Raw genomic sequence first — 89,501 nt, forward strand, 5'->3', positions numbered from 1 at the left:
CGCCGCCGCCGCGGTGCCGACCAGGTCGTTGATCGTGAGGTTCGGCAGCATCTGATGAATGGCACCGATGTAGGCCGCTGGAATCCCGTACTGGAACGCGCCCGCCAGTTGGTACTCGGCCGCCACCAGACCGGTGCCGGGGCGCCAGGCCATGCACGAGTTCGCGAACACGACGTCGGCCTGGACGCGGGCCGCCTTGATGACGTCCCGCGCCCGGACGCCGTCCCGGAAGCAGCGGTCCGAGAAGGCACAGCTCGGTGCGGCCGCGCCATGGGCGGACAGCCCCCGATGTCCGGCATGGTCGCCGCAGATCACGGTGTCGTTGAGGATCAGTGCGTGTTCTCGGCCGGCCGACGCAAAGGACACGAGTCCGGTGTACCGCTCGGACAGCATCGGCTTGAGCACCGCGCGGCTCGCCCGGTCGCCGATGACCCATTCCGGCGCGGCGTCCGCACCAACTGGGTCCGGGATTCGGCTCGCCGCCGCATGCTGACGCAGCCAAGGGACCACGGTCAGCTGGCTGCGCTCCGGAGGCTTCCGGAAGTGACAGCTGAGTCCCTTGGCGAGCAGCCAGCTCAGCTCGGGAAGGTCCGGCCCGATCACGAATCCGATCGTGGCGTGCCGACCATCATGCCGGTACGCGTTGACGGCCTCCAGCGACTCGGTGACCACGTCGAGATCGATTTCGTCGTGCAGAGCGACGAAGACCACCTGCGTGGCTTCGAGGCGTGCGTCGAGTATCCGGCCCAGTCCGCCGGTGGACAGCGTCACGAACGAGCCATCGACGCGATCTGCCAGCGCCCGTCCCACGGCCGTGGCCGTCGAGCCGGCCGGCGCCACCACCAGCGTGCCCGAGACGTCCGGGGCCTTGCGCCCGGCAGGTGCTCCCATCAGGCTCGCTAGGGCGGCAACCCGGCTGTCGTCGACGCCCAGCATCGGCACGAGCGCCGGATCGCGCAGGTCACGCGTGTACAAATCGGCTGCCACGTGGACAACGAACGGGCCCGTCTGCTCCATTGCTACTTCCTGCCGCCTCGGTTCGGATCGATGGTGAAGCCACCCGGACGCCCCGCTTCGGCCGCGATTCTGCGGACTTCTCGATGATCGGCGGCGACCTGTGCGGGGTCGCTGTGCGCCAGGACCGCCATGCCCAGCCGTTGCGCGTCGAAGAGGTCGGCCGTCTCCGGGACGTAGTCTCCGTCTTGAACGTTGACCTGCAGGTTGTAGCAGCTGGGCAGGTCCATGATGGCGTCCAGGCGGGAGAGGCCGCTGACGACTCCGGCGGATCGCACGGCGAAGAAGATCGCGAGGGTGGTCAGTTGGAGCGGGTAGCCGTCCGGGATGTTCCGGTCCCCGGTCAAGTACCGCACCATGCGATCGACGCTGTTGTCGCCGGTCGCCAGCTCGCAGGTCCACGGGTGCCCGCCGCCCGAGAGCCGGGCGTTGACCTCGATGAGCAGCGGCCCGGCCTCGGTGACCATCACCTCGGTGTGCGCCGCGCCGAACGTGATCCCGAGCGCGTCGAGGGCTCCTTTGACATAGTCGATGATCGCGTCGTTGCCCGGTGCGTCCATCGGCAGGATCTCCATGCTCGAGTACAGGGCGATGTGTCGCCGACTGGAGACCTTGTGGTACCGCACGATGTCGTTCACCGTGTGCCTGCCCTCGTAGCTGAAGGTGTCCACGGCGTATTCGACGCCCTTGACATGCTCCTGTACGAGCACCTCGGAAATGCGCGAACCATATCGGTTCGCCGAGCCGAGCAACTCTGTGACGACGGCACGCAGGTCATGTCCACCGGGAACGAACCGGACGCTGTCCGTGCCGGCCGAGTCGACAGGTTTGACCACCAGATCACGGCCGGACAATCGCTCACGGGTGATCCAGGTGAGCGCGTCGCCGACGTCGGACGTACACAGAGACCTGATCGTCGGCAGGCCGGCCGCCGCGACGGCGGCGATCATGTCGCCCTTGTGGTGCCGCGCCGATCCGAGGTCTGGCGCGTTCGCTAGTTTAGGTGTCAGCACCGAGGCGAGCTCGTCGGCCAGCTTGACGCCGGTATGGGTCCCCGGCACGATCGCGACCGGATCGAGATCCTGCAACCGGCCTACGAGCGGCCCGAGTTCACCGCCGTCGTACGCGATGTGTTCGTCGAAGTCGGACAGGCGAAGCGTCGCGGAGTTCGGTGCCGAGGGCCCGGACAACGTTACGGCGCACGGCGACAAGCCGCCCTGCCGGAAAGCTGGCGCGAGCATGTTTCCCGACGAGTACGGCTCGACGATGGCCACGGTTCCTCGACGCATGTCCTGTTCTCTCCTCGGAGGCACGGCCCGGTTACCTCTCCTCGTCGATCCGGGCCGACAGGCGCGCGATCGTGCGACATTCCGTGATGTCCTTGAACATGACCCGCTTGCCGAGCGCCGCACGAACCTGGGAGATCACGCGAGTGGCGAGCAGCGAATGCCCACCGAGTTCGAAGAAGTCGTCCTCGAGACCGACCTGCTGGTCCCGGAACAGCTGCTGCCAGATCCCCAGTAGTACTGCTGTGGTGTCGACGGTCGACGTCGACTCGTTGTCGCTCATCCGGCCACTCCTCTCTCCTGCGTCGCACGTGCCCGATTCCGGCCATGGGCCGCAGTGAGCTCCGCGTTGACGACGGACATGATCGTTTCCAACGGCTCCGGGCCGAAGACCTCGTAGTGATTGCCGCTCACGGACCAGGTCTTCAGGCGGCCGTCGATGAACTTCTGCCACGAGCTCGCGTCCATTCCCTGTTCGACGCTGTCCGCCGCCGTGAACATGAGAACGTCCCCGCCGAAGCGGCCGGATCGGTGCTGCAGCAGGGCGCTACGGTTGCTCGCGAAGACCCGAGCAAGCGCCGGAAGGTATTCGTCGGGGATGGCCGCCGCCGTGCCGGGCGACGCCTGGAGCACTCGGCGCAGCTCCTCCGTTGTCAGCTGCACGTCGGCCTCAGCGGGCTCGGCGTTCAGCGTCGGGTCGGTCTGCTCGCCATCCCAGGGGTAGCTGTCAAGGAGCGCCAGCATGGACACCTCTTCTCCATCGGCTTCAAGCATCACGGCCATGGCGTGTGCGACGTTGCCGCCGGATGACCAGCCGAGGAGCTGGTACGGGCCGTTCGGCTGGATGCGACGCAGCTCGCCGACGAAGTCCGTCGCGATGTCCGTCAGCGTCTGGCCGACAGGTCCATCCCCGCGAATTCCACGTGATTGCAAGCCGTATATCGGAAATCCGTCCGCCAGCCAGCGGCTCATCGGCGTGTAACACCAACTCAGCCCGAGGGCGGGGGATATGACGAACACCGGCGTCCGGCCGCCGTCAGGACGGATGCGCAGCACCACGTCCAGGCCGTCAGCGGCCGAACCCGCCTTGCCGGCTCCCGCCTCGGCCTGGTCCAGCCACCGATCGATCCCCGCCGGTGTCGGCTGTTCGAACACCACGCGTACCGGCAGTTCCGTGCCGAGCGTCGAGCGAATGCGGCTCACCAGGCGCACCGCCATCAGGGAGTGTCCGCCGAGCCCGAAGAAGTTGTCGTCAACCCCGACCTTCTCTGCTCCGAGGATCTGGGCGAACGCGCCGCAAAGGGCGTCCACCCGCGGTGTGCGGGGACGTGGGGCAGTGTCCGCGGTCACCGGGACCGTCGTGTCGACAGCGGTCCTTCTCGCCGGCCGGGCGTCGACCGGCAACGGTACGGCGAGCTCACTGAGCGGCGTAGCCGGATTCGCGGTCACTGTGTCGATGATGTGTACGGCGTATTCGGCGATGCGCTCGACCGTCGAGCGGTCGAAGAGGTCGGGACTGTACCCGAGCCAGCCCGCGATACCGGCACCAGCGTCTTCGTGCGCCTCTGGCAGGGAGAAGTTGAAGGACAGGTCGAACATCGGGAGGCCGAGGAGGTCCACCTCCTGTCGCTCGGCGACGCAACCGAAAAGGTCGCGACCGGCGCCGATCCCTTCGTCGAGGACGACCATGACTTGGAACAGCGGGTTCCTGGACGCGAGCCGGACCGGGTTCAGCAGGTCGACGATCCGGTCGAACGGCATGTCCTGGTTGGCATACGCCCCGATTTCGGCCTCGCGGACACGGGGGATCACCGTCTCGAAGGTCGGGTCTCCGTCCCAGGTGCACCGCAGCACCTGGGTGTTGACGAAGAAGCCGATGGCGTCCTCGAGCCCCGGACCGGTCCGACCCGACACGAGGCCGCCGATCGGGATGTCGCTGCCGCCGCCGAGTTTGGCGAGCAGGACTGCGACGGCCGCGCGCAGGGTCGTCAGCAGGGTGGCCCGTGCGTCCGTCGACTGTGCGAGAAGTCGGCGATGCGCATCCGGCGAGATGGTGAACGGCACGCCGTCCGCGTGTGCGGTCAACCGCGCCGGACGCGGCCGGTCCACCGGGAGCGGCAGCTCTTCCGGGAGACCGGCGAGGATCTGCGTCCAGTACCGCGCCTGGCGGGCGATGATGCTCTGGCTGTCGGACTCGCGGCCCATCAGGTCTTGCTTCCAGATGCTGTAGTCCGCGTACTGCACGGTAAGCGGCTGCGGCTGCCATGGCAGTCCGTCGCGCCTCGCGAGGTACGCGGCGGACAGGTCACGCCAGAGCGGGGCCGTCGACCAGCCGTCGCCGGCGATGTGGTGCAGACAGATCAGCAGGACGTGTTCGTCCGGGCTGATCGCCAGAAGCCAGGCACGCAGCGGAGGCTCGGTGGTCAGGTCGAGCGGCAGCGCGGCGCGCCGCGACAGCTCCGCGGAGATCTGGCCGTCGGCGACGTCCACGACGCGAAGTCCCGGCCGGGCGGCGGCCGGGTCGAGCACGACCTGCTGAGGATCGCCTTGATCGCGGGGAAAGACCGTACGCAGGATCTCGTGCCTGTCGACCAGCCGATCGAACGCCCAGGCGAGCGCGTCCCGATCCAGTGGCCCGGTCAGCTTCAGCGACAGCACAATGTTGTGATCCGCGCTGGGTCCACGCAGCTGTTGGTAGAACCAGAACGTCGACTGGCCAGGGGACAGCGGGATCGTCGCGGGGCGGCCGGCCGGCCGTGGGTGCGGGTTCGCCGCGACCGCCTGGTCGAGCACCTTTGCCAGACCCCTGGGGGTGGGATTCTCGAAGAGGTCGCCGAATGTGATATCCCCCGGGAAGATCGTTTGGATCTGGCCGACCAGTCGGGTGGCCAGCACCGAAGTGCCGCCCATGTCGAAGAAGTCCGCATCGGCGTCGACGCTGTCCAGCTCGAACAGGCTCGCGAACATCTCACACAGCACCGGTTCGCTGGAGGATCGCAGCGACTGGACCGGAGCATCCGGTACGGACATCGACCACTCTCCGGGCATCATGAGTCCCATCATCAGTCCCCTTACAGCTACGACGGCCACACAGGCGCGAACACCCACACCGGTCGGCGATAGACAGTGCGCTCCGGCTTGCCGGGCGACTCACCAGCCACCGTGACCGTCACCGGCAGGTGCGTGATGCCGATTCCGCGTGGGTGAGCGCGTGGTCACCGGACACCAGCGCCGCCCGGTCCGCATACCGCTGGGCGGTGTCACGGAACACATCGGACAGTGGCAGCGGGCAGAGACCACAACGACCTCCAAGAACGCCCCACGTCGACCGTAGTGAGGTCCGGTTACGCGACGGTTCAGCGCCGAGGAGCTACTAAGCTTCCAGCCCTCACCTGACTGCCGACCACCACCCCGACGCCTCCGCAGCGTCACGCGACAGCCAGTCCCGACACGGCACGGGACGTATCGAGCAGCCAACCGCTCACGACGTCGCCGTCAGCCCTCAAAAGAATCGAGGCCGGTGCAACAGAAAAATCACCGGTGACCGAGTTATTCCGTCATGGCCATCGAAATTCTTCGAAGTTCTGGGCGCCGAGGAGGTCGATGTTGTCGATTTCCCTGCCGCGGCGTTCCTCCAGTTGGGCCGTCAGCTGTACGGCGACAAGGGAGTTTCCGCCAAGATCGAAGAAGTTGTCAGCTGCACTGATTTTTGTGCCGAAGATCTCGCTCGCTGTGACGAGCACCACTTCCAGGCATTCTTCGGTCCCCATATTCCCTCCTTCGGTGGTGTGACGCGGGTACTCAGCCGGTGGTGGGTGTATGGCCGGACAGCGGCATGGCGTCGGCGAAGTCGGGGCTTGCCATGAGTTCCGCGATCGACGGGTATGCGAACAACGACGCGATGGTGATGTCAATCTGCAGGTCGGCCTCGAGCCGGTTGATCAGCTTGATGACCAGCATGCTGTTGAGGCCCAGCCGGAACAGGTCGTCTTCCAGGCCGACCCTCTCCGGTTCCACGCCGATGATCTCCGCGACGAGTGCCTGCAGCTGCGTCTCCAGTTCAGTCTGAGGGGCTGTGCCGGCGCCCTGTGCCGCAGGCTGGAGGTCACGCAGCGCTTGGGTGTCCAGTTTGCCGTTGGCCGTCATCGGCAGCTCGGTGATGTGCACAAGTGCGCTGGGGACCATGTATGCGGGCAGTTTGAGTTCCAGATGCCGCAGTAGTCCCTCGGGATCCAGCTGGGTGTCGGTGAGGTAGAAGCCGATGAGGGAGTCGACCCCGGCCGCTTCCGCCTGGCGCTCCGCAGGTTCGCCGGGCAGGACCACGCTCTGCGTCACACCAGGGCACTCGCCGATGACCGCCTCGACCTCGGCGACTTCGACCCGGAAGCCGCGGACCTTGATCTGGGAATCGTTGCGGCCGACATAGTCCAGCACGCCGTCCAAGCGCCAGCGGGCGAGGTCCCCCGTTTGGTACAGGCGGGCATTGCGCCCCTGGGGGCCGTGCGACAGGTCGGCCTTCTCCGCGTCGGTCCGGAAAGGGTTCGGGATGAACTTCTCCGCCGTCAGCTCTGGCTGGTTCAGATAGCCGCGTGCCAGCCCCGGGCCGGCGAGGAAGACCTCCCCTACGGCGCCGGTCGGCACCGGTCGCAGCGCTTTGTCCAGTACTAGCACATGTGCGTTGTCGTGGGGCCGACCGATCGCCAAGTCGAACTCCCGCACGGCGTGCGAGACCGTTGAGATGGTGGCCTCCGTGGGCCCGTACTCGTTGAACACGGGCACCTTGTTGGCCCGCGTCATCTCATGGAAGCAGGCGGAGTCGAGGGCCTCGGCTCCGACCACCAGCCGCTTCAGGCTGGGGACTTCGCCGAACCCGATGTGCTGGAAGAAGGTCGGTGTGCCGTTGATGTGCGTGACCCCGTGCGCGTTGAGGTACTCGGTGAACTCCCCGCTCCTCCCCCACAGCTGATCTGGCGTCAGCAGGAGAGTGTTTCCGGTCAGCAGGGCGAGGATCATCGGGTAGACTCCGCCGTCGAACGCGTAGTTGAGGAGTTGCAGCACGACTTCCTCACCCGGGCTGGCCATCCCGTACCGGGTGCTGCTGACGCAGACGTGGTTCACCACGGAACGGTTCTCGATCGACACCCCCTTGGGCGCGCCAGTGGTCCCGGAGGTGAAGATGACATAGGCCAGATCACTGGCACTGGCACCAGTGACACTCGGCACCGGACGGTCGCTGCCTTGTCGGGAACGCTCCCAGAGACCGTCGAAGACCCTGACGGCCATACCGTCCGAGGGCGCGGTCAACCGCTCCATGCGGCCGCGGTGCTCCTCACCGCAGAGCACCACTGGGGCAGCGGCGTCCTCCAGCATGTACCGCGCGCGGCCGTCCGGAGTTTCCGGATCGAGGGGGACATAGGCGCCGCCGGCCTTCCACACGGACATGATGGCCACGGTCATCTCGATGCTCCGGCTGAAGCACAGCATCACGAGCCGGTCGGGCCCGATGCGGTACTCCTCGATGAGATCGCAGGCCACCCGGTCGGACCATTCGTCCAGTTCCCGGTAGGTCAGCCGCACGTCACCTAACGCTACCGCGGTCGAGTCAGGAGACACGCTCGCCTGCTCGCGGAAGACGTCAGCGATGGTCTTCTCGGCCGGAAAGCGCCAGTCGGCGCCCCTGCCGAGTGCGATGAGCTTGTCCCGTTCATCGCCCGGCAGGAGGTTCAGATCACCAATCTTCATGTCGCCCTCGCAAAGTGCTGAAAACAGACAAACCTCTACTTGAGCTGTGCGTGCCACGCGCGCGAGCTGGCAGACGGAACCGGTGACTCCCCGCGGGCTGCCGCGGTGGCCTACGAGCGGGGGGTACCGAGTCTGGATGCGTGGTGCGATGCCGCAGAGGGTCTGAAACGCGGTCATTATTACAGTCAGACGGGAGAACCTGCTAAAAACCTTCACGGAACCCTGAAGGAAGCGTCTGGATTGCGCCAGGAGGGTTGAATGACTACATTCAGTGGCTTGATTTTTGGCCGAAACACCGCTCTCTGCATAATGGCCGCAACTGCCGGATGGCGAGGCCATCCGGCTCGAAACGGACATTAGCGCACGAGCGGTCAATTCGATTTCCTGAGAACGCTACCTGTCGCAACCAGGAAACGTCAACCATCAACAGGATCCCCGATGCCGCCTTCCGCACAAGGATATTTCATATTGACCGGGGGACCTTGCTGTGGAAGCATCAACGGTACCGTTGGCTGCATGCTTGGTGGCTGGCGCAGAGTAGTTCGGGGTGGCTGTAGGCAAGGGAAGAGGTCCACGATCAGTGTGGATTCTCGTCATGCAAGCTCGCCTTTCGACTCTCTCGTTTCGGCGCCGCTCCCATTTCCCAGCTCGGCGTTTCATCGCGTAAGGCTGCGGTCAGGGCACTTCCTGACGCTTTCCTGAGTATCGCGTCACCCAGTTTTCCGGAGTGGGTGACGTATTCATTTCTGATGTCAGACGGGCAGGACGGCTGTGTGGCGTGCGTCGAGTTGACCGAGTCCGCCCGCCTTGTGATGTGCCTGCCGGACTCCATGCCGCTATGCGGCCAGAAAGGTGCGGCTAACCAATGCTTATATGCGGGATTAAGGCATCGCACGATGGTGCGGTTGCCGTCATCGAAGACGGTCGCCTTCTCTTCAGCGTCGAGATCGAGAAGCTGAAGAACGGGGAACGCTACAGCTCCCTCGGGGACCTGCGACGGGTGACGGAAATCCTCGCAGCAGAGGGTCTGTCACCGAGCGATATCGATCAGTTCGTGGTCGACGGCTGGTACACAAAGGACGCCTCGGGCGAGCCGACCATTGACGTGGACGCCGACGGCCGGCCGGTGCAGCTCCGCGTCGCACCGTACCTCGAGAGCCCAGGGGACGACGGGCCGCTGCAACGTCACACCTTCAGCGGCCACGGCATCGAGGGTGCCGACGGCTATGCCAGCTTCACCCACGTAGCGAACCATCTCCTCGGCGCGTACTGCGCAAGCCCGTTCGCCGCCCGGGGAGAAGACGCATTCGTTCTGGTCTGGGACGGCGGCATCGTGCCGCGCCTCTACTGGGTCCAGGCCGCGACCCATGAGGTAACTCTGATCTCGGCCCTGATGCCCGTCACTGGAAGCAGCTTCGGGGACTTCTGCGCGCAGTTCAAACCGTACCGGCGCAACACCGACGGTCTCTCGACGGACCAGCAGATACGCCTTCATCTCTCCATCGCGGGGAAGGCGATGGCATACGCGGCCATGGGCCGGGTTGAGACCGGTGCCTTTGCCGTCCTCGATGACCTCATCGCCGAGTTTCCCGACATCACCGCCGAAAAGGACGGCGTCCTGGGAGCCAAAGTCGTCTCGAACCGGGACGAGCTGATGCCCGGTCTGTCCGACGCGGACATCATCGCCACCTATCAGGCATACCTCGGCCGCAACCTCCTTGAACGGCTCACCTCGGTGGTGGAACGCCGCTTCCCGAAGGAAAGCCGCAACCTGGTACTCAGCGGCGGCTGCGCGCTCAACATCAAGTGGAACACCGCGATTCGGGCCAGTAAGGTCTTCCAGGAGGTCTTCATCCCGCCCTTCCCCAATGACTCGGGGGCGGCGATCGGCACGGCCGTCTGCGAGATGTTCCGGCGCGGTCGGACCGTGCTGGAGTGGGATGTCCACAGCGGACCGCGGATCACCACCGGCACACTCTCCGCTGGGTGGCGGGCTCGGCCCTGCGACGAGCGGCAGCTGGCCGCCATCCTACACACCGAGGGTGAACCCGTGGTGGTCCTGTCCGGCCGGGCCGAGTTGGGCCCGCGCGCTCTGGGCAACCGGAGCATCCTGGCGCCGGCAACCGACCCCCGCATGAAAGACCGGCTCAACGCCATCAAGAACCGAGCCGCATACCGGCCCGTTGCGCCCATCTGCCTGGAGGACCGCGCGCCGGAGATCTTCACCCCCGGCACGCCCGACCCCTACATGCTCTTCGAGCACCGCATGCGGCCCGGCTGGGCCGAACGCGTGCCGGCGGTCGTTCACCTGGACGGCACCGCCCGGCTCCAGACCATCGCGCCGACGCAGGACACCGACACCGCTCGTATCCTCGCCGCCTACGCGGAGATCAGCGGAGTGCCGGTGCTGTGCAACACCAGCGCGAACCTGGAGGGACGGGGCTTCTTTCCCGACGTCGAGTCGGCGGCCCGTTGGGGCGGAACTCGTTACATCTGGTCGGAGGGGACGCTGTACACCAGCCCCGATGCAGGGTGAGGGCTGACACTCCCCGCTGTTCTGTCACATGGGCACTGGGACGCTCACAGCCGTGGGTGTCCCGGTGCCCATGTTTGCGCCGAGGGGCTTTTCGCTCCCGCAGTTGACGCCGGGCAGTTGCCCGGCGTCCTTGTTTTTGTGGAGCGTTCGGTCACTGACCGCCCGCGTAATCCGTCCTCTCGAATACCACGAAACTCATGGGAGTTCTGGTCGAAAGCACATCGATGACGGTCAGGCCGTAGTGCTCCGCGCACGTGGCGTTGGTTATCGCCACCGCGTGGCCCGAGTCGACCATTGCCCGCTGACAGGCGAGGCTGTTCGATGTGACCTGCTCGGTTTCCACGACGCTGACGCGGTCGAGCGATTGGAGAAGCTTGTTGGTGGCCGGGTGGTAGTAGATCTTCGAGAATTCGGTAGCTCGCTTTGCGTTCTGATCGGGAGCTGCCAGCACCATGTCGGGAAGCGGGGCTATGAATGCCTCCACAGCCCGCAGTGCGGGGTCGAAGAAGAATGACCGGATCTCCGGGTAGGCGCCGGCCACCAGGAGGGCGTCATGCTTCCCGGCTTTCACGTTCTCGGCGGCCGCTTCGAAAGTCGGGTACCCGAGAAGTGCACCCGACCGTCCTTGGGCCGCCCATTCCCGTCCCACGATGACGCTGCAGGTGAGTCCGGCAGGGTCATCAGCGAGCGTGGCAGCGGACCTGTAGCGGGGGACGCAGTGGGGGACGCGATCGACCTCCGTGTAGAAGGCCGGTTCAACGTTGGTTGGCATGTCCAGTTGTGTACTCAAAGACTTTACCGCTCCCGGTATGTCAGAGCTGATGTGGGGAATGAGCTTCCGGCGAAATTCCACAAAGGGAGAAGTCCGCCGGGCTTGCCATGCGTCACGGCGGCGTCGGAGCATCGCATCCGGGCTTGGAAGGCAGCACAAGCGCATCGAATAGTTGCGGTCCGTTTCCTGCGCTATGGAGGGCAGACAGCGGGGTCAGGGCGCCGCTGGGGACTCGGGCAGGCAGTCGATGAGTGCGCGTTCCAGATCGCGCAGAAAGCCTGCGATGTCGGTTGAGGCGAGCGCCGCGGTGTCGGCCCGCAGGGTGATGAAGAAGTCCGTTGAGTCACCTTGCGCGGAGAGGTAGAAGCGCTCGTTCTCCACAGGGGTTCCCTCGACATACTCGTACCGGGATTCGGCCAGCAGGCGCTCGGCGTGCGCCCTCGTGACTCCGGTGCCGACCGTTGACCGTCCCGCTGCGCCCGCGGGGCCGGGCAGTTGAAGGTTCACGACGCACGCCAGTAGCGACCGGGTCTCCTCCGGGCTGTAGGACTTGCGCAGCCTGTCGGCCAGGTCGTCGGGATCGCAGTAGCCGGCGAGGGCCGCGAGCATCCCCGCGCGATGGGTCTGGGAAATGACCTTCTGCGGTGTGCTGTCGGCTACGTCTACGACTACCGGAACTCCCTGGACAAGGGTGCCAGGGTAGCTCACCGAATCGGCGTCGAATCTGTTGCTCGCCGCCATGACGAAGCCGCAGTTCCGGCTTCCCGTCCGCTTGGCGATCAGCATTGCCGCCATGCCGTGGATGACCGATGCCGTCGTGACGCCCAACTCCGCGGCGATCTCGAGTGCTGCGACACGCACGGCGGCGGAGCGCATCGCGAACGCCTTGTACCGCGGGTTCTCTGGCCTCTGTCCGGCGTAAGGAAGGGGATCGTCCGGAAACTTGGCGAGTTCCTGCTCCCAGAACTGGATGCCGCGTGCCGAGTCCCGGGCACTCTTGGCTTCGCTTTCCTTATGTGCACGGTCCGCCGGGTGCGTGAGGTTCTCTGGAACCGATCCCTCCGTATTGGCCGGCTGCCCTCTGAGGAAAGACCGGAAATCGTCCAGGACGGACACCATGCCGTGGCAGTCCATGGCCATATGGAAGGCGCAGAGGACGACGAACTTCGGGACGCCGTCCGAGGATACAACAGCGGCCCGGAGGGAGAGTTCAGGAAGTGTGAACGGCAAGCTGTTGAACTCGGCCTCGATGGTGCGGGCCGCCGACCGGGCGTCGTCCGCTGCGACGTCTCGCACCTCGGTCCGCAGATGACCTCCGGCCAGAATCAGCTGGTGCGGTTTTCCGTCTGCGGAGACTGGGAATCGGGTGCGAAAGGTTTCGTAGCGGGTGAGGAGTGCTGTGAGGGCGCTGGACACTTGATTCATATCGATCGTGTCCGGAACTGCTACGGTGTAGGTGTCACCGAGGTCGGCGTAGTGCGGAGCGCGTGACGCCACCAAATTCCATACCCAGCGCTGACCCCATGTGAGTGGAAAGCTTCCTGACCGCTGCGCGCGAAACGGGATGCTCAGGAAGCGTGGTTCCCTGGTTAATCGCACATCTCTCCCCCGTCTGTCAGTGAGTCCAATGGGTGACTGAGGCCACATGCCGCCTCTCATTGGCAGAGAGTTTCAAGCCATAAGATGGCTTCAGGCCACCGTTAGGTGCCGAGAGGAAGCGCCTTTGTTTGAACGTAGCACGAGGATTGATCACATGTCACCGTCAAATGACTGTTGACATTGATCAACGGTGCGTTCTAGCGTTTCGATCAAGCACGGATGCCACGCGGAGTGCACGGTCACGGTTAAGGGCAGGCGAAACGGATTTTCCGGGATCACCCGTATGCAGCCGTGCGTACGGGTGTCGGCACGTGCCGCAACACTGGTGACCAGTCTAGGAGTCCAAGGTGAAGCACTCGGGCGATGGCGAGGGAATCAAGTTTGCGTCGCAGGACAGCCGTGGTCCTGTGCTGCTGAGACCGCAGGAGGGTGCGGACCCCTACTTATGGCTTGCGGAGATCCGGCCTCGCATCGACGAACTCCTCACCACCTACGGCGGTGTCGTCCTGCGCAACCTCGGACTCAATTCGGTGTCCGAGTTCAATCGGGTGGTGCAGATCTTCAGTTCTGACCTAATTGAGTACGTCCACCGCTCCACGCCCCGTACCAAGGTCGGCAGGAAGCTGTATACCGCGACGGAGTATCCCGCGGACCGGACGATACCGCTGCACAACGAGAACTCATACACCGACTCATGGCCCAGTCGAATATACTTCTACTGCGCGGTGGCCGCCGAACAGGGCGGTGAAACCCCGACAGCCGACTCGCGGCGCGTGTACCAGCGGATCGACCCGGCGGTGCGGGAAAAGTTCGAGCGCACGGGCGTGCTCTATGTCCGGAACTTCACCGACGGTATCGACCTGAGCTGGCAGGAGGTCTTCCAGACCACCGAACGTGCAGTGGTCGAAACGTACTGCGCGACGCACGGAATTGAGGTCGAATGGGGGTCGGGGAGTCCCGCTCTGCGCACTCGGCAGCATTGCCGGGCGACCCAGGCGCACCCGCACACCGGAGAACTGGTCTGGTTCAACCAGGCGCATCTCTTCCACGCCTCCGCGCTCGCGCCCGAGGAGCAGGGCTTGCTCGTCAATGAACTGGGCATCGACAACCTTCCCCGCAATGCGTTCTACGGCAACGGCGATTCGATCGAGCCGACGGTTCTGGAGCATATCCGCGAGGTGTACGAGCAGGAAAAGGTTGTCATCCCGTGGCAGCGCGGGGACATCATGGTGCTGGACAACCTTCTCTTCGCGCATGGCCGCAACCCGTACCAGGGGGCCCGCAAGACAGTCGTCGCCATGAGCTGATCCACGGCGCTGTCAGGTCTGCTGCTCACGACAAGTTCTCAAGCGCGCGACATCCTAACTCACCATCGAAGGAATTCACATGATTGCAGATTTATTCGGCAATCCCGCACAGCAGGTCGTCAATTCTCACAATGGCTGGGACCCGCTCGAAGAGGTCATCGTCGGAAGCGTGGCGAATTCGGCGAGCCCCGGCTTCGAACCAGCTCTGCGGCCCTATTTCCCAGCCCCGCAGCAGCGGGAGTTCAAGGCGGAGCGGCGCAGTGACGCGGAGATCGAGGCGGCGACCGCCCAACTGGACAATCTCGCGAGGGTACTTGAGGGCGAGAACGTCATCGTGCGCCGGCCCACGCAGACAGACTTCTTCACCGAGGTGAAGACGCCCACGTTCCAGGTGCGCAGCCAGAACACCAGCGCGTGCCCACGGGACGTCCTGCTCGTCGTCGGCGACGAGATCATCGAGGCGCCCATGGCCATGCGGAGCCGCTTCTTCGAGTACTTGCCCTACCGGGAGCTGGTGCGGGAGTACTTCCGCCAGGGCGCCAAGTGGACGGCCGCCCCCAAACCAAGCATGGCCGACGAGATGTACGTCCAGGACTTCTCCGTCGACGACGGCCCCTTCGACGCGGACGACCATCCGGCGCTGACCGGCCTGGAGCCCTCCTTCGACGCGGCGAGTTTCAGCCGCATGGGCAGGGACATCTTCTACCAGCCGGACATCGTGACAAACGACTTCGGCGCCGCCTGGCTGGCCCGGCACCTCGGCCCGGAGTACCGCCTCCACAGGGTCCGTTTCCGCGATCCTCACCCACAGCACATCGACGCGACGATGGTTCCGCTGCGTCCGGGGCTCGTCATGATCAACCCCGAACGCCCCCCGGTCGACGACACGATCGCGTTCTTCGAGGAGAACAACTGGCGGGTCATCGCCGCAGAGCCCTCGGTGCGCGGCAGCTTCTACAACACTCCGGAGATCAGCAACTGGATCTCCATGAACGTCTTCAATGTCAATGAGGAGACGATCATCTGCGAGGAGCGGGAGAAGCCGATGATCGAGCTGTTCAAGTCGCTCGGGTTCCGGGTCATCGCCATCCCCTTCGCAAACGTCTACCACTTCGGCGGCAGCTTCCACTGCTGCACCGTGGACATCCGGCGGGCGGGCAGCCGGAAGTCGTACTTCCCCACACTGAATTCCTGACTCGTCCAAGAACCCGTCCACCCCATCTCTGAGGAAGATGTGCACATGCGTCGTTCGTACGATGACTCCGCCTGGACCGCAGAGACCATGGTGCACCATCTGTTCGAGGAGCAGGTCCGTGAACAGCCCGACGCCATCGCCGTCGCCTGTGGCGACACCAGCCTGACGTACCGGGAACTCGACGACCGGGCCAATGCCCTGGCCCAGATCCTCCGGCACTCGCACGCGGTGGGACCGGAGTCCCTGGTGGTGCTGGTCCTGGAACGCAGCCCGTACGTGCTTGTCAGCATGCTCGCGGTCCTGAAGGCCGGCGGAGCGTATGTGCCCGTCTCCCCGGACAGCCCGGACGACAGGATCAGGCTCCTTCTCGAAGAAACGGCTTCCCGAGTGATCCTGACCGACGAGGTCCATCACACGCGCCTGGCGGACATCGTCGGCGGTCCGGGCGCCGTCGACGTCGTCACGGTCGATGAGGAAACCCTCGCCCAGAGGCCTCCGGCGACGGAGGAGGCGGCCCAGGACGAGCCCGTCACACCGGACCGCCTTGCGTATGTCATCTTCACCTCGGGCACGAGCGGCCGCCCCAAAGGGGTGATGGTCGAGCACCGGTCCGTCGTCAATTACCTCCGCAACGCCAGCGCTCACCTGGGCCTGTCTGCCGACGACACATGCGGCTACTCGACGCCCGTCAGCTTCGACCTAACGGTGACGACGACCCTGGCCCCACTGGCACTGGGCGGACGGGTCGCCGTCTACGACGGTTCGGTCCAGGACGTTGACGTCTACCAGGAGTTCCTGGCCAGGCACAACGTCACTTTCATCAAGCTCACGCCCGGCTACTTCGCTCTGATCGCGAACGGGCTGCACGAGACCGGCGTCCGCACTGTCGTCCTGGGCGGGGAGAAGCTCCACCAGTCGGTGCTGGAGAGGATCCGCGCACGTCCGGGGCAGGACCTAAGGGTGTACGACGAATACGGTCCCACCGAGGCGACGGTGGGGACATGCGTCGGCCTGGTCCACCCCCTGTCGGCCGACGCGGCCCCGAACATCGGCCGCCTCTACGACAACTACCAGGGCCATGTGCTCGACACCGAGGGCCGGCCAGCCCCGGCCGGCGAGGTCGGGGAGCTGTTCATCGGAGGCACCGGTGTGGCCCGGGGCTATCTCAACCAGCCAGAACTCACCGCCGAACAGTTCCCGGGGCACCTCCTCCGAGCAGCGGCGAAACACGATGCCCCCGGCCCCACCGCCGCGGACGCCGCCCACGTCCGGCTGTACCGGACGGGCGACCTGGTGCGCCAACTCCCCGGCGGGGACTTCGAGTACATCGGCCGCAACGACGACCAGGTCAAGATCCGTGGGTACCGCATCGAGCTGGGCGAGGTCGAGCATGCGATACAGACGCACGGGGACGTGTCACAGGCAGTCGTCGTCGCCCGCGTGGTCGGCGAGGAGCAGACGCCGCGCGTGCTGGTCGCCTACGTGGTGGCGGGCGAGTTCGGCTGCTCGGAGCAGGAACTGGCGCAGTACCTCGGAGGAACGCTGCCGCCCTATATGCTGCCCGCCGCATACGTCTTCCTCGACGGCCTCCCGCTGACTCCGCACGGCAAAGTGGATCGCAGCGCCCTGCCGGAACCCGAGCAGTTCCGGCAGGAGAAGCGGGTGGCCCCGCGTACCGACCTCGAACGTGCGGTGTGCGAGATCTGGTCCGAGGTACTCGGCCGCGGCGGGGAGCCGCTCGGGATCACCGACGACTTCTTCAAGCTGGGCGGTGACAGCATCATCGCCATCCAGATGCTCAGCAGGCTGCGCCAGCAGTTCGGCGTCCACCTCCTGGTCAACGAGGTACTCGACCAGGCCAACGTGGAAGCCCTTTGCGTGCTGCTGAAAATCAGGCTGAGCGAAGGTGCCGGGGCGGAGGACGGCGGCGCGGTGAGCGGGCCGGCGGCACCGGTGGGCGAGGCACCGCTCCTGCCCATCCAGAAGTGGTTCTTCGACCAGGAGTTCGCCCGGCCGGACCACTGGAACCAGGCGTTCCTTGTTGCGACCCCGCAGCTGGATCCGGAACGGCTGCGACAGGCCGTGCGTGAACTCGGGAACCGGCACAGCGAGTTCCGGCTCAGGTACCGCTATGGTGCCGACGGCGAACTCAACCAGTACTACACCGACGACTTCTGCCCCACCGACCTGGCAGTGGCCTCGGCCGACGAGACCGGGGACCTTCAGGGACTCCTCACCGCCTGGCAGAGCGACTTCGATCTGCGCAGCGGTCCCGTCTACCGCGTGGGTTATATCGACGGGCTTCCCGACGGCGACGCACGCGTGTTCATCGCCTGCCACCATCTGATCGTCGACGCCGTGGGCTGGCGGATCCTCACCGAAGAGCTGGAGGCGCTGTACCACGGGCGCGCCCTGCTTCCACCCGGCAGCAGCTACGGGCAGTGGTGCACGGCCGTCCAGCAGTATGCGGACGGACATCCGGACGAGCGGGAGTACTGGCTGCGGACCGTCGACGGCTTCGCGCAGACCGGCGACGAGGCGCTGCGCGGGCTTGTACTCAGCGAAGACACACGAACGGTGTCCGAGCTGACCCTGGACCGGGACACCAGCCGCCGTCTCCTGCGGGAGAGCCACCACACGTACCGCACGCAGATCAATGACCTTCTCCTCGCCGCGTTTGCGCACGCCCTCCGCGACATCACCGGCGAGACGGACCAATACATCCTTCTGGAGGGGCACGGCCGCGAGGAGATCGGCCCGCGGCTGGATGTGTCCCGTACCCTCGGCTGGTTCACCACGATGTTCCCCGTGCGACTGAGCGCGGGGCCGGACTGCCTCACCACTCTGCGGGACACTAAGGAGGCGCTGCGCGCGATCCCGGAGAAGGGCATCGGATACGGCGCCCTCTACGGGTATGACACCGACCAGCTGCCGCGTATCAACTTCAATTATCTCGGTCGGCTCGACAACGACAAGGTGACGGGCCTGGAGGCCCGCTGGCGGATCACCCGGGAGGACGTGGGCGTCGCCGTCCACTCGGCCAACCGAGACGGCAACATCATGACGATCAACGGCTGGGTCGTCGACGGCCGGCTCACCTTCACCATCGCGAACAAGCTCGGGCAGGAGACGGGCGACCGTTTGGCCCGCCGATTCGAGCAGTGGCTGGCCGGTTTCGTCGAAGAGCTGTCGGGTGTGGAGCGGACGTACCTCACGCCATCGGACGTGGATCACGTGGTCCGTCCGGACTCTCTCGACGAGCTGCAGTCCGACCGTGAAATCGATGGCGTCTACCTGGCCAACAGCCTGCAGCAGGGCTTCATTTACCACGCCCTGACGCAGAACAGGACCGATGACGCCTACATCGTCCAGATGATGTGGAGCTATGCCACCGAGATCGATTCGCGGCTTCTGCACGAGGCGTGGTCCGCCGCACAGCGCACGTACCCGAGCCTGCGGCTGCGCTTCGGATGGCAGGACGATCTGGTGCAGGTCATCGACGCGAAAGGCACGGTGGACTGGCGCTACCACGACCTGAGCCACGAATCCGCCGACCGCCGGGCCGAATCACTGAATGGGATACGGGAAGGGGACCGGGCAGAGCCCTACGACCTCGGCGACGGCTCGCTGTTCCGTATCCATCTGGTGCGGCTGGGGGACGGCCACTATACCTGTCTGTTCAGCCACCATCACTCGATACTAGACGGCTGGAGCATCACCGTCCTGCTGGGTTTTGTGCATGACACCTATCAGGCCCTGCTCTCCGGCCTGCCCGTGCACAGCACCCCGGACCGCAGCTATGGGGCAGCACAGCGATACCTGCAAGAGCACCATCTGGACGAGGCCGCGTTCTGGCGTGAATACCTCGCCGGCTACGAGGACCGGTTGGACCTGCGGGGGCTGTTGAGCCCCGCAGCGCGGGCAGGCGGAGTACGGATCGACGAGGTCCGGCGGGTCGAGGACATGCGGGAAATCGCCGTCACCGTGTCCGGGGACCAGCTCGAAGAGGTGCGGCGGCTGGCACAAGAGTCGGGTGTCACCGCGAACGCGCTCTTCCTCAGCCTCTGGCACAAGGCACTGGCCTGCTACAGCGGATCGCGGCAGACCATCACCGGTGTCGTCGTCTCCGGCCGCAATATTCCGACGAACGACGTCGACCGCACCGTCGGCCTGCTGATCAACACCCTGCCGCTGGTGCTGACGAGCGGCGCTCCGGATGAGCCGGTCGTGGACACCCTCCGCGATGTACAGCGCCAGATCAATGAGCTGAACGCTCGGAGCACCGTCAACCTGGCCACGCTGCACGAGGGATCGAACCGGCTGTTCGACTCGCTCTTCATCTACGAGAACTGGCCCAAGATCAGCCCCGACGGCTGGCAGAAGGCGCTCTCGGTACGGAATGCGCAGGAGTTCGAGAAACTCGACTACCCGCTGTCCATGATCGTCTCCGAGACGCCCGATAACATCAGGCTCCGTCTGGCGTACGCCGCCGAACTCTTCGACGCAGACCTGGCCGAAGAGATGCTGCGGATACAGCGTCATCTGCTGGACGAACTACTCGCGGGCGCCCGACGTCCCTGGAGCGAGATCCAGCTGCTGACCGAGGAAGCACGCACGGAGGTCACCGGCATCCTCAATCCGCCGGCGGCGGAATCTGCCACAGCCGGGACCTTCCTCGACCGCTTCGAGGCCCAGGCGGAACGGTGGCCGGATCGCACCGCCGTGAGCTGCGAGGGCGCGAGCCTCACCTACCGCTCCCTGAACGAGCGCGCCAATCGGCTCGCGTATTTGCTGTCCGGGCCGGACGGCCTCGACCCCGAGGAACCGGTCATTGTCTGCATGGACAAGGGCATCGGCCTCATGGTGTCGCTCCTGGCCGTGGCCAAGGCCCGTGGCGCGTACGTACTGCTGGACCCGAGCTACCTGGACGAGCGGATCACCTACATCCTGACCGATACGAGGGCCAAGACGGTCCTCACCACCCGCCGCGACGCGGCGCGTCTGGCCGGCCTCGGCGATCCGGGCCAGACCCCGGCGGTCCTTGCCCTGGACACCCAGGAGACGGACGCCATGCTCGCCGCGGCGTCGCCCGCCAACCCCGCTTCGCGGCCCGCCGCCGACGACCTGATGTACGTCCTCTACACCTCTGGCACCACGGGCATTCCCAAGGGGGTCATGGTCGAGCACGGGTCGTTCAACCTGCTCGTCTCCCAAGCACGCGAGCAGTACTTCGCGGACCGGGAGACTGTCAGCACATGCAGCCTCACCAATCACGTATTTGACATCTTCGGCCTGGAATACGGCCTGCCGCTGAGCACCGGCGGCACGGTCGACCTCGCCGTCGGGATCCCGGAAACCCTGGACTGCGGGCCGTACGACTTCGTACAGGCGACGCCCACCGTGTGCGATGTTCTGCTGGACCGGCTGACAAATACCGACGGCACACTGCTGTTCGTCGGCGGAGAGAAGCTGGATCAGGAACTTCTCGACCGGGTGATGGCAGCCTCGTTGGACCTCGTCCATGTCTACGGGCCGACCGAGACGACGATTTGGTCCACCTCCTGGCTCTACCGGTACACCGAGCCGCGCGACGGGCTGCCGGTCAATCTGGGAAGGCCGTTCGGCAATGAGACCGTCCACGTTCTGGACGCATTCCACCGGACGCTTCCCGTGGGCGCGGTCGGTGAACTCCACATCGGCGGCGGGGGACTGGCCCGCGGCTATCTCAACAGGGACGACCTCACCGCCAAGCGGTTCGTCACCCCCTCGCCGACCACCACGGGCGGCGCCGCTCCGGGCCGGCTCTACCGCACCGGAGACTTCGTACGGCTCCTTCCCGGCGGGGTGCTGGAGTTCGTCGGGCGCAATGACGCCCAGGTCAAGATCCACGGGCATCGGATCGAACTCGGGGAGATCGAGGCGGCTCTTCTGCGCCATCCCGCAGTCCGGCAGGCCGTTGTTGTGGTCAAGGACATCGGCCGTCCAGTACTCATGGGCTACTACGTCTCCGAGAGCGCCCCGGACGCCGACGAACTGACCGACTTTCTCCGGCGGAACCTGGCGGCGCACATGGTGCCGGCCGCCTGCGTCCGGCTCACCGCCCTGCCGCGCACCATCAGCGGCAAGGTGGACCGCGCGGCACTGCCCGAGCCGGAGTTCGCCAGTACGCCGAGGGTCACACCGCCCCGCTCGCGCCTGGAAGCCGACCTGTGCACGGCCATCGCCGGCCTGCTCGGGCTGCGGACGGAGGAGGTCGGCATCGACGACGACTTCTTCCAGCTCGGCGGCAACAGCATCCTCTCCATCAAGCTCGTCTCGGTGCTCCGGCGCGAACTCGGCCTGGAGGTGACCGTCGCACACCTCCTGGAGAGCAGGACGGTCAGGGCGTTCGTCGAAGGTCTCGAAATCCGGCGCTCCCACCTCGCCGACGTCACCTCCACGGACTTCGACCGGCCGGAGGACCAACTGCTGTCCTTCGCCCAGGAGCGCCTCTGGTTCATTGAGAAGTTCGAACGCGGAACCCATGCTTACAACGTGCCACTCGTCCTCAAGGTCGCCGAACACGTCGACACCGACATCCTGCTGGCCGGCGTGCGCGCGGTGGTCGAGCGCCACGAGATCCTGCGGACTCTCATCAAGGAGACCCGGGACGGCGTCGGGTACCAGGTCGTGCGGGACATTGACGAGGTGCCGCAGCCTCCCGTCATCCGGGTGTCCGGCACCGAAGCCCTGCACGAGAACCTGCGGGGAGATGTGGAGCGGGTCTTCGACCTCGCGAACGAGGGCCCGCTGCATATGCGGCTCTACGAGGTGGCACAGCCCCCGGCCCGATACCTGGCGTTCGTGGTCCACCACATCGCCTTCGACGGCTGGTCGACCGATGTGCTGCTGGAAGACCTGACGGCCGCGTACGCCCTGCTGGAGCAGGCATCGCCGGGGACCGGCCTCGCGCGGCGCCTGCCCGCCCCGGAGCTGCATTACAAGGACTTCGCCGCCTGGCAGCGGCGGTATCTCACCGGTGAACGAGCCGCCGCGCTCGTACGGTTCTGGGAGGAGAAGCTCCAGGGGTGTGCCAGCCTGGACCTCGTTCCGGACCGGCCACGGCCGGACAGCATCGACTACCGGGGCTCGGACCTCTTCCTCACCGTCGACGCAGAGGTGTCGCGCGGGCTCCGGCAGCTGGCGCAGGAGGTGCGGGTCAGCCTCTTCAGCCTGCTGCTGAGCGTCCACCACCTCGCCCTGCGCTGTTTCAGCCACCAGGACGACATCGTCGTCGGCGTGCCGGTCGCGAACCGGGACCATCCCGGGCTGGAACGCCTCGTCGGATTCTTCATCAACACCTTGCCGCTGCGGGTGCGTATCGACCCCGCCGGGACCGTCGTCGACCATGTCGAGGCGACTTCTCGCGAGGTCATGGATCTGCTCCTGCACCAGGAACTGCCTTTCGAGCAGCTGCTGACGGCACTGGACGTTCCCCGTGACATGAGCCGACACCCGGTCTTCCAAGTCGCCTTCAGCGTGCAGAGCTTCGGCTCTCCGCCGCCCAGCCAGGGTGACCAGCCACGCGAGACCGTGCGGACGACGTCTTTGACCCGTGAGCTGTACAAGGTCGCGAGGTTTGACCTCAGCACATCCGTCGACGACTCGCGTGACGAGCTTGAGGTCAATGTCAACTACGCCACCGGTCTGTTCGACCACGCGACCATCGAGAGCTTCGGGGAAACCTATGTCCATCTCCTCCGGCAGATCGCAGACCTCGCCGGGAACGAGCGGGCGCGGCGACAGCTGTCGATCCCGGACCTGACGTACCAGCGGTACGACGACACCGCCCGCCCCAGCGATGGCCGGATGCGGCCCGTCTATGTGCTGGACAGTCAACTCCGGCCGCTGCCCGTCGGCGCCGTGGGGGAGCTGTACATCGGTGGCGCGGGACCGGCGCACGCGGACGGTTCAGGGAACGAGCGTCTCTACAAGAGCGGTGACCTGGTGCGTTGGGCCCCGGACGGCAGTCTCCGGCCCGCCGGCCGGAGCGACGCCCGGGCCGAGGCGCCGCCCGCCCCGACGGCGGGCCCCCAGCTCACCGGAGACGGCGAGTTCACCGCTCCCCGGAACGGCATGGAAGAGAAGGCACGGGACATCATGGCCGATGTCCTGGCAATCGATCCCGAGAGGATCAGCGTCCATGACGACTTCTTCAAGCTGGGCGGCAACAGCCTCCTGTCGATCAAGCTGGTCAGCCGGCTGACCTTCGAGTTGGACATCGATATCAGCATCGCCGCGATCTTCCGGTACCGGACGGTGGCCGGCCTGGTGGAGAGCCTCAAGACCGTGGCCGCTAAGCCCGTGCCGATCGAGTCGGCCCGGACGTCGGACACGTCGGAGCAGCCTCTGTCGTTCGCGCAGGAACGGCTGTGGTTCATCGACCAGTACGAGCAGGGCACCGATGTGTACAACATCCACCTCTGCTACGAGATTCTGCCGGGTGTCGAAGTGCCAGTGCTGGAGCGCTGCTTCCGCGCCGTCCACGAGCGCCATGAGGTACTCAGGACAGTGATCCGGCGCTCCGCCGGCGGGGATCCCCACCAGGTGGTGCTGGACCACCGCCAAGTGCCCCTCGTCGTCCGGCACATCAGCAGCGCCAACGAAGAGGAGCTGGCCGCCGAGGCCAGGGCGGAAGCCACCCACCGCTTCGACCTGGGCCGGGAGGCGCCCGTCCGAATCACCTTCTACCAGCAGGGCGAAGGCAGTAAACGGCGTGCGTTCGTGGGCATCCTGGTGCACCACATAGCCTTCGACGGCTGGTCAGCCGATCTCCTGCTGCACGAACTGACGGCATTCCACCAGTACTTCACGCAGTCTGCGGCCGATGGGCGAGCGAGCCTCGGCCTGCCCGCGCTCACCGTTCAATACCGTGACTTCGCGGCCTGGGAGCGCAGCAGGCTGAGCGGCGACCGACTCGGCAAACTGCAGGCGTACTGGCGGAACCGGCTGGAAGGCCGGCAGCCGTTGGAGCTGCCGACCGACCGGCCGCGGCCGAGGAAGGTGGACTACCGGGGCGGGCAGCTCGCTGTCGAACTGGAGGAGGAGACCACGACGGCGCTGCGGCGGCTGGCACAGGAGACGGATACCAGTCTCTTCAGCGTGCTGCTCGCCGCCTACTACCTGCTGCTCCAGACGTATACGAACCGCAGCGACCTGGTCGTCGGCATTCCGGCGTTCAACCGGACGCACCGGCATACCCACGACCTGATCGGCTACTTCGTCAACTCGCTCGCCCTCGACTTCGACATCGACGGCGAGGACGACGTCCAGGCGCTGATCAACAAGGTCGCCGCGCGTGTGATCGAGGCCCAGGAACACCAGGAGCTGCCGTTCGAGCGGCTGGTGGGTCATCTGAATCTGCCGGCCGACCCCAGCCGCCACCCGCTGTTCCAGGTCTGGTTCGACGTGAACTCCTTCGCGGAGGCGGATGCGAACCGGGCCCACGATGCCGGACGGCCCGAACAGGGGCTGCTGCGCACACACGATCTCAGCGGCTGCGCAGCCGACGGGCAGTCGCTCACGGTCGCCAAGTTCGACCTCGGGCTGGTGGTCAACGACGGTGGCGAGGCTCTCATCTGTACCTTCAGCTACGCCACGAGCCTTTTTGAGGAGAGCACCGTGGACAGGTTCGCGGCCACCTATCGGTCGATCCTCGAGCTGTTCGCGGGAGGGAACCGGTGAGCGCCGACTTCCCCCTGTCCCGGACGGCACATCCCGCACCGGAGGCCGAACGCACCCAGATACTCAGCGCGCCCGTGTTCGGCCGGTACTTCACCGATCACATGGCCTTCGCCTCATGGACACCGGAGAGCGGATGGCACGACCGGGGAATCGGCCCGCTCAAACCCTTCACGTTTCACCCGGGCACCGCCGTCCTGCACTACGCGCAGGAAATCTTCGAAGGACTCAAGGCATACCGGCACGCCGACGACAGCGTCTGGCTGTTCCGTCCGGAGGCCAACGCCCGCCGCTTCGCCCGTTCCGCACGGCGCCTGGCGCTGCCGGAGCTGCCGGCCGAGGACTTCCTGGCCAGTGTGGAAGGGCTGATCCGCGCGGATGAGCCCTGGGTCCCTGGGCCTCACGGTGAGCAGAGCCTGTACCTGCGGCCCTTTATGTTCGCCTCCGACCCGTTCCTCGGCCTGCGGCCCGCCAGACAGGTCGAATACTCGGTGATCGCAACCCCGACCGGCTCCTACTACTCCTCCGGCATCACGCTATGGGTGAGCGACCAGTACACCCGCGCGGCCAGGGGTGGCACCGGTGCGGCCAAGTGCGGCGCCAACTACGCCGCGGGCCTGGCCGCGCAGGCCGAAGCCCAAGAGCGCGGCTGCGACCAGGTCCTGTACCTGGACAGCGCGGGGGAGGGAAAGCTGGAGGAGTCCGGCACGATGAACCTGTGCCTGGTCACCTCTGACGGCCGGCTGGTCACGCCCGCCCTGGGCACGATCCTCGAAGGGGTGACCCGCGACAGCGTTCTCACGCTGGCCACCGACTTCGGCCTGGTTCCGGAGGAGCGGGCGGTCACGCTGGACGAACTGCGTTCCAGGGCCGAGGAGGGCACCGTCACCGAGGTGTTCGCCGTCGGCACGGCCGTAGTGGTCACCCCGGTCGTGGCGTTCAAGGGAGATGGCTACGAGTTCGTCATCGGCAACGGCACGCCCGGAAAGCAGACGATGGCGCTGCGGGAGCATGTGCTGGACATCCAGCACGGCCGGGCGCAGGACACACATGGCTGGATGCGGCGAGTGATCTGAAAACTCGACTGACCGGCGCATCAACCGACGGGAGCAGCGTGAGCAGGACCATAACGACGGCGTCGATCACTGACGCACCGGCCCGGAGCGGGGCTGCCGCGATCCCCGGCTCCGCACTGAAGTTGTTGTTCCGGGGAATCCGTCGCAACAGAGCCGGTGTGACGCGCTCCTTCGGCCTGCTGGCGGCGTGGCAGCTGTCCGAGGCGATGGTGCCCGTGGTGGTCGGTCTGGTCATCGACCATGCGGTGGCGGGGGGAAGCGCCACCACCCTCGCCCTGTGGGGCATCGCGCTGGTCGGGGTGTTCGCCTCGCTGATGTTCACCTACCGCTGGGGTGCCGCCGAGGCGTACCGGATCGATCAGCGGGAGAACCACCGGCTCCGGGGCGAGATCGCCCACCACGTACTGCGGCCGCTCGGTGCGCGCACCGGCACCCTCTCCGGCGGCACCCTCTCCCTGGCCACCGTCGACACGGCGAGTGTGGGCGGCCTGGCCCGGTCCATGGGCAATACGTTCGCCTCGGCGGTCGCGGTGCTGGTGAGCGCCGCCGTCCTGTTGCGCATCGACATCGCGATCGGGCTCGCCGTGCTGCTCGGCGTACCGCTCGTGCTGGGGATCATCCAGTTCGTCACGCCCGTGCTGTCCCGCCGCGACCGCGACCAGCGGACCGAGATCGCCAGAAGCAGTGGCACCGCGGCGGACCTGGTGCGCGGCCTGCGCGTCCTCAAGGGCATCGGCGCGGAGGACGAAGCCGCCGCACGCTACCGGGCACAGAGCCAGGTCGCCAGAGCGGCCAGCGTCCGGCTCGCCGGCTCCCACGGCGTGATGGAGAGCGTCACCACCGGGCTCAGCGGACTCTTCCTGGCCGGTGTCACCCTGCTCGCGGGCAAGCGGGCGCTGGAAGGCACCATCACCGTCGGACAGCTGGTCGCCATCGTCGGCCTCACTCAGTTCCTCGCGGTGCCCGTCCAGGCCCTCGGCCGGATCGGCGCGAAGATTGCGGCCGCATACGCCTCAGCGTCCCGGATCGTCGACTTCCTGCACACGCCGCCACTGCTGGCCGACGGTTTCGCGGAGCCACCGCTCGGCCCGGCCCCGGCAGTCTCCCTCAACGACGTGACCACCGGCGCCCTGAACGGGTTCACCCTTGCCTCCCGGCCGGGTGAACTGCTCTGCCTCGTCGTGGACGACCCGGCCGTCACCCGGACCCTCGTGGGCCTGCTCACCGGTGAGATACAGGGCGCGGACATCACCGGCGAGGTCCTGCTCGACGGCGTCGCGATCAGCAATCTGAGCCTGCGAGCACGCGCCCAACGCCGTCTGGTGAACCCCCATCACACCGAACTTCTGGAAGGCACGTTGCGCAGCAACCTCGATCCGGACAGCCGACACAGCCACACCGATCTCGTGGACATCCTCGGCGCGACATCGGCGCAGGACATCATCAACCTCGACGAAAAGGGCCTGGATCAGCGGGTTACGCCCTCGGGGACAACCTACTCCGGCGGCCAACGACAGAGGATCACGCTGGCCAGAGCGCTGGCGGCCGATCCTCCGGTCTTGCTGCTCGACAACCCGACCACCGCGGTGGACGCGGTCACCGAACAGCACATCGCCCGCGGAATCAGCGCCCTGCGCCATGACCCGGTGAGCACGCGCATCACGTGGATCATCACCACGAGCCCCGCGCTGCTCACCCAGGCGGAGCGTGTGGTGTTCGTGGCCGGCGGCCGCGTCGTCGAGGAGGGCACCCACCAGGAGCTGCTCGGCCGACCCGCCTACCAGGAGCTGGTGCTGCGGTGAGCCGGGACCTGCTGCCGATCGGAACCTACCGGGAGACCTTTGCCTTTCTCGGCCGTATGGTGTGGGGCAACGGCAACCGGCGGGCGACCGTGACCACGGCCCTCGCGATTGTGCTGGGGAGCGCCTCCGGCCTTGTGGCGCCCTGGGTTCTCGGAACGATCGTCGATGACATCCGCGCCGGGCGGGACACCATCCTTTCCTCAGCACTGATCATCGCCGCCGCGACGGTGGTGTCCGCGCTGCTCGGAGGCATGGCGGTGGCCGCGCTGGCGCGGGCGGGCGAGCCGACTCTGGCCGAGTTGCGGGAGCGTGTGCTCGTCCGGGCGCTGCACCTGCCCGCAGACCGGATAGAGCGGGCCAGCACAGGGGACCTGCTCTCCCGGCTCTCCGACGACGTGCGGACCGTGTCGGAAGGGCTGAACAACGTCGTACCGATCGTCCTGAACTCGGCCGTCACCGTTGCGTTCACCTCCGTGGGTGTGCTGGCCCTGGACTGGCGTCTGGGGCTGGCCATGCTCATGGCGGTGCCGCTGTATGTGTTCGGGCTGAGGTGGTTCCTGCCGCGCTCCGAGCGGTTGTACCGCGAGCAGAAGGTCGCGCAGGGAGAGCGCGCCGAGGCGCTCCTCACGGGCCTCAACGCCGCTCCGACGGCCCGAGCCTTCGGGATCGGGAGCGGACTGCTCCGGCGGATCGAGGACACCTCCGACGGGGCCGTCGGTGTCTCCGTCTCCGTGTACCGGCTCACGCTCCGCTTCCTGAACCGGAACAACCTGGCGGAACTCTTCGGACTGGCTATGGTCCTCGGTCTCGGGTTCCTCCTCGTGCGCAACGACCTCACCACCGTCGGCGTCGTCACCGCGGCGGCGCTGTACTTCCTCCGCCTCTTCACTCCCATCGGAGGACTGCTCTTCACCTTCGACCAGTTCCAGGCGATCGGCTCCGCGCTGGCACGGCTCGTCGGCATCGCGACGATGCCGACCGCCCCAGATGCCCGTCCGGCCACCGGGCCCGGGGACGTCGTACTCTCGGGGATCGGCCATCAGTATGTGCCGGGCAAACCGGTCCTACGCGATGTCGACCTGCGGATCGCCGCTGGTGAGCGGGTCGCTCTCGTCGGTGTCACCGGAGCCGGCAAGACGACGCTGGGCGCGATCGCCGCCGGGGTACTCCGGCCGACGCAGGGAACGGTGACGGCTGCCGGTGTTCCCTACGATCCCGAGCGGACCAGGGCGGGCTCAGGCGTCTTCCTGGTCACCCAGGACGTTCATGTCTTCGCCGGGACCGTAAGGGAATCGCTCACACTGGTGAGGCCCGAGGCTTCGGATGAGGAAGTCCGGCATGCCCTGGTCGTGACGCTGGCTGACCAGTGGGTCACGGCGCTCCCCGAGGGCCTGGACACCGTCATCGGCGATCAGGGGCATCACCTGACACCAGACCAGATACAGCAACTCGCCGTGGCCCGCATCGTGTTGAGTGACCCATGGTTCGTCGTGCTGGACGAGGCCACCGCGGAGGCCGGTTCGACGGGCGCCCTCCTGCTGGAGAAGGCCGCCGAAGCGGCGATGCGCGGCCGTACCGCTCTTGTGGTGGCACACCGGCTGGCCCAGGCCCGGTCGGCCGACCGCATCCTTGTGATGCACGACGGAGCCATCACCGAACAGGGAACCCACGACGAACTGCTCGCAGTCAACGGCCGTTACGCCGAACTCTGGCGAGCCTGGTCGGACCGCCACACGGTGGTCGGCCGGCAGCCCTAGCAGTGCACATCGGCAGAGCAGGACAGGAGACTCATGGAGTGCGGTCATGGATCTTGAATTGAAGGCCAGAACAATCGTCGTCACCGGGGGATCGCGCGGACTGGGGCTGGCCGCGGCCAGGGAATTAGTGGCCGAAGGCGCACAGGTCGTCATCGCGGGGCGCGACGGGAGCTACGCGGCGGAGGCGGCTGCGTCCCTCGGCGGCAGCGCGGCAGGAATGGCCGCGGACACCGCCGACCCCGCCACTCCCGACCGGCTCATCGCCGCGGCACGCGACACGTTCGGTAGTTTTGACGGCATCTTGATCAGCACCGGAGGGCCCGCACCAGGAACCGCGGCCTCCAGCACGGAAGCCCAATGGCGGGCGGCGCTCGACTCGGTCTTCCTCGGTACGGTACGGCTGGCCCAAAAGGCGGCCGAACAGCTCCCCGAGGGAGGGGTGGTCGCCCTCGTTCTCTCCAGTTCCGTGTACGAGCCGATTCCCGGCCTCACCATCTCCAACGGCCTTCGCCCTGGCCTGGCCGGGTTCGCTAAGTCTTTGGCGGATGAAGTCGGTCCACGCGGCATCAGGGTCGTGGGCCTCCTTCCGTACCGCATCTACACCGACAGGGCTCGCGAGATCGATGCCCGCAGCGGTGACGCTGAGGCAGCCCGCGCGCGCAACTCTGCGGATATCCCCTTGCGCCGGTATGGCACTCCGGAGGAATTCGGAAAGGTCGCGGCCTTCCTGTTGTCTCCTGCCGCGTCCTACCTCACGGGCGTCATGGTCCCGGTGGACGGGGGCGGTCTGCGCAGCTTCTGACGTCAACCCTGGATTCTACCCGAGTGACACGAACCTCAGATGGAGGATCAATGATCTGTCATGTCGTCCTGTTCAAGTTCCATGACGGCGTGGGCTGGGATGACCCACGTTTCCTCGAAGCGGAGAGGGATGTTCGTGTTCTCCCGAAAGCAATCCCTGAGATCCTTGAGTGGAAATGCGGCCGGAACGTCACCAACCGAGACATAGCGTATGACTACGCCGTCATCGGCAGCTTCAAGGACAGGAGCGCCGTGGAAACGTATCTGTACCACCCGGTTCATATGCACGGCGTGGACCAGTGGCGGCAGTTTTCCACCTGGGTGGTCACGGACTTTGAGCTGTAGCCGTGAGATCTGACCCTGGATCCACCGTGTGAATTGTGATCATGGGTGTCGGGCGGTTCCGGGATGTTTTTCGGGTGCGGACAGGGCTTGTTCACCCATCCACGGCCCTAACCTCGATCCCTCGAATCAATGTCAGTTCACCACGTCTCCCCGCTCCTCTCCGCCCCAGAAACGGCCAAACCCGAAAGGCACCATCAACAGGAATTCCAAGCCAAAACAGCAAATTGCAACACGAACCGTTCATTCCCGAATGCATCCGTACCACCTGGAGCGGTACCGCGAGCGTCCAGGACGCCGCCCAGGCGTTTGGCGTGTCGAGATCAAAGGGCCACGACCTTGTGCGTCGCAGGGAATTCCCCTGCAGCGTGCTGCCGATCAGCCGCACAGCCCGTGTCGTCACCGCCTCACCCCTCCGCATCCCCGAGGGCGGGGAGCCGGGGCACAACAGAGCCCTCACACAGGTTCCAACCCATCCTCACCAGCAGCGCGACGAAGCCCCGCCGGATCAGGCCGACGGGGCTTCGTCGCGCTGTCAGCTCTCACGCGCGAATCACAGACCCCGTGGACACCCGCCTGGCACAGGATCCCGAAACGGGGACATACGTGTCCGCATAGGACTGGATGGACGGCCCTGGACGGCTTCTACGACATGTGCCGGGTAGGACCATGACTGTCCGAGGCGGATGTGTCACGAACGTACGCCGCCGTGCGGCCATAACGCGCTGACTGTCGCCGTACGACTCGGTTTCCGCCGATTCCTGACCACATTGGCCGATGGCCACAGCGCATCAGAGCGCGGGCGGATACAGCAGGCCAACTCGCATCCTGCATCCGATCGCTGCGTGCCGCAGGCGGCCCCCAGTTCGAGGACCGCATTCTCCAAGATCCGGACCATACCAGCGATCCCACCAAAGCCGAGAGCGGCGCCGTTTGCGCAGGTCAGCGCCGTGTTACCGCTGTACCACCAGCGGACCAAGAACCTTCTGGTGTCGTACTCCCCGAAGAAGCTCGGCTTCTTCTAGCCACTTAGGCACTCACGAAGGGCGCCTGACCTGGGCTTCGGCCCGTCAGGCGCCCTTCGTGTCACTCGCTGGGCATTGGGGAGGCAGGTTGCGGCCAGGTGCGAGGATGCTGTCATGTTGGATGCGATCGACGGGGTGGACTGGGAAGCCATACCGGGCCGTCCCGGCTGGTACGAACCGGCTCGTGCCGCCTGCGGCCTGCGCGCCCTGGCAGATGCGGCGAACCGGATACAGGCGGCCGAGGCCGGCTCGCTGCTCGACGGCGGCGGGATCGTCCACGGCCACAGTGCCGCTGTGTTCCCAGCGGCTGCGGTCGCGGCGCCTCTGCTGCTGGACATCGCCCAGCAGGGTCACCCGGCGGCGAGGGACACCGCGTTGGGGCTGGTCGATGAGGCCCTGTCCGCTTATCCTCACGCCGGGTACACACGGGTGACGACGCCCTACGGCATGGCGGTCCCGATTTGCTGCGCCATCGCCCATCACCTGCGATCCCGCAACGATTTCCTGGCCGGATTGGGCAAGAGGGGCAGGGCGCTGCTCGCCGATGCGGCCGAGCACTGGCATTTCGAGATCCGGGAGTGCGTCGCCGACGGCAACGACACGGCCGCCTTCGGCGCCTTGGCAGGCCATTTCCCAGACGGCGTGCACGCGGCGGAACTCCACCTCGCCGGTAGGTTGACCGTGCTGGACGAGGTTGCCCTCCAATACCCTCCTGTGGGCGGCTCCCCTGAGGCATGCCTACAGGTGATCGGACGGCATCCGGGCGACCTGCCGGTCGGCGCCGCCCTGTTCCCGGCGGAGTGCGGGGAACGCGTGCACTGACGGGCTTCGCCCCTGCCAGGGCAATCCGGCGCAGGGACCGGCTGCTGTCACGGCGCGATGAAACGTCTCGGATCCGCTGGGAGGTCCGCGACGACATCCACGGAGCCTTCCTCACGCTTGGATGCGCACTCATCTGCTGACAGGCGGCGAACCAGTACAGACGGGCAACCGTGGGTCCCCTTTCAAGGCCCGGACGTGGGAGCCGTCGACCGCTTCCCGGGAGAAGTCCAGGGAATTCGCGCCGCCCAGCTTGGCCAGCGGGATTTCGTGCAGTCGGGACCGGACGCCGGCCTCGGTCCACTCCGCCAAGCGGCGCCGGACCGCCCCTGGGGACGGCCCGGCGCCGCGTGTGTCCGCGAGTGCGGTGCCTACCGGACGTCGATGTAGTCGCCGGTCGCGCTGACCGCGCCGGCGGTCGCCGAGCCCGCGTAGGTGAAGCGGTAGTAGCCGTCGGCAGAGGCGGTGACGGTGGTCTTCAGGGAGCCCGTGCTGCTGGACTTGATGCCCTTGACGTTCACGTAGTTGGTGGTCCCGGCCTTGCGGAACTGCAGGGCGACGGACTGGCTGCCGTAGCCGATGTCCTTGTGGCTCTCCCAGTTCGCCCGGGTCAGGGTGCCGGTGACCGTGATGGTCTTGCCCTTCTTCACCGGCTCCGGGCTCGCGTTGGCGGTCAACTTGGTGGCGCGCAGCACCTTGAAGGTCTTCGCGGGGTCCCTGAACCTGTAATCGCCGTCGGCGCCGATGGCGTAGGCCCACATCTTCCAGGTGCCCGCCTGCGAGTTCTTGGACACGCCGAAGTGCCGGTTCGAGGTGCTCTTGAGGGCGAAGGAGCAGGTGTAGGTGGTGACGAGGTGCTCGCCGCAACTGGGGAGCGTCACACCCCAGTCGTTGTGGTTGACGTCCGTGCCGTGGTAGAGGATCCCGCCGGCGTCGCTGATGCCGTTCGGGTCGGAGGCCGTCAGCTTGACGGTCACGGACGCCTTGCCCGAAGAGCCGACCACGATGGACTTGCCGTCGTTGACGATCACGTTGGATATCTGGGTGTCGCCTTGTACATCGTCGGCCGGAGCGGCCGGAGCGGCCTGAACGGCCGGCAGCGCGAGAGCGGACAGGGCCGAGGCGCCGACAACGACGGCCGCGGCAGAGCGGATACGCATGCGCATGATTACCCCCACATCAAGAGCGATCCCGCCGAATTTCCCCCCGGCGGGTGACGGTGGCGTCGTGACTACGGTGCACCGGCTTTCGCATCCCGACGAGAGTTTCCCCGCGACCGCCGACGGCTCGTCGCCCGGCCATTACCGGACACGGACATCATCACCGTCCGACCCGGTCGGCAGCCCCGCCCGTTCACACACCCGGTGCTGTGGGCCCATGTCGTCCCGCCGTAGCCGACGTGCTGGCAAGTCAGTGGGTCGCGGCGCAGGGTACGCAGGTGGTCGCCGCCGGGCGCACCTCCAGGCGTTCCGCCGGGATCGGCTCGCCGCACACCTCGCACCGCCCGTAGTCGCCTCGTTCCAGCCGCTCCAGCGCCCGGTCCAGATCGGTCAGACGGTCCTTTGCCTGCGCCAGCAGGGCGGCGACATGGGCCCGTTCGAAGGCGGTGCTCGATCCCTCCGGATCGTGCTCGTCGTCGACCGCGACGAGCGCGTTCGCCTCGACAATCTCGGTGAAATCGCGGCTCAGAAACGCGATCTGCGCGATCGTGCCGACGCGTTCGGCCGCCAGCCGCCCGTAGGCGGCCTTGCGCTCGACCGGAGGGAAAGCGGCATCACCGAAGAAATCGCCCATCGCAGTCGCAACGCCATCAGCCGGCTTCGCATTCCGCGGGCGGCCGGCGGTCGTGAGGGACGGACCCGGGCCCGGTGGTCGCAAGCGGCTTCGCGTAGCAGCGGCTGAGCTCGTCGAAGCGGTAGTGGCCGAACTTGGCGCAGAGCTCGTAGCCGCTCGATGTGTAGAGGGAGATGGCCTCCGGCTGCTTGGTGCCGGTCTCCAGGACCATCCGGGTGCGGCCCGCGGCGCGGGCGTCGTCCTCCAGGGCGGCCAGCACCCGCCGGGACAGGCCGCGTCCGCGCGCCTCGGGAATCACATACATGCGCTTGATCTCCGCGTCGCCGTCGGCGTACCCGTTGTCGTTCTTGTCCTGGCTGCGCCAGCCGCCGGTGGCGACCGGAGTGCCCTGGTCGTCGTAGACGATCAGATAGAGGCCCCGTGGCGGCTCGAACATGGCGGGATCGAGAGGCGTGATGTCGCCCTCGTCGCCGTATCGCTCGGCGTACTCGAGCTGCACGCGATCGTTGAGCTTGACGGCGTCGGGGTGACCGAAGGAGGCGGTACGGATATTCATGCCGGACATCGTACTTCTATGCAGTCGGACGAGCGCCACCGGCCGCCGCGTGAAGCGTCCCCTCTCCGGCGATCCCGATGCCGGGGAAGGGACGTCGTCGTACCTCACGAGAAACCGCGCGAAGAGCCGCGCGCCCAGTTCGGTGTGTCAGCGTCCGGCCGTGACACCCGCGCGCGACGCGGAAGGCTCGTCGACGTTCGAGCGGGCGGTCGTCTCGCCGTTCTTCGTCACACGGGTCGCCACGAGCGCCCCGCAGTTCGAACCGTACGTCCATGTCTCCTGGTTGGAGATACCACCGGCCCAGTCCACGCACAGTCCACGCCCGTAGGCGTACACCGGTCCCGCGTACGAGTAGTAGTAGTCCCCGTCGACGTGTGCCTCACCGGTCGCGGGTACCCCGACGTAGGAGAACATGTACACCGGTGATCCGCTGGTCTTGCGGATGGTCACCACACAGTTCTTGCCGCTGCCGGAGTTGTACGTGAGGTACACCGTGCCCTGCTTGCCGATGTCCGCCCAGTTCACCACCGAGTAGCCGCTTCCACAGACGCCGTTGTAGGCGACCTGGGCCGACGCGGCGGCCGGCGCGGCGGCGGCCGGCTGGGCCATGGCGGTGGCGGTGCTTCCCGCGGCGAGCGCGGCCAAGGCCACCACCACTGCCGCACGACGTGATTTCCGCATGTCTTTCCCCCTGTGACTTCGTGGATGCTTCTGCATCTCACCCGGTACGACCCGTGGATCACGGACACCGTTGTACGGAAGCGCGGCCTCTACTTATGGCGTGCGGAGCATGGCTTGCGGGGCACTTCGTCTCTGGCAGGTAGGGCGCTGTGACAGGTAGTGACCGTTCCATAAAAACCGATGGCGGACGAACTGTTCCCGCCGCGCGTCGGCGGTGGTCGGGTCCAGTTGTACGGAGGGCCGCGAATCCCATCTGTCACACGCTTATCGGCCTCGGCGTTTCGGCCATCGCCGTGTCCGGGGCCTTCCCGCATGTCCCAAGGGTGGATGCACTCCACACCTTGCGTGCCTCGCGCTCCCATGCGGGATCCGCTCCGTCTCAAATACGTGTGTTCGATATCGCCGCTCGCGTCGTTGATCCCGGTGACACCGAACAGATGACAACAACCGTGCAGGAGAGACGCAGTTGACCTCAGCCGATACCCAGGACACGCAAGCCGCACCACCGCCGTCGTCACCGCTACCGCCGCCACCGCCGCCCGCCGAGATCACCTACACGGGCGAGTACTCCGTGAACCCGCTCGGCGAGGTCTCCTTCCGTAGGCTCTGTACGCAGCTTCCCTCGGTGCTGCGCCGTATCGCCAGGATGTCCTGGGACATCGACCGCCGGGCCGTTCTGCTGCTCCTGGTCTGTCAGTTGGTCACCGGTGTGGCCGCCGCGGTGCTGCTGACCGCCACGGCCAGGGCCATGCGTCCGGTCCTCGGAGGCGGTGCCGTCGCCGACCGGTTGCACGAGGCACTGCCCGCGCTGCTGGTCGTGGCCGGGGCCTCCGCTCTCAGCCGTGGTGCGGGCGCAGTGGCCGTGTATGCCGAGCGGCGGATCACGCCCAGGCTCACGACCGTGACGGACACCGCCCTGGTCGAGGCGGTCTGCCGCGTCGAGGCGGCGGCCTATGCGGTGGACGGGTTCGCCGACCGGCAGGAGGCCGCGGAGATGGGGGTGATCCGTACGCATGTGATGGTCACCGACGCCCAGCGCTTTATGTCGGCCCTGGTCAAGATGGTCACGGCCGGCGGCGTCCTGTCCGTCCTGAACGTGCTGATGCTGCCGCTCCTGCTCCTCGCCGTACTCCCGGCCGGCGTCGGAGCGGTGCTCACCGCCCGGGTCGACTACGAGATCCACTACGCGAACATCGCCGACCGCAATGTGCGGGGCATGATGCGGTGGTGGTCGACCACTCCCAAGTACGGCGACGAGGTCCGCGCCAACGGAATGACGGACTACCTGCTGTACTGGTACCGGTCCCTGTCGGAGCGGGTCGACCGGCGCACGCTCGCCGCCGCGCCTCGGACACTGCGTATCGCCCTGGTGTCGTCGCTCGTCGGCGGGGCTTTTCTCGTCGCCACATGGGTGGCACTCGCCTGGCTGACCGTGACGGGCCGGGTCGCGCTCGCCATCGCGGCCACGGCGGTCGTCGCCGTCCAGACCACGCTGGCCGCACTGTCGCAGGTCATCATGAACGGCGCCGCGGTGTTCCACACGAGTCTCTATCTGAGCGATATGCAGGCGTTCCTCGATGACGCCGGCAAGCGGGCGCCCAAGCGCGGGAAGCTGACCGTGAGCGCGCCGGTGGAGGAGATCCGGCTGGAGGAAGCCACCTACCGGTACCCGGGGAAGGACAAACCGGCCGTCGATGGCGTCTCCCTGACACTGCGGCGTGGGCAGATCCTCGCGATCGTCGGAGTCAACGGCTCAGGCAAATCGACGCTCACCCGGCTGATCACCGGCATCTATCTGGCCGACAAGGGCCGCGTGACATGGAACGGCGCGGATCTCGCCACCGTCGAGCCCGCCACCGTATGGGCCTGCACCGGTCTGGTGCCGCAGATCTTCGCGCAATGGCCGCTGCGGGTACGCGAGAACGTGACGCTGGGCCAGCCCAGAACCTCCGACGACGGGCCGGTGTGGGAAGCCGTCGACGCGGTCGGCATGCGGGAAGCCGTGGAGGACCTGTCGAGCGGCCTCGACACCCTCCTCGCGAGGGAGGTGTTCGGCGGAGCGGAGCTGTCCGGAGGACAGTGGCAGCGCCTGGCCTGCTCCAGGGCCCTGTACCGGCGCCCGCCACTGCTGATCCTGGACGAGCCCACCTCGCAGATGGACCCACGGGGCGAGCACCAGATCTTCGAGGAGATCAAGGCCATCGCCGGAGACCGCATCACCATCGTCGTGACACACCGGCTGGAGAACACACGGGTCGCCGACCACATCGTGGTCATGGAGCAGGGCCGTATCACCGAACAGGGCCGGTACGACGACCTCGTACACGCGGGCGGCACATTCGCCGAACTCCTGGCACTCTCACAGGACCGATAACCTCTCCGCCTGCCGGATGATCAATTGCCAGGGCGGTCATCGACTGTCAGGGCGGTCATCGACGGCAACAGGTACGGCACGGGATCCGGTGACCGGCCGAGGCGCCCGCCGCTTCCGTGGCGGCGCGCGGCGGCGCGGTAAGTGTGCGGGAAGTGCGCGATGCGGGCGTGCGGTACAGGCGCGCGCCTGCTGAGTGCTGCTGTCTGCCGGAACACCACACTTTCGGTCCCTCCCTCATCCCCGGTCGCCACCGAGATGCTGAGGACTCGCCTCTTACGCCATGTTCATGTCGGGTTGGCCCTGCCGTCCGGTGCGTGTGTGGTGGCGCGAGGCACCCGCGCTGTCGGCTCGTCGGAGCTGACGGTCCGTCATCTCACCAGGCCACGGCCCCGGTCGTGGGTACCGGAAGGATTCCACATGATCAGGACGAAGAAGAAGCTGTTCGGCGCGCTCGGCGCGGCCATCGCTGTTCTGGCGGTTCTGGGCGCCGGCCCGGCGCAGGGCGCACCGGGCGGGGAGAAGGACAAGGAGCCCGTCCGCACGACCGCGCCGAAGGACGACAGTCTGGCCCCGGACCACACGGCCGACACCGACACCGTGGCGCCGTCGCCCGCCGTGACATCGGCGCTGGCGATGATCCAGAAGCGGATCGCCGACCACGTCGCCGCGCACGGCACCACGTACACATTCGCCAGCTACGTGGATCCCGCCACCGGACGGATCGTCCTCGAAACCGACGCGCCGACCGGTCTCGTCTCCGAGCTGACCGATCTGTCCGGCGCCGGCGCCGCGCAGAGCCAGGCAGCCGACCGGCTCCAGCTCCGCCCGGCGACCACGACCGACACCTTCGACCGACGGAACGACACACCGCCGTTCTACGGTGGCGGCGGCATCGCGGCCGAGGGCTTCCTGTGCTCCTCCGGCTACGCCGTGCAGAGATCCGGAGTCAGATTCATCACCACTGCCGGCCACTGCTTCAACAACGGCACCACCGTCGTGACCGAGTCCGGCGCGAACACCTACGGCACCGTCTCCGACCGGCGCCTGCCTCCGGTCACCGGCGACGCCGCGGACATGGAACTCATCGGCGGGCAGTCCTACGCGGGCCGCGTCTTCACCGGCGGTGTCACCAGCAGCACCAGCATCCCGGTGGTCTCGGCCGGCGGAGCCGTCGTCGGTTTCAACAACTACTGCCACAGTGGACGCACCACCGGCGAGCAGTGCGGTCACACGGCGACCAGTACCACCGCGCAGGTGTGTACCGCGACGGGCTGCAAGTCGCCTGTCATCGCCTACACCGGTGGCACACTCCAGCAGGGCGGTGACTCGGGCGGCGCCTTCTACGCCAAGGACAACTCCGGTGCGTATATCCGCGGCCATGTCATCGCGGGCAACAACACCACGGGCTACATCCAGCCGTGGACCGTGGTGACCGCCATGCTCGGCGTCGCCATCGTGACCGGCTGATCCACGGGCCTGGCTGATCCACCGTCCCGGTCGGCTCACCGGCCCGGCCGACCCAGCCCCGAGTCCCGAGGCACCCCGGCACGGTCGCGTCGCGGCCGTGCCGGGGATGTCATGTCACGCCCGGAGCCTGAGGCAGACGGACCGTGACGGTCGTGCCGATCCCGGCCTCCGACTCCACCGCCACCTGCCCGTGATGGGCGTGGACGATAGCCCCGACAATGGCCAGACCGAGCCCGGAGCCACCGTACGCGCGGCTGCGGCTGGCTTCGGCGCGCCAGAAGCGTTCGAAGACACGGGGCAGGTCCTCGGCTGAGATACCGGGCCCGTTGTCGATCACACTCAGTCGGATGTCGTGACCGGTGTGGGCGATGTCGACCAGCACCGCCGTATGGACGGGCGTGTGCTGGACGGCGTTGCCGACGAGATTGCGCAGGACTTGTTGCAGTCGTGCCGCGTCCCCGACGACGAGGGCGGCGGGCGCGACCGCCAGGGTGATGCTGCGGTCGGGACAGATGATCTGGGCGTCCTCGACGACATCGGCGGCCAGCGCCATGAGATCGATACGGTTCTGCTCGACAGGGCGTCCCGCGTCCAGGCGGGCCAGCAGCGCGAGATCCTCCACCAGCAGCCGCATCCGGCCCACTTCGTTCTCGATATGTCCCAGCGCGGTCTCCAGACCGGGCCCCGACACACCGCCCTGCCGGTACAGATCGAGCCAGCCCGAGATGGTCGACAGCGGAGTGCGCAGTTCGTGCGAGGTGTCGGCGGCCACGGAACGCACCGCCGCCTCCGCGCGGGCCTGGGCGTCGAATGCCCTGTTGACCGCTTCCGCAAGCAGATCCGTCTCACTGCCGTTGCCATGCTGCGGCAGCCGTTCGGTCAGGGATCCCGCGGCGATCGCGTCGGCGGTATGCGCCATCCGCGCCAGCGGGCGTATACCGAGGCGCAGAACGACAACGGCCAGGCCCAGCAGGAGCAGCAACGCCCCACCGACCAGCGCCAGTTGCCGCTCGATCAGAGATCTGGTGGTCGCGTCGTCGACCGAGGTGTCGATGGCGAGAACGATGGCCGCAGGCCGGACGGTACCCTCGCCCGGCCCGCGGTCGACGGTCAGACCGGGACTGGGCACCCGGATGGCCCGCAGATCGTTCACGCCCTCCACATCGTCATCGGTGACGATCTCGCCGGTCGGTACGGTGATGCTGAGTTGGGCGAGGGCGTCGGCCGAGGCGGCGGCGGCACCGGTGGTGAGGAGCACACGGTTGTCCGCGTCCACGGCGACGATGCCCAGCGGCGGCCCGAGGAGGGCGGCGAGCTGGTCGGCGTCGGCGGTCTGCGGGCCCCGTTCGATGACATCGCCGATCCGTGCGGCGCTGACCTTCAGAGTGTTCTCGTAACGTTTGTGCAGAAAGTCCTCCAGCAGCAGTGTCCCGCTGACGGCACTGGCCGTCAGCCCGGCCACGAGCAGAACGGCGAGTCCCGTCAGCAGCCGGAGCCGGACGCTGGAGAAGGACCAGGGAAGCCGGCCACCGCGCTTCACTGCCGGGCCTGTTCGCGAAGGGTGTAGCCGACGCCACGGACGGTATGGAGCAAGGGAGTCCGGCCGTGGTCGATCTTGCGTCGGAGATTGGAGACGAAGCGCTCGACCACGACGGAGTCGCCGCCGAAGTCGTACTGCCAGACCGCCTCCAGGATCTGGGCACGGGAGAGGACATGGCCCTGATGTGTGAGCAGATAGTGCAGGAGCCGGTATTCGGTGGCCGAGAGTTCGATGAGCACGCCCGCGCGGCGCACTTCATGGCGCGGGTCGTCGATTTCGAGGTCACCGCAGCGCAGCGAGGGCTCCGCGGCGGCGGTTCCGCCGCGTGCGCGACGCAGCAGTGCCTGGAGGCGCGCGCCCACTTCGACAACGCTGAACGGCTTGGTGACATAGTCGTCCCCGCCCAGCCGCAGACCGCGCACACGGTCCTCGACGGCGTCGCGCGCGGTGAGGAAGAGCACGGGTACGTCGACGGCACGGGCCCGGAGCAGTTGGAGGATCTCGAAGCCGTCGGCGCCCGGGAGCATCACATCAAGCACGATGACATCGGGGAGCCGGCGGGCGACCTGCTCAAGGGCTTCGGCCGGGTCGCCCGCCACATCCACCGCGAATCCGGCGAACCCGAGCGCCGAGATCAGCAGACGCCGGATACCGGGATCGTCGTCGACGACGAGAACACGGTCGAGACCGTGCTGCCCGGCGCTCGTCGCTTCTCCCTGTACGGCTGGTGCGGCGTATGTCCCGGTATCGGCTTGATCGTTCATGGTCTCACGAGCTCACTCGGTGGAGTTCCTTGACGGATACGGCGCTGTGCGCGTCAGGAGCGTCGACATCCCCGCCCTCGACGTCGAGATGGGGCAGCAAGCGGTCCAGTGTACGAGGCAGCCACCAGGCCCGGTCGCCGAGAAGTGCCAGCGCGGCGGGCACCAGGGTCATACGGACCAGGAAGGCGTCCACCAGCACGCCGAAGGCGAGTGCGAAGGCGATCGGCATGATGTCGGCGTCGTGCGAGAACAGGAAGCTGATGAAGACCGAGATCATGATCAGGGCGGCGGAGGCGACCACACGGGAGGCGTTGCGGGCTCCGACGAGGATGGCGGAGCGCGCGTCGCGGTGGTGCACGTACTCCTCGCGCATCGCCGAGACGAGGAAGACCTCGTAGTCCATGGCGAGGCCGAACAGGACGGCCATCACGATGATCGGCACGAAGCTCGCCACCGGACCCTGACCGGGCACGCCCAGCAGGCCGGACAGCCAGCCCCATTGGAAGACCGCGACGGTGGCGCCGAAGGCGGCGCCGACGGAGAGCAGAAAGCCGAGCGTGGCTTTGACGGGGATGGCGACGGACCTGAAGGCGATCATCAGAAGCAGCAAGGACAGGCCCACCACGACGATCGTGAACGGCACGAGCGCACCGCTGAGCTTGGCGGCGACATCGATACTGACGGCGGTCCGGCCGGTGACGGCGACATCGCTGCCGCTCGCGTGGGCGAGAGGCCGCATCTCGGCACGTAGCCGGGACACGAGGTCACTGGTCTGCCGGTCGCGTGGTCCGGTGGTCGGGACGACCTGGATACGGGCTGCCGCATGGTCCCTGGCGACGTCGATTCCGCTGATGTCCGCGATGCCCTTGACGTCCTGAAGCTTGTTCTCGACCGCGGTGGCGGTGGAGTCGAGGGTGGCGGGATCGTCGTCCTCGACGAGGATGACGAGAGGACCGTTCGCGCCGGGACCGAAGGCGTCGCCGATCATGTCGTAGGCCTGGCGGCCGGCCGAGGCCGTCGGGGCGGATCCGTCATCGGTGAGCGCGAGCCTGAGCTGTGTGGCGGGCACGGCGAGAGCGATCAGGGCGACGGTGCCGAGGATCAGATTGCGGACGGGATGGCGCAGTACGCCCTGGGTCCACCGGATGCCCAGGGCCGGCTTGTCGGCGTGGCCGGTCCGAGGGACGGCCTTGCGGGCAGTCCGACGAGCGGTCTGACGAGCGGTCCGTGAGCGCGGCTTGGGGATCAGCCTGTGGCCGGCCGACGCCATCAGCGCGGGCAGCAGGGTCAGCGCCATGAGCACGGCGACGCCGACGGCTCCTGCGGACGCGAGGCCCATGGAGGTCAGCGTCGGGACACCCGCCACCGACAGTCCTGCCAGTGCGATGAGCACGGTGGCCCCGGCGAAGACAACCGCGCTGCCCGCGGTCGCCGTGGCCTTGGCGATGGATTCCCGCACCGGGATTCCATTGGCGAGCTGGGCCCGGTGCCGGGAGACGATGAACAGGGCGTAGTCGATACCGACGGCGAGGCCGAGCATGATGGCGAGGGTGGGCGCGTTGTCGGAGATGCCGAGTACGTCGGCCAGGCCCAGCAGGGCGGCCATCGTGCCCACGACTCCGAGAACCGCGGTGACCAGCGGCAGTCCGGCGGCGAGCAGCGAGCCGAACGTGATGACCAGGATGGCCAGCGCCACACCGAGACCGAGGAGCTCCGTGGGACCGACCGGCGAGGTCGACGGAGCGTACGCGTCACCGCCGTAGACGGCCTTCAGTCCCGCCCGCTCGGCCTGCCCGCCGGTGTGCCTGACCGCGTCGAGCGTCCCGGCGGGCACATCGGCGTCCTTCTTGGTGGTGAAGGTGACCTGCGCGACGGCGGTGCGCCCGTCCTTGGAGACGGTGCCGTTCTCGGCCGGATCGCCGACCGAGGCCACTCCCTGGACGCGGCTCATCGCGTCCAGGGTGGCGGCCAGCGGCTTCCGCAGGCCCGGTTCGGTCACCTTCCGGCCCTGCGGCGCCTGGAACACGATCTGCGCGGACCGCGTCTGCGGATCCGGGAAGTGGCGGTCCATCGCGGTCAGTGCCGTCTGCGCCGGTGAGCCGGGAATGGAGCCGCTGTCCTGGAAGGACCCGGCGAACGAGATGCCCAGGCCGGCCAGGGCTCCGAGAGCGAGCAGCCATCCGATCAACATCGTCCGCCACCGCCGGGCGCCGAACGCGCCCAGCCGGTACAAGAACGTAGCCATGCCTGAATCCCTCGCTGGTAGTGGACTGACACGGCTGATCCTGGTCAGCCGACTTGACGCCGGGCCCACGGTGAACCTGAGGATTTCCTGACGACTCGCGCCGGTCCAAGGCCGGTGAGAAGGCGGCCGGGCACCGGAAGTGAGGCGAGTGGCACATGATGCTGGCCCGCGTGAATGTCGCGGTCGAGAAGGCTCGCCTGGCTGACCGGGCGTGGGAAGGAGATCTTCACGGCGTTCAGCGCGGGGATACGGAAGATCCGGATGCCCTGGATGTCGACCTGGTAGAGATCGGCAACGACCTTCTCGTTGAGGAAGTCCTCGTCGGCCGCTATGGCATAACCGGCCGCGTCCTTCATAAAGGTCTCCATGGTGACCCAGAAGGGCCCGGCGTTCTTGGACCGGATTTCGAGCGCGTAGTCCCCGAGTACGGGAGCCGACCACGCGTCCTGCATGTCCTGCGCGTCCTCAGGCACGGGAGGCCTCTCGATCGGCGTGGGTACGGAACATGCTGGTGGCGGAGTCGACTTCCACGACATGGTTGAGGACGAACTCGTATGCGGGCCCGCGCTCGGTCTCGGCCGGTGAGGTGGCGAAGGCGAAGCTCGGCAGGTACTGCATCTCCGGCAGCGGAAGGTGCAGCATCAGCGGATTGGCGACCTTGGCGACCGCGGTGGCGGTGACCTGCGAGGGCGCGTTGACGATGAGCATGACGCCCACCTCACGAGGTGGGCCGGAGTCGGGATCGATGGCTCCGAGGACGGCGTTGTGTCCGTAGAGACGGACATCGAAGGCGTAGTCGCTCTCGGTCAGTCCCAGAGTCTGCGCGACGCGCTCGGTGAGGACGGTGCGCAGCAGCTCGGCCCATCGGTCGACATGGGCGGCGATGTAGGGATCACGGATCGCCGCGAAGGAGACGGTCTCGTAGCCGGTGATCCTGGCGCCTTCCAGCTTGATGGTGTGCTGGTCGGCGAGTTCGAAACGGGAGCCTTCGACCCGTACGCGGCGGCCGTCGAGCGCGGTGTACACCGCGTCGGAGACATCGAGTGTGCCGGCGGGCTCGCGCATCCGGTACGGGTCGACCGTCTCGTAGAGCATGTGTGCCGCCACCGAGATGGGAGTGCAGGCCGAGGCCGGATCGAGCGGCTCGATGACAAAGCCGGCCTTGTCGATGGTGGCGAAGACTCCGCCGGCGCGCGGATTGGTGGTGCACTGTCCGCCGCATTCGACGATCTTGGCCGCGTGCCAGGTGGGTCCTGCGGGCATACCGAGCATCAGTGGCACGGCCGCGGCGACGGCGGTGTCGGTGGCGCGGCCCGCCAGTACGACCTGGGCGCCCGCCTCGATGGCGTCTACGAAGGGTTCGTGGCCCATCATGCCGACGATATGGGTGCACTCCTCCAGGACCGCCGCGTCGAGGTCTCCGAGCGGTGCCAAGGGTTGGATGCGTCCGGCGTCGAGCCGCTCCTTGAGGAAGGACGGCTCCTGTTCGCTGTAGATACGGGCGGTCTTGAGGTCGAGGCCTTCCTCGGCCATCACCGTCGCGGCGATACCGGCGACCCAGCCGACACCGGAGTCGGTGCCGCCGGTACCGCAGGATCCGATGACCAGCGGAATGCCGGCGGAGGCGGCGGCCTTGAGCAGGACGCGCAGATCGCGGCCGACCGCCGCGGCGCTGGTCTTCGCGGTGCCGGTGCCCAGATAGTAGGGGCCCGAGTCGGTGGAACCGCCGTCGACGGCGATGACATCCGGCCCGAGGGTCAGACCGCGCTCGACGGTGGCCGTGTCGAAGCCGGCACCGAGCATGCCGGACGGCACCAGGATGCCGACCCGCTCGACGGTGTCAGTGGACGGAGGCAAGGTGGTTCTCCTCGTTCGTGGAGGGTTCGTCGTGGAAGACGCGGATGGCTTCCGGGGGAAGGGTGACGGTGAGTGTGCTCGTGTCCGTGCGGCGCGTGGTGGTCACCACCACCGGGGTGTCGCCGATGCGGATGCCGTAGCGGAAGTGGTCGCCGAGGTAGGCGTGATTCTCGATCTTCACGGTGACGGTGTTCATGGCCGGGACCGGCGTCGTGCCGTCACGGACGATGTCGATGTCCTCGGGCCGGATGGTGATCCGAACCGGCCCGGTGCGCCGGTCGCGATGGGCGACGGTCAGCGGCGCGTCCATGCCGTCCAGACGTACGAGAGCTCGGCTGCCGTCCGCCTCGACCACGGTGGCGGCAAGGATATTGGCGGTACCGACGAAGTCGGCGACGAAGAGGTCGGCGGGATGCTCGTAGATGTCCGCCGGGGTGCCGACCTGGCGTACCTTGCCCTGGTCCAGCACGGCGATACGGTCGCTGACCGAGAGGGCCTCGTCCTGGTCGTGGGTGACGAAGATAGTGGTGACGCCGACCTGCTCCTGGAGCGTCTTGAGCCACTGCCGTGACCGGTCGCGGAGCTTGGCGTCCAGATTGGAGAACGGCTCGTCCAGCAGCAGCATGTCGGGCGGATGGGCCAGAGCGCGGGCGAGGGCGACGCGCTGCTGCTGACCGCCGGACAGTTCGTGCGGATAGCGTCCCGCGTGCTTGCCCAGTTCGACGAGTTCGAGGACTTCATGGATACGGCGGTCGCGTCGCGCCTTGTCGACCTTGCGGAGTTTGAGCGGGTAGCCGACATTGTCGTAGACCGACATATGAGGCCAGATCGCGTACGACTGGAAGACGACGCCGCAATTGCGGTGCTCCGGCTCGACGTTGATACGCCCGTGGTCGTAGACGATCCGGTCGCCGAAGGCGATGGTGCCGGAGTCGGGCCGGTGCAGCCCGGCGATCGACCACAGAATGGTGGATTTTCCGCAGCCACTGGGGCCGAGCAGGGTGAAGATCTCACCGTCGTGCACGGTCAGTGAGAGATCGTGCAGGGCGGTGTGGCCGGTGAACCGCTTGGTGATGCCGTTCAGATGAAGGCTAGGCACGGGGACGTACCCCCAGCAGGGCGCGGCCCGCGCCCAGAACGACCAGCGTGATGATCATTTGGATGACTCCCAACGCGGCGACGGTCCCGCCGGTGCTTGTCGCTGCGAGCTGCAGCATGGTCAGGCCGAGAACCGGAGTCCTGTCGGTGACGAGGAAGACGGCCGGTTCGGCGTCATTGAGCATGGCCACGAACAACAGGACGAAGGAGGCGGCCATGGCGGGCGCCACCAGGCGGAGGACGATGGTGCGCATCGCTGTCCACCAGGTGGCGCCGGACGTGCGGGCGGCGTTGTCGAGGTCGGCGCCGATACCGGCGAGCGCCGGATAGAAGGCGCTGTAGCCGAGGGCGAGGCTGCGCACGGCGAAGGCGATACCGATGCCCCACAGACTGGCCCGCAGGGCCCCGGAGGGATCGAGGACGGCGAAGCTCCAGAAGAACGCCATGCCGGTGATCAGCGCGGGCATCATCCGCGGCCAGAGCATGCCCTGTTGGAGGGATCCCCGGAAACGGAAGGCGGAGCGGTGCGCCACCACCGACAGCACCGCGATGACCACCGTGGTCAGAGCCCCGCCGACGCCCGCGATGAGCAGGCTGTTGGTCAGGGAGCTGGTGTAGAGCGGATTGCCGAAGACGGCGGAGAAGTTGTCGAGAGTCAGCACGCTCCAGGGCGAGATGAACGGCGACAGGATGGAGGTGAAGGCCGCCAGCACCACTCCCGCCAGCGGGACGACGACCGAGACGGTCAGGATGAGCCCGATCAGCGCGGTCAGCGGCCAGCGCGACCGGCCGAGCCGGATCACACGCACCGCAGTCGGTTTGCCTGTGATGGTGGTGAACCGCGCGGTGTCGCCCACCAGCCGGTTGCGCAGTACGAGCAGTCCGGAGACGGCGGCCAGCAGGAACACGGCGCCGGCGGAGACGAGCCCTTGCTGGGAACTGTTGACCCAGTGGTCGTACAGATAGGTGGAGATCAGGCTGATCCTGCTGGAGAAACCGAGGATCAGCGGCAGGCCCAGGACCTCCATGGAGAGCGCGAACACCAGGAGCGCCGCGTTGATGACGGCGGGACGGAGCAGCGGCACGGTCACGGAGAGGAGGCCGCGCAGAGGGCCGGCGCCGGAGGTCCGCGCGGCGTCCTCCAGGGCCGGGTCGATGGAGAGCAGTGTGCCGCGGCACAGCAGGAAGACCACCGGCGAGGCCACACTGATGCCGACGAGGGCCATGCCGGGAATGCTGTAGAGGTTGACCGGCATGCTCAGAAAGGTATGTGTCTCCAGCCAGGAGGACGCGAATCCGGCGGGCGTCCACATCTGCGCCCAGCCGAGGATGAGCACAAGGCCCGGCAGGGCCAGCGGTACGAGCAGCAGCGTCGACAGAACGCGCCGGCCGGGCAGATTCGTACGGGTGAGCAGCACGGCACACAGCACACCGAAGAACACGGACCCGGCGGTGTTGAGCGCGGCGAACAGCGCGGAGTTGCCGACGGCGGTCCACCAGGTCCGATCGGTGAGCAGTGCTTGGTAGTTGAACCAGGTCGGATGCCCGCCGGAGTCGTACAGCGGGGTGGACCACAGGGAGGCGACGGCGACCGGCACGACGGGGCCGACGATGACCAGGAGGGCGGCTCCCCACAGCAGATAGTGGCCGGCGGCGGTGGACAGCCTGTATCCACGCCGCAGGGCGGATGGCGGTGCCTCGTAGGGCGGTGGCGCGTCATGCGCCGGTGAGGGCCGCAGCCGAGTGGCGGTCATCGTCCGAAGGCCTTCTTCCAGCGGGCATCCAAGGCCGGCTTGTCCTTGACGATGCCTTCGGGATAACCGCCGAGGATCATGTTGTCGGCGCCGACGGCCTGTTCGATGGCGGGCACTCCATAGGCGCACTCGACACCGTCGCGGTAGGGCGTGAAGCCGCCTTCGCAGGCCGCCTCCTGGCCTTCCACGGAGAGAAGGAAGTTCACGAAGACCTTCGCGGCCTCGGGCGACCTGGCCTTCTTCGTGATGCCTATGCCACGGGGAATGAGCGGCGTGCCGTCGGTGAGATAGGCGTAGTTGAGCACCTTGGCGGCGTCGCCCTTGATCAGGGCGCGGACGGTGCCGGAGACGAAGTAGGACGCGCTGTACTGGCCCTGGGCGAGCTTCTGCATGAGATTGCCGGTGCCGGACTCCACACCGGAGTTGGGGCCGAGCCGTTCGATGTTCTTCCAGCCGGCCTCGCCATGCCGGCCGATGTAACCGGCGAGTGCGCCGAACTGGGTGGGATTGCCGATGTCGGTGGTGCCGATCCTGCCCTTGAGCGAGTCGGACATGCCGGCCAGGGACGCGATGTCCTTGGGCTGTCCGTCCTTCGGGATCAGGGCGGTGTTGTAGACGGCGACGACCGGATCCTCCGACATGGCCACCAGGCCCGGAGCGAGTTGTGCGTACTCCGGCAGGTTCTTGACATTGGGATCGGTGTAGTCGGCGATATTGCCCTTGCCGACGAAATCGAGCATGCCGACCGCGTCCGATCCCATGACGACATCGGCGGTCCGCACTCCGGTGGCCGTCTCGGTGGCGTAGCGCTGGAAGGTCTGCGCGTCGTTCATATTGAGGACGCGCAGGTCGATGGCCGGGTACTTGGCCTCGAAGGCGTCGATGACCGGTTTCATCTGCTGCTCGTCGGCGTTGGAGTAGAGGAGAACCGAGCCCTGCTCCTTCGCCTTGGCGAGCGTCGCGCCGTCGACGGGCGTGACGGCGGAGGCCTTTCCCACGTCGACGCCGGAGCTCGGCGTGGCGGACGGGCCGTCCGACCGGCCACCGGACGACGTTCCGGACGAGGTGCCGCACGCGGCCAGGCCGAGGGCGCAGGTGACCGTCAGAGCGATGGCCTTGGGGGTTGAGATCCTCATCGATCCTCCACTATTTGCTATAGCATGATGGCTGAGAGCGACCGGCCCTCCCCCGGCGCTCGCTTCAGTCCGAGAAGCGCGTCGCGACCCGGGATGTGTTGGCCGTACGGCTGTGGTTACGCATCAGATCCTCCGCGCGGTCGGCGTCACCGGCGGCGATGGCGTCGTATATGGCGCGGTGCTGCCGGTAGCGCTCTTCCACGGCGTCGCGCCGTTCGCCGCCGACCTCGGACAGGACACCGGCACGTCGTTCTTCCGCGCCGAAGGCGTCGACCATGCGCAGCATCTGGATCAGGGTGGAGTTCCCGCTGGCCCGGTCGACCAGTTCATGGAAGCGGCGCATGCACTCCAGGATCGCCACGACCAGCTCCCGCTCCTCAGGACTGCCCGCGCCGGCGCCCTCCACCTGGCCGCGCAGAGCGTCGGCCTTGTCGAGAAGCTCCCTCATCTCCCGGCGCGCCGCCGCCGTCGACTTCTCCGCGGCCAGCCGGGCCGACAGCGCGCGCAGCGAGTCCTCGATCATCGTGAACTCGCGCAGCTCCTCCTCCTCGAACTTCGCGATACGGACCGAGCGCGGACCGGCCCTTTCGACCAGCCGGTCCTGCTCCAGACGGCGCAGCGCCTCACGCACCGGTGTCGCGCTGATGTCCAGGGACTCTGCCAGCCCGCGCTCCGTCACCTTCTCGCCACGCTTGAGCACACCCGAGATGATCGCGTCCCGGATCGCGGTATACGCCTGATCGCCGAGGGTCGCGGGTGACGAGAGGTGCGGAAGCTGTCCCATACGCAGTACCGTATTTGCTACAGCGTAATTGTCAACCTGTTACGCAGGCCGAGCGCCCGTGATCGCGCTCCGGCCAGTGATTCGGCTCTGAAATGGCTCTCATTGATCTTGCTAGGCTGGGTGACCACGCAGGCCGAACGGCTCCTTCGGTGCAGCTGCCCGCGGGCCGGGAGTTGTCGGCGGGAATTCGACCGGTCCCGGCGAGAGACGCGATCGGAGGCAGGTGATGGTCGACTCCACAGCCGGGATATCAGAGCCCACTCCGGTGGGCACGGCGGTGGCGGTGATCGACACCCAGGGAACCATCACGGGCTGGACGGCGGCGGCCGAGGAGCTGCTGGGACACAGCGCCGCAGAGGTGATCGGGCGCTCCGCCGCGCTGCTGCTGATGCCGGGCCTCACGGCCCGGGACCTGTCGGAGTGGGCCGGGCGGGCACGGCTGCGGGAGCCATGGTCGGGGACGACGGAGCTCCGAGGGAAGGACGGGAAGAGCGTCCGGGCGACCATCGAGGCATTCCCTCTGTCCGGCCGAGGCAGAACCGACTGGTTCGTGACGGCCACGGACATCGGCACGTCCGACGGCCGTAAGCATCTCCTTGTGCTCAGTGAGGCCAGCAAGAGCATCGGCACCGCCCTCGATGTCATGAAGACCGCCCAGGAACTGGCCGATTTCGCGGTGCCTCGGCTGGCCGACTACATCACGGTCGATCTGGCGGAATCGGTTCCGCTCGGCGGCGAGCCCATCCAGCGGCTCACCTCGCCCGATCAGCGCGTTCCGGTGTTCCGCCGCGCGGGAGCGGCCTCGATCCATCCGGACATGCGGGAGTCCCTGTGGGATGTCGGAGACGTGGTCCTCGTTCCTCCGTCGTCCCCGTTCACCCACGCCCTGTCCTCGCGGGAGTCCTACTACGAGCCGGTCCTCGACATCTCTCCGGGCACCTGGGTCGACCAGGATCCGGACCGGCTGCGGACCATTCGCGCGACCGGGATGCACTCCCTGGTCATCGTCCCCCTCCAGGCGCGCGGGACACTCCTCGGTGAGGCCGTGTTCGTCCGTAACGACAACCGGATGGCGTTCTCCCTGGACGATCTGCTCCTGTTCGAGGAACTGGCCGGGCGGGCGGCGCTGAGTCTGGACAACGCCCGCCGCTTCACCCGTGAGCGGGCCGCTTCCCTCGCGCTCCAGCGCAATCTCCTTCCCCGGCATCTCGCGGGAGGCGAAGCGATCGAGGTGGCGTCGCGCTATCTGCCGGCGGACACGCACGAGGGCGTCGGAGGCGACTGGTTCGACGCCATCCATCTGCCCAGCGGCCGGATCGGGCTGGTGGTGGGCGATGTCGTCGGGCACGGCATCAACGCCGCGGCGCGGATGGGACAGTTCCGTACGGTCGTACGCACCCTCGCCGAGCTGGATCTGCCGCCCCATGAACTGCTCTCCAGACTCGACAGACTCGTCGTCCGCCTGACCGAGCAGGACAGCGGACAGGACAGCGCGGAGGACAGCGGGGAGGGCGACGGCCTCGGTCTCTGGTCCCAGACCATGGGCGGCACCTGTGTGTACGCCGTCTACGATCCCGCCACCCGGATCTGCACCATGGCACGGGCCGGGCATCCGCCGCCCGCGGTGGTCCACCCGGACGGCGGCGTCACCTTCCCGGATCTGCCCGCCGGGACACCGATCGGCATGGGACTCACCTCGTACGGGTCCTTCTCGATGGAACTGTCCGAGGGAACCACCATCGCCCTTTACACCGACGGGCTCATCGAGTCCCGTGACGCGGACCTGGACGAGGGCCTGAGCCGGCTCGGTGCCGCCCTCGCACATCCCGAGGTCCCGCTGGAGGAGCTCTGCTCGGAGGTGATCGCCGCGATGACGCGGACTCCTCGCCGCGAATCCGGCGTCGCTCTCCCCGATTCGGTGATGCCGCAGCCGTCGCATGACGACATCGCCCTCCTGCTGGCCCGCACCCACGGACACGGATACGGACCGGAGAGCGGCTCTCCGCTTCGTACGGCGTATCGCGCCTGAGGGCCGTGGCGAAGATCTTGCGAGGGCCGGGAACAAAACGCCGCCGGCCGGAATCCAATTGCCGTGCTCATCAACGACGTGGATGCGCGGCAGCCGGAGCGGTCGGAGAATGTGCTGGCCGTGGACTTCGGTACGTCGACAAGCCGTGCCGTACTGGTCGGCGCCGACGGGCGGGACCGGCTGGTCAAGGATCCGGTGAGCGGATCGTGGCGCTGGGTGTCGGCGGTCTACGCCGATGACGAGGGCCTGCTGTTCGGTGCGGCGGCGTACGGCAGGCGCCAGCGGGACCCGGCGCGTTATCTGAAGGAGTTCAAGCGGCTGCTGGGCCTTGACGAGCCGGTACGGCTGGGCGGCCGGGCCTTCTCCTGTACGGAACTGGTCGCCGGGCTGCTCGGCGCCGTGCGGGACGAGGCCCTGGCGATGCTGCCGTCGGGCTCCGAGGTGGAGCGCGTCGTGGTCACCGTTCCCGCGGGCTACCGGCCGGACGGCGCGCGGTGGACGGCGATGCTGGACGCCTGCGGCCGGGCGGGCTTCCAGGACGCGGAGCTGCTGTCCGAGCCGGTGGCGGTGGCGCTGGGCCCGGCGCCGCAGCCGATACGGTCCGGAGGCCCGGCCACGGTACTGGTCTACGACTTCGGCGGCGGGACCTTCGACACGGCACTGGTGCGCCACGACACCGACGGGAGCGCCGAGGAGCACGGCGGGGAGAGCGGCGGGCAACGCGGTGAGGAGCGCGGCGACAGGCGCGGTGTGCCCCGGGTACTGGGCCACGCGAGTCTGGACTCCTGCGGCGGGCGGGACATCGACGGTGCGCTGGTCCGATGGCTGCGGCGGACGGAGCGGGAGTGGCTGGAGCCGCTGCTGGCCGTCAGGGACGGCGCCGAGCTGGGCCGGGCCATGGCGCTGGAGGATCTGGCCCGCAGGATCAAGCACCAGCTCAGCGGAGTGAACAGCACGGAGGACCGGCTGTTCCCGGAGTCTCCCGTCCTCCAGGTCACCCGGGAGTTACTGGCCGAACTCGCCGACAGCACGGTCGCGAGCACCGTCGACTGCTGCCGCGCGCTCATGCGGCAGTGCGGCGTCGGCTCCGCCGAGGTGGCGTACGTCCTGCTGTCCGGCGGCAGTTCGCGGATGCCTGCCGTCCGGGCGGCGGTGGAGGCGTCGCTGCGTCTGCCGGTGGTGCGGTCGGACGACCCGGATCTCGCCGTCGTGTTCGGGGCTGGCGCCTGGGCGGGCGGCGCCGCTGCCAGACGGCTGGCAGCGGGACGACCGGCCCGTGGGATCGAGCCGTTGGCATGGGAGATCCCGGGCGGCTCCGCCCGGCTGACCCGCTGGCTGCGCGCTCCGGGAGACGCCTACGCGCAGGGCACCGCGCTGGCCCGGATACGGCTGGTGGACGGCTCGCTCCATGATCTGACGGCCGCCGGACCGGGACGTGTGCTGCGCCGCCACGCCGGGCCCGGCGAGCGGATCGCGGCCGGTGACTGGCTGGTGACCAGTCTCCGCCCGCCTGCCGAGGGCGAGTTGCTCACCACTCCCGGTGTTGTCCGCACTCCCGGTGTCGTCCACGAGGGAAGCGCCGTCGGCGACGAGGGCGCGGCGGCTCCGGTGCGTTCGGTGGTCTGGAGCCCGGACGGGCGGCTGCTGTACGCGGCGGGCGACGGCTGGGTGAGGGTGGTGGACGGAGCGTCGGGACGGCCGGTCGGTTCGCTCTCGGGCGCGGGCGCGGACGCGGACGCGGGCCCGGGCCCGGGCCCGGGCCCGGGACATCAACTGACGGTCTGTGCGGACGGCCGGCTTCTCGTCCATGGCACGAAGGACCCGGAGAGCCCGGTCGGTATCGTGGACGCCCGGTCTCTCGCCTCGCTGGGCGCGCCGGCCCAGGACCACGCCGGGCACGGTCCCGTCGCCTTCGCTCCGTACGGACAGCTGCTGGCCGCCGGCCATCACGACGGAACGGTCCGGCTGGCCGCCGTCCAGGCCGACAGCGGTGCCGGTGCACGGTGGCTGTCCATGAGCGGGACGGCGCCGCGTGAGCTCGGCCGGATCAGGGACATCGCCTTCGATCCTTCAGGGCGCGAACTGACGGCGGTGAGCCGGGTCCGCCAGGAGCGCGGCCGTATCACCACCTGGCGCGTCCGCGACGGCGCGGTGCTCGCCGACCTCGATCTGGACACTCCGCTCGAACGGGTGGCCTGCGGCGCGGGAGGCAGGATCACGGCCTCCGGGCCCGGCGGTGATGCCCGCTCCCGCAGCGGACGCGAGGCGGCGGTATGGCTCTGGGACCGGGACCGACGGCCGGGCGCGGAGGACACCGGAGCAGTGGACGCCGGTGCGCGGGCCACCGGGGCGGCGGCCACCGGCGCGGGCGCCGCCGTACTCGTACGCCGCGGACGCGGCTCGGCACCGGCACTGGCGTTCTCTCCCGACGGGCGTCTGCTGGCCGAGGGCGGCCAGGACGAGCGCGTACGGCTGTGGGACACCCGTCGGCGCCGTGAGATACGCGCGTACGGGACGGGCGCGGCGATCCGCGCCCTGGCCTTCGCCCCGGACGGACACTCCCTGGCCGTGGGCACGGACCAAGGGCTGACGCTGTGGACGCTCACCGCGCCGTCGGCGTACCGGACACAGGCACAAACACAGGCACAGGCACAGGCACAGGCAGCGACAGCGACAGCGACAGCGACAGCGACAGGGCACGACAACGGATAGCGAGGCCACTGTGACCCATATACCTCTCCTCGACATATACGGCCCGGCCCTGGAGCGGCTGCGGAAATCCCTGGGCGACAGCGCCCAGCCGAGCGAGGTCGCCAAAGCGCTGGCCGAGGCGCTGACCACCGTGCCGCCCGGCGGATCGCCGTCGGGTGGATCGCCGCAGCCCGGAGCGCCGACCGCGGCGCCCTTCGCGCAGGCCGTGCAGTCCGCGGTCTGTCTCGCGCTCTACGCCGTCCTCGATCCCGAGCCCGTACCGGCCCGGACGCCGATGGGAGCCGCTGCCGCCACGGACTCCGGGAGCGTGGTGGCCGAGCGGTTCCAGGACCTCAAGGCGCGGGCCAGGATGCTCAACCGCCTCGCGCCGCAGGCGTCCCCGAAGGAGGCCGCCGCGCCGCCCGCGCCCGCTCCCGCCCAGGTGGCGGTGGCCAAGGTGCTGGACGGTGTACGCGGCGCCCTGGAGGCCGCCGACCAGGTGGTCGTCGCGATGATTCCGCGGCAGCCCGAGCCCGAGACACTGCCGTGGACCGAGGACGACGAGCTGATCGACATGCTGCACGACGTGCTGGCGGCCGGTTCGCGCGGGCGCGAGGGCTTCGCGCTGGCACGTATCGCCGATCTGGAGGAGACGCTGCACTCCCGGGGCATCCAGGCGGTGCGGTACGACGCGGCCGGCACCGGCTCCGAGGGCGACCCGGTCCTGTTCGACTTCGTGGAGGGCGCCCGGCCGGGAGCGCCCGGGATGACGCTCGTACCCGCCCTCGTCGATCTCACCGAGGACGGCCGGACCCTGCGCCGTGGACGAGTACGGCCGCCGGCCCCGGCCCGTACCGACAAGGACAGCGCGCACAGCGCACACAGCACGCACACCGACTGATCAGGCGCCGACGCACTTTTCTGCCGACACACACTTCTTGGGGGACGGCATGGCAGACGACACGAACATCACGATCATCGGGTTCGACCTGGGCCATGGTGACACCGCCGTGACCAAGGTCCACGCGGGCACGCGCCAGGACAGCACGTCGCTCGGCGACCGTAACGCACCGCCGGAGATCGTCGAGCTGGGCGGGGACCGCAAGCAGCTCGTGACGTCGGTGACGGTCACGCCCGAGGGCGAAGTCCTGGTGGGCGAGGCCGCGTTCGAGGGAGCAAAGGAGTCCGAGACCTTCGTCGCGTTCAAGAGCCCGTATCTGGACCGGGAAGAGGTGCGGCGGCCCTTGGAGCTGTTCGCCCGGCGGGTGGTCGAGGAGATCAGGGAGTCGCGGCTGACGGACTCGGGCCGGGTCCGCTGGATCTTCGGCCATCCCTCCGGGTGGGACGCCGAACAGGTCGCCGGATACCGGGAGTTGCTGGCCGGTGTCTGCGCTCCCGACGAGGTCTCTCTCGTACCCGAGTCCCGGGCCGCGCTGCTGTACGCGCGTGACGCGGGCGATGTCCCGGAGTCGGAGGCACTCACCAGTACCTCGCTCACCGCGTCGACACTCATTGTGGACATCGGCTCGTCCACCACGGACTACACCTCCATCGTGCACGGCACGAGCCGCCCGGTCGACCATGGCAATGTCGTCCTCGGCGCGCATCTCATCGACAAAGCCGTACTGGAGCTGGCGATCGACCGCTCGCCCGACGCGGAGCGGATACGGGCCGCGCTCGCCGCGGAGACCTCGCGCAGCGCCCGGCAGGTGCTGGAGATCACCTGCCGCAAGCTCAAGGAGAAGTTCTTCAGCATCAATCCCCAGCGCTTCGCGAACAATCCGAACACCGGTGTGCGCACCACGGAAGAGGTCTTCACCCGGGACGGAGACGTCCTCGAACTGCGCATCAAGATCGACCGGAACGACATGGCGCGGCTCCTCGACACACCGCAGCCCGCGCTCGACGGCCTGTCCTGGCACAACGCGTACCGTCGTGATCTGGGCGCGGCCCTGTCCCACACGGGCAGCGAGGTGGACATGATCCTGCTGACCGGTGGCCCGTCCCGGATGCGCTTCGTACAGGAGACCGCCAGGGAACTCGCGCCGGACGCACAGGTGATGCTGGGTACGGAGCCCGAGTTCGCCATCGCGCGCGGCCTGGCGCTCGCCGGGCGGATGGACGAGCGTACGCGCGGGTTCCGGGAGGACGTGGAACGGTTCCTGGCCACGGAGACCGTCAGCGATCTGGTGAACGAGCGTCTTCCGCAGCTCACCGAGGCCATGGGAGCGGCCGTCGCCTCCGGGCTCACCGAGAACCATGTCATCCCGGCGTTCACGGCATGGCGCCGGCGCGACATCGTGACCATCGACGGGATGCGGAACCGCATCATCTCCGGCGTCAACGCCGAACTGGACAGCACCGACAACGCCGTGCTGAACAAGATCGTCACGGACTGGATGGCCGAGCTGCGTCCCGAACTGGCCCAGCACACCGCCGTCATCTGCCGGCGGTGGAACCTCGAACCCACCGCGCTGTCACTTCCCGAAGTCACCGTGAGCGGAGAGAAGATGACCGCCCAGGTCAGCACATCCGTGGCCACCGATGTGCTCGACAACATCAGCACGCTGGTCAATGTGGCCATTTCGGGTGTGGTCGCCACCGCGCTCTTCGGCGCGGGCTCCGCCATCATCATGGCGACCGGTCCCTTCGCCGTCCTGTTCGCCGCGGCGGCGATCTTCATAGGGCTGAGCACGGCGAAGGAGAAGATCATGGAGGAGATCGGGGACAAGGATCTGCCCATGGCGGCACGGAAGATCCGCAGTGAGGCATCCATGATCCGCAAGCTGCGTGAGCAGGCCACGGAGCAGGAGGCGGCGCTGGCGAGCGAGCTGGCCTCGCAGTTCCGGTCCGACGGCAGCGGACGGCTCGCCCGGGAGATCACCGCGTCGATCGAGAAACAGCTGACGAGTGTCGCGGCCGAGGTGGAACTTCTCATCGCCTGATGGCCGGCGCCGGCTCAGGGGGGATCATGACCAGACATCCCGTTCCGGGACCGTCGGCGGAGCGCGCCGACACCCAGCAGGGCGCGCCCACGCCGTACGCCGGGCCCGTCACCGCCCAGTTGTCCGAGGCCCGCTTACCCGAAGCCCGGCTGTCCGAAGCCCGGCTGTCCGAAGGCCGGTTGTTCGAGGAGCCGTTGCCCGAGGAGCCGACGGACGCCGAGCTGGCGCGACGCGGTGCGAGCGGTGACCAGGAGGCGTTCACACTCCTGATGAGCCGGTACCGCACGATGATTCATGCCACATGTCTGCGGATCGTCGGTGATCCCGACGACGCGGGAGACGCGGTGCAGGAGACGCTGATCGGTGTCTGGCGCGGTCTGCCGGGCTTCCGCAGCGATGCCAGATTCTCCACCTGGCTCTACCGGATCGCGGTCAACGCCGCGCTGAAGGAGACCGGGCGCCAGAACTCCCGGCCGCTGCCCGTGGATGAACTCCCCGAGCGGAAGGAGCCGGTCAGTTCGGTGGCGGACCGGGTGACGGACGGGCTCTCGGTCCGGCGGGCCCTCGCCCTGCTGCCGCTGGACTTCCGGGTGGCCGTGGTCCTGCGGGACTGTTGCGGATGCGAGTACAGCGAGATCGCCGGAATCCTCGGCATACCGATCAACACCGTCAAGAGCCGGATCTCGCGCGCACGGCAGGCGCTGGCCGACCTGCTCCGCCCCAACGACGATCCAGGAGAGATGTGATGGACGGTGGACGCTGGCTCGACATGTCGGCTCTCCCCGACGTGGACCCGGACGAGGCCGTCTCGGAAGAGGCCCTGCACCGCTTGCGTGAGCTGCTGCGCGAGACGGCCGCGTCACCGATCGAGGACGAGAACTGGGCACGGATGCTCTCGGTCGCCCTGGACGGGACCGACCGGGAGGAGACTACCCAGGAGGAGACCGCAACGGACGGGACCGCCCAGGACGAAGCCCACGGGGCTACGGGAAGCGGCAAGGCCGCCGGAAACAACACCGCTACGGGAAGTCACCCGGCCTCGGGACACCACACCGCCACAGGACACCAGGCCGCCTCGGGACATCACGCCGCCGTCTTCGACCGGCTGCGCGGTGAAGTGCTCGCCCTGTTCCCTCCGCTCACCGAGGCCACCGCCCGGCTGGGCGGCGAAGAGGCGCTCGCCCGCCTCGACACCGCCCGTGAGCGGCTGGCCGAGGGACGGCTGACCGTCGTGGTGTGCGGTGAGTTCAACCGGGGCAAGTCCAGCCTGCTCAACGCCCTGTTGGAGGAAGAACCGCCGCTCTTTCCCGTGGAGACCTCCTACACCACCAATGTCGTCACCACCGTCTCGTACGGACCGGCCGAGCGGATCATGGTGACACTTGAGGACGACAGCGGCGAGGTCGTCGAGCGGGAGATCGACCGGAGTGAGATCGCCGCGTACGTGACGGAGAGCGGCAACAGCGCCAATGTCCGGCGGGCCCTGACCGTACAGATCCGTACGCCCAACACACGGCTCGCCAGTGGGCTGACCTTGGTGGACACGCCCGGTATCGGCGGTGTGCACCAGGATCACACCGCCGCCACCGCCGCGTTCCTGCCCAGCGCCGACGCCCTGGTCTTCGTCACCGATGTGGTCAAACCGCTGACCGACAGCGAACTGGCCTTTCTGCGCCGGGCCATGAAGGCCGCCCGTACCACGGACGACACCGACGGCCAGATCTTCGTCCTCACCAAGATCGACGCGGTGCCGGACCACACCGAGCTGCTGCGCAACACGGTGGACAAGCTCACCGAGGCCACCGGGCTCTCTCCCGGTGAGCTGACGCTCCTGCCCGTGTCCAGCCGGGCGAAACTGGACCATCTCGTCTCGGGCGATCCGGAGGATCTGGAGCTCAGCAACTTCACCGCGCTGGAGAACACGGTGTGGGCGGCTCTCTCCCGCCGTCGGGCCAAGCTGCTGCTCGGCGGCGCCCTCACCGGTCTCGAATCGTGCGCGCTGTCGCTGCTGCGCCCGGTCGAGGCGGAGGCTGCGGCGCTCGGCGACCGGCGCGAGGAGGAACTGCGCCGGCTCACCGCGGAGTTCACCGAGCAGCAGCGACGGCTGGAGGAGCTGGACGACGGCGGATCCCGCTGGCGCGCCGATCTGCGGGCGGCGCTGGGCGGTGTGGAGGCCAGACTGAGGCGGGAGGCGCACAACGGGCTGGCCGAGGTATGGGCACAGGTCGGCGCCGAATATCTCTACCAGGAGGTCTATCTCGACAATCCGGACCGGCTGCTGTCCGAGGTGACCGCGCAGGTCGCCCAACTCCTCGGCACGGCCAATGAACTGGCGGCCCGTGAGGCGGCCCGGGTGGTACGGGAGTTCTCGACGTACAACGGTCTGAACCTGACGCCCGCACGGATCGGCCGGCTGCCCGATCCGCCCGTTCCCGCCCTGCCGCCGGTGGCCGGGACACAGCAGAGGGAGGACGCGGAACGGCGCAAGCTGATGGGTTCCAGTGTCGGCCTGGCCGCCGGGAGTTCGGCGGGCGCGGCGGGAGGTGCCACGATCGGGGCCCTGGTCGGCACGCTGCTGATGCCGGGTCTCGGTACCGCGACCGGCGCGCAGTGGGGCGCCTATATCGGCTCGGCGGTGGGCGGGCTGCTCGGCACGAGAGCCGGTTATGTCAACGCGACGAAGACTCTGGAGAAGGAACAGCTCACCGGGAAGCGTGATGCCCTGCGGCGCGCTCTGGCACCGCTGCGCAAGGAGCAGGAGCGGCATCTCGACAACGGTACCGCCGAGGTGATCCAGGAGTGGAGCCGGGCCGTCGTCGCCGAGCTGGACAGCCGGATCGCACAGGAACGCGAGACCGCCGCGCGGGCGCTGGTCCGGCTGGACAGCGCCCGGGACGCCACGGCGCGCGAGGCGCTCGCGCGACGGGCCGAACTGGATGGGGAGCGGGCCCTTCTCAACGGGCTGCGGCTGCGGATCGCGGCGCTGACAGAGGAGGCGGACCTGCTGTATGTGGCCCCGGAGCACTCCGGTGAGCCGGGCACGGCGGCCTCGGACGGGAGCGCCACGACGGTCCCGGGCGAGAACGCGAGGTACGGCTGATGCTGAAGGAGCGTGACGTTCGGCCGATGCTGACGGATCGTCAGATACAGCAGCCGACGCTGACGCTGCGGGAGCGCGGCGTACAACTGACGCTACGGGACAGGGCCGAGGCGGCGTTCGCCCAGGGCGAGGCGCTGCTGCCCGGCCCGGAGTTCCATCGGGCGCGGATCCGGCTGAACGAGATCCGTGAGAGGTTCCGGGCCCGGCTGCGGGTCGCCGTGGTGGGCCGGGTCAGCGCGGGAAAGTCCACACTGGTCAACGCGCTGCTCGGGGAGGAGCGTTCACCGACCGGAGTGACGGAGCTGACGTTCAATGTCACCCGGCTGCGCCATGCCGAGCGGGAGTCGCTGACCGTGCACTACCGGGATGGCCGCCCCAGCCGGCAGCGGTCACCGGACGAGCTGTGGCGGCTGGTCGCCCAGGCCCGTCACGACCCGGAGCGGCTGGCCGAGCTGCGCGCCGTGGACTGGCTCGATCTGGGTGTCCCCAATCAGCGGCTCGCCCGGTTCGATCTGGTGGACACACCGGGCCTGGACTCCTACTTCGGCGAGGAGTCGGCCCGTACGCTGCGCTTTCTCGGCCGTACGGGACAGGATGTGCACACCGCCACCGTGGAGCACGCGAGCCGGGCGGACGCCCTGGTGATGGTGTTCGCCTCGGGACTGGCCGAGTCGGAGGAACGGCTTCTGGAGGAGGTCACCGGAGCTGGTCTGCGCGCGGTCGAGCCGATGACCTCGGTGGGCGCGCTCACCAAGATCGAGTACTACTGGCCGGCCTGTCCCGATCCCGTCGCGGAGGGCAGGCGCGTGGCCGACCGGCTGATGACGAAGTCGGGCGGGCGCCGGATCCTCTTCGAGCTGGTGCCGGTGGCCGGTCTGCTCGCCACCGGCGCCGCCGCCTGCACCGAGCGGGACGCCGCGGATCTGGTCGAGCTCTCGCGGATCTCGCCGTCCCTGCTGGAGGCGCGCGTCAGACGAGGGCCGTACTTCGCCTCGCGCGACTACGCCGATCTGCCGGTGGGCAGGGAGCGGCGGGCGGCGCTGCTCCGCCGTTTCGGCGGCTACGGCACGGTCCTGGCGTGCGCTCTGGCCCGGGACGGGCTGACCGACCGGGCGGGACTGCGGGAGGAACTGCTCAGGCGCAGCGGTGTGGTCCGCCTCGGTCAGGTGCTCACCGAACACTTCGGCAACCGCGCCGATCTGGTGAAACTGGACGCCGCCGTACAGGAAATGGGCGAACTGCCCGCCCAGCCCGCCCTGCTCAGTCAGCCCGGTCAGTCCGGTCAGGACGCTGAACCATGGATGCGCTGGCGGCTGGAGGAGGCGGCCGACCACGTCACCCGGCTGCGTCTGACGGAGCACGCCTTCCGCGAACTGGCCCTGCTACGGCGCGTGTACGACGGCTCGGTCGTACTGACGTCCCAGGAGTTGTCCCATGTCCTGCGGATCACCGGAGAGTACGGCGACTCTCCCGCGGCCCGGCTCGGTCTTCCGGCCGATTCGAGCCCGTCCTCGCTGGTCAGCGCCGCTCTGCGGCAGCAGACGTACTGGGCCGGCGTCGATCTGGACGCGGCGCGCGGCGCGGCTACGGCGGAGACGGTACGGACCGTGCGCCGCAGCTATGACCTGCTGCTGAACCGGATCGGACCGGTGGACAACAGACCCGGAGGCGACGGATGAACGCCATGGGCGGAATCGACGGCAGCGACGGGCCGGACGGCCCGGTGGACCGACTGATTCGTACGCCGGTTCGCGCGCCGGTGCGTATGCCGTTCCGATCCGGTGGGATGGCATCCCATTGCGGCGGATCTCGGCCACAATGGGCGGGTGACGACGCGGAGGACCTTGCTCGCGGATCTGTCCTCCGAAGGCATGGCGGAACTGGGGCAGTTGGGGACGCTCACGGAGTATCCGGCGGGCCGGACGCTGATGCACGAGGGGGACGAGGACCGGCATGTGCTGGTCCTGCTGGACGGCTGCGCGAAGGTGGTGGGCGTCAGTCCCGGAGGACGCGAATCACTGCTGGCGATCCGGGTCGCGGGCGATCTGGTGGGCGAACTGGCTGCGCTGGACGGCAAACCGCGTTCGGCCACGGTGACGGCGGTGCTGGCGACCACCGCGCGCCGGCTGTCCGGCGACGAGTTCCTGGCCCTGCTCGGCCGGCATCCCGAGGACTGGCTGACCGTCAGCCGCTATGTGACGGCGAAGCTGCGCGATGCCAACCGCTCACGGGTGCATTCGGGCAGCCCGGTCGTGGCCAGAACGGCACGGGTGCTGATCGAGCTCGCGGAGAAGTTCGGCCGCCCGGTCGGCGGCGGAGTGCTGGTGGACATGCCGCTGCCGCAGTCGGCGCTGGCCGGGCTCGTCGGCGCTTCGGAGCCTGCCCTGCACCGTGCGCTGACCGGACTCAGACGCAGCGGCGCGGTCGACACCGGCTATCGCCGCATCTTGATCGTGAACAGTACGGAACTGGAACGTGCCATGCGGGACTGAACCCGGGGCGGCGGCATCGTCCGGCTGCTCCGGCCGTCGGACAGGAGTGGTGATGGCGCTGGTGTCTCCCGGTATCACCCGGGTTGTGTTCGCCGTGGACATCGAGGGCTACAGCAGCCGGCTGAATCTGGAGCAGATGCGTGAGCAGGAGCGGCTGGACCGGATCGTGCGGCACGCCTTCACCAACGCGGGAACCGAGTACTTCGCACGGCAGGACAGCGGCGACGGAGTGCTGCTGATCCTCCAGTCCGGTATCGATCAGGCATGGGTGCTGCCGCGGTTGCTAACCGGTCTGCGCGACGGTCTGGAGGTGGACAACCGGGACCGCGGTCCCACCGGCCGGATCCGGCTGCGGGCCTCGCTCGGTGAGGGAACGGTGCATGTGGCGAAGACCGGTTTCGCCAGCGGCGTGGTGATCGACGTCTGCCGGTTCCTCAACTCGGGTCCGCTGAAGGCCGCTCTGCGCGCGGCGAAGGACCGCGATCTGGTCACCGCCGTCACGGACCACACGTATCAGCAGGTGGTACGGCAGCGGTATCCGGGCCTGGATCCGTCCGCGTTCCGGGAGGTACTGGTCACGATGGAGGACAAGGGCTTCAGCGGACGGGCCTGGATCGACGCGCCCGTCCCGGGCCGGGCACCCGCCGTACCGGAGCCGAAGACGGTCGAGGGCTTGGCGGACTTCGGAGGCGAGGGCATCGAGCGTACGGGCAAACAGCCGGCCGCCGGAGCCGAGCGTGCCCGCAAGGCACCGGGCTCGGCGCTGAACACGGCGGTACGGACACTCGAAGCGGGCTATCTCATCCATGAGCTGAAGCAGGCGCACCCAGCCGACCGCACCGGGCACCACGAGGGCGAGAGCGAGTCCAAGGAGCACGACGGCCGGGCCGGCGACAAACACCACGGGCATCACGCCTCCGGGCACCACGCCTCGGGCCACTCGGGGATCGGGACGGACGCCGGTGCTCCGGCGGAGACGGAGGAGTACGGGGACGAGGACGAGGAGGAGTTCGACGACGAGTCGCCGGACGAGCCCTGACAGTCGCCGAGGCCCGGAACGGGGAGCCGGGCCCGGAGGCCAGGGGCCGGGGGTCCCCTGGCGGCGGAAGGGAGTACGTACCGTCCCGGCCCAGGACGGTACGTACTCCTACCGCATGGTCGGAGCCGGCCGCAGCAGATCTCGCCGTGCCTTTCCGACCTCCTGCCGTACCCGGGCCGGTGGTTCGTCCATGGTGTCCGCGATCTCGTCGTAGGAGAGTCCGGCGAAGTCGCTCAGCGCCAGCATGGCCCGCCGTCTCGGCGGGAGCCGGCGTAAAGCCGACTCGAAGGCACCGGTGTCCGCCTCCGGATACGGGTGGTCCGGGTCCGCAGCGCGGGAGTCCGGGGCCAGGGCCAGGGCCAGTGAGTGGATCACAGCACAGCGGTCGAAAAGGGCGCTCGCCGTGGAAAGGGCCGTCCCACTCGCCCCACCACCGTCGGTGAGCCTCCTCCAGGCGTCCCGCAGCGCGGCCGTCGCGGCGGCATGAGCGGCTGCCTTGTCACAGGTGATGAGCCGGCACAGGCCCAGGAGCCGGGCCCGGTGACGGCCGGCCAGTTCGGTGAAGGCCGCGCTGTCGCCCTGTGCGCCACGGGCGAGCAGTTCGGTGGTGTCGGCGGTTCCGGCCATGTTCTCCGGTCCGTACATGTCCGTGCTCCTCAGTTTCAGTTCCGAGGAGTGGACCGTAGGCACCGGCGGCCGGCATCACCACATCAGAAGATGCCATCGGGCGAACTTCTCAGCGGACGAGCCGGTCCAGCAGAACCGCGCCGCCGCAGCAGCCGAGAGCCGCGACGAGCAGCCACATCGAGCCCGCCACGGCCCGGTATTTCAGGGCCACGATCAGACTGACCTGGCGTAGCTGACTGACCGTCAATTCCAGTCGGGCAGCGGCCGACCGGCCTATCGCGGCGCCCAGTTCCGCATCGGTGCCGTATTCGGCGGCATCGCCGAAGTACTCCACCGTCGAACCGCCGGTGGCGGCGCCGCGCCGCGAGCTGCGGGGATAGACCACACTGCCGAGCAGACCGATCCCGCCCGCGCCCGCGGCCAGCCCGATCCACCACAACCACTGTACGGACGCGGCCAGTTCCAGCGGCGACCAGGACCTGGCCAGCAGCCCGCCGGCCAGTGCCCCGCCGCCGATCCCCGCGCCGGCCAGCAGGATCTGGGCCTTGTTGTCGGCCCGGTCGACCTCGGAGCGTGCTTCGGCGAGCAGCGTGGAGGCGTACTCCAGGGCGGCCTCCTCCGGCGGGGACGGCACCGGAGCGGGGAGGGCTGGGGGCCGGCGTACGGCGGCGAGCACCCTGGACAACCACGAGTCGGACACACGCCCATTCTGCCTTCCGGACACGTGGCATGGCTTCGGCTTTAAACAGTCCTTGTCGCCCGATGCGCCTCTCAGTACCTTCTGTCACCTCAGATCGCGACCTCGTGCGCACGAGGTCCATGAGGGGGGACAGATGAACAAAGCGATTCGCCGCGCCATCGCGGTGGCGGGGGCGCTCGCCCTGCTGCCGCTCCTGGCGGTCTCCGCACAGGCGGAGACGCCCGGGCCGCTCTCCGTGGAGGCGGTGGCGGCCATGACACCGGAGCGGCAGGCCGAGGTGCTCGAACCACTGAGACTGGCCGCCGACGCCGTGGCCCAGGTGGGACAAGGGCCTCGGAAGGACATCTACACACAGGTCGAGATGGCCGCCGACTACCGCTCCGTCAATGTCTATCTGACCGATGTGCGCCAGGGCCGGAACTTCGTGGCCGCGGTGCACAAGGCCAATCCCGAGGTCGACACCGGACTGATCCATGTGGTCAAGGGCGAGAAGTCCCGGCAACAGCTCAGGAAGGAGATCGACGCGATCACCGGCCGCTCGGATCTGCCCTTCGAGGTGACTCTGGCGGGCAGTTCGGTCGACGGCGGCACCATCGAGCTCGCCGTGGACGATCCGAAGGCCGCGGAGCGCTACTTCGCCTCGCCGGCCGTCGTGCAGCAGAGCGCCGCCGCTGCCGACGGCACCGAGGTCCGCGTCAGAAAGGCGCCGTCGTCGACGCCGCTGAGCCGCTGGAACGACACCACGCCGTTCTACGCGGGAGCCGCGCTCGGACCGGCGTACGGAAGCCAGTCCAACTGCACCAGCGGAATACCCGCCGTCAGCACCTGGGACGGCCGCCAGTGGCTGGTCACGGCCGGCCACTGCTACGGCGTCGGCACCCATGTCTACGCGGCCGGCGGCAACTACATAGGCCAGGTCAAGTACCAGCTCCCGGCGATCGACTCGTCGTTCATCGAGGCACCGACGAACCGCTACACCTGGGACGGCCTCGACGCGGCGGGCTACAGCCGCTATCTGAACGGCGTACGCAATGTCGCCGTCGGCGACTTCACCTGCCAGCTCGGATACAACTCCAAGGTCGTCTGCAACATCAGAACGGTGTACTCGGGCAATGTGAGCTGGAACGTCAACGGCACGACCGTATGGGGAAGTTACGGTGTGCCGCACTACGGCGGCATCGTCGGCCGGGGCGGCGACAGCGGCGGTCCGGTCATCTACATCAACGACACCGACTCTCGGCAGCTCAACGGCATCGTCAGCGTCGGCTACGGGTACAACGCCGCCCAGGAGTGCAGCACCGGTCTGGGCTGGGTCGATGTGTGGTCGATCTTCAACGGTTTCTCCATCAAGCTGAACCCGTCCTGACCGTCCTGAGCTGAACCCGTCCTGATACGACAGGCGCGTGGCCCTGGCCGAACCGGCTGGCCGGGGCCATCGCCCACACCGTCAGAACGAGTTCGGATCTATCTTGCCGGTGACCAGGCTGGTGAGGAACTGACGCAGCGTGGCGGCCGGTACGGGCTGCTCCTCGCCCGCCGTCCGCTCGCCCGCCGTCCGCCGATCGGTGGCGGGCACGACGGGTATGTCGAAGCCCGCCCTGAGCTGGTATCTGATCGGCAGCGCGCGCAGGCCCCGTACGAAGGGCGAGGAGCGCCATGGAAGCCGATCCACCGGTACCGCCAGTTCGAGGTGCTCGAACTGCTCGAACAGGGACTCAAGGGCCAAAGTGGTGATGGTGGTGGCGAGTTCCCGGGCCGGGCACTGCCGTGGGCCCGCGCCCCAGGAGAGATGGGCACGGGTGCTGGTCGCCCGGTGGGCCGACGTACCGGCCGCGAAGCGTACGTCCGTGTGTGTGGCGGCCGTGGCGATCCACACCGGTTCGCCCGCCCGGATGATGTACTCGCCCAGCCACTGATCGGTCACCGGGAACCGCGGTACGAAGTTGGCCAACGGCGGCTTGCGGAGGGCGACATGGTTGACGGCCTCGCGGATCATGCCCGCCGACAGACTGGCGCGTGCGCGGCCGTCGCCGGTGATGATCTCGACGACGGAGTTCGCGATGAGGATGCCTCCGTGGTCCGCGATCATGCCCATGAGCATGGTGAGTTCATGGGCCAGTTCCGAGGCCGTCAGATTCGGCCGTGCGGCCAGCAGATAGGACGGGAAGTCCTCGCCCGGCCGGCTCCGTTTCTCCTCGCCGAGCCTGCCCATGGCGGCGAGGACACGCTCGGAGGCCTGGGCCGAGGCCGGTCCGGCGTCCAGGATCCGCCAGATGTCCATGAGGGCTTCGTCATCGAGGGAGCCGGAGGCGCCCAGCAGCTCGCCGGCGACCATCAGAGGCAGCGGCCGGGAGAACTGCGCGGCCAGATCCGCGATACCTGATCTGCCGCCCTGTGCGAGGAGTGTGATGAGGTCCTTCGCGGTCCGGCGGATGTTGTCCTTGAGCCTGCGGGTCTGCGGATGGCCCGGATCCTGGAAGGGCTTCAGCGCCGCGTCCCAAGCGGCCCGGTAAGCACCATGGTTGGGACCGCCTCGCGCCATCATGTTCTCGGCCACCAGCGCGGGAGCGACCGGCCAGTCGTCCGGGACACGGCCTTCGTTACGGGCCCGCCAGTGCTGTATGCCCTTGGGCCACATCGCGTCGTTCTGGAGTACGTGCAGGGCTTCCGGATATCCCAGCACCAGCCACACGGGCACACCGAGCAGATCCACCGGAGCGACGGCGCCGTGCCGTTGGCGCAGACGTTCGTGCACAACCTCCGGGCTGTCCTGGTACTCACGCCCGAGCAGAGGCTCGGCCGGCAGTGACTCCAAAGTGACGTCCGGGGTGTATCCCCCGCTGACTCGTTCCACGTCGGTCTCTTCCTACAGTGCGGCTCACCGCACCACAAGTCGGCTGGCGGCGCGGCGAACTGAGTGGCCGTCAGCAAGCAGCACACAAGCCTGACATGGTGTGATCGCCGCCGGCCGACCAGTCGCGTCACACACTGCTACGGAGCGGACACATTGCCAAGCCCGTTCAACGTCAAAGCTTGGACAACAAATCCCGCCGGACGCGGATCTCAGAAGACACGGATCGGGATCTCGGCCGGGGCCGCGAGCAGATCGGAGATCTCGTCGTCCAGCCGGACCAGAGTGATGGAGGCGCCCGCCATGTCGAGCGAAGTGCAGTATTCGCCCACGTAACTGCGGCGGATCTCGATGCCGCGCTCGGTGAGTTGCTTGTGCGCCAGCCCGTACACCAGATACAGCTCGCCGATGGGAGTGCCGCCCAGGCCGTTGACCATCAGGGCGACACCGTCACCGGAGGTGTAGGGAAGATCCTCGACAACAGCGGTGACCAGCTCCCGCACCATCGCGTCGGCGGGCCGGAGCTTCTCGCGCCGCCGTCCGGGCTCACCATGGATGCCCACGCCCATCTCGACCTCGTCCTCGGGCAGATCGAACAGCGGCGATCCCTTGGCCGGCGGAGTGCACGCGGTCAGCGCCATGCCCATGGTGCGGGTGACGGAGTTGACCTTCGCGCCGATCCGGTGCACCTCTTCGAGACCGTCTCCGCGCTCCGCCGCCGCGCCGACGGCCTTCATCACAAAGAAGTTGCCCGCCACACCACGGCGGCCGACCGTGTAGGTGGAGTCCTGCACGGACACATCGTCATCGATGAACAGCGTACGGACGGTGACACCGTCGGCCTCGGAGAGCTCTTCGGCCATCTCGAACGCCATCCGGTCGCCCGTGTAGTTGTTGACCAGCAACAGCACGCCCTTCGGCGACGCGACCAGCTTGACCGTCTCGTACACATAGTCGGTGGGCGGCGCGGAGAAGACATCGCCGGGACACGCGGCATCGAGCATTCCTCTGCCCACGGTCATGGCATGGGCCGGTTCATGTCCTGATCCCGATCCCTGGACGATGGAGACCTTGTCCGCGCGCGGTGCGTCGGCGCGCATGATCAGGTTGTACTCGGGGACATAACGGAGGCTGTCCGGATTGGCCAGGGCCAGCCCTTGCAGCATCTCGGGCACATAGTTCTTCGGATCGTTGACGAACTTCTTCATGAGAATCGCTCCTGGATCTCGACGCTGAGGCAGGGACAAGGGCTGAGGCAGGGACAGGGCTGGTAGGTCCGGATCGGTTCCGGTCGGCCTGGAGGTCAGACGCGCCGCGCCCATTCGTCGGCGATCCGCTCCGCGATGACCGCGACGGCCACGGCTCCCGCGTCGGGCGAGCCGATGCTGCGCTCTCCCGTGTAGCTCGGCCGACCGCGTCTGGCCAGCATCGGCGTGGTGGCGTCGGCGGCGATACGGGCCGCCGTCGCCGCGACCCGCGCCGGACCGGCGGGCCCGGCCGGCCCGGCCGGCCCGGTGGGCCTCGCCGCCGCGCCCTGTCCGGTCCGCAGCTCCGTCTCCAGCGCGTCGGTCATCGGGATCAGCGCGTCCAGCAGCGTCTTGTCGCCGAGATCGGACCGGCCTCGTACCTTGATGCCCTCGGCGGCGGCGCGCAGCATGGCGACCGCGTCCGCGCCGCCCAGTTCGGACCAGGACCGTTCGTTGACGGCCCCGGCCGCCCGGAGGAACGCCGTGCCCCACAGCGGTCCCGAGGTCCCGCCCACCCGTTTGGAGATCACCAGGGCCACTTTCTTCAGAAACACCGAGGGCGAATCGCGGTCGAAGGTGTCCCAGTCCGCGAGCACGATCTCGAAGCCCCGTGCGAGCGAGTATCCGAAGTCGCCGTCGCCCACGACGGCGTCGAGTTCGCCGAATTCGCGTTCGTTGTCCACCGCCGTCCGCGCGATGGTCCTGACGACGAACTCCAGATCGCTGCCACGCTCGCCGCCACGGACACTGCCGGTGTCGACACCGCTGGTGCCGCGCCCGTCGCGGCGCTCGCTGCTGCGGTCACTGCCGCTGTCTGTTGTCGATGGCATGTCGTCTCTCCTGACTCCTGACTGGCCTGCGTCACTTCGCGCCGGGGGCAGCGGAGAGCAGGAATTCGAGATCGGCGAGCCGGACGAAGGGACGCGGATCCGCGCCGAGCGGATCGCTCAGCACCTCCGTGGTGATCTCCTTCCGCGCGGGATCCGTGGGATCAGCGGAATCGGCGGGATCGCCCAGGGACGACACGACCAGCAGCGCGCCGCTGAAGTCCTCCTCGCCGGTGTAGGCGCTGGGTGTCACCACACATCCGAGGCCCGCGTCCAGCGCCGAACGCAGCCCGTTCCGGCTGTCCTCGATCACGACGGTGCCCGTGGCGCCGAGCCCGAGCCGGTCCACCGCGTACAGATAGATGTCCGGAGCCGGCTTCTTGCGCGGGACGATGTCTCCGGCGAACACGGCGAAACGCGCGGCGAGTCCGGGCCCGGCGGCGAGTTCCAGCACACTCCGTACGGCCGGCTCCGCCGAGGTGGAGGCGACGGCCAGCGTCCATCCGGCGGCATCGGCCTCGGCGGCGATCCGTCGTACGCCGGGCCTGGGCGGAATGGTGCCGCTCTGGATGATCCCGGTGTACACCTCGGTCTTGCGCCGGTGCCATCGCGCGATCTGTTCGTCGAGCGCGTCGGGATCGCTGGGCAGCCCGGCCGCGGCGATGAACTCGGGAGTGAGGAGCGTCTTCATACGCTCCTTGCCTCCGCCGACCTTCACCTTCTCGGCGTACTCGCGGTCGCTCCAGCGCACGGGCAGCCCGAATTCCTTGAAGGTCTGGTTGAACGCCGGCAGATGCCCGTAGCGCTCGGTGTCGGCGAGTACTCCGTCGCAGTCGAAGACGAGGGCGGGCACGGTGTCACCCGGCCCGTCCGGCGCTGCCGAAGAGCGTCATGAGCGAGCCGGCCATTCCGATCACGTCCTGGCGCACGGAACGGAACAGAGACGGCGGATCCCATTTCTGTTTCTCCGCGGCCGATTCGAGAAAGGTGAGACTCGACTTCATAAATGTTTCCTTGAGGGCGGTCGAGATATTGACCTTCGCGCATCCTCGGGAAATAAGATCGTGGAACTGTTCGTCGGAAAGGCCGCTGCCACCGTGGAGCGCGATCGGCAGAGGATGTGCCGCGACAATGTCGGAGACACGCTGGAAATCAAGTACCGGCGCGCGTTTGTATGTACCGTGAGCGTTTCCGATGGCGGGCGCGAAAACATCCACATGGGTCGTGTCGAGGAATTCCAGCGCCACCTCCAGATCCTGCTGGGCAGCCGCCTTGTCGGTGCCGATGTCGTCCTCCACGCCCGTGATCGATTCGATCTCGCCCTCCACATGGGCGCCGTACGCACGGGCCTCGGCGACGACCTCCACCGTCTGCCGCATATTCTCCGCCACCGGCAGCCGGGAGGCGTCGAACAGTACGGAATTCCAGCCGCGCCGCAGACACTCGGTGATGACCGCACGTTCCGGACAGTGATCCAGATGCAGACTGACCGGTACCTCGATACCCGCCGTCATCGATGTCCACATGGCATGGAGCACATCGCTGCCGATCGATTTGACCGTCTTGACGGACGTCTGCACGATCAAGGGCGAGGATTTCTCCACGGCCGCCGCGAGAACCGCCTCCATCGTGAGGTCGTTGAAGATATTGATGGCCGGCACGCCATAACGCTCTTTGAAGGCGTCGGACAGAATGTCGGTCAGCGGCACGACAGACACATGGACTCCTGGGATCGGGCTCGCCCAATGGGGCCCGGCCCTTCTGGCGGTGGACCGGACGCTCCAGATCCATTCCACGCCTGTAGGCCGGGCGCCGCCAGTCGGCCAGGTTCCGCCGCACGGCGCTCGCCGGCCGGTGCCATAGGGCATCAGCATCAGACGGTGCGGGCCACGACCTCGATGTTGTGGCCGTCCGGGTCGCGGACGTAGCAGGCGTAGTAGCCCGGTTCGTACTGCGGGAGGAGGGCCGGTTCGCCGAGTACGTCGACGCCCATCTCGACCGCGGTCCTGTGCACCTCGTCCACATGGTCGCGGCTGTCGGCGCCGAAGGCGACATGGAGTTCGCGATCGGTGCGGCCCTCGGCCGGGATGATCCAGATATCCGCCTTGTCGCCTCGGCCGAGCCCTACGGTGTCGCCGTCCTCCGCGACGACCTGGGTGCCGCACGGCGCCAGCAGGCGTTCGTAGAAGGCACGGCTGGCCCGGACATCGCTCACCTGGAGTGTGATGTGGTCGATCATGTTTTCCAGTGTCATCGCGACCGCCTCCGGCGTACGGCAGAGACCTCTCGGCGAACGAGTGACGCCGGGCGGACCGGCTACGGCGCCCTCCGGCTCATCTGCGTCCAACGGGCCGCTATCGCCTCCAGACGCTCCTGGTAACCGTTCTGATCCTCCGTCAGGTCCCGCTCGGCCCGCGACCGGCAGCCGCAGCGGTCCCAACGGGCGGCCTCGCCGAGGGAGTCGGCGGACGGTGTCAGGGCGAACGCCTTGAGCGTGTCGATCAGCATGGGACGGCACACCGGGCAGCTGTCAGGGCGGGCGGTCACGACCTCGCCGACCTGCGGGTTGTACCAGGAGAGACTGAGGTCGCCGGCCTCGTCAGGCGCGTACACCTCGACGGTGGCCGTCCGCAGCGCCCGGATCAGCAGCCATAAGGACGGCGGTTCCCACAGGCCCTGTTCATGCGCCCAGCCCAGCAGACTGCCCTGCTTCGCGCTGAGCGGGAAGAGCATCTGGATGGCGAAGCGGGCCGCGCGCGTGCCACGGATCGTGGCGAGTGTGTCCTCGTACGCCTCGGCCGGCGACATGCCGAGCCCGCCGAGGGTGATGTTGGCGATGGGAGCGATACGACGGGCCCGCAGTTCGCGGGCGGCCGTCTCGTAACACGCGGTCGGTGTGCGCTTGAGATGGCAGCGACGGCGCTTGTCGGGATCCCAGGACTCCACACCGAGATGACAGGCGATGGCGACATCGGGCAGAAAGTCCTGTATCTCGTCCAGCAGACGCGGCGAACAGAACTCCGGGCGGGTCTCGAAGGTGAAGCCGACCGGTCTGCGGCGGGCGACGCACCGCAGCAGGTTCCGCCGTAGTCCGGGCGGCACCTCACGCTCGTCGAACAGACTGCCCGAGGGCGAGAGATAAATCAGTGAGCCCTCCGGCACGGACGCGATCCGCGCGGCGACGGAACGGTGGACCTCGTCGGGATCGATCTCCGGGCCCACACCGTAGTTGCACATGCTGCACTGTCCGCCCCGGTCGAAGGTGCAGCCTCGGGTACGGAACCAGAACTGGTAGAAGTCCACGACCGCCGAGGGCCGTCGCAGCCAGACAGTGCCCTTGCGTACGGCCCAGTCGGTGTCCGAGGGATGAGGCGCCCGCCCGGCCCGGATCTGCCGGTTGGCCCGCAGGAGCGTGCGTTCGACCTCGGAAGCGGTGACGGTCGGCATGGCATGCCTCCAAAGGCGGCGAAGGTGCGCAGGGAGGGCCTAAGTGATGAAGTCGGGAGAGCCGTGCGAAGTGCGGAGAGCTGGGGGCATACCCATCAGACAATCGGATCAAACGAGTGCGAAACCGCCCTCAATGACGGGCGATCGGCGTACGCTGCTGAGGTACTCACCGGTCCCCGCACGGGGAGAAGGCTCTCGGGGTGGGGAGACGCACGGTGTCGCACGCTTCACAGAGCGCCGAGGGCGGCCGTCTTGTCCCGGTGACCGGGCATGGCGTCGGTGAGGCCGAACTCGCCGCCGTCGCACGCGTACTCGGCTCGGGCGGCCTCACCACCGGCCCGGAGACCGCGCTCTTCGAGGAGGAATTGGCCAGGCACTTCGGGACCGGGCCGGTCCTCGCGGTGAACTCGTGCACCGCCGCCCTGCATCTGGCGCTGCTGTGTCTGGGCGTCGGCGCGGGCGACGAGGTGATCACCTCCGTGCTGACCTTCCCGGCCACCGTCAACGCCGTACTGGCCGTCGGCGCGGTCCCGGTGCTTGTCGATGTCGATCCGCGGACCCTGAACATCGGCCCGGCCGCCGTGGCGGCGGCGGTGACGCCTCGTACCCGGGCCGTCGTACCGGTCCATATGGGCGGCGCCGCCTGCGACATGACGGCTCTGCGGGCCGTCGCCGACCGCCATGCCCTGGCGCTGGTGGCGGACGCCGCGCACGCGGTCGACACACGGATCGACGGGCGGCACATCGCCGGTGAGGCGGATGTGTCCTGTTTCAGCTTCTACGCCACGAAGAACCTCACCTCCGTCGAGGGCGGTGCTCTGACCGGTCCCGCGGAGATCGTCGACCGCGCCAGGCTGCTGGCCCGGCACGGGCTGCGTTTCTCGTGGGACCCGGCGCTCCCGGCCACGGCGGCTTCCTACGAAGCGGTCGCCGCGGGCTGGAAGTACAACCTCAGCGATGTGCATGCCGCCGTGGGCCGCGCCCAGTTGGCCCGGCTGCCGGAGTTGCAACGCGCGCGCCGTGACGTCGTACGGATCTACGACGACGCCCTCGCCGGGCTGCCCGGCGTCGATCTGCCCCACCGGACTTCCACGGAGGAGCACAGTTGGTATCTCTATCAGATCCAGTTGGCGGCGGATCCGGACGGCCATGGGCCGCCGCGCGACCGTGTGGTGGAACGGCTGCGCCGCGCCGGGATCGTGACCGGCTCCTACTACGCGCCACTGTCACGGCACGCGTTCCTGGCGTCGGTGTGCCGGATACCGGAGCCGCCCGTACACGCCGAGGCGGCCTGGCACCGGCTGCTGGCACTGCCGGTGCATCCCGGCGTGTCGACGGCGGACGCGAGGTGGATCGCCGGACGGCTGACGGCGGCTCTGGCGGAGGAGGGCCGGAGCTGACCGCCGGCGGGCTCATCCTCGGCGGTGTTGAGGCGCGGCCGTGAACGCCGAGGATAGGGACCTCGCTGTTCCGGCCGCAGGCCGCGCCGCGCTTGTGGACCGCGCGGACTTCCCGCTGGTGCATCAGCGTACATACCTCGACTCGGCCAGCAAGGGCGCGCTGGGAGGGCCGGTCCGGGCCGCCGTCGCCGGTTTTCTGGACGAGTGGGACGACGGCGGAGCGCGGTGGGACCTGTGGCTGGAGGAGATGGAGGCGGCGCGCGGCGCCTTCGCACGGCTCATCGGCTGTGCGCCCGAGCAGGTGTTCGTCGGCAGCTCCGTATCGTCGGCCGTCGCCGCGCTGACAACGGCGCTGGACTACCGCGAACGGCCCGAACTCGTGCTGTTCGAGGACGACTTCCCGACGCTGGCCGATATCGCGCTGACCACCCGTCGGCTCGGCGCGCAGGTCCGGCTGCTGTCCCCACCGGCCGGTGGCCCGGGCGGTACGGACGCGGCGCTCGCCGCGCTGTCCGGGGCCCTGACCGAGCGGGTGGCGGCGGTCGTGTTCAGCGGCGTCCATCACAACGGCCGGTACGAACTTCCGCTGGCGGAGGTGGCGGACATGTGCCATGCGGTGGGCAGCCTGTGCGTGGTCGACGGCTACCACCAGGCAGGTGTGGTCGGCGTGGATGTCACGGCCACCGGAGTCGACGCCTGGACCTCGGGCTGTATGAAGTACCTGCTGGGCTCGGCGGGCGGTTTCACCCTGACGTACTGCGGCGATCTGCTGCTGGAGCGGGCCCGGCCGCTGGCGGTCGGCTGGCTCGGCGCCGCGGAGCGGTTCGCCACCGCCCGCTCGGCCGTACGGCGCCGCGCGGACGCGGCCCGCTTCGACTCCGGGCTGCCGTCGCTGCTGTGCGCGTCGGCCGCCCGAGCCGGTCTGGAGCAGGTGCTGTCCTGGGACGGCGGCGCGGTGGAGCACCATGTCCGGGCCCTGGTGGCCGACGCCGCCGAGGCGCTGGTACGGGCGGCCGGGCCGCGCTCGCGCCCGCCGCTGCGGAGCGCGGGCGCGATGCTGTGCGTGCCGGTCGACGACATCGTCACCGTACGGCGGTCACTGGCCGAGGAGGACATACTGACCGGTTCCTGGCTGGACTGGCTGCGTGTGTCCTTCCATGCCTACAGCGACGAGGAAGATGTACGCCGGTTCGTGGAGGCGATGGAACGGCGGGACCTTCTCCGGCACATCATTCCGCGCCTGGCGAACGGGAGTTGAGCGAGGTGGCCGTCTCCTCGGTGTGTACGGAGGGCCCGTACACCGTTGATCCGTGGGCGGCGGGCAGCCGCCGGACCGTCCAGTCGTCGCCGGAGCGGCGCAGCAGGCCGACGATCTCGGCGGCGGCGTACGGTTCGGCGGCGAGCAGTTCACCGGTGAGCGCCGTCGCACAGGAACGCAGCAGCCATCGGTCGTCGGTCGCGGCCCATGCGCGGAGCGCGAAAGCCAGGGCATGCGGGTGGGTACGGGCGAGATAGCGCAGACAGAAGGGCACGTTCTTGCGTACATAGGGCGCGTCGTCGGCGAGCGGCACACGCAGCAGCCGGATCAACTCCTCGACCACGGACGGCGTCTGCCGCTTCGGCTGGCGGGCCACCACCAGGAACGCGCGGTGCTCGCGGTCGCCGCAGTCCTCGGCCGCCCAGCGGCGCACCAGCGGCAGAGCGCGCTCGGCGTCCGCCACGAGCGCCTCCCGGGCGCCGAATGTGGCGGCCTCCCGCACCGTCCAGTCTCCGTCGCCGATCAGCGGATCGACCAGCGACCGGGCGTCGTCGTCCCGGTGGCGGAGTACGAACCAGGCGGCGGCGTATCCGGCGACACAGCGCGCCTCCGGGACGGCGGACGCGGCCAGTCGGCCGAGGATCGCGGTGTGCTCGGCGGCGGGCGCCGTACGCAGCGCCTTCGCGGTCGCCCGCAGCGCGGCGACCGGCCGCCCGGCGAGGTCGCGTGGCAACGGGAGTGGTGTGCCAGGTGTGATGGGTGTGCCAGGTGTGTTCATACGGTGGTCCCTCCCCCGGCCGCTGGGCCGCTGGGCGCACCAGCATGGCACACGGCGGTACGGGACCAGGCCAGGGCGGGCCGGGCCGGTGCGGGCTGCGAGTCAGCCGGTAAGAAGTCAGCCGACCAGGGCGTGGTGTATGGCGTACGCGGAACGGTCGGCCGTCGTCGGCCCGGACCGCCCGGCCGGGCCCGGCGCGGTGGACGCCATCCACTCCAGCACCGCCGCGACATCCGCCACGGTGGGCAGTCCGCCGATACGGTACGGCGGCGGTGACCACCGGTCGTCGGTCTCTATGCCATGGGCGGTCAGCACCTCACGGGCGAGACCGGGCGAGGCCGCGACGGCGGCGGCTCCGTCACGGCACGCGGCGAGAAAGGCCGCGGCGGTCTCGGCTTCCGGCGCCCGCTCCCCGGCTGCCGTGCACAAGGCCGGTCCGGGCGGAGTGAGCGTACGGTCGGTGGCCATCACCGTACAGCCGCGGCTCAGACACCAGGAGCCGGCGGGCTCCGGCAGGACGGCCCAGTCCACGGCGCCACCCACGAGGGCCCGGCCCCGGGCAGTGATGTCCTGGATGTCCACGACGGTGACCTCGGCCCAGTCGCGGTCGAGCAGGCCCAGCAGACAGAAGGCGCTGAAGTCGGCGATCGTTCCGCGTGAGACCGCGAGAACCGGCCGCGCCCGGGCCTCGGCCGGTCCCGCGAGCAGCCGGAACATCCCGCCCTCGCCCGGCCCGTCCAGCAGATTGGTCATGATCCGCATGGCGGCGGTGGTCATATGGATACGCAGCACACTGACGAGGTTCATCAAGGCGACATCGAACTCCCCGGCCAGAAAGGCCGCGTCGCGCTCCGCCGCGCCGGTGACCACGGTGAGACGCACCGCGACTCCGCGACGGGCGAAGGCGCCGGTGTGCGCGGCGGCCAGCAGCGGCACCGCCTTCTCGCCGGTCATGAGGCCGACGCGTAGCTCATGGGCCGTGCTCACCGCGCGCCGCCCGCCTCGGCCGGAGCCGGGGCCTGGGCCTGGGCCTGGGCTTGCGCCGGAAAACCGTCGCGGCGGTCGACCAGCCGGCGCGGCTTGCCCGGACCGTCCTCGGCCACAAGGTCGTCGTACACGCACCACTCCAGCTCGATCTCGACCGAGCCGACCGCCGCCGACATGTCCAGGGACATCTCGCGCAGGCCCGCGATCAGCCGCCGTACCGCCTCGGAGGTCAGCGGCCGGTCGCCGTGGGTGGCGACCCGTACCGACAGCCGGTCGCCGGTGTCGAACCACTGGCGGTCCATGGGGACTTCATCGACATACGCCCGGAAGTCGGTGATCCCTTCGGTGCCGACCAGTGCCTCTTCCACCTGCCATGCCCATAGCTTCTCGCCGGACTCCAGCACGGCGGACTCCGCGATCCGGCCCAGGACTTGCGCCTCCAGCGCAACCACCGGGCCCTGCGGTCCCACTCGTGTCAGCCGCACCAGATCGCCGGTGCGATAGCGCACCAGCGGCATGCCTTCCTGGAAGAGCGTGGTGGCGACCAGTTCGCCGGTGGCGCCTTCCCGTAACTCGGCGGGACCGTTCGCGGTCAGCACCTCGTACGCCAGGTCCGAGGTGAGGGCGATCGAGCCGTCGGCGGCCGGATCACAGCCGAGATGGCCGAGTTCGGCGGAGCCGTAGAAGCTGTGGACCGCGTCGAGGCCCCAGGCCTCCCGCATCGACGCACGCAGCCGGCCCGAGACCGTTTCGCCCGACAGCAGCAGCATCCGGGTGCCCAGCGCCGTGGCCGCGTCCCCGGGCCCGACGAGTGCGGCGAGCCGCTGCGCGTAGCCGGGAGAGGTCGCGATGACATCCGCGCCCAGTTCACGCAGCAGCGCGAGCGTGTGCGCGATGCCCGGTCCCTTGCCGACCGGCACCACCCGTAGCCCCAACTCCTCACCGGCCGAGGTGAAGTCGGGACCGATCAGCCAGATGCCGAAGCCGTGCGCCACGACCAGTGTGTCATCGGGATCGACGCCACAGGCGACCAGGCCCGCGGCGGTCCTACGGACCGTGGCCGCACGGTCGCGGGCCGTGAAGAAGGCCGGTTTGGCGGATCCGCCGGTGCCACTGCTCGCATACGCCGTGACGCCCGTCCGCGCCGCCATCCTGGAACCGCCGCGCAGCAGATCGGCCGCGCTGGTGAACGGGATGTCCGCCCAGGCGCCCGCACGGGCGTGGTCGTCGCCGTCGCCGTCGCTGCCACTGTCGCTGCCGCCGTGACCGGTCGGTAGATCGCGGTAGTACGGAGACGTCCGAGCCGCGCGGTGTGCCGCGGCGCGCAGTGTGTGCTCCGGCCGGCTGGCGAGCGGCGCCATATCCCCGGTGCTCATGCCGGGCTGCCGTGGAGGTCGACGGACATCATCTGCAACTCCGGCTTGTAGGGCTGCGGAAGACGGTGGTTGTCCGCGTTGAAGAACGCCTTGGAGATCGTGTCCATGTAGTGCACACCGCGCGGTGTGACCCTCAGGATGTCCTCGCTCTCCTCGGTGAGACCGCTCGCCGCCAGCAGATCCAGTGTGTCCGGGAACGCCTCGCGCAGTGTGCGCCCGAACCGTTCGCGAAAGGGCGCCAGAGGCAGTTCGATGTGTTTGACACCGAGGACGGCGTAGCGTGAGCGACGGTCGGAGTCGGTCAGACGACGGCCGGCGAGTACGGGCAGCGCGCCGCCGCCGACCGTACGGGCGTACTCGCCGAGCGTGTGGATGTTCCAGTACACCGAGCCGTTGAGGAATCCGACCGCGCCCGGGCCGATCGCCGCGTACTCGCACTGCGGCGCCGCCCGGTGCCTCAGCTCGTACACCGACTCACGGCCCGGCAGACAGAGATCGAAACCGGCGCTGCTGCACGAGCCGTAGTGCCGGTATCCGGCGGCGGCGAGAGTGTCCAGCGCCGTCTGCGCCATCCGGACCTCGGTCGCCTCTCCGGCCTGGGGAACGGTACGCCCGAGCCGGATGCCCCGGCCGAGCGGGCCCATCGGATCCAGCAGCATCCGGTATGTACTGATGTGGTCGGCGCCGGTGCGCACGGCCCGGTCGAGGTCCGCCGACCAGGAGTCCATGTCCTGGCCGGGAAGCAGGAACATCAGGTCGACGGCGACATTGTCGAAGCCGGCCCGTCGGGCGGCGGGCACACAGGCCGCGGAGTCCTCCGCGGTGTGATGGGAGCCGATGGCCGTGAGCATCCGGGCGTCGAAGCTCTGTACGCCGAAGCTGATCCGGTTCACTCCGGCCTCGCGCAGCGCGCTCAGATACTCGGGCGTGGCGTGCGAGGGATGGCATTCCAGACTGACTTCCGCGGCCGTGAGGTCGAATCTCTCCCGGAGCCGGGCGAGCAGTGAGCCGATACGGGCCGCGGACAGCACCGACGGCGTGCCACCGCCGAAGTAGACGAAGTCCGCCCGGTCGATGTGCGGTGCGACAACGTTCCCGTACAGCGCGATCTCCTGCTCCAGCAGGCCGCCGAGCCGGTCCGGGCGTGTACCGCTGAGGAACTTGTTGTAGTTGCAGAACGGGCAGATCTGATCACACAACGGGACATGCAGATAGATCCCGAAGCCGGCCGAGCCGTCGGTGGGCCGGGCCGTCAGATCCGCCGGGATCAGTGGGCGGATGTTGACGGGAAAGTAGGTGATGTACTCGCACTCCCTCGCGAGCGGGCCGGTCAGGTCCGGGCCGTTCAGATCCAGGGCGCTCAGGTCCTGGCCGGTCGGGTCCGCGTCACTCAGGTCCGGGTCGATGCTCATGCTTCGCCCTCCTCGGCGAGTCCGCTCATCAGATGCACGACATGCCGCATCGCGGTGTCCACCTCGGCCACCGACGCGCCGGCCAGGGCGAAGCCCGCGTACGGGACCTTCTCCGAGGACGCCGTCACGAGTGTCGGGACGAAGGCGACGCCCTGGTCGGCGAGGACACGCGCCACGGTCTCGAAGCGCGCGTACAGACGTTCCTCCGGGATCGCCCTGGGCAGCGGCAGGGTGTCCTCGGTCCTGACGACCACCGGCCGGCCGGCCGACGCTCCGAGGTTCGCGGCGATGGCCATGGCGGCACAGGGACCGGTGCGGCGGGCGTTGATCTCGGTCGGCGCGAGCCGGCCGTCGCGCGCCCGCACGAAGTCGACGTCGAACCAGCCTCGGTAGCCCTCGGCCGCCAGCATCGCGCCGACCGTGCGGCCGAAGTCCGTCACCGGCCGGCGCAGCGGCTCGGGCAGCGCACCGGGCCCGGTGGTGGCGCCGCGGTAGTGGGTGCCCGTCACATGCATCAGCGCGGTGCCTCGATCGATGACGCCGTCGTCGGTGATCTCGCCGTCGTAGGTGAGCTGGCAGTGGAGCGGATGCGGCTCGATGTACTCCTCTACGAGCAGCGGTACGACGCCGAATATCGCGTCGTCGTCGGTCAGCGCGCGCAGCAGGGCCCACACATCGTCCTGGGTGGGGATCTCGTCGGGCCGGACCAGCCGGGTCCCGAAGCCGCCGACACCGAAGTCCGACTTGAGCATCACCGGGCCCGCGCCCGCCGTGGCCCGTGCGGCGAGCGCCGCCGCCGCGGTCTGCGCGTCGCCGTAGACCTCCTGACGAGTTATCAGAATCTCCGGCCGTCCTCGCGCGCACTCCGAGAAGCGGCGGTGCGCCTCGCGCTTGGACTCGAAGGCTGCCTGTCCGCGCTCTTGGGCCGGGCCGCCGCCCGGGGTCGTGGGACGACCGGACACGGCGGCGCGCAGGCGCTCCGTCCCGGCCGTCTCGCCCCACGCCAGCAGATGTCCGCCGCCGGGCGCGTCCAGCGCGGCACGCAGTGTGGCGACCGCCGCCGGATCGGCGGCGAGCACATCGGACAGACCGGGCTCACCGGCCGTCCAGTGGAGCGACACATGGGGCCAGTGCAGATAGCTGCGCTGCATGTCAAGCCAGGCACGGTCGAAACGCAGCGGCAGAAAGACCGGACCGGGATCGGCCGAATAGAACAACGCGAGCCCGGCGTAATGATGGCCTTCGATGTCCCACGACCGTAAATGATCGCTGCGGAATTGCGCCGGAAAGAATTGACGATTGTACTCGGCCACATTGCCGATATGGGCGTTACCGCCGCTCATGAAGCAGTCCGGCCATGATGACTTCCCCCCTGGGCCGCCGTCCGGCCGCTCAGCGTAACCGGCTTCCCGGCCGGGCACCAGGCGTTCCGCGACACATATCCAGGAGTGTCCAGGAGTATCCAGGAGAGGAGAGAAAGGCACGGAAGTGAAATTCGCGACGGCCGTGGCCGATGTTTCGGATGGGACTTCGTTCCGCACGCGGATCAGCGCCCGGAATGGATCGCGCTCACTCCACGCGTGGCGATTCGCCGGCCTCTTCGCCCTCGGCTCCGGGCACATGGACATCGAGTACGCCGATGTTCACCTCGACAACGTCCAGTCCGGTCATGCTCTCCACGGCTTCGGAGACATTCGACCGGATATTGCCCGCGGTCTCGGTGATCGGTGTGCCGTATTCGACGACGATGCCGAGATCGATCGCCGTCTGCTTCTCACCGACCTCCACCTGCACACCGCGTGCGGAGTCGTCCGCGCCGGGCATCTTGCCGCGTACGGCGCCCAGGGTGCGTGACATGCCGCCGCCCATGGCATAGACACCGGCCGCCTCACGGGCCGCGATGCCCGCGATGGACGCGACGACCGAGTCGGCGATGGTGGTCTTTCCCTTGACCGTGCTTTCCTTGTGTCCCGCCAGAGTGGCTTCGCTGGTTGCCATCAGGGGCCGCCCCTTCTTGCCGTGCGGCCGGAGAGGATGCACGAGAGGGTGCGCCTCTCACGGGCCCGCCTCTTCTCTCCACTGTGCCCGGCATGCCGTGGTGACGCCATTCGCCGGCCGTCACCGCCGCCGGTGGCGCTGTTCCCGCGCCGACGTGGACCGCCCGGGTTCATGTCCACCGGCGCGCCGTCACGGTCTGAGGCTGCTGACCACTCCGGCCGTGGCGGAGATTCCGTTCGCGATGGTCGGCGCCATGCTCGTGCCCGAGAGGAAGAACCCGAGCAGGATGCAGACCGTCGCGTGCGAGAACTTCAGTCCGCCGTTGCGTACGAAGATCACCGCGAGGATCACCAGAAGCAGCACCACTGAGATCGAAATGGCCATCGACAAACCTCCTCCGCCGCACCGGAATCGCGGCATTCGGCCGCCAGTGTGGCGGAGGAGGAGGCCCGTACCGCCGACTGGCGTGTCCGCCGAACGGGTGGTTGACCGCGGTGATCTTGGCTACGCGCGGTGCGTGCGCAGGAAACGTTCGAGGCCCGCAAGGTCGTCCGTATTGAGGTGGTCGACGCCGGCGGCGAGCAGTTCGGTCCAGACGGCGTCCCGCTCGGGGCCCGCGAGATCCGGAGTCGCCCAGAAACGCACGCGCTGCCCGCGGTCATGGGCGGTGGCGACGATACGGCGCAGTTCGGCGCGCTCCTCCGCCGGGAAGGCGCCCACGCCCTGCCAGCCGAAGCTCTGGGTCCAGTTGCTGCTGATGAGCGGTACGAAGGAGGCGGAAGCGGCCGTACCGAGGTCCTCCAGCCGTCCGTCGTAGAACGCGTACCGCACCCGCTGCGCCTCCATCGGCACACGGGCCGCGCGGTCGCCGGAGATGACCGGTGTGACCGCGCCGAGGCGTACGGAGCCGTGCGCGTAGGTGCTCAGCATGGAACGGTACGCGGTCAGTTGGCGGTGGAGTTCGGTGTAGGCGGCGACGCCGTCCGTCTTGATGTCGATGAGGAGCTGTACCGGACGGTGGCAACCTCGGTATACGGAGCCATGGTTGGCCCGTACGCGCGCGAGCAGCGGATCGAGATAGAGCGAGGCGAGCGTACGCGCCGGATCGAGATCGGCGGGCTCATGGGCGACGAGGAGTTCACCGTCGACCAGAAAGATGTCCGCCTCCACACTCATGAAGCCATGTGACAGAGCGTCATGGAGCGGGCGGGCGTGGAGGTAGTCGTTGTGGGCGTGTGCCTGACGCAGCGGCCGGGCTTCCCGGCCGCCTGGTGTACGCGTGGTGGCCTGCGCGCTCGCGGGAGCCGCGACGACTCCCGCGAGCGCGGCGGCGAGCGTGCTGACGGCTCTGCGGCGGGTGGTGAGGGCCATGATGCCTCCGGAGGAACGCGGTGGGGCGCGGACCAGCCGAGTATCCGCCCCTGCGGGGCCCAACCGGGGCTGTCCGCCGCAGAGTTCGTCACCCCGCCACCTGCGGTTCAGTCGGCCCGGGCGCAGGCCGGAGCCGCCGGACAGGGACTACCGAGGGCCCGGCAGATCGGCGAGCGCGGCCAGTGTCTCCTTGTGGCGGCCCGGTGAACCCAGCGCGAGCTCATCGGACTTGGCGCGCTTGAGGGCGAGATGCGCGGGATGCTCCCAGGTCATTCCGATCCCGCCGTGGAGCTGGACGCACTCCTCGGCCGCGTGGACGGCGACCCGTGCGCAGTACGCCTGGGCGAGGGCCACCGCGAGCGGTGCCTCGGGGCTGCCGGTGGCCAGCGCGTCGGCCGCGTTGCGGGCGGCGGCGCGGGCCGAGACGACCTCCAGCCAGAGCTGTGCCATCCGGTGCTTGAGCGCCTGGAAGGAGCCGACGGGACGGTTGAACTGATGCCGTTCGCGCGTGTGCCGGACGGTCTCCTCCAGACACCATTCGGCGATGCCGAGTTGCTCGGAGGCGAGCAGCCCGGCCCCGGCCAGCAATCCGCGGCGTACGGCGGCTTCCGCCAAGGGCGGCGCGGCGATCCGCAGACCCGCGGTGGCGTCGACGGTGACCGCGGCGAGCGGCCGGGTCAGATCGAGCGGTGTCAGCGGTTCCACGATGACGCCCGGCGAGGCCGTCTCGACCGCGTACAGCCCGTCGTCCTCCAGCACCAGCAACACATCCGCCCGCTGCGCGTCCGCCACACCCCTGATCGTCCCCGCGCCGACGGACAGCGGCCCGTCCGGCGCGGTGGTGAACGGTACGGCGAGCACCGCGACCCGGTGCCCATGGGCGAGCGCCGTGAGCAGTCCCGCGACATCCGTGCTCTCCGTGCTCTCACCGTCACAGGCGAGCAGCGTCTCGGTCGCGATCACCGAACTGGTCAGATACGGCGCCGCCGTGACGCTCCGGCCCAGCTCCTCCAGTACGACGGCGGCCTCGCGCGGGCCCGCGCCCTGGCCGCCGAGCTTCTCCGGGACGAGCAGCCCGGACACTCCGATCCCGGCGCTGAGCGAGGTCCACAGCTCGGGATCGTACGGATCACCGGACTCCGCGCGGACGAGCGCCGCCGGTACATCGTGGCGGTCGGTGAGCAGGGACCGTACGGCCGCGCGCAGATCGTCCTCGATGTCGGAGTAGAGCAGATCGGGAGAGGCCTCGGATCCGCTCGGCCGCAGCGTCATCGTGTCAGGTCCTTCCAGGGAACGTCCTTGTCGTCGCGCGGCTCGGAGGGCAGACCGAGGACGCGCTCGGCGACGATGTTCAGCAGTACTTCGCTCGTACCGCCCTCGATGGAGTTGCCCTTCGAGCGCAGATAGCGGTAACCGGCGTCGCGTCCGGTGAAGTCGACCAGCTCGGGCCTGCGCATGGTCCAGTCGGAGTACAACAGGCCTTCCTCACCGAGGAGTTCGACCTCAAGTCCGCTGATCTCCTGATTGAGCCGGGCGAACGCGAGCTTCATTCCGCTGCCTTCGGGACCCGGCTGTCCGACGGCGAGCTGCTGGCGCAGCCGCTCGCCGGTGAGCCGGGCCACCTCGGCCTCCACCCAGAGCGTCAGCAGCCGCTGATGCAGTTCGTGGGTACGCAGTTCGGGCCGCTCGCGCCAGGTACCGGCGACCGGGCCGATCATGCCGCCCTCACGCGGGAGTTGGGCTCCGCCGATGGAGACCCGCTCGTTCATCAGCGTGGTCCGTGCGACCTTCCAGCCCTCGCCCACCTCGCCGAGCCGGTGTGCGTCCGGGATCCGTACATCGGTGAGGAAGACCTCGTTGAACTCGGCCTCGCCGGTGATCTGGCGCAGCGGCCGTACCTCGACACCGGGATCGGTCATATCGCAGAGGAAGTAGGTGATGCCACGGTGCTTGGGCAGATCCAGATCGGTACGGGCGATGAGGATGGCCCAGCGGGCGAGATGCGCGCTGGACGTCCATACCTTCTGGCCGTTGACGATCCAGTCGCCGGTGGCGGAGTCGCCCTCGCGTACGGCGCGGGTGGCGAGCGCGGCGAGGTCCGAGCCGGCACCCGGCTCGCTGAAGAGCTGGCACCACACCTCCTCGCCGACCCACAGAGGCCGCAGAAAGCGCTCCTTCTGTTCCCGGGTGCCGTAGCGCAGGATCGTCGGCGCGGCCATGCCGAGACCGATGCCGATCCGGCGCGGATCGTTGTCGGGCGCGCCCGCCGCGGCCAACTCGGCGTCCACAACAGCCTGGAGAGAGCGCGGCGCGTCAAGTCCGCCGAGCCCCACGGGATAGTGGACCCAGGCGAGTCCGGCGTCGAAGCGCGCCTTGAGGAAGTCGGTACGGTCGGTCCCGGCCGGCGGGTACTCGGCGAGCAACTTCCGGACGAGGGAGCGCAGTTGGGCGGCGTCGGTCAGCGGTCGATCGGTCAGCGGTCGAGTGGCGTCGGTCATCGGGCCACGCCTTCCGGGAGGACCACGACCCGTCCGGTGGTGACACCGTCGGCGACCCGCTGAACGGCGTCGGCCGCGCCCTTCATCGGCACCCGCTCACTGATCAGCGGCTTGATCGCGCCTTGGGCCGCGAGCGCGGTCAGCTCCTCGTGACAGGCGGCCACCGCCGCCGGATCCTTGGCGGCGTACAGACCCCAGTGCAGGCCCAGGATCGAGTAGTTCTTCACCAGCGCGTGACCGAGGGCGGGGCTCGGAATGGCGCCGCTCGCGAAGCCGACGACCACGATTCGGCCCTCGAAGGCAACGCACTTGGTGGACCTGTCGAAGGCCTCGCCGCCCACCGGGTCGTACACCACATCCGCGCCCCGGCCGCCGGTGGCCTCCTTGACCGCCGCGACAAGGTCGTCCGTACGGCGGTCGATCACCAGGTCGCAGCCCAGTTCCAGGGCCACCCGGGCCTTGTCCGGGCCGCCGCCGGTGACCGGGCCGCCGACAACACCGATGACGGTGGCTCCCGCGGCCTTTCCGAGCTGTACGGCGGCGCTGCCGACACCGCCCGCCGCCGCGTGGACGAGCAGCGTCTCGCCCGCCCGCAGGCGCGCCCGTCGGTGCAGTCCGAACCAGCCCGTCTGATAGCCGATCCGCAGGGCCGCCGCCTCGGCGTCGTCCAGGGCCTCGGGCGCGGGCAGGATCGCGGCCTCGTCGGCGACGGCGTACTCGGACAGTCCGCCATACGGCAGGGCGGGCGTGGCGATGACCCGACGTCCGTCCTCGGTCTCTCCGCAGATCTCCACGCCCGGTGTGAAGGGCAGCGGCGGCCGTACCTGGTACTGGCCGCGGCAGAGCAGTACGTCCGGGAAGTTGATGTTCGCGGCCCGGACGCGCAGCAGCACCTGGCCGTCGGCGGGCTCGGGACGCTCCACCTCTTCGAGCCGCATCACCTCGCCCGGCTCTCCGTTCCGGTGTACTCGCCATGCTTGCATTCAGGGCCTCCACACGATGGGCGGTACCGCACTCGACCGCATACTAAGCGGTCGCTTGCCACCGTGGGAACAGCCGTACCTGTTCGCCGGGCCGACCCGCCGTACACCGGTCAGCCGCGCGCGGTCGCGGTCACTCCGCGCCGATCTCGTGAACTCCCGGGCCGACGGGCTCCGTTCCGTCCGGGAAGATCGGAACCGGCCGGGTCCTGCGCAGATACGCCTCGGCGTGCCAGATCGCCTCACGCGCGGTGCGCTGCCCCATGAGTACGCACAGGGTGTACGCGACGTCCTCGAACCGCCCCCGGGTGGTCTCGTCGAGCGGATCGGCGAGGACGAGCCGTTCCCAGGCCCGGTAACGGGCCAGCAGATCAGCGACCAGATGTCTGTCCGGCAGCAGCATGTCCACCACCTCCCGTCATCGCGCGCAGCGCGAGACCAGTCCCCTGGAGGCCATTCTCCCCCCGCCTCCCCGCATCCGCTCGGCGAAGTCCGGCGGATGCGGGGCGGGCCGCCCGGCGGCCCGAACCAGTCGCTTATACACATCTGAAGCGGCCGGCGTGTTAGGGAGTGTAGATATCGGGGGTGGCCGGATGCTTAAAAAA

At 68.4% G+C, this 89,501-nt stretch carries 66 protein-coding genes and 1 pseudogene (1 of these 67 only partly in view); 24 read left to right on the plus strand and 43 right to left on the minus strand.

Annotated features, from left to right (window positions below; all coding sequences use genetic code 11):
- The 6 genes from ACFV6H_RS25275 to ACFV6H_RS25300 all read right to left on the minus strand — a co-directional run.
- Nucleotides 1–1,017 carry the 5' portion of a hypothetical protein gene (locus ACFV6H_RS25275; RefSeq protein ID WP_385546033.1) on the minus strand. Its footprint begins 954 nt before the window's first position, so only the first 1,017 of its 1,971 coding nucleotides appear in the window; its start codon is at nucleotides 1,015–1,017; its stop codon lies off the left edge, out of view.
- Nucleotides 1,018–1,019: 2 nt separating this feature from the next.
- Nucleotides 1,020–2,288 carry an ATP-grasp domain-containing protein gene (locus ACFV6H_RS25280; RefSeq protein WP_385546036.1) on the minus strand — a complete coding sequence of 423 codons (1,269 nt, stop codon included), beginning with the start codon at nucleotides 2,286–2,288 and terminating at the stop codon, nucleotides 1,020–1,022.
- Between the two features lie 46 nt (nucleotides 2,289–2,334).
- On the minus strand, nucleotides 2,335–2,583 hold the full coding sequence (locus ACFV6H_RS25285) for a phosphopantetheine-binding protein (protein ID WP_385546039.1): 249 nt from the start codon (nucleotides 2,581–2,583) through the stop codon (nucleotides 2,335–2,337).
- Nucleotides 2,580–5,351 carry a condensation domain-containing protein gene (locus ACFV6H_RS25290; RefSeq protein WP_385546042.1) on the minus strand — a complete coding sequence of 924 codons (2,772 nt, stop codon included), beginning with the start codon at nucleotides 5,349–5,351 and terminating at the stop codon, nucleotides 2,580–2,582. The genes ACFV6H_RS25285 and ACFV6H_RS25290 overlap by 4 nt, the downstream gene beginning before the upstream one ends.
- Before the next feature lie 506 nt (nucleotides 5,352–5,857).
- Nucleotides 5,858–6,070, minus strand: coding sequence for an acyl carrier protein (locus ACFV6H_RS25295; RefSeq protein WP_385546045.1), 213 nt, complete (start codon nucleotides 6,068–6,070; stop codon nucleotides 5,858–5,860).
- Nucleotides 6,071–6,101: 31 nt separating this feature from the next.
- Nucleotides 6,102–8,099, minus strand: a complete 1,998-nt coding sequence (locus tag ACFV6H_RS25300; RefSeq protein WP_385546048.1) for an amino acid adenylation domain-containing protein — start codon at nucleotides 8,097–8,099, stop codon at nucleotides 6,102–6,104.
- A gap of 808 nt (nucleotides 8,100–8,907) precedes the next feature.
- Between ACFV6H_RS25300 and ACFV6H_RS25305 the strand changes: the two genes are divergently transcribed.
- Nucleotides 8,908–10,578 carry a carbamoyltransferase N-terminal domain-containing protein gene (locus tag ACFV6H_RS25305; RefSeq protein WP_385546051.1) on the plus strand — a complete coding sequence of 557 codons (1,671 nt, stop codon included), beginning with the start codon at nucleotides 8,908–8,910 and terminating at the stop codon, nucleotides 10,576–10,578.
- A 151-nt stretch (nucleotides 10,579–10,729) separates the two neighbouring features.
- Here ACFV6H_RS25305 and ACFV6H_RS25310 read toward each other — a convergent pair whose 3' ends face one another.
- Together ACFV6H_RS25310 and ACFV6H_RS25315 are read right to left on the minus strand one after the other, a co-directional pair.
- Nucleotides 10,730–11,350: a hypothetical protein gene (locus ACFV6H_RS25310; protein WP_385546054.1), complete on the minus strand. Its 621-nt coding sequence runs from the start codon at nucleotides 11,348–11,350 to the stop codon at nucleotides 10,730–10,732.
- A gap of 213 nt (nucleotides 11,351–11,563) precedes the next feature.
- Nucleotides 11,564–13,009, minus strand: coding sequence for a condensation domain-containing protein (locus ACFV6H_RS25315; RefSeq protein WP_385546057.1), 1,446 nt, complete (start codon nucleotides 13,007–13,009; stop codon nucleotides 11,564–11,566).
- Between the two features lie 287 nt (nucleotides 13,010–13,296).
- Between ACFV6H_RS25315 and ACFV6H_RS25320 the strand changes: the two genes are divergently transcribed.
- The 9 genes from ACFV6H_RS25320 (at nucleotide 13,297) to ACFV6H_RS25360 (ending at nucleotide 32,796) form a co-directional block, all read left to right on the plus strand.
- Complete coding sequence (locus ACFV6H_RS25320; protein WP_385546060.1) at nucleotides 13,297–14,256, plus strand: TauD/TfdA family dioxygenase; 960 nt, start codon at nucleotides 13,297–13,299, stop codon at nucleotides 14,254–14,256.
- A gap of 79 nt (nucleotides 14,257–14,335) precedes the next feature.
- Entirely contained in the window at nucleotides 14,336–15,451 is a 1,116-nt protein-coding gene (locus ACFV6H_RS25325; protein WP_385546063.1) for a glycine amidinotransferase, read from the plus strand.
- 45 nt (nucleotides 15,452–15,496) lie between these two features.
- Nucleotides 15,497–25,174 carry an amino acid adenylation domain-containing protein gene (locus ACFV6H_RS25330; protein ID WP_385546066.1) on the plus strand — a complete coding sequence of 3,226 codons (9,678 nt, stop codon included), beginning with the start codon at nucleotides 15,497–15,499 and terminating at the stop codon, nucleotides 25,172–25,174.
- The gene (locus tag ACFV6H_RS25335) at nucleotides 25,171–26,247 is read left to right on the plus strand and encodes a branched-chain amino acid aminotransferase (protein ID WP_385546069.1); all 1,077 of its coding nucleotides are present in this window, start codon (nucleotides 25,171–25,173) and stop codon (nucleotides 26,245–26,247) included. The genes ACFV6H_RS25330 and ACFV6H_RS25335 overlap by 4 nt, the downstream gene beginning before the upstream one ends.
- Before the next feature lie 158 nt (nucleotides 26,248–26,405).
- The gene (locus tag ACFV6H_RS25340) at nucleotides 26,406–28,049 is read left to right on the plus strand and encodes an ABC transporter ATP-binding protein (protein ID WP_385546072.1); all 1,644 of its coding nucleotides are present in this window, start codon (nucleotides 26,406–26,408) and stop codon (nucleotides 28,047–28,049) included.
- On the plus strand, nucleotides 28,046–29,806 hold the full coding sequence (locus ACFV6H_RS25345; protein ID WP_385546075.1) for an ABC transporter ATP-binding protein: 1,761 nt from the start codon (nucleotides 28,046–28,048) through the stop codon (nucleotides 29,804–29,806). Before ACFV6H_RS25340 ends, ACFV6H_RS25345 begins: the two co-directional genes overlap by 4 nt.
- Nucleotides 29,807–29,852: 46 nt before the next feature.
- Nucleotides 29,853–30,608, plus strand: a complete 756-nt coding sequence (locus tag ACFV6H_RS25350) for an SDR family oxidoreductase (protein ID WP_385546078.1) — start codon at nucleotides 29,853–29,855, stop codon at nucleotides 30,606–30,608.
- A 50-nt stretch (nucleotides 30,609–30,658) separates the two neighbouring features.
- Nucleotides 30,659–30,952 carry a Dabb family protein gene (locus ACFV6H_RS25355; protein ID WP_385546081.1) on the plus strand — a complete coding sequence of 98 codons (294 nt, stop codon included), beginning with the start codon at nucleotides 30,659–30,661 and terminating at the stop codon, nucleotides 30,950–30,952.
- Nucleotides 30,953–32,088: 1,136 nt separating this feature from the next.
- Entirely contained in the window at nucleotides 32,089–32,796 is a 708-nt protein-coding gene (locus tag ACFV6H_RS25360; protein WP_385546084.1) for a hypothetical protein, read from the plus strand.
- A 144-nt stretch (nucleotides 32,797–32,940) separates the two neighbouring features.
- On the opposite strand, the pseudogene ACFV6H_RS25365 reads toward ACFV6H_RS25360, so the two are convergent.
- The 5 genes and pseudogenes from ACFV6H_RS25365 to ACFV6H_RS25385 all read right to left on the minus strand — a co-directional run.
- Nucleotides 32,941–33,111, minus strand: a pseudogene (locus ACFV6H_RS25365) (IS5/IS1182 family transposase); the annotation flags it as partial.
- A gap of 53 nt (nucleotides 33,112–33,164) precedes the next feature.
- On the minus strand, nucleotides 33,165–33,953 hold the full coding sequence (locus ACFV6H_RS25370) for a calcium-binding protein (RefSeq protein ID WP_384985923.1): 789 nt from the start codon (nucleotides 33,951–33,953) through the stop codon (nucleotides 33,165–33,167).
- A gap of 250 nt (nucleotides 33,954–34,203) precedes the next feature.
- A complete protein-coding gene (locus ACFV6H_RS25375) occupies nucleotides 34,204–34,587 on the minus strand; it encodes a TraR/DksA family transcriptional regulator (protein ID WP_385546087.1) in 384 nt (127 codons plus the stop codon).
- A gap of 16 nt (nucleotides 34,588–34,603) precedes the next feature.
- Nucleotides 34,604–35,152, minus strand: a complete 549-nt coding sequence (locus ACFV6H_RS25380) for a GNAT family N-acetyltransferase (protein ID WP_385546090.1) — start codon at nucleotides 35,150–35,152, stop codon at nucleotides 34,604–34,606.
- A 138-nt stretch (nucleotides 35,153–35,290) separates the two neighbouring features.
- Nucleotides 35,291–35,824, minus strand: coding sequence for a spore-associated protein A (locus ACFV6H_RS25385; protein ID WP_385546093.1), 534 nt, complete (start codon nucleotides 35,822–35,824; stop codon nucleotides 35,291–35,293).
- Nucleotides 35,825–36,290: 466 nt separating this feature from the next.
- Here ACFV6H_RS25385 and ACFV6H_RS25390 point away from each other — a divergent pair, with 466 nt between their 5' ends.
- Together ACFV6H_RS25390 and ACFV6H_RS25395 are read left to right on the plus strand one after the other, a co-directional pair.
- Nucleotides 36,291–38,198, plus strand: a complete 1,908-nt coding sequence (locus ACFV6H_RS25390; RefSeq protein ID WP_385546096.1) for an ATP-binding cassette domain-containing protein — start codon at nucleotides 36,291–36,293, stop codon at nucleotides 38,196–38,198.
- 417 nt (nucleotides 38,199–38,615) lie between these two features.
- Nucleotides 38,616–39,665 (plus strand): hypothetical protein, encoded by a 1,050-nt coding sequence (locus ACFV6H_RS25395; RefSeq protein WP_385546099.1) that lies wholly within the window; start codon nucleotides 38,616–38,618, stop codon nucleotides 39,663–39,665.
- 109 nt (nucleotides 39,666–39,774) lie between these two features.
- On the opposite strand, the gene ACFV6H_RS25400 is transcribed toward ACFV6H_RS25395, so the two are convergent.
- The 9 genes from ACFV6H_RS25400 to ACFV6H_RS25440 form a co-directional block, all read right to left on the minus strand.
- Entirely contained in the window at nucleotides 39,775–41,205 is a 1,431-nt protein-coding gene (locus ACFV6H_RS25400; protein ID WP_385546102.1) for a sensor histidine kinase, read from the minus strand.
- On the minus strand, nucleotides 41,202–41,969 hold the full coding sequence (locus ACFV6H_RS25405) for a response regulator transcription factor (protein WP_385546105.1): 768 nt from the start codon (nucleotides 41,967–41,969) through the stop codon (nucleotides 41,202–41,204). The genes ACFV6H_RS25400 and ACFV6H_RS25405 overlap by 4 nt, the downstream gene beginning before the upstream one ends.
- Before the next feature lie 4 nt (nucleotides 41,970–41,973).
- Nucleotides 41,974–44,214 (minus strand): MMPL family transporter, encoded by a 2,241-nt coding sequence (locus ACFV6H_RS25410; RefSeq protein WP_385546108.1) that lies wholly within the window; start codon nucleotides 44,212–44,214, stop codon nucleotides 41,974–41,976.
- Nucleotides 44,215–44,258: 44 nt separating this feature from the next.
- Nucleotides 44,259–44,687 carry a DUF4387 domain-containing protein gene (locus ACFV6H_RS25415; protein ID WP_385546111.1) on the minus strand — a complete coding sequence of 143 codons (429 nt, stop codon included), beginning with the start codon at nucleotides 44,685–44,687 and terminating at the stop codon, nucleotides 44,259–44,261.
- A complete protein-coding gene (locus ACFV6H_RS25420) occupies nucleotides 44,680–46,071 on the minus strand; it encodes an acyclic terpene utilization AtuA family protein (RefSeq protein WP_385546114.1) in 1,392 nt (463 codons plus the stop codon). Before ACFV6H_RS25420 ends, ACFV6H_RS25415 begins: the two co-directional genes overlap by 8 nt.
- Nucleotides 46,055–47,170, minus strand: a complete 1,116-nt coding sequence (locus ACFV6H_RS25425) for an ABC transporter ATP-binding protein (RefSeq protein WP_385546117.1) — start codon at nucleotides 47,168–47,170, stop codon at nucleotides 46,055–46,057. The genes ACFV6H_RS25420 and ACFV6H_RS25425 overlap by 17 nt, the downstream gene beginning before the upstream one ends.
- Nucleotides 47,163–48,923, minus strand: a complete 1,761-nt coding sequence (locus tag ACFV6H_RS25430; RefSeq protein ID WP_385546121.1) for an ABC transporter permease — start codon at nucleotides 48,921–48,923, stop codon at nucleotides 47,163–47,165. Before ACFV6H_RS25430 ends, ACFV6H_RS25425 begins: the two co-directional genes overlap by 8 nt.
- Complete coding sequence (locus tag ACFV6H_RS25435) at nucleotides 48,920–50,059, minus strand: ABC transporter substrate-binding protein (protein WP_385546124.1); 1,140 nt, start codon at nucleotides 50,057–50,059, stop codon at nucleotides 48,920–48,922. The genes ACFV6H_RS25430 and ACFV6H_RS25435 overlap by 4 nt, the downstream gene beginning before the upstream one ends.
- A 64-nt stretch (nucleotides 50,060–50,123) precedes the next feature.
- Nucleotides 50,124–50,843 carry a GntR family transcriptional regulator gene (locus ACFV6H_RS25440; RefSeq protein WP_385546127.1) on the minus strand — a complete coding sequence of 240 codons (720 nt, stop codon included), beginning with the start codon at nucleotides 50,841–50,843 and terminating at the stop codon, nucleotides 50,124–50,126.
- 226 nt (nucleotides 50,844–51,069) lie between these two features.
- Between ACFV6H_RS25440 and ACFV6H_RS25445 the strand changes: the two genes are divergently transcribed.
- The 9 genes from ACFV6H_RS25445 (at nucleotide 51,070) to ACFV6H_RS25485 (ending at nucleotide 65,139) form a co-directional block, all read left to right on the plus strand.
- Nucleotides 51,070–52,872, plus strand: a complete 1,803-nt coding sequence (locus ACFV6H_RS25445) for a SpoIIE family protein phosphatase (protein ID WP_385546130.1) — start codon at nucleotides 51,070–51,072, stop codon at nucleotides 52,870–52,872.
- A gap of 63 nt (nucleotides 52,873–52,935) precedes the next feature.
- The gene (locus ACFV6H_RS25450; protein ID WP_385546133.1) at nucleotides 52,936–55,584 is read left to right on the plus strand and encodes an Hsp70 family protein; all 2,649 of its coding nucleotides are present in this window, start codon (nucleotides 52,936–52,938) and stop codon (nucleotides 55,582–55,584) included.
- A gap of 10 nt (nucleotides 55,585–55,594) precedes the next feature.
- The gene (locus ACFV6H_RS25455; protein ID WP_385546136.1) at nucleotides 55,595–56,464 is read left to right on the plus strand and encodes a hypothetical protein; all 870 of its coding nucleotides are present in this window, start codon (nucleotides 55,595–55,597) and stop codon (nucleotides 56,462–56,464) included.
- Nucleotides 56,465–56,513: 49 nt separating this feature from the next.
- Nucleotides 56,514–58,508, plus strand: a complete 1,995-nt coding sequence (locus ACFV6H_RS25460) for an Hsp70 family protein (RefSeq protein ID WP_385546139.1) — start codon at nucleotides 56,514–56,516, stop codon at nucleotides 58,506–58,508.
- 26 nt (nucleotides 58,509–58,534) lie between these two features.
- Nucleotides 58,535–59,254: an RNA polymerase sigma factor gene (locus tag ACFV6H_RS25465; RefSeq protein WP_385546142.1), complete on the plus strand. Its 720-nt coding sequence runs from the start codon at nucleotides 58,535–58,537 to the stop codon at nucleotides 59,252–59,254.
- Complete coding sequence (locus ACFV6H_RS25470; protein ID WP_385546145.1) at nucleotides 59,254–61,608, plus strand: dynamin family protein; 2,355 nt, start codon at nucleotides 59,254–59,256, stop codon at nucleotides 61,606–61,608. The genes ACFV6H_RS25465 and ACFV6H_RS25470 overlap by 1 nt, the downstream gene beginning before the upstream one ends.
- Before the next feature lie 26 nt (nucleotides 61,609–61,634).
- Entirely contained in the window at nucleotides 61,635–63,287 is a 1,653-nt protein-coding gene (locus ACFV6H_RS25475) for a dynamin family protein (RefSeq protein ID WP_385546148.1), read from the plus strand.
- A gap of 147 nt (nucleotides 63,288–63,434) precedes the next feature.
- Nucleotides 63,435–64,100 (plus strand): Crp/Fnr family transcriptional regulator, encoded by a 666-nt coding sequence (locus tag ACFV6H_RS25480; RefSeq protein WP_384783701.1) that lies wholly within the window; start codon nucleotides 63,435–63,437, stop codon nucleotides 64,098–64,100.
- Nucleotides 64,101–64,152: 52 nt separating this feature from the next.
- Nucleotides 64,153–65,139, plus strand: coding sequence for a hypothetical protein (locus tag ACFV6H_RS25485; protein WP_385546152.1), 987 nt, complete (start codon nucleotides 64,153–64,155; stop codon nucleotides 65,137–65,139).
- A 108-nt stretch (nucleotides 65,140–65,247) separates the two neighbouring features.
- On the opposite strand, the gene ACFV6H_RS25490 is transcribed toward ACFV6H_RS25485, so the two are convergent.
- Nucleotides 65,248–65,784, minus strand: a complete 537-nt coding sequence (locus ACFV6H_RS25490; RefSeq protein ID WP_385546155.1) for an RNA polymerase sigma factor — start codon at nucleotides 65,782–65,784, stop codon at nucleotides 65,248–65,250.
- A 91-nt stretch (nucleotides 65,785–65,875) separates the two neighbouring features.
- On the minus strand, nucleotides 65,876–66,466 hold the full coding sequence (locus tag ACFV6H_RS25495) for a Pycsar system effector family protein (RefSeq protein WP_385546158.1): 591 nt from the start codon (nucleotides 66,464–66,466) through the stop codon (nucleotides 65,876–65,878).
- A gap of 133 nt (nucleotides 66,467–66,599) precedes the next feature.
- Here ACFV6H_RS25495 and ACFV6H_RS25500 point away from each other — a divergent pair, with 133 nt between their 5' ends.
- On the plus strand, nucleotides 66,600–67,832 hold the full coding sequence (locus tag ACFV6H_RS25500) for a hypothetical protein (protein ID WP_385546161.1): 1,233 nt from the start codon (nucleotides 66,600–66,602) through the stop codon (nucleotides 67,830–67,832).
- Between the two features lie 81 nt (nucleotides 67,833–67,913).
- Here ACFV6H_RS25500 and ACFV6H_RS25505 read toward each other — a convergent pair whose 3' ends face one another.
- The 7 genes from ACFV6H_RS25505 to ACFV6H_RS25535 form a co-directional block, all read right to left on the minus strand.
- Complete coding sequence (locus ACFV6H_RS25505; protein WP_385546164.1) at nucleotides 67,914–69,320, minus strand: cytochrome; 1,407 nt, start codon at nucleotides 69,318–69,320, stop codon at nucleotides 67,914–67,916.
- Between the two features lie 209 nt (nucleotides 69,321–69,529).
- Nucleotides 69,530–70,525, minus strand: a complete 996-nt coding sequence (dhaK, locus tag ACFV6H_RS25510; RefSeq protein ID WP_385546167.1) for a dihydroxyacetone kinase subunit DhaK — start codon at nucleotides 70,523–70,525, stop codon at nucleotides 69,530–69,532.
- Nucleotides 70,526–70,620: 95 nt separating this feature from the next.
- A complete protein-coding gene (gene dhaL / locus ACFV6H_RS25515) occupies nucleotides 70,621–71,394 on the minus strand; it encodes a dihydroxyacetone kinase subunit DhaL (RefSeq protein ID WP_385546170.1) in 774 nt (257 codons plus the stop codon).
- A 31-nt stretch (nucleotides 71,395–71,425) separates the two neighbouring features.
- Nucleotides 71,426–72,244, minus strand: coding sequence for an HAD-IA family hydrolase (locus ACFV6H_RS25520; protein WP_093596534.1), 819 nt, complete (start codon nucleotides 72,242–72,244; stop codon nucleotides 71,426–71,428).
- Nucleotides 72,245–72,248: 4 nt separating this feature from the next.
- Entirely contained in the window at nucleotides 72,249–73,109 is an 861-nt protein-coding gene (locus tag ACFV6H_RS25525) for a ketose-bisphosphate aldolase (protein WP_385546175.1), read from the minus strand.
- A gap of 155 nt (nucleotides 73,110–73,264) precedes the next feature.
- Entirely contained in the window at nucleotides 73,265–73,630 is a 366-nt protein-coding gene (locus ACFV6H_RS25530; protein ID WP_385546178.1) for a VOC family protein, read from the minus strand.
- A gap of 77 nt (nucleotides 73,631–73,707) precedes the next feature.
- The gene (locus ACFV6H_RS25535; RefSeq protein WP_385546181.1) at nucleotides 73,708–74,838 is read right to left on the minus strand and encodes a hypothetical protein; all 1,131 of its coding nucleotides are present in this window, start codon (nucleotides 74,836–74,838) and stop codon (nucleotides 73,708–73,710) included.
- A gap of 215 nt (nucleotides 74,839–75,053) precedes the next feature.
- Here ACFV6H_RS25535 and ACFV6H_RS25540 point away from each other — a divergent pair, with 215 nt between their 5' ends.
- The gene (locus ACFV6H_RS25540; protein ID WP_385546184.1) at nucleotides 75,054–76,238 is read left to right on the plus strand and encodes a DegT/DnrJ/EryC1/StrS family aminotransferase; all 1,185 of its coding nucleotides are present in this window, start codon (nucleotides 75,054–75,056) and stop codon (nucleotides 76,236–76,238) included.
- Nucleotides 76,239–76,278: 40 nt separating this feature from the next.
- Nucleotides 76,279–77,496 carry an aminotransferase class V-fold PLP-dependent enzyme gene (locus tag ACFV6H_RS25545; RefSeq protein WP_385546187.1) on the plus strand — a complete coding sequence of 406 codons (1,218 nt, stop codon included), beginning with the start codon at nucleotides 76,279–76,281 and terminating at the stop codon, nucleotides 77,494–77,496.
- On the opposite strand, the gene ACFV6H_RS25550 is transcribed toward ACFV6H_RS25545, so the two are convergent.
- The 12 genes from ACFV6H_RS25550 to ACFV6H_RS25605 form a co-directional block, all read right to left on the minus strand.
- Nucleotides 77,468–78,274 carry a DNA alkylation repair protein gene (locus ACFV6H_RS25550; protein ID WP_385546190.1) on the minus strand — a complete coding sequence of 269 codons (807 nt, stop codon included), beginning with the start codon at nucleotides 78,272–78,274 and terminating at the stop codon, nucleotides 77,468–77,470. The genes ACFV6H_RS25545 and ACFV6H_RS25550 overlap by 29 nt on opposite strands.
- 117 nt (nucleotides 78,275–78,391) lie before the next feature.
- Nucleotides 78,392–79,261: a hypothetical protein gene (locus ACFV6H_RS25555; protein WP_385546193.1), complete on the minus strand. Its 870-nt coding sequence runs from the start codon at nucleotides 79,259–79,261 to the stop codon at nucleotides 78,392–78,394.
- Complete coding sequence (locus ACFV6H_RS25560; protein WP_385546196.1) at nucleotides 79,258–80,637, minus strand: phenylacetate--CoA ligase family protein; 1,380 nt, start codon at nucleotides 80,635–80,637, stop codon at nucleotides 79,258–79,260. The genes ACFV6H_RS25555 and ACFV6H_RS25560 overlap by 4 nt, the downstream gene beginning before the upstream one ends.
- A complete protein-coding gene (locus ACFV6H_RS25565; protein ID WP_385546199.1) occupies nucleotides 80,634–82,049 on the minus strand; it encodes a coproporphyrinogen-III oxidase family protein in 1,416 nt (471 codons plus the stop codon). Before ACFV6H_RS25565 ends, ACFV6H_RS25560 begins: the two co-directional genes overlap by 4 nt.
- Nucleotides 82,046–83,392, minus strand: a complete 1,347-nt coding sequence (locus ACFV6H_RS25570; protein ID WP_385546202.1) for a hypothetical protein — start codon at nucleotides 83,390–83,392, stop codon at nucleotides 82,046–82,048. Before ACFV6H_RS25570 ends, ACFV6H_RS25565 begins: the two co-directional genes overlap by 4 nt.
- A gap of 226 nt (nucleotides 83,393–83,618) precedes the next feature.
- The gene (locus ACFV6H_RS25575; protein ID WP_384783739.1) at nucleotides 83,619–84,047 is read right to left on the minus strand and encodes an Asp23/Gls24 family envelope stress response protein; all 429 of its coding nucleotides are present in this window, start codon (nucleotides 84,045–84,047) and stop codon (nucleotides 83,619–83,621) included.
- A gap of 189 nt (nucleotides 84,048–84,236) precedes the next feature.
- The gene (locus ACFV6H_RS25580; protein WP_093605286.1) at nucleotides 84,237–84,431 is read right to left on the minus strand and encodes a hypothetical protein; all 195 of its coding nucleotides are present in this window, start codon (nucleotides 84,429–84,431) and stop codon (nucleotides 84,237–84,239) included.
- A gap of 120 nt (nucleotides 84,432–84,551) precedes the next feature.
- Nucleotides 84,552–85,418: a phosphatidylinositol-specific phospholipase C/glycerophosphodiester phosphodiesterase family protein gene (locus ACFV6H_RS25585; protein WP_385546205.1), complete on the minus strand. Its 867-nt coding sequence runs from the start codon at nucleotides 85,416–85,418 to the stop codon at nucleotides 84,552–84,554.
- 147 nt (nucleotides 85,419–85,565) lie between these two features.
- Complete coding sequence (locus ACFV6H_RS25590) at nucleotides 85,566–86,690, minus strand: acyl-CoA dehydrogenase family protein (protein WP_385546208.1); 1,125 nt, start codon at nucleotides 86,688–86,690, stop codon at nucleotides 85,566–85,568.
- Entirely contained in the window at nucleotides 86,687–87,880 is a 1,194-nt protein-coding gene (locus tag ACFV6H_RS25595; RefSeq protein ID WP_385546239.1) for an acyl-CoA dehydrogenase family protein, read from the minus strand. Before ACFV6H_RS25595 ends, ACFV6H_RS25590 begins: the two co-directional genes overlap by 4 nt.
- Nucleotides 87,881–87,912: 32 nt before the next feature.
- Entirely contained in the window at nucleotides 87,913–88,899 is a 987-nt protein-coding gene (locus tag ACFV6H_RS25600; RefSeq protein WP_385546211.1) for an NADPH:quinone oxidoreductase family protein, read from the minus strand.
- A gap of 130 nt (nucleotides 88,900–89,029) precedes the next feature.
- The gene (locus tag ACFV6H_RS25605) at nucleotides 89,030–89,299 is read right to left on the minus strand and encodes a DUF5133 domain-containing protein (protein ID WP_384985856.1); all 270 of its coding nucleotides are present in this window, start codon (nucleotides 89,297–89,299) and stop codon (nucleotides 89,030–89,032) included.
- Between the last annotated feature and the right edge of the window lie 202 nt (nucleotides 89,300–89,501).

The sequence above is a fragment of the Streptomyces sp. NPDC059743 genome (assembly GCF_042732975.1).
Classification (GTDB): domain Bacteria; phylum Actinomycetota; class Actinomycetes; order Streptomycetales; family Streptomycetaceae; genus Streptomyces.

What these genes read in the sequence shown, in the direction of transcription:
- ACFV6H_RS25330 (WP_385546066.1), top strand. Translation starts at nt 15,497, where the DNA reads ATGCGTCGTTCGTACGATGACTCCGCCTGGACCGCAGAGACCATGGTG.
- ACFV6H_RS25530 (WP_385546178.1), bottom strand. Translation starts at nt 73,630, where the DNA reads ATGATCGACCACATCACACTCCAGGTGAGCGATGTCCGGGCCAGCCGT.
- ACFV6H_RS25565 (WP_385546199.1), bottom strand. Translation starts at nt 82,049, where the DNA reads ATGAGCATCGACCCGGACCTGAGTGACGCGGACCCGACCGGCCAGGAC.
- ACFV6H_RS25375 (WP_385546087.1), bottom strand. Translation starts at nt 34,587, where the DNA reads ATGGGCGATTTCTTCGGTGATGCCGCTTTCCCTCCGGTCGAGCGCAAG.
- ACFV6H_RS25395 (WP_385546099.1), top strand. Translation starts at nt 38,616, where the DNA reads ATGATCAGGACGAAGAAGAAGCTGTTCGGCGCGCTCGGCGCGGCCATC.
- ACFV6H_RS25585 (WP_385546205.1), bottom strand. Translation starts at nt 85,418, where the DNA reads ATGGCCCTCACCACCCGCCGCAGAGCCGTCAGCACGCTCGCCGCCGCG.
- ACFV6H_RS25360 (WP_385546084.1), top strand. Translation starts at nt 32,089, where the DNA reads ATGTTGGATGCGATCGACGGGGTGGACTGGGAAGCCATACCGGGCCGT.
- ACFV6H_RS25380 (WP_385546090.1), bottom strand. Translation starts at nt 35,152, where the DNA reads ATGTCCGGCATGAATATCCGTACCGCCTCCTTCGGTCACCCCGACGCC.
- ACFV6H_RS25550 (WP_385546190.1), bottom strand. Translation starts at nt 78,274, where the DNA reads ATGAACACACCTGGCACACCCATCACACCTGGCACACCACTCCCGTTG.
- ACFV6H_RS25295 (WP_385546045.1), bottom strand. Translation starts at nt 6,070, where the DNA reads ATGGGGACCGAAGAATGCCTGGAAGTGGTGCTCGTCACAGCGAGCGAG.
- ACFV6H_RS25465 (WP_385546142.1), top strand. Translation starts at nt 58,535, where the DNA reads ATGACCAGACATCCCGTTCCGGGACCGTCGGCGGAGCGCGCCGACACC.
- ACFV6H_RS25355 (WP_385546081.1), top strand. Translation starts at nt 30,659, where the DNA reads ATGATCTGTCATGTCGTCCTGTTCAAGTTCCATGACGGCGTGGGCTGG.
- ACFV6H_RS25305 (WP_385546051.1), top strand. Translation starts at nt 8,908, where the DNA reads ATGCTTATATGCGGGATTAAGGCATCGCACGATGGTGCGGTTGCCGTC.
- ACFV6H_RS25440 (WP_385546127.1), bottom strand. Translation starts at nt 50,843, where the DNA reads ATGGGACAGCTTCCGCACCTCTCGTCACCCGCGACCCTCGGCGATCAG.
- ACFV6H_RS25590 (WP_385546208.1), bottom strand. Translation starts at nt 86,690, where the DNA reads ATGACGCTGCGGCCGAGCGGATCCGAGGCCTCTCCCGATCTGCTCTAC.
- dhaK (WP_385546167.1), bottom strand. Translation starts at nt 70,525, where the DNA reads ATGAAGAAGTTCGTCAACGATCCGAAGAACTATGTGCCCGAGATGCTG.
- ACFV6H_RS25605 (WP_384985856.1), bottom strand. Translation starts at nt 89,299, where the DNA reads ATGCTGCTGCCGGACAGACATCTGGTCGCTGATCTGCTGGCCCGTTAC.
- ACFV6H_RS25290 (WP_385546042.1), bottom strand. Translation starts at nt 5,351, where the DNA reads ATGATGCCCGGAGAGTGGTCGATGTCCGTACCGGATGCTCCGGTCCAG.
- ACFV6H_RS25560 (WP_385546196.1), bottom strand. Translation starts at nt 80,637, where the DNA reads ATGAGCACCGGGGATATGGCGCCGCTCGCCAGCCGGCCGGAGCACACA.
- ACFV6H_RS25500 (WP_385546161.1), top strand. Translation starts at nt 66,600, where the DNA reads ATGAACAAAGCGATTCGCCGCGCCATCGCGGTGGCGGGGGCGCTCGCC.
- ACFV6H_RS25285 (WP_385546039.1), bottom strand. Translation starts at nt 2,583, where the DNA reads ATGAGCGACAACGAGTCGACGTCGACCGTCGACACCACAGCAGTACTA.
- ACFV6H_RS25325 (WP_385546063.1), top strand. Translation starts at nt 14,336, where the DNA reads ATGATTGCAGATTTATTCGGCAATCCCGCACAGCAGGTCGTCAATTCT.
- ACFV6H_RS25490 (WP_385546155.1), bottom strand. Translation starts at nt 65,784, where the DNA reads ATGTACGGACCGGAGAACATGGCCGGAACCGCCGACACCACCGAACTG.
- ACFV6H_RS25485 (WP_385546152.1), top strand. Translation starts at nt 64,153, where the DNA reads ATGGCGCTGGTGTCTCCCGGTATCACCCGGGTTGTGTTCGCCGTGGAC.
- ACFV6H_RS25310 (WP_385546054.1), bottom strand. Translation starts at nt 11,350, where the DNA reads ATGCCAACCAACGTTGAACCGGCCTTCTACACGGAGGTCGATCGCGTC.
- ACFV6H_RS25575 (WP_384783739.1), bottom strand. Translation starts at nt 84,047, where the DNA reads ATGGCAACCAGCGAAGCCACTCTGGCGGGACACAAGGAAAGCACGGTC.
- ACFV6H_RS25445 (WP_385546130.1), top strand. Translation starts at nt 51,070, where the DNA reads ATGGTCGACTCCACAGCCGGGATATCAGAGCCCACTCCGGTGGGCACG.
- ACFV6H_RS25410 (WP_385546108.1), bottom strand. Translation starts at nt 44,214, where the DNA reads ATGGCTACGTTCTTGTACCGGCTGGGCGCGTTCGGCGCCCGGCGGTGG.
- ACFV6H_RS25460 (WP_385546139.1), top strand. Translation starts at nt 56,514, where the DNA reads ATGGCAGACGACACGAACATCACGATCATCGGGTTCGACCTGGGCCAT.
- ACFV6H_RS25385 (WP_385546093.1), bottom strand. Translation starts at nt 35,824, where the DNA reads ATGCGGAAATCACGTCGTGCGGCAGTGGTGGTGGCCTTGGCCGCGCTC.
- ACFV6H_RS25470 (WP_385546145.1), top strand. Translation starts at nt 59,254, where the DNA reads ATGGACGGTGGACGCTGGCTCGACATGTCGGCTCTCCCCGACGTGGAC.
- ACFV6H_RS25430 (WP_385546121.1), bottom strand. Translation starts at nt 48,923, where the DNA reads ATGACCGCCACTCGGCTGCGGCCCTCACCGGCGCATGACGCGCCACCG.
- ACFV6H_RS25435 (WP_385546124.1), bottom strand. Translation starts at nt 50,059, where the DNA reads ATGAGGATCTCAACCCCCAAGGCCATCGCTCTGACGGTCACCTGCGCC.
- ACFV6H_RS25370 (WP_384985923.1), bottom strand. Translation starts at nt 33,953, where the DNA reads ATGCGTATCCGCTCTGCCGCGGCCGTCGTTGTCGGCGCCTCGGCCCTG.
- ACFV6H_RS25580 (WP_093605286.1), bottom strand. Translation starts at nt 84,431, where the DNA reads ATGGCCATTTCGATCTCAGTGGTGCTGCTTCTGGTGATCCTCGCGGTG.
- ACFV6H_RS25475 (WP_385546148.1), top strand. Translation starts at nt 61,635, where the DNA reads ATGCTGACGGATCGTCAGATACAGCAGCCGACGCTGACGCTGCGGGAG.
- ACFV6H_RS25350 (WP_385546078.1), top strand. Translation starts at nt 29,853, where the DNA reads ATGGATCTTGAATTGAAGGCCAGAACAATCGTCGTCACCGGGGGATCG.
- ACFV6H_RS25405 (WP_385546105.1), bottom strand. Translation starts at nt 41,969, where the DNA reads ATGAACGATCAAGCCGATACCGGGACATACGCCGCACCAGCCGTACAG.
- dhaL (WP_385546170.1), bottom strand. Translation starts at nt 71,394, where the DNA reads ATGCCATCGACAACAGACAGCGGCAGTGACCGCAGCAGCGAGCGCCGC.
- ACFV6H_RS25535 (WP_385546181.1), bottom strand. Translation starts at nt 74,838, where the DNA reads ATGCCGACCGTCACCGCTTCCGAGGTCGAACGCACGCTCCTGCGGGCC.
- ACFV6H_RS25600 (WP_385546211.1), bottom strand. Translation starts at nt 88,899, where the DNA reads ATGCAAGCATGGCGAGTACACCGGAACGGAGAGCCGGGCGAGGTGATG.
- ACFV6H_RS25570 (WP_385546202.1), bottom strand. Translation starts at nt 83,392, where the DNA reads ATGAGCGGCGGTAACGCCCATATCGGCAATGTGGCCGAGTACAATCGT.
- ACFV6H_RS25315 (WP_385546057.1), bottom strand. Translation starts at nt 13,009, where the DNA reads ATGAGAGGCGGCATGTGGCCTCAGTCACCCATTGGACTCACTGACAGA.